72 protein-coding genes, 1 tRNA gene and 1 pseudogene are annotated in these 99,454 nt (G+C 40.6%); 46 read left to right on the plus strand and 28 right to left on the minus strand.

The window, feature by feature from the left end; all coding sequences use genetic code 11:
- The 6 genes from VB836_RS21530 to VB836_RS21555 all read right to left on the minus strand — a co-directional run.
- Nucleotides 1-84, minus strand: an 84-nt coding sequence (locus VB836_RS21530; RefSeq protein ID WP_323219606.1) for a helix-turn-helix domain-containing protein, incomplete at its 3' end; no start/stop codon positions are given.
- A 321-nt stretch (nucleotides 85-405) separates the two neighbouring features.
- Nucleotides 406-1,473, minus strand: a complete 1,068-nt coding sequence (locus VB836_RS21535) for an LOG family protein (protein WP_323222392.1) — start codon at nucleotides 1,471-1,473, stop codon at nucleotides 406-408.
- Nucleotides 1,474-1,600: 127 nt separating this feature from the next.
- Nucleotides 1,601-1,924, minus strand: a complete 324-nt coding sequence (trxA, locus tag VB836_RS21540; RefSeq protein WP_323222394.1) for a thioredoxin — start codon at nucleotides 1,922-1,924, stop codon at nucleotides 1,601-1,603.
- A 1,079-nt stretch (nucleotides 1,925-3,003) separates the two neighbouring features.
- On the minus strand, nucleotides 3,004-4,167 hold the full coding sequence (locus VB836_RS21545; RefSeq protein ID WP_323222396.1) for a GuaB3 family IMP dehydrogenase-related protein: 1,164 nt from the start codon (nucleotides 4,165-4,167) through the stop codon (nucleotides 3,004-3,006).
- Nucleotides 4,168-4,310: 143 nt separating this feature from the next.
- Complete coding sequence (locus VB836_RS21550; protein ID WP_323222398.1) at nucleotides 4,311-5,693, minus strand: AtzE family amidohydrolase; 1,383 nt, start codon at nucleotides 5,691-5,693, stop codon at nucleotides 4,311-4,313.
- A 25-nt stretch (nucleotides 5,694-5,718) separates the two neighbouring features.
- Nucleotides 5,719-5,925, minus strand: coding sequence for a DUF4089 domain-containing protein (locus tag VB836_RS21555; protein ID WP_046280228.1), 207 nt, complete (start codon nucleotides 5,923-5,925; stop codon nucleotides 5,719-5,721).
- Nucleotides 5,926-6,335: 410 nt separating this feature from the next.
- Here VB836_RS21555 and VB836_RS21560 point away from each other — a divergent pair, with 410 nt between their 5' ends.
- The gene (locus tag VB836_RS21560; RefSeq protein WP_323222399.1) at nucleotides 6,336-7,211 is read left to right on the plus strand and encodes an AAA family ATPase; all 876 of its coding nucleotides are present in this window, start codon (nucleotides 6,336-6,338) and stop codon (nucleotides 7,209-7,211) included.
- A 44-nt stretch (nucleotides 7,212-7,255) separates the two neighbouring features.
- Here VB836_RS21560 and VB836_RS21565 read toward each other — a convergent pair whose 3' ends face one another.
- Nucleotides 7,256-7,768: a KGK domain-containing protein gene (locus VB836_RS21565; protein WP_323222401.1), complete on the minus strand. Its 513-nt coding sequence runs from the start codon at nucleotides 7,766-7,768 to the stop codon at nucleotides 7,256-7,258.
- 68 nt (nucleotides 7,769-7,836) lie between these two features.
- On the opposite strand from VB836_RS21565, the gene VB836_RS21570 reads away from it, so the two are divergent.
- The 4 genes from VB836_RS21570 to VB836_RS21585 all read left to right on the plus strand — a co-directional run bounded on the left by VB836_RS21570 (nucleotide 7,837) and on the right by VB836_RS21585 (nucleotide 12,686).
- Entirely contained in the window at nucleotides 7,837-9,663 is a 1,827-nt protein-coding gene (locus VB836_RS21570; protein ID WP_323222403.1) for an N-acetylmuramoyl-L-alanine amidase, read from the plus strand.
- 477 nt (nucleotides 9,664-10,140) lie between these two features.
- A complete protein-coding gene (locus VB836_RS21575) occupies nucleotides 10,141-10,368 on the plus strand; it encodes a hypothetical protein (protein WP_323222405.1) in 228 nt (75 codons plus the stop codon).
- Nucleotides 10,369-10,467: 99 nt separating this feature from the next.
- Nucleotides 10,468-10,719 (plus strand): hypothetical protein, encoded by a 252-nt coding sequence (locus VB836_RS21580; RefSeq protein WP_046278078.1) that lies wholly within the window; start codon nucleotides 10,468-10,470, stop codon nucleotides 10,717-10,719.
- Nucleotides 10,720-10,811: 92 nt separating this feature from the next.
- Nucleotides 10,812-12,686, plus strand: a complete 1,875-nt coding sequence (locus VB836_RS21585) for a tetratricopeptide repeat protein (RefSeq protein ID WP_323222407.1) — start codon at nucleotides 10,812-10,814, stop codon at nucleotides 12,684-12,686.
- 15 nt (nucleotides 12,687-12,701) lie between these two features.
- Here the strand turns inward: VB836_RS21585 and VB836_RS21590 are convergent, their stop codons facing one another.
- The 4 genes from VB836_RS21590 to VB836_RS21605 form a co-directional block, all read right to left on the minus strand.
- Nucleotides 12,702-22,271 (minus strand): CHAT domain-containing protein, encoded by a 9,570-nt coding sequence (locus tag VB836_RS21590; RefSeq protein ID WP_323222409.1) that lies wholly within the window; start codon nucleotides 22,269-22,271, stop codon nucleotides 12,702-12,704.
- Nucleotides 22,272-22,850: 579 nt separating this feature from the next.
- Nucleotides 22,851-24,452 carry a TROVE domain-containing protein gene (locus VB836_RS21595; protein WP_323222411.1) on the minus strand — a complete coding sequence of 534 codons (1,602 nt, stop codon included), beginning with the start codon at nucleotides 24,450-24,452 and terminating at the stop codon, nucleotides 22,851-22,853.
- Nucleotides 24,453-24,478: 26 nt separating this feature from the next.
- Nucleotides 24,479-24,658: a hypothetical protein gene (locus VB836_RS21600; RefSeq protein WP_323222412.1), complete on the minus strand. Its 180-nt coding sequence runs from the start codon at nucleotides 24,656-24,658 to the stop codon at nucleotides 24,479-24,481.
- Nucleotides 24,659-24,973: 315 nt separating this feature from the next.
- A tRNA-OTHER gene (locus tag VB836_RS21605) sits at nucleotides 24,974-25,101 on the minus strand.
- Nucleotides 25,102-25,304: 203 nt separating this feature from the next.
- Here VB836_RS21605 and VB836_RS21610 point away from each other — a divergent pair.
- The 5 genes from VB836_RS21610 (at nucleotide 25,305) to VB836_RS21630 (ending at nucleotide 32,515) form a co-directional block, all read left to right on the plus strand.
- On the plus strand, nucleotides 25,305-28,232 hold the full coding sequence (locus VB836_RS21610; RefSeq protein WP_323222414.1) for an NACHT domain-containing protein: 2,928 nt from the start codon (nucleotides 25,305-25,307) through the stop codon (nucleotides 28,230-28,232).
- Nucleotides 28,233-28,259: 27 nt separating this feature from the next.
- Nucleotides 28,260-28,925 (plus strand): SDR family oxidoreductase, encoded by a 666-nt coding sequence (locus tag VB836_RS21615; protein ID WP_323222417.1) that lies wholly within the window; start codon nucleotides 28,260-28,262, stop codon nucleotides 28,923-28,925.
- Nucleotides 28,926-29,145: 220 nt separating this feature from the next.
- The gene (locus tag VB836_RS21620; protein WP_323222419.1) at nucleotides 29,146-30,504 is read left to right on the plus strand and encodes a mechanosensitive ion channel family protein; all 1,359 of its coding nucleotides are present in this window, start codon (nucleotides 29,146-29,148) and stop codon (nucleotides 30,502-30,504) included.
- Between the two features lie 314 nt (nucleotides 30,505-30,818).
- Nucleotides 30,819-31,238: a hypothetical protein gene (locus VB836_RS21625; RefSeq protein WP_323222421.1), complete on the plus strand. Its 420-nt coding sequence runs from the start codon at nucleotides 30,819-30,821 to the stop codon at nucleotides 31,236-31,238.
- Nucleotides 31,239-31,684: 446 nt separating this feature from the next.
- Nucleotides 31,685-32,515 carry a PEP-CTERM sorting domain-containing protein gene (locus tag VB836_RS21630; RefSeq protein ID WP_323222422.1) on the plus strand — a complete coding sequence of 277 codons (831 nt, stop codon included), beginning with the start codon at nucleotides 31,685-31,687 and terminating at the stop codon, nucleotides 32,513-32,515.
- 840 nt (nucleotides 32,516-33,355) lie between these two features.
- On the opposite strand, the gene psaB is transcribed toward VB836_RS21630, so the two are convergent.
- The 4 genes from psaB to VB836_RS21650 form a co-directional block, all read right to left on the minus strand.
- Nucleotides 33,356-35,584, minus strand: a complete 2,229-nt coding sequence (gene psaB, locus VB836_RS21635) for a photosystem I core protein PsaB (protein ID WP_323222424.1) — start codon at nucleotides 35,582-35,584, stop codon at nucleotides 33,356-33,358.
- Between the two features lie 9 nt (nucleotides 35,585-35,593).
- Nucleotides 35,594-35,758 carry a hypothetical protein gene (locus VB836_RS21640; protein WP_323222426.1) on the minus strand — a complete coding sequence of 55 codons (165 nt, stop codon included), beginning with the start codon at nucleotides 35,756-35,758 and terminating at the stop codon, nucleotides 35,594-35,596.
- Nucleotides 35,751-38,012 (minus strand): photosystem I core protein PsaA, encoded by a 2,262-nt coding sequence (gene psaA / locus VB836_RS21645; protein WP_046279892.1) that lies wholly within the window; start codon nucleotides 38,010-38,012, stop codon nucleotides 35,751-35,753. The genes VB836_RS21640 and psaA overlap by 8 nt, the downstream gene beginning before the upstream one ends.
- Before the next feature lie 634 nt (nucleotides 38,013-38,646).
- Nucleotides 38,647-39,396, minus strand: coding sequence for a cupin domain-containing protein (locus tag VB836_RS21650; protein WP_323222428.1), 750 nt, complete (start codon nucleotides 39,394-39,396; stop codon nucleotides 38,647-38,649).
- Between the two features lie 245 nt (nucleotides 39,397-39,641).
- Here VB836_RS21650 and VB836_RS21655 point away from each other — a divergent pair, with 245 nt between their 5' ends.
- Nucleotides 39,642-41,648 carry a hypothetical protein gene (locus VB836_RS21655; RefSeq protein WP_323222430.1) on the plus strand — a complete coding sequence of 669 codons (2,007 nt, stop codon included), beginning with the start codon at nucleotides 39,642-39,644 and terminating at the stop codon, nucleotides 41,646-41,648.
- A 222-nt stretch (nucleotides 41,649-41,870) separates the two neighbouring features.
- On the opposite strand, the gene VB836_RS21660 is transcribed toward VB836_RS21655, so the two are convergent.
- Nucleotides 41,871-43,034 (minus strand): RNA-guided endonuclease InsQ/TnpB family protein, encoded by a 1,164-nt coding sequence (locus VB836_RS21660; protein WP_323222431.1) that lies wholly within the window; start codon nucleotides 43,032-43,034, stop codon nucleotides 41,871-41,873.
- 124 nt (nucleotides 43,035-43,158) lie between these two features.
- Between VB836_RS21660 and VB836_RS21665 the strand changes: the two genes are divergently transcribed.
- The 6 genes from VB836_RS21665 to VB836_RS21690 all read left to right on the plus strand — a co-directional run bounded on the left by VB836_RS21665 (nucleotide 43,159) and on the right by VB836_RS21690 (nucleotide 49,556).
- Nucleotides 43,159-43,641, plus strand: coding sequence for a pentapeptide repeat-containing protein (locus tag VB836_RS21665; protein WP_323222433.1), 483 nt, complete (start codon nucleotides 43,159-43,161; stop codon nucleotides 43,639-43,641).
- Nucleotides 43,642-43,676: 35 nt separating this feature from the next.
- Entirely contained in the window at nucleotides 43,677-44,615 is a 939-nt protein-coding gene (locus VB836_RS21670; protein WP_323222436.1) for an alpha/beta fold hydrolase, read from the plus strand.
- Between the two features lie 525 nt (nucleotides 44,616-45,140).
- Complete coding sequence (locus VB836_RS21675; protein WP_323222438.1) at nucleotides 45,141-45,887, plus strand: PEP-CTERM sorting domain-containing protein; 747 nt, start codon at nucleotides 45,141-45,143, stop codon at nucleotides 45,885-45,887.
- A gap of 166 nt (nucleotides 45,888-46,053) precedes the next feature.
- Entirely contained in the window at nucleotides 46,054-47,244 is a 1,191-nt protein-coding gene (locus VB836_RS21680; protein WP_046279896.1) for a phosphate/phosphite/phosphonate ABC transporter substrate-binding protein, read from the plus strand.
- A 130-nt stretch (nucleotides 47,245-47,374) separates the two neighbouring features.
- Entirely contained in the window at nucleotides 47,375-48,253 is an 879-nt protein-coding gene (locus tag VB836_RS21685; RefSeq protein ID WP_323222442.1) for a DNA adenine methylase, read from the plus strand.
- Nucleotides 48,246-49,556 (plus strand): type II restriction enzyme, encoded by a 1,311-nt coding sequence (locus tag VB836_RS21690; RefSeq protein ID WP_323222444.1) that lies wholly within the window; start codon nucleotides 48,246-48,248, stop codon nucleotides 49,554-49,556. Before VB836_RS21685 ends, VB836_RS21690 begins: the two co-directional genes overlap by 8 nt.
- A gap of 159 nt (nucleotides 49,557-49,715) precedes the next feature.
- On the opposite strand, the gene VB836_RS21695 is transcribed toward VB836_RS21690, so the two are convergent.
- Entirely contained in the window at nucleotides 49,716-50,177 is a 462-nt protein-coding gene (locus tag VB836_RS21695; protein WP_323222446.1) for a PD-(D/E)XK nuclease family protein, read from the minus strand.
- Between the two features lie 57 nt (nucleotides 50,178-50,234).
- A complete protein-coding gene (mnmG, locus tag VB836_RS21700) occupies nucleotides 50,235-52,151 on the minus strand; it encodes a tRNA uridine-5-carboxymethylaminomethyl(34) synthesis enzyme MnmG (protein ID WP_323222448.1) in 1,917 nt (638 codons plus the stop codon).
- A gap of 174 nt (nucleotides 52,152-52,325) precedes the next feature.
- Between mnmG and VB836_RS21705 the strand changes: the two genes are divergently transcribed.
- Entirely contained in the window at nucleotides 52,326-53,054 is a 729-nt protein-coding gene (locus VB836_RS21705) for a DUF3800 domain-containing protein (RefSeq protein WP_323222450.1), read from the plus strand.
- A 192-nt stretch (nucleotides 53,055-53,246) separates the two neighbouring features.
- Here VB836_RS21705 and VB836_RS21710 read toward each other — a convergent pair whose 3' ends face one another.
- Complete coding sequence (locus VB836_RS21710; RefSeq protein WP_323222452.1) at nucleotides 53,247-54,443, minus strand: DNA cytosine methyltransferase; 1,197 nt, start codon at nucleotides 54,441-54,443, stop codon at nucleotides 53,247-53,249.
- A gap of 206 nt (nucleotides 54,444-54,649) precedes the next feature.
- On the opposite strand from VB836_RS21710, the gene VB836_RS21715 reads away from it, so the two are divergent.
- Nucleotides 54,650-55,201: a tetratricopeptide repeat protein gene (locus VB836_RS21715; RefSeq protein WP_323222454.1), complete on the plus strand. Its 552-nt coding sequence runs from the start codon at nucleotides 54,650-54,652 to the stop codon at nucleotides 55,199-55,201.
- A gap of 217 nt (nucleotides 55,202-55,418) precedes the next feature.
- On the opposite strand, the gene VB836_RS21720 is transcribed toward VB836_RS21715, so the two are convergent.
- The gene (locus VB836_RS21720; protein ID WP_323222456.1) at nucleotides 55,419-56,273 is read right to left on the minus strand and encodes a sulfotransferase family protein; all 855 of its coding nucleotides are present in this window, start codon (nucleotides 56,271-56,273) and stop codon (nucleotides 55,419-55,421) included.
- 475 nt (nucleotides 56,274-56,748) lie between these two features.
- Between VB836_RS21720 and VB836_RS21725 the strand changes: the two genes are divergently transcribed.
- The 16 genes from VB836_RS21725 (at nucleotide 56,749) to VB836_RS21800 (ending at nucleotide 75,465) form a co-directional block, all read left to right on the plus strand.
- Entirely contained in the window at nucleotides 56,749-57,336 is a 588-nt protein-coding gene (locus VB836_RS21725) for a PAP/fibrillin family protein (protein WP_323222458.1), read from the plus strand.
- A gap of 480 nt (nucleotides 57,337-57,816) precedes the next feature.
- Complete coding sequence (locus VB836_RS21730; RefSeq protein WP_323222460.1) at nucleotides 57,817-58,938, plus strand: glycosyltransferase; 1,122 nt, start codon at nucleotides 57,817-57,819, stop codon at nucleotides 58,936-58,938.
- Between the two features lie 13 nt (nucleotides 58,939-58,951).
- A complete protein-coding gene (locus tag VB836_RS21735) occupies nucleotides 58,952-61,186 on the plus strand; it encodes a GumC family protein (protein ID WP_323222462.1) in 2,235 nt (744 codons plus the stop codon).
- Nucleotides 61,187-61,263: 77 nt separating this feature from the next.
- The gene (hepA, locus tag VB836_RS21740) at nucleotides 61,264-63,117 is read left to right on the plus strand and encodes a heterocyst formation ABC transporter subunit HepA (RefSeq protein ID WP_323222464.1); all 1,854 of its coding nucleotides are present in this window, start codon (nucleotides 61,264-61,266) and stop codon (nucleotides 63,115-63,117) included.
- Between the two features lie 15 nt (nucleotides 63,118-63,132).
- Entirely contained in the window at nucleotides 63,133-64,062 is a 930-nt protein-coding gene (locus tag VB836_RS21745) for a glycosyltransferase family 2 protein (RefSeq protein WP_323222466.1), read from the plus strand.
- A 61-nt stretch (nucleotides 64,063-64,123) separates the two neighbouring features.
- Nucleotides 64,124-65,050 (plus strand): glycosyltransferase family 2 protein, encoded by a 927-nt coding sequence (locus tag VB836_RS21750; protein ID WP_323222468.1) that lies wholly within the window; start codon nucleotides 64,124-64,126, stop codon nucleotides 65,048-65,050.
- Between the two features lie 29 nt (nucleotides 65,051-65,079).
- Nucleotides 65,080-65,997, plus strand: a complete 918-nt coding sequence (locus VB836_RS21755; RefSeq protein ID WP_323222470.1) for a glycosyltransferase — start codon at nucleotides 65,080-65,082, stop codon at nucleotides 65,995-65,997.
- A 55-nt stretch (nucleotides 65,998-66,052) separates the two neighbouring features.
- Nucleotides 66,053-67,234 carry a glycosyltransferase family 4 protein gene (locus VB836_RS21760; RefSeq protein ID WP_323222473.1) on the plus strand — a complete coding sequence of 394 codons (1,182 nt, stop codon included), beginning with the start codon at nucleotides 66,053-66,055 and terminating at the stop codon, nucleotides 67,232-67,234.
- Entirely contained in the window at nucleotides 67,234-68,601 is a 1,368-nt protein-coding gene (locus VB836_RS21765; protein WP_323222474.1) for an O-antigen ligase domain-containing protein, read from the plus strand. The genes VB836_RS21760 and VB836_RS21765 overlap by 1 nt, the downstream gene beginning before the upstream one ends.
- Nucleotides 68,602-68,657: 56 nt before the next feature.
- Nucleotides 68,658-69,986 (plus strand): hypothetical protein, encoded by a 1,329-nt coding sequence (locus VB836_RS21770; protein ID WP_323222476.1) that lies wholly within the window; start codon nucleotides 68,658-68,660, stop codon nucleotides 69,984-69,986.
- A gap of 45 nt (nucleotides 69,987-70,031) precedes the next feature.
- A complete protein-coding gene (locus tag VB836_RS21775) occupies nucleotides 70,032-70,994 on the plus strand; it encodes a hypothetical protein (protein WP_323222478.1) in 963 nt (320 codons plus the stop codon).
- A 95-nt stretch (nucleotides 70,995-71,089) separates the two neighbouring features.
- Entirely contained in the window at nucleotides 71,090-71,581 is a 492-nt protein-coding gene (locus VB836_RS21780; protein ID WP_323222480.1) for an FG-GAP repeat domain-containing protein, read from the plus strand.
- Between the two features lie 3 nt (nucleotides 71,582-71,584).
- On the plus strand, nucleotides 71,585-72,748 hold the full coding sequence (locus tag VB836_RS21785) for a glycosyltransferase family 4 protein (protein ID WP_323222482.1): 1,164 nt from the start codon (nucleotides 71,585-71,587) through the stop codon (nucleotides 72,746-72,748).
- Nucleotides 72,749-72,783: 35 nt separating this feature from the next.
- The gene (locus tag VB836_RS21790) at nucleotides 72,784-73,731 is read left to right on the plus strand and encodes a phytanoyl-CoA dioxygenase family protein (RefSeq protein ID WP_323222484.1); all 948 of its coding nucleotides are present in this window, start codon (nucleotides 72,784-72,786) and stop codon (nucleotides 73,729-73,731) included.
- A gap of 32 nt (nucleotides 73,732-73,763) precedes the next feature.
- Nucleotides 73,764-74,900: a glycosyltransferase gene (locus VB836_RS21795; RefSeq protein WP_323222486.1), complete on the plus strand. Its 1,137-nt coding sequence runs from the start codon at nucleotides 73,764-73,766 to the stop codon at nucleotides 74,898-74,900.
- 340 nt (nucleotides 74,901-75,240) lie between these two features.
- Nucleotides 75,241-75,465 (plus strand): hypothetical protein, encoded by a 225-nt coding sequence (locus VB836_RS21800; RefSeq protein ID WP_323222488.1) that lies wholly within the window; start codon nucleotides 75,241-75,243, stop codon nucleotides 75,463-75,465.
- A 65-nt stretch (nucleotides 75,466-75,530) separates the two neighbouring features.
- Here the strand turns inward: VB836_RS21800 and VB836_RS21805 are convergent, their stop codons facing one another.
- Both VB836_RS21805 and VB836_RS21810 read right to left on the minus strand, forming a co-directional pair.
- The gene (locus VB836_RS21805) at nucleotides 75,531-77,732 is read right to left on the minus strand and encodes a hypothetical protein (protein WP_323222490.1); all 2,202 of its coding nucleotides are present in this window, start codon (nucleotides 77,730-77,732) and stop codon (nucleotides 75,531-75,533) included.
- A gap of 4 nt (nucleotides 77,733-77,736) precedes the next feature.
- On the minus strand, nucleotides 77,737-79,158 hold the full coding sequence (locus VB836_RS21810) for a P-loop domain-containing protein (protein WP_323222492.1): 1,422 nt from the start codon (nucleotides 79,156-79,158) through the stop codon (nucleotides 77,737-77,739).
- A 197-nt stretch (nucleotides 79,159-79,355) separates the two neighbouring features.
- Between VB836_RS21810 and VB836_RS21815 the strand changes: the two genes are divergently transcribed.
- Nucleotides 79,356-80,159, plus strand: a complete 804-nt coding sequence (locus tag VB836_RS21815) for a phospholipase D-like domain-containing protein (RefSeq protein WP_323222494.1) — start codon at nucleotides 79,356-79,358, stop codon at nucleotides 80,157-80,159.
- A 751-nt stretch (nucleotides 80,160-80,910) separates the two neighbouring features.
- Here VB836_RS21815 and VB836_RS21820 read toward each other — a convergent pair.
- The 4 genes from VB836_RS21820 to VB836_RS21835 form a co-directional block, all read right to left on the minus strand.
- Nucleotides 80,911-81,750: an alpha/beta fold hydrolase gene (locus VB836_RS21820; RefSeq protein WP_323222496.1), complete on the minus strand. Its 840-nt coding sequence runs from the start codon at nucleotides 81,748-81,750 to the stop codon at nucleotides 80,911-80,913.
- Nucleotides 81,751-81,857: 107 nt separating this feature from the next.
- On the minus strand, nucleotides 81,858-82,727 hold the full coding sequence (locus VB836_RS21825) for an alpha/beta hydrolase (RefSeq protein ID WP_323222498.1): 870 nt from the start codon (nucleotides 82,725-82,727) through the stop codon (nucleotides 81,858-81,860).
- 29 nt (nucleotides 82,728-82,756) lie between these two features.
- Nucleotides 82,757-83,878: an aldo/keto reductase gene (locus VB836_RS21830; protein ID WP_323222500.1), complete on the minus strand. Its 1,122-nt coding sequence runs from the start codon at nucleotides 83,876-83,878 to the stop codon at nucleotides 82,757-82,759.
- A 75-nt stretch (nucleotides 83,879-83,953) separates the two neighbouring features.
- Entirely contained in the window at nucleotides 83,954-84,463 is a 510-nt protein-coding gene (locus VB836_RS21835; protein ID WP_046278482.1) for a bifunctional nuclease family protein, read from the minus strand.
- A gap of 202 nt (nucleotides 84,464-84,665) precedes the next feature.
- On the opposite strand from VB836_RS21835, the gene VB836_RS21840 reads away from it, so the two are divergent.
- The 3 genes from VB836_RS21840 to VB836_RS21850 all read left to right on the plus strand — a co-directional run bounded on the left by VB836_RS21840 (nucleotide 84,666) and on the right by VB836_RS21850 (nucleotide 87,891).
- Nucleotides 84,666-85,361 carry a riboflavin synthase gene (locus tag VB836_RS21840; RefSeq protein WP_323222502.1) on the plus strand — a complete coding sequence of 232 codons (696 nt, stop codon included), beginning with the start codon at nucleotides 84,666-84,668 and terminating at the stop codon, nucleotides 85,359-85,361.
- A 208-nt stretch (nucleotides 85,362-85,569) separates the two neighbouring features.
- Nucleotides 85,570-87,300 carry an Rqc2 family fibronectin-binding protein gene (locus VB836_RS21845; RefSeq protein WP_323222504.1) on the plus strand — a complete coding sequence of 577 codons (1,731 nt, stop codon included), beginning with the start codon at nucleotides 85,570-85,572 and terminating at the stop codon, nucleotides 87,298-87,300.
- A gap of 369 nt (nucleotides 87,301-87,669) precedes the next feature.
- Complete coding sequence (locus VB836_RS21850; RefSeq protein WP_323222507.1) at nucleotides 87,670-87,891, plus strand: hypothetical protein; 222 nt, start codon at nucleotides 87,670-87,672, stop codon at nucleotides 87,889-87,891.
- A 169-nt stretch (nucleotides 87,892-88,060) separates the two neighbouring features.
- On the opposite strand, the gene ilvC is transcribed toward VB836_RS21850, so the two are convergent.
- Nucleotides 88,061-89,056 (minus strand): ketol-acid reductoisomerase, encoded by a 996-nt coding sequence (ilvC, locus tag VB836_RS21855; protein WP_046281897.1) that lies wholly within the window; start codon nucleotides 89,054-89,056, stop codon nucleotides 88,061-88,063.
- A gap of 289 nt (nucleotides 89,057-89,345) precedes the next feature.
- Here ilvC and VB836_RS21860 point away from each other — a divergent pair, with 289 nt between their 5' ends.
- Both VB836_RS21860 and VB836_RS21865 read left to right on the plus strand, forming a co-directional pair.
- Nucleotides 89,346-89,735, plus strand: coding sequence for a RidA family protein (locus tag VB836_RS21860; RefSeq protein ID WP_046281896.1), 390 nt, complete (start codon nucleotides 89,346-89,348; stop codon nucleotides 89,733-89,735).
- Nucleotides 89,736-90,118: 383 nt separating this feature from the next.
- A complete protein-coding gene (locus VB836_RS21865) occupies nucleotides 90,119-90,403 on the plus strand; it encodes a hypothetical protein (RefSeq protein ID WP_323222509.1) in 285 nt (94 codons plus the stop codon).
- Nucleotides 90,404-91,228: 825 nt separating this feature from the next.
- Here VB836_RS21865 and VB836_RS21870 read toward each other — a convergent pair.
- Nucleotides 91,229-91,615 (minus strand): annotated as a pseudogene (locus tag VB836_RS21870) (RNA-guided endonuclease InsQ/TnpB family protein); the annotation flags it as partial.
- 153 nt (nucleotides 91,616-91,768) lie between these two features.
- Here VB836_RS21870 and smc point away from each other — a divergent pair.
- The 5 genes from smc to VB836_RS21895 all read left to right on the plus strand — a co-directional run.
- Nucleotides 91,769-95,422, plus strand: a complete 3,654-nt coding sequence (gene smc / locus VB836_RS21875; RefSeq protein ID WP_323222511.1) for a chromosome segregation protein SMC — start codon at nucleotides 91,769-91,771, stop codon at nucleotides 95,420-95,422.
- 474 nt (nucleotides 95,423-95,896) lie between these two features.
- Complete coding sequence (locus VB836_RS21880) at nucleotides 95,897-96,901, plus strand: PRC-barrel domain-containing protein (protein ID WP_046281390.1); 1,005 nt, start codon at nucleotides 95,897-95,899, stop codon at nucleotides 96,899-96,901.
- 86 nt (nucleotides 96,902-96,987) lie between these two features.
- Complete coding sequence (locus VB836_RS21885; RefSeq protein ID WP_323222514.1) at nucleotides 96,988-97,458, plus strand: VOC family protein; 471 nt, start codon at nucleotides 96,988-96,990, stop codon at nucleotides 97,456-97,458.
- Nucleotides 97,459-97,609: 151 nt separating this feature from the next.
- Nucleotides 97,610-98,593, plus strand: coding sequence for an alpha-ketoacid dehydrogenase subunit beta (locus VB836_RS21890; protein ID WP_323222516.1), 984 nt, complete (start codon nucleotides 97,610-97,612; stop codon nucleotides 98,591-98,593).
- 299 nt (nucleotides 98,594-98,892) lie between these two features.
- Nucleotides 98,893-99,454 (plus strand): RNA-guided endonuclease InsQ/TnpB family protein (locus tag VB836_RS21895; RefSeq protein ID WP_323222518.1); only part of this gene is annotated, 562 nt, incomplete at its 3' end.

A 99,454-nucleotide genomic window follows, 5' to 3' on the forward strand; every position in this document is an offset into this window, starting at 1 on the left:
ACGCGCACATCCAAAGTGTTGAGCTAACACCTGGATTTGCTCGTCCGTAGGGTATAGACTGACTTTTACCGCTTGTCGCTTCATCTAAACTCCTCCAAATATCGACCTATTACTATTATATATATATATTACAGTAACGTTATTCTGCAAATATTTGGCGACTCCTGATATAGCAGAGAAAGAGTTGATTAGGACACTGTTTTTCTGTCAAATCCTTTTATGATAAAGGTTTCAATTCTGTCTCCTGTCTCGGTGTCTCCTGATTTCTGCTATATATCTCTTTCCTCGCCTTACGGCATTGGTCGGAGATACAATCGTCGCCGCCCGCCTTATATCCCGCCACTGATTCGGAGTACCGAATTCAGTGGGGGACTTACGGCGAATCAGTTAACGGTTGAACTCAGCTTATTTTTGTTCGGGGTGAGAGGTTGCCGGTGTTGTCGCTCCCAAGGTATTAATAGCGGAAATGAGCTGATACAATCGTCCGATATCGAGTTGATTAAAATGCAGCACCAAACGGGGTAAATGTTCGGTTTCATCTCCGGCTTCTGCGGCTAAGGCTAGAGATTTTTCAATTTTGCCTTGAACGAGGATATCACTAAACTCGGTATTGAGTTTTTCGAGAGCATCATCCGATAACTCAGATTTGAGGCGAATTACCAGCAGTTCCTGCACATAGCGACTGGAGTGATAAACCCGATAAAAATCTGAGATGGCTTTACAAGCGGTTTCAATGTTATCGGTAATCGTGTAAATACTGGGATCATCGCGTGAGATTAATCGCCGTCGCAGCAATTGTTTTTCGACAAAGGCGTGCCAATCATGCCAATAATCCCCACCGGGATGATCAATTAAAACCAAGGGTGACGGGCCGAATTTTCCGGTTTGGGCTAAAGTTAAGCACTCAAAGGTTTCATCAAGGGTACCAAATCCCCCAGGAAACATGGCTAAAGCATCGCTTTCCCGCAGAAAAAACAGTTTGCGGGTAAAAAAGTATTTAAAGTTGATTAGTTTGCGATCGCCTTCGATGAAGGGATTGGAGGATTGCTCAAAGGGAAGCTGAATGTTCAAACCAAAGGAGTGTTCAGCACTAGCGCCTTCATTTCCGGCTTGCATAATTCCGCCCCCAGCGCCTGTGAGAACCATAAAGCCTTGTTGAGTGACGCAACGGGCAAAATCCGCCGCCATTTGATATTCTTCGGCTTCTGGTGAAGTTCGCGCCGAACCAAAGATCGATATTTTGCGAACGTGGCGATAGGGATAAAAGATTTGGAAGCCTCGTTCGAGATCTAACAGTGAGGCTGAGAGAATTTTCCAGTCTAGGGTGTCAAATTCTTCTCCTGCCATGCGAACGACACTAGAGAGCGATCGCGAAATCCATTTTTCATGCTTCAAGCTCGGAAGCTGTTGAATCAGTTGCAACAATTCGGCTTGCAGAGAATCGGTCGTCAGGCTAGTTCCGGAGGAATCCATACAGTTTTCCAAACAAACAACGATGACGCGCCCCAGACTTATAGTTCTAAGGCGCGACCCCATGTAGTAGCTCTTAAGAACTCAGACTTGCTTTACCTCATGGCTACACGCCTATATGTTTTGAACATTAAAGGTGTTTTTCTAAAGTTTTCGCCAGTGTCGTTTTGGGAACCGCACCGACCACCATATCCACTCTCTGACCTCCTTTGAAAATCATCAAGGTGGGGATACTGCGAATTCCGTACTGCTTGGCGATGTTGGGATTCTCATCTGTATTGAGTTTTACCACTTTGAGTTGGCCTGCAAACTGTTGGGCTATTTCCTCAACGACGGGTGCCACCATGCGGCAAGGGCCGCACCAAGGTGCCCAAAAATCTACTAATACGGGCACCTCGCTTTCTAGCACTTCCTTAATGAAACTAGCATCTGTAACTTGGGGGGCTGCTGACATGCCTAAAAATCCTTATACACGTCGTACATTTTAACTTTCCTTGCGCTCACACAAGGCGGAGCCGAACTTAAATATCTGCTTTCTTGAGATTACCATTCTCAGGCGCAGTTGATTGTTATTCTCTCCGAATTGCTTGGGGCAGGTTTGGCAAGGATACGTGATCGCAACAGAAACTGTTACTACACCTAGCCTCAATTAGCTATAGCCATCGTGGGGGAATCCAATCTTGTGTTCCTCCTGATGGCTCTCCAAGTATTTGGAAAACTTGGGGTTGGCAACTTTGACGTTCCTCGCCGTCAAACGGACGAGGATTCTTAGTTCAACGATAGAACTTTTCTTTCCCAACACTTGGTTAGAAAACAAAGCGGTTCCCGTCTTTACCAAGCGTACTAGAATACTGATTACTCAGTCTAGTGTTCCGCCGCGCTCCGACGTACTGAAGGGTTTTTGAAGTTTGCACCTTGAGCAATTAATCAAACCCTATTCGGGAATAGAGCTATGTTTATAGTGGTTCTTGCCACCCACTCGCTCTCCTAACTTTGGCTTTTCAAGTACACAGAGGCTAGCACTCAATGGTAGCTTGTGGAAGAGGAAGCAAACTTTCGATGCCAATTTGATTCTACCAAGATGTTGCACTAATTTTCAATTCGGTGACTCCGTTGAGTGAACGGTAAGACTTGATAGTTATTGGGGTTAGTATATTTTACTCCAGATTTGGACGATTAATCTCTGTATATGAATTACAGATTTCTTGAGTAAAGACTTGCATCAATCAACAGGGTATGCTTATCTTAAGAGCAGGATCACTTGTTTTGTGGGCTTATCGAACGTTTTTCCGGCCGGATTAACTCATGTTGTAGATTGTTCTGGACTTCTGCCGCTAAGGCTTGATGAAGTCATAAGAAACCGCCCGAACAATAGTCCAGGCGGAGTGTGGTGTGAGGAGTGAACGGAAACATACGTCTCCGCTTTCTCTATTGTTACATTTTCTTCCAAATAATTCCAGTCGATCAACCCTAATTTTTACGACAAATTAACAAGTTTTGTCAAGGGGTCGTGGGACAGAGGGTAAAAACCCTCTATTTACCCATCCCGAGTTGTTGAGCTTTTTGATAAACTTTTCCTTCGGTGAGCAAGGAAGGGGCGATGACGACTTCTACTTGTTGCATCTCCCGAATGTTCTTGGCTCCTAGAGTTCCCATGCTGGTTTTCAAGGCGCCTAAGAGGTTATGAGTGCCATCGTCTAATTGAGCTGGCCCTCGTAAGATTTGCTCTAATGTTCCTGTCGTCCCAACTCGAATCCGAGTTCCCCGAGGCAAGACAGGACTCGGCGTTGCCATTCCCCAGTGAAAGCCATCTCCGGGGGCTTCTGCTGCCCGTGCAAAGGGTGAACCAATCATTACCCCATCAGCCCCACAGGCAATACATTTACAGATATCTCCTCCTGTAATTAAACCGCCATCGGCAATCACCGGAACATAACGGCCTGTTTCTTGATAATAATCTTCTCGGGCGGCTGCACAGTCAGCGACGGCTGTTGCTTGGGGTACACCCACGCCTAAAACGCCGCGAGAGGTACAAGCAGCACCTGGCCCAATTCCCACCAACACGCCAGCAGCCCCAGCTTTCATTAAATTCAGTGTGACTTCGTAGGTGACGCAATTTCCCAAAATCACAGGCATGGGCATCTCTTGACAAAACTGATGTAAGTCAAGAGGGGTTACAGACTCGGCTGACAGAAACGCAGTTGAAACAACCGTCGCCTGTACAAAAAATAAATCCGCCCCGGCTTCCGCGACTATTTTGCCATATTTGAGCGCTCCGGCGGGTGTTGCACTGACTGCGGCAATTCCACCTTGGGACTTAATTTGCTCAATCCGTGTTTTAATCAGTTCTGGTTGGATCGGTTCAGCATAGAGTTGCTGCATCAAGGAAACAAACTCGGTCTTGTCAACGGATGCAATTTGCTTTAAAACGGGTTCGGGGTCTTGATAACGAGTTTGAACCCCCTCTAAGTTCAACACGCCTAGCGCCCCTAATTGGCTGAGGAGAACGGCCATTTTGACATCGACGACTCCATCCATTGCACTGGCAATAATCGGGATTTCTCGTTCTATTCCGCCAATTGTCCATTGAGTATCCGCTAAACCGGGGTCAAGGGTGCGTGTTCCGGGAACTAAGGCGATTTCGTCAATACCGTAGGCTCTGCGGGCTGTTTTGCCTCGCCCAATGTTAATATCCACTTGAACTTTTCCCCGCAACTGTAGTATGCTCTGTTGACTTCAATTTTATAAAATATCCCTTGATTTTAATTGATATTAAGCTAAATTATCTCTCACTGAGGGAACCTATCGCCAATTAATCGCCGTAATATTTTCCCAAACTCTCAAACTCCGATGATTCCTTGGGCTTCGAGAACTTTTGCCACTCGTAGAATTAAAGCTTCGTTGTGCGGTGCGGCAATAATTTGCACGCCTAAAGGCAGTTGACCTAAATGTTTTACCGGAACTGATAAAACGGGTAAACCAATAAACGAAAGCGGTTGAGTATATAACCCTAAATGGGGACGCACTAACAATTCTTCGCCGCCGATGTTGATCTTTTCTTGACCGATTTTGGGTGCAACACAAGGCGTTGTTGGGGCTAACAGAATATCGACTTTCTGAAAGATTTCCTGCACCTGCTGTTGATACCAACGGCGAAATCGTTGGGCTTGATTATACCATGTTGCTGGAATTAATGCACCTGCTAAAAATCGATCTCGGGTGGCTGGATCAAAGTCTGGCGATCGCGATCGCAAATTTGCTAAATGGAAATGACTCCCTTCACAAGCGGTAATGATATAGGCTGCTGCTTTCGCCCGATGAGTTTCGGGTATTGTGATCTGTTGAGTGACGTTTAACGCCTTTGCCACTGCGGCTACTACTTCAAAGACTTCTGGTTCTCCAGTTTCGGCGAAATATCCTTCTAAAACGGCTATTTTAACCCCTTCTATTCCGGCGTCTAACTCGGGTAAACTGAGTTCAGGCGGACGTTTTGTGCAAACGGGATCGCGTTCATCTGCTCCTTGTACAATATCATAAATTGTCGCTAGATCTCGCAGCGATCGCGCCATAAAGCCGATATGATCCAAACTACTTGAAAAAGGGAAAACTCCCGCCCGTGATAAGCGCCCATAAGTCGGTTTCAAGCCCAAGACGCCACATAAAGCTGCCGGAACCCGGATCGAACCATTTGTATCACTTCCGAGGGTAAACGGTACCAAACCTGCGGCGACAGAAGCGGCTGAACCTCCTGAAGAACCGCCTGAAATTCGAGTAATATCGTGGGGGTTTGGTGTCGCCCCATAATGAGAATTTTCGGTAACAAACCCGTAGGCGTATTCATCCATATTTAGCGCCCCAATAATAATCGCGCCTGCTTGTTTGAGGCGTTGAATAGCGGTGGCGTCATGGGTAGCGGGTGGGTTTTCTCGGTTAATTTTTGAGCCGGCTAATGTTGTTATTCCAGTGATATCAAATAAGTTTTTGACGGCAAAAGGAACACCTGCTAAAGCGCCCGGATCTTCTCCTTTGCTGATCGCTTGATCAAGGGCTTTAGCTTGGGCGATCGCTTGTTCTGATAGGATGCTTGTAAAACAGTTTATTGTCGGATTTTGTTGATAAATTTCGCTGAGAACTTCTGTACAAACCTCTGAGGCGGAACGTTCACCTGTTCTGACTGCATTAGAGATGTTGACAGCATCGGTTTGTTTGAGATCCAAAGACATTTTGATTGAATAGACTGAAGAATGATTATAAATTAGGGGTTGAGTCGATTTTCCAATCGGGATTAAATACTGGGGCTATTTCTATTTTATCGCTTAAGGGAAATTCGGTGATCAGTTGTGCGATCGCTGCAATTCGTTCTAAATTAGAAATTACAGCTTCACGGTATTCTGGGTTAATGGGTAAGTCAATCAGTTGAGCGGTTTGAGAAACGTATTCTGAAATATTATTCATTTTTTTTGAGTTGAGTATTTTTGTTAGAAGTTGTCAAAAACTGTTGATTTGAAAGAGATATCCAGCTAGGCTTCTTATTTCTAGAGATATCCAGCTAGCGAGACGGTGGCACTATTGTTCTGATTTTCAATAGAAATGCTAGATTTGACACATCCTACAATATTGTGATGTCTTTTTGTCAAGGGGAAGGTTGACTTATGAATTTTATAACAAATCTTTATCAATGGACTGTATGTTGCATCTATCGATAGTTTAGCTTTTTCTGATGGGGAATTTAAACCCTTCATTCTCAAAGCAGATGAGAATCTGTGTAAATTTATGTATACTGGAGTGATTAAGAAAAAAAATTTGATGGTGTTAACACTTCAAATTTTCTGAAAAAAACAAATTAAAATCCGATTTAACTTCAAATGACAATTGAATTAACACAAAAACACTCTGCTTTTAAGTCGTTCAGCTTGGGAGTGGGTTTTGGTTCATCTGTTCCTCAAGGTTGGCTGAGTCTGGTAACGCAACCTTTACTGATTATTGTCGGTTTAACAGGAGTTGGAAAAAGTACAGTTCTTTCTCATTTAACAGAAGAAAGTTCAAATTTTACGCTACTTCCCAACCGACGCACACTAACAGATGAGATTATCATTCCTCAAATGGGGGAAGATGAACAGCGTTTATCCTATTTTTGTCGAATTCAACGGTTTAATTATACTCGTCAATATCGCCAAAAGTTTCCGGGTGGAATGGCTCATGTTTTGAGTCAACTTTGGGTAAACCCTCAACAGGTAAAAACTCAATTGATTTTTGATGGTTTGCGGGGAAAAGATGAGGTTAGCTTTGCTGTAAAAGCTTTTACTGAAGCTAAATTTATTGTTTTAGATGCTCCGAATAAAGTTCGTTTACAGCGAATTTTAAAACGAAATGATGCTTTTGACTCTATTAAAAGCTTTAAGCCTAAGACGGAGAGTAAAAGCATTGATTTAGATGATTTAACGAGTTTTACTGCGTTGGGAATACCGGAAGCAACCTCTGTATTTAACGCAATGGAAGAACAGGAAATATTAGCCTGGGTTCATCAAGGGGTTGTGACGGCGGAAGAGTTACAAGAAAAGTTAAAAATTGTGGTGAAAGAACAGCAAAATTATGATTCTGTATCGACTCGGTTAACGTTAGAGGAAATGGCGTCTGAACGAACGTTAGTCATTGATACAACGGTGTGCAACCCTCAACAAGCGGCTTCTCAAATTCTGTCGTGTTTAAAGGTAAATCAACTGATGTTATCTGTAAGTTAAATCCCTAGAAACCCGGTTTCTCAGAGAAACCGGGTTTCTGTTACTCATGCTTCGTTGAGTTGATTTAATTTTGCTCTTAAATCATCTAATCTATCTTCGTTTGTAGATTCTTCTGTAAGATTAGTTGGCTGAGGAGAGAATTCAACTTCAACAGTAACATCTGCTAAATATTGTTCATTAATTTTTAAGTCCGCCAAAAATCTAACTTTTCCCTCAATCCATTTTGGATTTTCTAAGCTTAAAAGTTTACATTCTATACCTTTAGGTGGAATTACAAAGCGAATATCAGACAAATCAAATCTAATAGATTTATCAGTAATAGAAAGCCAGCAATATTGATAAAATAAAAAAGCCATTGAAGCTACAATATCTTGATGATGATGCAACCGTAAACCCTTGATATTTAAACTACGAGTTTGATGTTGTGAAGTTTCCTCAACTAATTCTTTCAGATTTTGACTCAATAACTCTTTCAGTCTCCCAACAGTAAATGTATCCTTTTCAAGGATAACAATATCATCATCGCAGTGTAAGCGGCGAAAATTTTCTTCATTCATGGAAAAACCTGAATTATAATTGATCTTGGCTCGATACAATTATAAAACGTGAGTGAACGGAAGCAAAAATGAAGCGAATTTTAGGACTAGCGGCGTTTGGATGTATGATGGTATCACCTGCTTGGGCGGAACAACCCCTTTATATTGCTTATCCTCCGGCGGAACACAAAACGACTTCAAACCGGATTTTTTTCATTGGAAGTGCTTCTCCCGATGCAGAAGTAACCGTTAATGGAACAGTAATTGAACGTTCTCCGGCGGGTCATTTTGCACCGTCTTTTTCTTTGGAAATGGGAGAGAATATTTTTAAACTTCGACACAAAGATGAAGAATTAACGCTGAAAATTAATCGCATTTCTAACTTACCTGAAATTCCTGAAGGTGTGGCTTTTGTAGAAGATTCTCTGGAACCGAAAGTTAATTTATCTAGGCTTCCGGGGGAATTAATTTGTTTTAGTGCTATTGCACCGCCAAATGGTCGAGTATCGGTTGAGTTTGCAGGTCAAATTATTCCGTTATCGGCTCAATATCAAGCTTTGGATTTACCGGATAATGTGGCTGTTTTAACGGGGGATAATCAACCGATTCAGTTAGGAATTAGTAAATATCAAGGTTGTGCAGAAATTGGTAAAAGTTTTCCGGTTCCTCGTCGAAGAAATCAGGTTAATTTAGGTCAAGCGCAATATAAATTGACGTTAAAAGGAGAAACGGTGACACAAAAAGCACCCGGAAATATTACGATTATTTCTCCGGCTGAATTTGAAATTGCAGAAGTAACAGTTGATGAAGGGGTGGCGAGAACTGGCCCGAGTACAACTTATTCGCGTTTGACGCCTTTACCGAAAGGAACTCGGGCGAGAATTACTGGGCGAGAAGGGGATTATTTACGCTTAGATTATGGCGGTTGGATAAAAGCAGATGAAACCAAAATTTTTAAAGGGAAAATGCCGCCTCAGTCGTTTATTAGAAGTGCGAGTTCTCGTCAAGTTGGAGAGTGGACTGAGGTTTATTTTCCCCTACAAGTTCCGGTTCCGGTAACGGTTAAACAGGATAAGCAAAGTTTAACGCTGACTCTCCATAATACTACTGCACAAACGGATACGATTCGGTTTGATGATAGTCCGTTAATTGAACGGATGGACTGGGAACCTGTTCTCTCGCCGATGGGAGAAGAAAAACAGGCGGTTCAATATACGTTTCATTTTAAAACGAAGCAGCAATGGGGTTATAAATTGAGGTATGAAGGTACAACTTTGGTGTTGTCATTGAAGCATCCCCCGAAAATAGAAGAAGTGTCTCAGTCGAGTTTGTTTGCTGATGTATTGAGTCCTAAACCGTTAGCGGGGATGTATATTTTGATTGACCCCGGACATGGTAGTGAGAATGATTTGGGGGCGAAGGGGCCAACGGGATATCCTGAAAAGGATGTGAATTTAATTGTCTCTTATTTATTGCAAAATGAACTGATTAAACGAGGGGCAAGAGTGTATATGACTCGCCAATCAGAGGAGGATTTATTTCCGCAAGATCGGGTTAAAATGATTAATAAAGAAGAACCTGATTTGGCGATTTCTGTTCATTATAATGCTTTACCGGATAACGGAGATGCGATGAAAACTCAGGGAATTGGTACGTTTTGGTATCATCCTCAAGCTCATAGTTTAGCGGTGTTTTTGCATAATTATTTAGTGGAAACATTGGATCGTCCATCCTATGGTGTGTTTTGGAATAATCTGGCTTTGACTCGTCCGGCGGTGACTCCTTCTATTTTATTAGAGTTAGGATTTATGATTAATCCGGTTGAGTTTGAATGGATTGTTAACCCTCAAGAACAGAGAAAGTTAGCGGTGGCGTTAGCAGATGGAATTGTAGAATGGATGAAAATAACACAGTAATTTAAAGATGATTTGAAGTTCAAGAGGGGTTTGATCACTCCTCATTGATCTTCAAACAGTTAAAGGCTGAGAAACCGGGTTGCTTGTTGGTGATCTGAGGTGATGTTGAAGTTCTGTTAAGAAAATTGGTTAATAGGCCTAAAGTTGTCGATAAGGTATGATTTGATACAGATTTTAGGATTTTTTAAAGTATGATGGACTCATCAAATCTTATTTCTCAATGCTTAAGTTTGAAGTAAGAAAATAGAAATTTACCCTAGTTGTATGGTAGCGATTGCAGCTTGACTAAACATCTTTAATTTTCTATATCCAGAAAAAATAGGGATTCTTTCAGGGAGCATAATATTTTTCATTGATACATCCGTTTTTAAAAGAGAGCTATCCCTGAATGGCATCCAAGAGTTCAGTCGAGACTGTAACTGATTGTTTGTGAAAGTAAAGTCCATAAATTTAGTTAAAAATCAAATTAGATTAGCCATGAATAATTGTCCCTGTTGCTCAACTAAAATGCTCCGTCATATTCGTCAAGCACAAATTTATTGGTACTGCTCACACTGCAAGCAAGAAATGCCGAATTTGACCGATTGGCAACCGATTAATGTAATCTTGAATAACTTCCGCACTTATTCCTGTGAAAATCCGATGAATTTTTCGGAGCAATGCCTGAAAATTAATGTCAAGCAAGAGGAAACGGTTCAAAGTTAACTGAGGAGTTCGGTAATTCCGCCCAACTCAACTTACCAAGTTGGGCAAAATAGATTATTCTTGTAGAAGTGACCTCAAAAGATTATAGACTAAGTATAAATGACGACTAAAAAATCCGCATTTGCAGCAACGATGAACCACATCAAGAGTCAGGGCTATAACCCTGAAGCGATGTCGGTTGAACACAGCTATGATCCAGATAGTGCCAATTATTACCTAACTTTAACGCCGAATAATGAGCTTGAAAAGCGGATTGACTGTACAATTGATGAATATGGGAATGTGGCTTATTGGGGGGTGCGGATAATTCCGGCTGAAATCATGCCGACTGTGAAGATGTCATTGAACTAACGACTGTCAAACAGGAGAACTGTAGCTATAAATTGACCTCAAAACTCTAGGAAATCTCCTGAGAAACCTGAACTAAGTTGTCTGGCAAAACCATGAACCCGCCTTCTGATCGCGATCGCTACCAAACCTTTGTTGAACAAATCATAACTAGCATTCTCAAAGGACAGATTGCTTCTAAAGCGTTAATTTACCAGCGCTTGGTTGAGGAACTTCAGCCTGGAACTGGAGAAATTTTTGAGCGATGCTTGATGGAGAAAATCAGCAGTTTAGAGTCTCTGGTGCAAACAGAATCTGATGAACTCAAACAGGCAAAAGCAACTCGACAACTACGCGCCATCAAAATGTTGCAGCAAGCTTGGGAAGAATGGCAGAAAAACCACCAGGCTGAAAGTTCTTGTGCGGTTGCGGTTCGACAAATTCTAGAAGCAGAGGCGACTCAACGGCTTTCGGTTCTCCTGCAAGTTCTTGATCCCAATCAATCCTACGTTTTCAAGCATCCACAAATTCGACAACTGGCTCAATCTCTTCAGCAGGAAGCAGAGGGTTTAACCAATCCGTCTGAAGCCTTTGAACTCCGTCAATATGCCTTGGGGTTAATGGAGGGTTTGGCTTCGGTGAGCGAGTTAGAACCTCATCTGATTAGTTGGGTTTATGATCTCCCCAACCGCGCCCTGGGTTTTGGTGGGGGGGCGATGAATCATGGGCCTTGGCAATCTTGGGCGAAACAGGTGAGCAGCCCTTTGGCCAAAGAGCTATTTACAAAACAAGCCCAGAATCAATCCGCAGCTTTAGTCGCAACTGAACAAACTATCGACTGGAAAGCTTGGGTGGGTTTGATGGTCTTGATGCGTGACCTACAAACGGGATTGGTCGCCTGGTTCGACAAACAGCCCTACAGCGCTCAGTTTGGGCAGAATTTGTCGGGTGTGACTTTTTTGGTGTTTGCGATGATTTGGTCTGAACTCAGCAGTGGTTTGAAGTTAGCATCCCAACAGCCAGAGCGGGAAGTTTTATCTCAGGCTTGTTTTCAGATTTCTTTACAAATCCTGCGGACTTTTGCTCAACGGGATAATTTTCCCCTCTATGGCGGTGTATTTGCCTCGTTTTCGGGTCAAGGCTTTCGAGAAACGATTAACTACCTCAACCAACCTTTGAATTTTGCTGAGAATATTCAGGAAAAGGCTCGTATTCTCACGGTTCTGGGCTATTCTCAACAGTGGATAGGCCATCACGAACAAGCCTGGACGTTGCATCAGGAAGCCTTAGAATTGGCGCGTCAGACTGAAGATCGAGCTTGTGAAGTGGCGAATTTTAATCACCTCAGTCGCTTAAGTTGGCGACAAAAAGACTATTCTCAAGCGATTACTTTTGCTCAACGGGCTTTGATTTTAGCGCGACAAATTGGCGATCGCAAGGGAGAAGCTCATTGTTTAGTCAGTTTAGGTTTTTGTGAAGTGTTGATGGCTCGACAACAACGAACTGTAACGTTTGAACAGCTTGAGTCATCCATTTCTTATCTCGAACAGGGTTTAAAACTGTCTGAGAAATTTAATGATTTGCTCAATCAAGCTTTAAGTTCTCTGGGTTTAGGAATTGCTTATGTTGTTCTGGAAAAACCGACTCAAGCTGTCCCTATTTTAGAAGATGGATTATTAAGGGTTCAGCAGGTGGGTGAACGAGACTTACAAGCCTTGGGTTATGCTTGTTTGGGTGAAGCTTATTATCAACTGCATCGAGAAGATTTAGCGGTGTATCATGCTTGTTTGGGAATGTATTTGCTCGAACAGCGAGGGGATATCAAATGGCAACAAGCCGGGGCATTAGTAATGATTTTACAGGGAAAATTAGGAGCTGAAAACTTCCAGAATATTCTCTCCCAAAATCGCTCTAAATTTATTGCTCTAATTGGAATTGATGGCTTTGATTATTTACCGAGTTTAATCGAACGTTATCGACAACAAAGCTAAAACAGTTCTGCCTCATTACCAGGGACTACCAATCATTGTAAATGCAGCCCAGTAGAAGGGATCTGAAAGATTATTAGAGATAGAATTTGCTAATTCCGGCGGTAAAGTTAGTTCTCTATCGGGTAAAATGAGGCGTGAGCCTTCAAACCGAACCTCTCCTTTTAAGAAAGCAATTTGGGTTTGTCTCAAGGCTTCTGCTTTAATCGGGGCTTGGGTTAATTGTTGATAAAAATCGGCCATTAATGCAAAGGTCGCATCATCATCAACTTTCCACAAACTAGCGACGACTGACTCGACTCCAGCTTGGGCGGCAAACCCGGCAAATCCTAACTCAGCTTCACGATTTCCGATAGCAGTTTCACAAGCACTTAAGACTAATAATTTCACAGGCGGTTGATTCCATCCTAATTCTCGCACTTGGTCTAGTCTTAATTTATCATCCCAAAATTGAATATAAGAATTACTCGGTTCTCCCTCTTTAAACTCAGCATGAGTTGCCAGATGAATAATACCAAAGGGCGTAGCGGCTCGTTGTTGTTTTAAATTTTCAATCGTGAAGTTTTCATTTAAAAATGATTCTCCATTCCATAAATTATCCGTAATAGAATTTACTTCTGCTGACACCGCAGGTAAGTCGCCTAAACTCGGGTCAGCCGGAAATTCAGTGGTTCCCATTGCCAAAACACTGGCGGGTTTAACATTACTATAACGAGTTTCGGTTAAGGTTAAACTGGGCGCTAGCCCAATGCTATATTTTTCGACTAAAAATTGTTCGCCATCATGTAAAGCCGCTAAAGGTAAAGAACGCAATCCTTCATCCATAATAAAGACTAAGTTGTTAATTTCTTGTGCTTCTAATTCAGTTGCTAAGGGTTCAATGAACCACTGATAAAGTTGTTGAGCAAAGGGTAAAAAACTGCCTCGGCGAGTGGCTGGAAAAATTTCTCGTAAGAAAGAGGTACGCTGTTGTAAAACTTGATTACGAGTTACCCCAGAAATTCGTTTACGAATCGGTTGACCTTCTGCGGTTATCATCACTAATTCCAGTTGGTCATCTCCTCTAGACTGAGAGGATTTTTCGGATGGAGAATCAACAACATCAAGCTGCTTTTCTTGAGTTTCTAGGTCATATTCAACGGGGACAAAGTTAACATAAATGACAGCAGGTTTAATCCCTGTAATTCCGGCAATTTGACTCAAAGCATCACAGGTTTCGACTAAACCTTTTGGAGATTTACTCGCGGACATTCCCCAATATTCTTCAAAATCTTGAGTGTATCCTTGTTCAACCGCTAAAATTCCAGCATCAACTAAACTACAAGGAAGATTAGCAGAAATTTCAAGGGGATTAACGGGGTCTTGACGGGGGAGAATATCACCCGGAAATTCGGGTTGAGTGGGTGTTGGGGTTGGTGTTGGTGTTGGGGTTGGTGTTGGGGTTGGGGTTGGTGTTGGGGTTGGGGTTGGTGTGGGTGTAATATCATCAGTTTGAAGGACAATATTTCCGACTGTAAAAGATTCGGGGAATGAGTTCTGAGAATTAATCGTAAATTCACCTGTTGTAATCGCGCCGGCTGTACCATTATCATTCTCAGTGAGGTTCCTATTTCCCACTTCAAAGCTAGCAATCGGTTCATTAGCTAACCCGCCTTGATGACGAATTGTAATTGAACCGCCACCTTGTCCGCCTGCGGTAGAAATGCTGGCATTAATGTTATTTTGATCGATAAAAGATTGAGTGACTCGCACAAATCCGCCTGTAGATTCAAGAAATACATCTCCCCCCTGACCATTCAGCCCACCTTGAGCGTTAATAAACTCAACTTCAACATCGCCTTCTGGGTCAAGAATGACGTTTCCACCATCACCAATTGTACCACTACTGTTAATTTGTCCTGTAACAATTGAAATGGGAGCGATAACAGTAATGTCACCGCCTGTTAAGCCGGAACTGTTTAAATTTGCTGTTGAAACTGTTCCGGTTGTTGCTGTTAAATTAATATTACCGCCTTGACCTTCAGGATTACTAGAATTGAGGTCTATTTCACTGGTAATGTCGGTTCCTGTGAGGGTAATATTGCCTCCAGTTGTGCGAATTTCTCCATTCCCCGAGAGTTGGATAAAAGACGGACTATTGAGAGTAAAGTTACCGCCATTTGTGGTAATATTTGGGTTAATTAGAGAGAAGTTTTGAATCAATGAAAGGGTAATATTACCGTTATTTGTCGTTAAATTAACTGAATTACCTACTAAGTCATTAGTATTAATGAAACCGTTACTTGTCCTTAGGCTAATATTTCCGTTGGGATTGATAATATTACGAACATTAATATTTTGATTAGCATTTAAACTAATCGCTGCGTTATCGGTTCCAGTAATTGTAAAGCCTCTTGTTTCAATCGAACCAGTACCCGACTGCAAGGTAACGGGGTCACGAAATGATACATTTCCAACTGCGGTAATATTTCCGGTATTAACTCCTCCTATTGTAATCAAATTAAAGCCATTTTGCAATAAGTTTAACTCGGTATTTGTTAAGTTTAAACTATTAGGGTTGTTATTGCTAGTTCCTCCAATTTCAACGGGAAAAGCTGATGTAAAAGGCTGTAAGGTTAAATTTATATTATTACCAGAGACGGTATTATTAAAGTTGATTTCGTTACCTGTTAGGGTAATATTGTTTAAAATACTAACTGCGTTTCCATAATTCTGACCATTCTCTCCGGTTGTGGTAATATCGGCGTTAAGTTGAGTTGTTCCGCCTGCATTTGTGGTTAAGCTATTAGCATTAACGGTGCGATTAAATCGAGTAATTCCATTGCTATTGGTTGTAATTTCTCCTAACTCATTTCCGTTACTTCCGACAGTATCTAAAGTAATATTTCCGTTAGGTGCATTCAGGGTTAAATTATTACCTGTTCCTGAAATCGGACTATTATTAAAGTCAATATCGCCATTGTTGCTATTCATTACAACATCAGCATTGAGTTGAGTTCCGCCTGTGGCTTGAGTAAAGTTAATATTGTTATTTGTCGTGAGATTTCCGTTAAGGGTAGTTATTCCGGTTGTTTCTACTTGTAGAGAATTTAAAGCTTGATTTTCTCCCAATGTACTCAATATTATATTACCACTGCCTGCGGTTAGTTGTAAATTAAAATTCCCATCAACCGTTCCATTGGCAAAATCAATGATTCCATTCCCTAAACGAGTGTCAATATTAACGTCATTTGTTAAAATAATATTAGTCGCATTTTCAAAAGTAATTCCGTTAGTCCCATCAATTCTAATATTACCGCCTAAATTGGTTTGACCACTGGTATTAATGGATAAAGAATTTAAAGGAATATTAGTTCCGACTGTACCCAACGTTATATCACCGCCTCCTGCATTAAGAATCAGTTGATTTCCGGTTGTTGTTGCTTCAATAGGAACATTTGAAAAGTTAATGTTTCCATTCCCGCTACGGGTTTGTAGAGTGACTGAATTGCCTGCAATATTAACTGTTGATGCACCGGAAAAGTCTAAACCGCTATTGGTAAAAATATTACCAAATAAATTAACAATACTTGCATTGCTAATCGTTAATTCCCCTAATTCATTCCCCGCTTGACCGACATTATTCAGCGAAATTTCTCCGGGTGTATTCAGAGTAAGGCTATTTCCTGTTCCCGTTATAGGACTATTTTCAAATGAAATATTTCCGTTAATGCTGGTCATGTTAACATCAGTATTAAGTTGGGTTCCGCCTGTGGCTTGGGTGAAGTCAATATTATTATTAATTCTCAAATTTCCATTGAGAGTGGTTAAGCCAGAAGTATTAACCGTCAATAAATTAGGCGGAATATTATTCCCAAATGTTCCTAAATCAACTTGACCACTTCCCGCATTAATAATTAACCCACCACTTCCTTCGACGGAAGCATCTAAAAGGTTAATATTTCCATTATCGCTATCCGTTTCAAGAGTTACTGTATCACTATTTAGGTTAATGGTTGTAACGCTTGGGAAGTTAATTCCGCCATCGGTATAAATATTACCAGATAGATTGACAATATTTGCATTTCTGATAGTCACTCCGCCAATTTCATTATTATCCTCACCCACATCATCTAGAGAAATTTCTCCCGGTGTATCGAGAGTTAGGCTATTTCCTGTTCCCGTTATCGAACTGTTTTCAAATGAAATATTTCCGTTAATGCTGGTAATCACAATATTACTATTAAGTTGAGTTCCGCCTGTCGCTTGTGTGAAGTCAATCGTATTATTTGTGGTGAGATTTCCGTTGAGGTTAGTTATTCCAGTTGTATTAACGATTAAGTTATTAAGCGGGGTAATATTTCCAATTGTGCCTAAATTAATTTCAGCATTTCCGGCTAAAAGTTCTAAGTTAAAATTCCCATCAACCGTTCCACCATTCAGGTTAATCGTTCCATTTCCTGAAGTTGTATTAATCGTAATATTATCAGTGAGTTGAACCGTTGAAGCGTTTTCAAAGTTCACCCCACCTGAACTATTTGTAGTAATATTTCCGCCTAAACTGGTTTGACCTTGACTATTAACGGTTAAAGACAATAAAGGTTCGTTCTCTCCGACGGTTCCGAGGGTAATATTTCCGTTACCGGAGTTGAGTTGTAAGTTAAAATTCCCATCAATTGTTGACCCAAAGTTAATATTTCCATTCCCGCTACTACTATTTAGACTGACATTACCCAACAAGTTCACCAAATCGTTATAAGTTTGATTATTGGTTGTTGTAATATTACCGTTGAGTTGCGTTGAACCGCCGACATCTGTAGTTAGACTATTTGCATTAACGATTCCGCTAAATTCAGTAATTCCGCTACTATTAGCAATAATATTTCCAACGGGTTGAGTTTCTCCAATTGTCCCCGAAAAACTAATATTTCCGGTTCCAGTTGTTAGGGTAATATCAGAATTTCCGTTAACGTTTCCATTAATGCTAATATCGCCGCCACCTGTGGTATTTGTATCTAGAGTTGTGTTTCCACTGAGGTTAATTTCGTTACCTTGAAGGGTAATATTTTGATTATTGGTGGTAATCACTTCACTGAGGTTAATCGTATTCGCATTGAGGGTAATAGAAGCATCATCAACTCCCGTTAATATCCCGCCAATATCAATAAAACCGTTGGGAGATTGTAGGGTTATCGGGTCATTAAAAGTGACACTATCTACAACTGTAATTGTACCCGATGAGTTGCTTCGTCCGATGGTAATTGAACTAAAGCCGTTTTCCAGTAAACTCAATTCAGTTGAGGTTAAATCAAGGGTGTTAGAGTCTTCGCTCTCGGTTCCAGAGATGATAAGATTTTGATTAACTGTAAATGGTTGTAAGAGTAAATTTCCACTTCCTGAAATCGGGCGATTATTTCCACTAATATCAAAATCAATCTCATCTGCGGTGAGGGTTAAGTCATTATTTCCCGCAACAATACCCACATTATTAAAGGTAATAGTTCCGGTTCCAGCGTTAATACTTTGACTATTATTTAACGTTAAATTTGCACCATCAAGACTTAAGATTTCCTGTTCTTGTTGTCTATCAAAAATTTCACTCCTGAAAGTAATATTTCCGCCTATTCCCTCATCAACAGAGGAGTTAATATCTCCGACTGTGATGGTACTCACTCCTATATTTGTCCCTGCGTTCAGGTCAACTGTTCCGCCAATTCCACTCACAGAAGTTGTGTTAATTGCATCGGTTTGTAAGGTAGCGGTTCCACTTCCTGACTGAACATCTAAGCGAATATTTCCGCCATTTTCACTGTTAGAAGAAGTATTAATCGTTCCGGTTTGAATTGAAGTAGATTCGGTGGTAAAGCTATTCCCCGCGACAATATCAACATCACCGCCATTTGTGATAATATTCCCAGTGATAATTTCTCCAATTGAATTTAGGTTAATATTTTCGCCTTCAGTTGAGAGTTGACCCACATTAATTTGACTATCTGCATTCAACGTAATTGAAGCGTTATCGGTTCCAATAATTCCAGCATTATTAACTGAATTAATCCTTCCGGTTCCGGCGGTAATGGTCACGGGGTTAGAAAATTCTATATTATTTTCAATCGTAATATTCCCATCAAAATCAAACCGTCCAATTCTAGACTCAAAATTATTTAACGCGGCTAAGTCTGTTGTCGTGAGATTTAGAGTTTCTGTTCCTGTATCTGTTGAACCTGCAATGGCAATATTACTAACGGTATTCGGTTCTAAAGTAATAAACTGTCCGGTAACTGAATTTTCCCCACCTTCAAAGTTAATTTCATCGCTTCTCAAAAGAATATTTTCTGTGGTTAACGCATTCCCAAACGTCACACTTGCAGAATTAATAGTGAGTTCAGATAGGGGAACTACATTCCCAATTGCATCATCAAAGTTAACATTTCCAATTCCTGAAATGACCTTTAAAGTTTCGGTATTGGGATTCGTTCCGTTAACCGTTCCTGTAATGATAATATCCGCACCCGGTGCATTTAATTCCGTCGTATTTAGATAAACAAAATTATTGTCTCCTATCACAACGCTATCATCAATTGTAATCGGATTTCCGGCGGTAATAATATCAGCATTGACTGTGGTTGTTTCACCTGAACCTATTATGGTAATTGAAGCATTATCAAGTCCGGTTAACGTTCCATCAACAATAATATCACCCAATGGAGCTTGTAGGGTTAAAGGGTCATTAAAGGTAACAGGATTAACAACCGTAATCGTTCCACTACTATTATCACGTCCGATGGTAATTGAGTTGAATCCATTTTGAATTAAGTTAATTTCAGCTTGAGTTATATTTAGAGTTGTAGTGTCAGTATTGTCAGAATTCGCGATATTAATTCCTCGGTCTTCGGTAAAGGGTTGTAGGGTTAAATTTCCACTTCCTGAAACTAATCGATTATTTCCACTAATATCAAAATTAATTTCATCTGCTCTTAAAGTTAGAGTGTTACTTCCCGCATTGACTCCAACATTATCAAATTCTATCGTACCCCTACCCGCATCAAAGATTTGATTACTTTCAATAATTAGTGTGGCACCGTCAGAAGAAGCTGTTGAGTTTTGGCGACTCCTAAAAGTAATATCGCCTCCAATACCATTGTCTGAGAATGTGTTTATATCCCCAACAGAAATATTACTGTCACCTTCAGAAGTTGCTGCATTAATCGTGACTGAATTACCATCAAAAGCTGATGCTGTAATGATTTCTCCTATCGAAATTTCTGTATTTCCTGTAGCGGACTCTGCATTAATATTAACTGTTCCTCCACCACGAGTTGTGTTGTTAGTTGTGTTAATAATATCGGTTTGGATTATAACGTTTTGGTTTGCCGTTTCACTTCCTACATTTAGATTAACATTACCTCCATTTGTACCCAAAATACCTGTTGTAATTTGACCACCATTTCCCAAAGCATTGAGATTAACAACTCCTCCGATAATTTGATTCTCCTCTGCTAAGGGATCAAAATCAAATTCTCCGATAAGGAATGTTGTACTAATTTCACCTGTTTCGATTGAACTCGCTTGGCTAGCGGTATTACTCCCAACATTAATCGTAACGTCTCCCCCGCCTGTTATTACTGAACCTGTTGTAACTTCACCACCATTTCCCAGAACTTCTATCCTAATATTTCCTCCATTTGCAATACCAGATGTTGTTATATCAATTGTATTGATTTCACCATTAACTGTAATAAAACTGGGTAAATTAGCCGTGTCATTTCCCGCCGTAATATTAACCGCTCCTCCGTCTGTATCTATGCCAGATTGAATAACTATCCTACTACCATTTCCCAAAGCAGTCAGAGTAACATTTCCCCCCTCAGTAAATAACCCTCCAGTTCTAATTTCTACTCCTGAAATCGTGAGATCTCGTCCCGAAGTATTAATGGATTGAGTTTGATCCATTAAGAAGTTACCACTGTTATTATTGTCTGCATCTGCTGTAAAGGTAATTGAACTATCCCCTTCTCCTTGTACTTCTACAAAATTGAGAGAGATTCCATCTACAACTCTTATGTTTTCAGTGGCTTGTAAAATAACTTTTCCGGTTATACTTTCCAGGACATTTTCACTAACTGTTATATCTGTATCTCCAAAGTCTCCTATTAAAATATCGGGTAATTCTGTATCACCTTGATTCGGTGGAGTGAAGTTTCGATTAATTGTGATATTTCGAGGATCAAGTAACAATATACCAAAACTTCCATTGACAGCCGAAGTATCAACAATTCCATCAAAGATTAACGTTTCTTTTCCCGAAACTTCTACAAATCCCCCGTTTCCTAACTCACTCCCTCCCCTTGTATTAATATTCCCATAAAACCCTGTAACTTCATCCGCCCAAACAATAACCCGTCCGCCATCTCCTGTTAATAAACCATCTGCATTAATTGTCGTATTGCGATTAACAAACGTCCTTAACGCATTGGGAACATCGCCCAAACCTCGATACTCTCCGCCGATTAAAACGGTACCTCCGCCATTGGTTCCAGAGGCGTTAATATTGGCATCAATTACCCCTATTTTATCCCCAAAAATGCCAACGGTTCCGCCCGTTTCCCCCGAAACATCCACCTCTCCAGAAGCAATAGTTGTCCCAGAATTGACAGGGACGGTGGTATTAGAAACGGTTAATTCTACACTTCCATCGGGGTTAACTTTCGCCGCCATGTCATACCCACTCACTCCCCTAGTTAATAAATCGGGTAAACTGGTAATCGGAATTGACCAATTATTCGGTTGACTGCTACCGGGAACTATCGGTTGAATTTCTAAACTTAACAGTTGTCCGGGTTGACTAATTATAACTAAATTTTCACCAGGAACCGATGTAATAATCACCTGTCCTTCCTGGGCCGAAAGTTGTCCGGTGTTAACAACTGTTCCGCCCAATAATGTTAAATTATGTCCTCGTTCAACGGCTAACGTTCCTAAATTAATCACAGTCCCTGGAGTTGCCATTGTAAAGGCAAACCCCGTCGGATTTCCGGTTAATATTTCGTAGTTATTTAACCCTTCTGCGTTGAACCATTCAGTACCAAATTGAACACCGTTGGCTGTCGTTGCGGTAAAATCACCGGGAAGATTTAACTGAGAGTTCGGCCCAAATAATATCCCCGATGGATTAATTAAAAACAGGTTTGAAGTGCCTCCGGTCATCTCAATTAAACCGTTAATAAAAGAGGCATCACCCCCAATTACTCGACCTAAAATATTACGAATTTCAGGATTAGATAAAAAGTTAGCAATTTGACCTTCATCGAGTCCGAATTTCTCAAAACTATGAAATAAATTCGCCCCATCTCCAGAACGAGTTCCGCCCTCAATATTGAAGCGATTTCCCTCTGGAGTTACAACCGTACCCGTCCCATCATTTGCGGGGGTAATGGCTTGGGCGAGGATAATTTCCGAACCGGAAACGACAACAAGTTGAGAAGAAGTATCAGCGTTTATAATAAAATTTTCTGTTGATTGTGAGGGGGTTGCAAGGGCGGATAAACTGCTTAAAACTGTAATTTGTAATACAGAGAACGCTGGATAAAAACAGCGAATTAATGTCATAGTACCCCTCACTCAAAACAACACAAATACTTTGGCTAAAATTTTACCTTATGACGTACAAAAATAGTTAAGCATACACAAAACTTTAATAAAGTAGAATGACCTCTCCCTAACCCTCTCCTACGAGGCGAGGGAACAAGAGAAATGTTTTGAAATGACTGTTCCCTAACCCTCTCCTACGAGGCGAAAGAATAATAAAAATGTTTTGAAATGACCTCTCCCTAACCCTCTCCTACGAGGCGAAAGAATAATAAAAATATTTTGAAATGACCTCTCCCTAACCCTCTCCTACGAGGCGAAAGAATAATAAAAATGTTTTGAAATGACCTCTCCCTAACCCTCTCCTACGAGGCGAAAGAATAATAAAAATGTTTTGAAATGACCTCTCCCTAACCCTCTCCTACGAGGCGAGGGAATAATAAAAATGTTGAAACTTAAAAGGGGGAGTTATGAATAATTTTGTATTTTTAATCTTTAAAAAGATCCCCTCCATTTTAGTAGTTAGGAGGGGTAATTTGCCTCTCCCTCAAAGGGGGAGGTTGGTGGGGGTCTGAGAGGTCAGTTTAAAACCTAAAGCCGTTAAAGTTCACCCTTTGCTAACAGTTGAATGAGTCGTGGAGTGCCGGGATCAAAGCCTGCAATATCCCAAGAATTGTCATCATTTGGATCAACTAACGTGATATTATAGGGCGCAAGAGTAATATAAACTCCCTTAATTTTAGGATTAATTTTTTGACGATATTCTGCTAACGCCCGACAGGGATGTTTTGATCCCGCCCAAGTTTCGTTATCTGTCCAAAAACAAATCATATCGGCTTTAATTTTATGACGAATCATCCACTCATAAGCAACACTTGCATCGGTTCCACCAAAGTTCTGATTGTTGGCTTTTTGCATTGCCGTTTTAAAGGAATCTTTTGCGGTAATGTTCAAATCAATGAACTCAGTTGAAAATCCCCGAATTACATAATGTTTCTCTGCTTTTGCGGTTACTAAAGCCATAACAGTTGCAATTTCACAACAGGTTAACCCGATGGAAGAAACCGTATTCCAAGACATCGAACTGGAGATGTCAATAGCGTGTAAAAACACTTTATTGGTGGGTTCAATCACGTCAAAAGATAACTCAATTGCTGCTTCTAAAATATCCACAATTCGAGGAACAGGAGTCCATGTCTTTTGGCTTCGTCCTAAACGTCCCCCAGATTGATAAGTTTTCAATGCTTTTAACACGTCAATGGGGTGAATTCGTCCTTTTTTCAAGTGTTTACGGTTATTTAAAACTTGAGCAACTTGTTCGATATTTTTCCGTTCATTTGCTGCTAAAACTCCTAATTCTGTGAGAGAACCCAAGTTTCTTAACATTGCACCTACTGGCATTTCATTAAATAATAATTGCCAAGCTTGTTTATTCATTTTTCCCACAGGTGCAACCATTTCATGGGTTAAATGACCTTGAGAAATGGCTTTGTGAGTTTGGTCTGGATGACGTTTTAACCATTCATACCACCAAATTTGTTTTAACGCTTCAGATGGAATCCCCGAAGGCAATTTATCCCAACCATTCATTACCCAATTAAACAACAAATCATGGTCTGTAGTTGGCGGTTTTACATGGAATAAACGCAACGCATCACGACTCGAAAATCCTTGACGTTGTTGATACTTTAACAGTTGGTAGGCGAGTCCTTTAACATCTTCATTAGATAGCCAAGCTTTCCCCACTTCTCGGATAATTTTTCCAAAGCCTCGCATTGCTTTTGTGTAGTTTAACCATTCATAGAAATGGCTTCCAGTTCTCACCACTTTCGGAAAGGTTTCTAGAAAAGCTTGTTTTGCTTCAGGGGTTTCTCCCATTGATAACAAAACTAGAGCGAAAATTGGCGTGCTATTATTAATTGAACGTCCATCAGACGCATAACAAATTTCACCCGCAACTCGCCGAGGATTGATTTTGATTGCTTCTTGAATAACATCTACAAACTCTTGTGTTAATTCATGTTTTCCGGCATAATAAGCACCGTTAGCAGTTCCTATTAATAAACACCGTCTTAACAGTTGCCAAATATCGGCTTTAAACATCCATCCCCCCGAACGTCCCTGGGTCATTTCGGCTTTCCGCCCTGGAAGCGGTTGATTTTGCGGGGTTTTATTTTGAGAGAAAAAAAAGTTATATTTCATGGTTTTTCTCCTTGATTTTTGTCAATTTATTCTTTATAATTAAAGTCAGATAAACGCGAACCCCCATCATTAAAAATAGGAGGTTGACGTTGAGAGGAACCAGACTGACGATGTTCAGCAGAAGCCCAGACTTGACCCAGATTAAGTGTGAAGATGATCAAACTAACTTGAAAAATTAATCGTAAATAAAAAGTATGATTAAACATTTTTTTCTCCGGCCCATTGAGGCAAATTTGTTAGACAAAACTTCAGTTTTAGGGCGAACCCTAATTGGCAGGGTGGGGGTCGTAGGCGAAGCCTTCTCGCAGAGTACCCACACATCATTCTTCGGTTTTTTTAGACAAGTAGTGAATCAGGAATTACTAGCGTTATACCATTAAACTACCTGCCAAAGATTGTGGAAATTGATCGGATTTTGACTCAATTTTTCTCCTCATACCTCCCTTAGAAAGGGAGGTGCCGCAGGCGGAGAGATTGGGGAGGTTGGTGGGGGTAAAAACATTATAATTTACGAATTTTGTTGGTGTAGCGGAGCGGGATTTGAACCCGCATCTCGGCGATTAAGGGGAGATTCGTGTTACAGACGATAACCCTCAATCTGCGTCCTCGAAAGGCAAAAATGTGCTTTACCATTTAAGCGACCCGCCACATGAATAACTAGCAATTAATCGGATGAAAACCTGTGTTATTTCTAACGTTTGGTTGGCTTCCCGTTTGCTATGTTTATAAGATAAGGTGAGGATATTCCCCTAATCGAATTTTGAGCTTGACACCGCAAAGCCAGATGTAGACTAAACTTGAGAGATAGGGGAAGTTGTGTAGATGGGGGATTCCCCCAACTTTGTTGAAAAAATGCCTCGAACCAGTTACGGCCCGCAGACCCAAAAACGCACGAAACAGCTACTCGCTGCTTTGTTGGACTATGCAAACGATGAGTTAGAAGCTGATGAAATCGCCCTAGAACGCCTGCAACGAGAGATTAAAATAGATTGGAAGAATGACCGACAATTAATCGTACAAACGAAGCTGCGGTTTCTAGAAGCGTTAATGAAACTAACAGGAAATGCGCTAACAATTCCTCAAATTAAAGAAGCGTTAAACCGTTTGATGGATTTTTTAGAGATTTTAGACGATCATCGTCCCGTGCGGCGAGGGTCAGAAATTTGGCATTTTACCTTAAAATTTTGGCATAAACGACGCGATCGCACTGCTATTTTACAACAGTTTGATTCCGAATGGCAAGAGCGCCGTCCACAAACATCTAAACAAGTTTCTCAGAGTTGTGAATCTCCCGAAAATCCAGATTATTCTCATCAGTCTTTACCGCCTCAACCCCTTAAAAATAAAGCCGATAATCTATGGTGGAAATGGTGTCAAGACAGTTTACAGACGCAACAAATTCAACGTTTAACAACGAATCCTTTAACCGTTAGTGATGGGGTGACGTTTGAAGTTCAAGAAGTTTATGTTCCGCTTGGGTTAATCGAATGTAAATTTCAACCTGAGTTACAAACTGAACAGGATTGGGAACTGAATGATGGGGAAAATACAGACTCAGAAACTGTAATTGATCCTGAGCTATTTTTGCAACAATTACTCACCGCAGAAATCCCGCAACGTATTGGGATTATTGGAGAACCGGGTTCAGGAAAAACGACATTATTACAAAATATCGCTAATAAATTATTAGAGCATCAATTCTTCCCGATTTGGATTTCTCTGGCTGATTTACAAGGGGAAACCCTTGAACAATATCTACTCCAAAACTGGCTAAGAACAGTAACCTGCCAAATTATTCTGTCACCCGAACTCCAACAACAATTTGCAGAATTATTTCAGCAAGGACGAGTATGGTTGCTATTAGATGCGATTGATGAAATGGCAATTGAATCGAGTGCAGCTTTAACCTTTATTGCGCGTCAACTGCGGGGCTGGATAGCAAACGCTCATGTCATTATTACCTGTAGAATGAACGTTTGGGAGATGGGAAAAAATCCCCTCCAAGATTTTGTTACCTATCGAAATTTAAGCTTTTGTCATTCTCCCTCTCAATCTGAAAATCAAGTTCAACAATTTATGCAGAAATGGTTTCAAGAACAACCTCAACAGGGTATTTATCTTTACACTGAACTGCAAAAACCCGAACGTCAGCGCATTGCAGATACTGTCAAAAACCCTTTATGTTTAGCCTTGTTGTGTCGAACTTGGACGGTGATGCAGGGCAATTTACCCAGGACAAAATCCGCTCTTTATCAACAGTTTATTCAAACACTTTATGAGTGGAAACAAGAAATATTTTCTACAACCCTCGCACAGCGTCAACGATTAAATAAAGTTTTGGCAAAGTTAGCTTTAAATGCTTTTTCTCAAGTTGAAATGAAGTTTCGCTTGAGTCAATCCTTTGTCGAAACGGTTCTGAATACCGATGAAATTGATTTATTTTCTCTAGCGTTACAACTGGGTTGGTTGCATTCTGTTGGAATTTCAGCGACAACCGGAGATCGAGTTTATGCGTTTTATCATTCCACGTTTCAAGAATATTTTGCAGCCCAAGCGATTGAAAATTGGCAGTTTTTTATCAATCAAGATTCTCCTCAACCTCCGATATTTTCATTCCAATGGCGAGAAATTATTTTACTGTGGTTGGGGCGTTTAGATATTCCGGCTTCAGAAAAAGAAGCGTTTATTCAAGCCTTAGTTAACTTTTCTGAAGATTATGGCAATTTTTATCAATATAGAGCTTATTTTCTGGCTGCTGTGGGACTCGCTGAATTTCCCGAATTTAGTCAAACTGATAAAATTATTAATCAGTTGATTCATTGGTGTTATGGTGAATTTGATTCAGTTCAACAAAAGTGGTTAAATTTTCCAACCCCGATTTTAGAACGAGCCAGAACTGCTTTATTTTCAACGAACCGACAACGAGCCGTTTTATTACTCGAAAAATATCTACAATCATTGTTTCATCCTCGAATTTGTTGGTTAGTTGCTTATAGTTTAGGTAAAAATTTTGATCCAGATAACAAAGTTGCTGAAAAGACTTTAATTCAATTATTAGAAACTGCTCCCGATCAAATCACTCAAATGAATGTTAGTTACAGTTTAGGACAAGTAAGTATTCGTCATCCTTTGGCGATTAATACTTTAACAGAAATCTTGAATTCTGCTTCTGAAGACACCCTTCGTCGTAAAGTCGCCTATCGACTGGGAAAAATTGATCCGGGAAATACAACAGCAATTCATCTTTTAATTAATTTAATTCAATCTCCTTTAACTTCTAGAAAAATTAGGTCAAGAGTGATTAAGGATTTGCGTGAAATTGCGCCTGACAATCCTTTTTTACAAAAAGATTTTGCGATGAATGTTTTGTCTATAAAATTATCTAGAAATCATCCTGTAAACTCCTGTAAATATACAGAAAAAACCAAAATTATTTTAGAACAAAGACTAACGACTGCTTCCGAGATGAAACTCAAGCGAAAATATGCAATTTCTCTGATTAAAATACAACTCGGACATCCAGAAGCGATCTCTACTTTGATTGAAAGTTTACAGATTCCTGGACAAACAATTGGAATATATAAACGCACCATTGAAGTTTTAAAAAAGGGTCTACTTCCAGAACAGCTTTCTCTTGTTGTCACCATCTTAAAAAACTATGGAATTGCTGTCAATCAAGGCGAACGTTCCGATCAAGCCCTAGAAATTTATAAACTCTTGTGGTATTGTGTTCAACAAATGTCCTATGCTGATTTTTGTGCCGCTTGGAACTCCGTTTAAAATAAAATTTAGGAGAGTGAATAAAAAATGGCAACTTATCTCATAACTGGATCAAATCGAGGAATTGGTTTAGAATATTGTCGTCAGCTTAAAATGCGAGGTGATGATGTCATTGCGGTTTGTCGTTCCGCTTCTGATGAACTTCAAGCGTTAAACGTGCAAATAGAAACCGATATTGATATTACTTCTGAGGCCTCTGTTTCTCAATTGGTTAAAAATTTAGGCAATCGTACAATTGATGTTTTAATTAACAACGCTGGAATCCTCGAAAGAATCACTCTGGATAACCTGGATTTTGAGAGTATTCGCCAACAATTTGAAGTCAATGCTCTTGGGCCTTTGCGGTTAACTCAGGCGTTACTTCCTCACCTCAAAAGCGGCTCAAAAGTTGTAATAATGACCAGCAGAATGGGTTCAATAGAAGATAATACCTCGGGCGGTTCCTACGGTTATCGAATGTCAAAAGTTGCCCTATCAATGGCGGGAAAATCCCTATCGCATGATTTAAAACCTCGTCAAATTTCCGTTGCTATTTTGCATCCGGGACTGGTCAAAACTCGCATGACAGGCTTTACTGACTCTGGAATAACCCCCGAAGAATCTGTCAAGGGATTACTGGATCGAATTGATGAATTAAATTTAGAAAATACCGGAACATTTTGGCACTCAAACGGTGAAATTTTGCCTTGGTAATTCATTGAAAATTTAGCCGATAAACTTGAAGACTAGGAAAAATTAGGTCTAGAATCATCAACAAACTCTCTGAGTCTCAAACCCTTTTTACTGTATTGTACTCAAAATGACAGAGGATTATCTATCTTAGGATAGAAGTAAAATTGCGCCAAATGACTTATCTTGTTTGTGTTAATTTTTGAGCTTTGATTGAACTTCTGCTTTAATCAAAATTAAATAGATGAAACATTTTAAGTTATTATGCCGAAAATTTTGGTTCCCCTTAACTCTTTTTATTGCTGTAACGGCATTTCTTTTGATTACTCCTATTACTATTGCTCAAACTGAAGATTTTGTGGTTCCCAACCCGGAACAATCTCCAGCTAATTTAGTCAATCCAACTCAAGATGGCTTATATTTTGCGGATGTTTTAGTGAGAGGAAGACCTATTTTTCAACTGGGAAGTTTAGCCGAAGTGAGTGCTACAAATCGCGCTCAAATTATTAACCGCAGAATTACGAGTTTAATCTCTCAAACGGATACTGTTCAACCCGTTACAGTTAATCTCAATCCGAATCAAAATATTGCGACGTTACAGGTTAGAAATCGCGTCTTAATGACCGTAACTCAGCAGGATGCTCAAGATTTTGGTTTGGAATTAGAAGCCCTAGCCCAAAGGTGGGCAGATCAACTGAATCAAGCCTTTGATAAACGTCCTTTAGCCATTGATGTCGGACAGCGTTTGTATGAAACCATTCGTCAGTTTTTTCGAGATACAATTAGCAATTTACCTGCAATTATCGGTGCTTTAATCGTTATTCTGGCAACTTGGGGAGTGGCGAGCGTTGTTCGTTATGCAGCCTTTAAATGGGCGCAAAAAACAGAAGGCGATTCTAATACCGAAATCTTAATTGGGCGGTTGAGTTATGGTGCTGTTTGGGTACTGGGAACTGTTGTGGCTTTAGGCGTTTTAGGGTTAGATTTTGCTGCTCTTTTGGGGGCTTTTGGACTAACCAGTGTGGCGATTGGTTTTAGCCTCAAAGATGTTTTAAGTAACTATATTTCGGGTGTTATTTTACTCGCGGCTCGTCCATTTAGAATTAACGATCAGGTTGTAATTAAAGACTTTGAAGGAACTATTACTCAAATTCAACTGCGAGGAACGACCCTGAAAACTTATGACGGACGTTTAGTTTATATTCCCAATCAAGAAGTTTTCCAAGCCAGTATTATTAATAACACTGCTTCTCCCCGTCGTCGCAGTTCAGTCATCGTGGGAATTGATTATAGTGAAGATCTCAGTACAGCGCAGAAAATTATTTTAAATGTTCTCAATAATCTCTCTGAGGTGGAAACAAACCCTGCTCCTGATATTTTAGTGAAAGAATTAGCCCCCAGTACCGTAAATTTAGAAGTGCGGTTTTGGGTTGATTCTCGACGGGCTGGCTATTTAGCCACAACTTCAAATGTGACTCAAGGGATTAAGGAAGCATTAGAACAGGCAAATATTGATATGCCAACGGATATTTATACCCTAGTTTTTCGCAATCTACCCAATCAAGTTAATGGCAATGTTACCGCTCAATTGAATCAAGAATAAAGAAGGAAAAAGGCAAGAGGCATGAGTGAGGTGGTGAGAGCTTATACTGCGGTTAATTGTTCGAGTTTGGCTTGAGCATCTGTCTGAGAAGGTGCCGCATCTTGTACGAGCGCTCACATTTCACCCTGACATTCGACAAGTTACCCACCCTGTGAAGAACTTGAGTCAAAAGGTTCATGTCAAATCAACTTAATTTGTATTAGTAAAACTTATCTTTAAGTCTGAGAAGTTTTCTGAAAATTGCTACAACAATATACGGCCAAAATTTAGGAGTTGTATTACAATGTAGGCAAAAATCTGCTCCTTAGATAACCATGACTCAGTTTAAATTCTTGATCACCGCTATTTCAACGGTTTCCATCGCTGGCAGCATCATTTTAGGTTCAACTTCTGCGGAAGCTTGCTTATATAATAAGTTAAAATCCGGGTCTAGCAGCTTCAATTCAACGGATAAAGTCGCTTTCAATTGGAAGAACTTATTGACTTCCAAAGAAATCGCAAAGGCGGCTGGAATTGCTGCTGCTACTGGAACTGCGGGTTTTTTGGCACTCGGTTTATTTTATTACCGTCGTCGTGACGCGAAATTAGCTAGCCGGTCTTTTGAGAGTTTTGCTGAAGTCAGTGATCCGGTTAAATTGCATCCAGAAGCCCCTAGCAGCGAACTAGAGATTCAAGATGATGCAACAATTTCTGGCGCAGAATCTTCTCAGAAAGAAGTCGTTTTGATGAAATAACTCAAACATTTTACCAACTTATTTGTCCGATATCATTTCGTTAAGTTAATGGGAAATGTTCAGCTCAAATGTCCTTTGAAACTGTTAAGTAAAGTTTATCTTAGATTGAAGAATTTCCCATTTTTTGAAGCTTGATTTTGCCATTAGCTCTCTGTTAAGGTAAAGATCTTAACTCCTGATTAAGGGTTTGATGAGTGAATGCTACTTATATTAAGGGGTGCAACGTTTTTGAAGAGGCACCCCTTTTTCTTCATTCTTGAATTGGGTATTGGGCCAATTTAACAATAAGCCGAGTTATATCAAACTGTATATAAAACTTTGGTAAAGTTACCTTTTTGGCAAGCTCTGTAAGAAAAAACTACATATAATTGACCTAGTTCACTCGGTATTTATTCGGTTTTCTACCCGTTCAAGCCCATTTTTTTGATTCAACTCGGGAGATATTTATGAAATCTGTAGGTGCAGACTGTCAAAATGATCATTCTCAGACCATGACAGGGTGGTTATCATCTGCTGCAATGGCGGCAATCACAGCCTTAGTTGCATTGCCCACTCAGGCGATTACTGTTGGACAAGTTAAAACCCAAGTTTTTCCCTATGTACCCCGGGATTATACTGTATTAGATGTGGCAACAGGGAGTTACGTTCCCCTGAATTCCACAGCAGAACTTACCCTCGATGAATTCTTTCGGTTGCAAGCAGACGAACTCTCGAGCGTTACTTCTAGCGCCCAAACTGCTTCTAACAATGCTTTTGATGTCTCAAACCCAACGGATGCTTTTGGGGGTATTAGTGAGACAACAACAGTTACTGGGGTTGGTAGTCCCAGTTTTAAGAATGTCATTGATATCGACGGTAGCATTAATCTTGATGGGGAGAATAAGTTTACGATCAATGCAGATCGCGGAGAATCAGTCGTTCTCAATATTAGAGGTGATTTAAGGCTCTCTGGCTTTGCAGCGATTGAATTAACTGGCGGTGTCAAAGTCGATAACGTACTGATTAATGTTTTAGGGGATGTCTCGCTATTCGGAGATTCTAGTGTATTTGGTACCATCTTAGCGGTTAACAACGGTTCAAATACAACCATTAATGGGGGGAGAGTCGCAGGCACCCTGATTGCCAGAGATATTTCTCTAGCGAATGCTTCAGTCGATGGAGTGTACTTTGTTCCCGAACCGTTTACTATCCTGGGAACAGCTACCGCTTTAGGATTTGGAGTTTTGTTTAAGAAAGAATATTCTCAGAAGAATAAGAAGGAGAAGACTAAAGTCTAAAGAATGAACACAACAAAACCAGTCCCTGAAAATAGACTATATACTGATTACCTGATTAGTACCTAGTCTATTTTTTTACCTGATTTTATAAAATAATATTATAGTAACCTACACAACAATAACAGCATCCTAACTTGTTCTCTCAGTGACTTCCTCTTTTTGGACAATAGACCCAGAGTTACACTAATGATGATCATTTAGTTGCATTGCTCTCTGTAAGCTATTTGAGGAAATATGAGGATAACTTGTGGATGCTGTTACCGATTTTTGACGAGACAGATGTTAACTTAAACAGCAGTTTTGACCTCCTAGTTTACTGAATTGACTTCCTCGTTATTCAATTTGAAATGGAGTTACATTAAAGAATACTATTAGTTTTAATGTATTGCTCCCAAATCACCATTTGAGGAAATATCTGCAACTCAGGTAGGTACTGCTGTGTGAAATGACAGACTTCAGATGAAACAGTGTGTTTGACCTCCTAATTTCAATTTAATTGGCGATGATCAACTTTTTTATATTAAGTTCTGATGAACCTTTGAAACATCGCTTGTTTATCTGTCAATTGAAGCTTGATTAGCTTCTATTAATAATGTAATTCTTTATCCGTTAATCGGCAAGTCAATTCAACTAAAGTTTACAATTCACGGTACATTTACTTTTAAAGATATTAACTTAGGTAAATTAGATAATTCTTGTAAATTACTCTTGACAGAACTTACACCCGGACGTGCTGATCCGTGAGTAGCTGAGACGATTGTTAGCGCGACTCCGAACAAAAATCCCCCACCTAATGGCGAGGGATTGAATGTAAATTAAGCAAGTTCAGCTAGAGCTTTATTAACCGAACTTACCCGCAGTCGAGGCAATCAGGAAGGCGGCATAGGTCAGAATATAACCAACCGTGAAGTGAGCCAGACCAACCACACGAGCTTGAACGATAGACAGAGCAACGGGCTTGTCTTTCCAACGAACCAGGTTCGCCAGAGGAGTCCGTTCGTGCGCCCAGACAATCGTTTCGATCAGCTCTTGCCAATAACCCCGCCAAGAGATCAGGAACATGAAGCCTGTTGCCCAAACCAGGTGTCCGAAGAGGAACATCCAAGCCCAGACTGACAGATTATTAGTTCCATAGGGGCTGTATCCGTTAATGAGCTGGGCAGAGTTCAGCCAAAGATAATCTCTAAACCATCCCATCAGGTAGGTTGAGGATTCATTGAACTGAGCTACATTACCCTGCCAGACGCCCAGATGCTTCCAGTGCCAGTAGAAGGTTACCCAACCCAGGGTGTTCAGCATCCAGAACATCGAGAGATAGAAAGCATCCCAAGCAGAGATGTCACAAGTACCGCCACGACCGGGGCCGTCGCAGGGGAAGGCATAACCAAAATCCTTCTTATCAGGCATCAGCTTGGAACCGCGAGCATCCAAGGCACCTTTGACAAGAATCAAGGTGGTGGTATGCAGACCCAAAGCGATCGCATGGTGAACCAGGAAGTCGCCAGGGCCAATGGTTAAGAACAGAGAGTTCTTGCCAGAGTTAATCGCGTCTAACCAACCGGGCAACCAAACATTACCGTGATTGGGCCATGCAGTGGTAGCAATGCTATCCGGGTTGGACAACAGAACATCCATCGCATAAACAGCTTTCCCGTGAGCTGCCTGAATGAACTGAGCAAAGACAGGCTCAATCAGGATTTGCTTTTCAGGAGTACCGAAGGCAACAACAACGTCGTTATGAACGTAGATTCCTAAAGTGTGGAAGCCCAGGAACAGAGACACCCAGCTCAGGTGAGAGATGATCGCCTCTTTGTGTTCGAGCATCCGAGCTAACACATTACCTTTGTTGGCTTCTGCATCATAGTCACGAACAAAGAAGATCGCGCCGTGAGCAAAAGCACCAACCATCAAGAAACCAGCAATGTATTGATGGTGTGTGTACAGTGCAGCTTGAGTGGTGTAGTCCCGCGCCATAAATGCGTAAGGCGGAATGGAGTACATATGCTGGGCAACCAAAGAAGTGATTACACCCAAAGCAGCCAACGCCAAGCCTAACTGGAAGTGCAGAGAGTTGTTGATCGTGTCATACAACCCTTGGTGGGGCAGATTGAACTGACCTTCATTCTTGAAGCCGAACAGGGGATCTTTGGAATTGAGCATTTCTTTGATGCTATGACCAATTCCAAATTGAGTCCGGTACATATGTCCAGCGATGATGAACAGTACAGCGATCGCTAGATGGTGGTGAGCCATATCCGTCAGCCAGAGAGATTCAGTCTGAGGATGGAATCCACCTAAGAAGGTCAGAATAGCAGTTCCTGATCCTTGAGAAGTCCCAAACACATGGCTAGCTGTATCCGGATTTTGAGCATAAACGCCCCAGTTTCCGGTGAAGAAGGGAGCCAAGCCTGCCGGGTGAGGCAGAGTGCTGAGGAAGTTATCCCAGCCAACGTGCTGTCCGCGAGACTCAGGAATGGCAACGTGTACCAAGTGTCCTGTCCAAGCCAGAGAGCTAACTCCAAATAGACCCGCCAAGTGATGGTTCAGACGAGATTCAGCGTTTTTGAACCAGGAGAGGCTGGGACGATATTTCGGTTGGAGGTGTAACCAGCCTGCAAACAGGAAGATTGCAGACAGCAACAACAGGAAGATGGAACCTTGATAGAGATCACCATTGGTTCGCATTCCGATGGTGTACCACCAGTGGTAAACACCTGAGTAGGCGATGTTAACGGGGTTAGAAGCACCTGCTTGCGTGAAAGCATCTACCGCAGGCTGTCCGAATTGAGGGTCCCAAATCGCATGAGCGATCGGACGGACATTTAAGGGATCTTTAACCCATTGTTCAAAGTTACCTTGCCAAGCGACGTGGAAAAGGTTGCCAGAAGTCCAAAGAAAGATGATGGCAATGTGGCCGAAGTGGGAAGCAAAAATCTTTTGGTAAAGATTTTCTTCCGTCATGCCATCATGACTCTCAAAATCATGGGCTGTGGCAATCCCGTACCAAATCCGCCGAGTGGTCGGATCTTGTGCCAATGCCTGGCTAAATTTGGGAAATTTAGTTGCCATAAGTCCTAACTAAATCGTCTTCTCTTGCGAAGTTGCTCCATCTCCTTCGGAGACGCTGGGCGAACGACGGAAACCGCCAATACCGCACTGAGCGATCTCTTGGGATGGTCCACTCAAGGAGTCAGAGTCAGTTTGAGGATGACCCCAACCCTTGAGCGGGAGACTCTCATCCAACTGAAATGATTCGAGCCAGGAAGAACGCCCAAGTGGTGACGATTCCTCCAAGTAGGTAGTGAGCAACTCCCACTGCACGACCCTGAGTAATGCTCAGAGCGCGAGGCTGGATTGCTGGAGCTACCTTGAGCTTATTATGCGCCCAAACGATCGATTCGATCAGTTCTTGCCAGTAGCCACGACCACTAAACAGGAACATTAAGCTGAATGCCCAAACAAAGTGTGCTGCGAGGAACATCAAACCATAGGCAGACAGGGCAGACCCATAGGAGGTGATGACCTGAGAGGCTTGCGCCCAGAGGAAATCACGCAACCATCCATTAATGGTAATGGCACTCTGGGCAAAGTTACCATTGGTTATGTGAGAAATTGTACCGTCTGATCCTACAGTTCCCCAGACGTCAGATTGCATCTTCCAACTGAAGTGGAAAATCACAATCGAGAGGGAATTGTACATCCAGAACAGACCTAAGAACACGTGATCCCAACCGGAAACTTGGCAAGTACCACCCCGACCCGGACCGTCGCAGGGGAAGCGGAAGCCTAATTCAGCCTTATCAGGAATCAGGCGAGAACTGCGGGCGTACAGAACACCCTTCAGCAGAATCAGAACGGTAACGTGAATGGTAAAGGCATGGATATGGTGAATCATAAAGTCCGCCGTACCCAATGTAATCGGCATCATTGCCACCTTACCAGCCACTGCAACGACATCTCCACCAAAGGCTGGGCTGACGCTAGCCAAGGCGTTCGGAGCCGTATTACCGGGCGCCAAGGTATGTAGGTGTTGAACCCACTGAGCAAAGATCGGCTGGAGCTGAATCCCGGTATCTGAGAACATATCTTGAGGACGACCAAAGGCCCGCATTGTATCGTTGTGAACGTACAAGCCAAAGCTATGGAAGCCCAGGAAAATACAAACCCAGTTCAAGTGAGAGATAATCGCGTCACGGTGACGAATTACCCGATCCAAAACGTTATTAACGTTCTTTGCCGGATCATAATCGCGCACCATGAAGATTGCACCATGAGCGCCTGCACCCACTATCAAGAATCCGCCAATCCACATATGGTGGGTGAATAGGGAAAGTTGAGTGGGATAATCCGTAGCAATGTAGGGGTAGGGCGGCATGGCATACATATGGTGAGCCACGATGATGCTCAAAGAACCCATCATTGCCAGGTTAATCGCTAGCTGTGCGTGCCAAGAAGTTGTTAGGGTTTCGTAGAGACCTTTGTGACCTGTACCCCCAATGAGTAAGGGGTCTCTGTGAGCCTCTAGAATTTCCTTCATGCTGTGACCAATACCCCAGTTGGTGCGGTACATATGGCCAGCAATGATGAACAGTACAGCTAAGGCTAGGTGATGGTGTGCTGTATCTGACAACCACAAGCCACCTGTTACAGGATTAAGACCTCCTTTGAAGGTTAAGAAGTCTGAGTATACTCCCCAGTTTAAGGTGAAGAAGGGTTTTAAACCTTCTGCAAAGCTGGGATACAACTCGGTCATTAAATCCCGGTTCAGGATGAACTCATGGGGCAGGGGGATATCTGCGGGGGCTACCCCAGAATCCAGCAGCTTGTTAATGGGTAAGGACACGTGAATTTGGTGTCCAGCCCAACCTAAGCATCCCAAGCCTAGCAATCCGGCTAAGTGGTGGTTCATCATCGACTCCACATTCTGGAACCATTCCAGTTTCGGAGCCCGTTTGTGATAGTGGAACCAACCTGCAAACAGCATCAAACCTGCCATAACCAGCCCACCAATAGCGGTGCAGTAAAGCTGGTATTCGTTTGTAATGCCGGATGCACGCCAGAGTTGGAACAATCCAGAGGTGATCTGAATTCCGTGGAAGCCTCCTCCCACATCTGCATTTAAAATTTCTTGACCGAAGATTGGCCAAACCACCTGGGCACTCGGTTTAATGCCTGTGGGGTTTGTTAGCCAAGCTTCATAATTTGAAAACTTCGCGCCGTGGAAGTAAGCGCCACTCAGCCAGATAAAAATAACCGCTAAATGACCGAAGTGGGCGCTAAAGATTTTGCGCGAAATATCTTCTAAATCACTGGTATGACTATCGAAGTCGTGAGCGTCGGCGTGCAGGTTCCAAATCCAGGTGGTGGTATTTGGACCTTTGGCTAGATCACGTCGGAAGTGACCGGGTTTTGCCCATTTTTCAAACGAAGTAGGAACTGGATCGTTATCGACCGTTATCCTTACCTTCGCCTCCGGCTCTGGAGGACTGATGGTCATTGAGACTCTCCTCTCTCTATGACAAAAACTCTACGTGTTGTGAATTATGAAACAAGTCATTAAACTTTTTCAAAATCCTTCGCAAAAGTTAATGTATTACTAACAATTGCTAGGAAGCAACACAACTCCCTATTACTTTACTACAAGAGTGGAAAATTTTATTTTCACACTCAACCCCTCTTTACAGCTTTGGAAATTTCCCTGGGCCGTTTCAAGGGGCTGTTGTATCTAAATGATATATCATCTTTCCCTGTCAGGGGGAAATGGCTTGTTAACAATAATTAAAAGCAGCTATAAGCCTTGTTGTATATGGGTTGTAGTTGATTTTAAGTCGCAAAAGCCACCAAAAATCATTGATAAATGTTACAAAACTTAAACTAGATGAATGTAAGTTCTTAAACTTAAAAGATCTTGACACCGTGAAATTAGCGATCACTGTTTAGCAACCCGAGGATCGCCCCAGATCTCTTAGGGTTGCGTGAGTGTGTGCTGTGAGACGGGGTTCTCTATATCTTCTCAACTGGCCAGCCTGATTGTTAACGAGAACCAAGTAATAATCGCGCTCAAATCTCAATGTTAAGGGAATGGTACGCAATCATCATCTAGCCAAAGCGATCGATGTTTGCGACCTGCATCAAGTCAAGGGAAGTGTTTCAGGAGGATGCTGAAAATCTTCTCCAACGATAAATCTTGTTCTATCAACAGGATAGGTTTTGACATAAATAAGGCATCCAGTCTCAGACCTTGGGCTATAGGCACAATGGGGTGGATACCGCAGCCAACTGCCAGTTGGATAACTCCCCAACTCATCCTGCCAAATCCCTTCAATCACAAAGATTTCTTTGATTTCCGTCTCCACTACATTCGATAGTGTAGTGTGGGGCTGCCAGCGCTCGACCCAGACTTTTTCTGGATATCCAGTTTGTTGATAAAGGAGCTGCAATTCGATCTGGGGGATAATACCTGATTGCCAGGAGGACTTGTAGATATTTGTTTTAATCTGTTGGCGACTTTTTCCACCGTGTTGTCGCAATTTAACAAAGGTCAAACATCCCCGCTCGCTGTAGGGGCGATGGATAAACCCTTCAGGATTCAGCATATAAGTTCCTGGTGGATGTACCCCGGTTTCGTCTGCAAAATCGCCCTGAAGGACCAAAATTTCTTCTCCTCCAGGATGGCCATGTAACGAAAAAAATCCACCTGGATCAAATTTAGTCAGCATAGTGACTGGATGCTCTTGAACCTGATGATCAGATTCAAAACAACCAAACCAGATTCCAGTAAAGATTGTCTGATACCAGACGAGCGATGTCGGCAGGACAGCAACACGGGTAAATAAGTTTTCGTTAACTTGTTTAGGTTGCCATTGAAGCTGAGAACCCACTAGAATTACACCTCAAATTTTTTGAACTTTTCAGACACTAGCCTACAACAAAGACTTTACTATTACCACAGAAAAGTCTTAGGTTAGTTTAATCAACTCAAAACCTATGAATCATACATCTTGCTAAAAAGGAATCTTGCTGTAGCGATTCAAGGGGGTAGTTCACTCAATGATCCTTTTGGGCTATAGTTCCATAGTGGAAGCCTTCCATACAAAATTGGATTTGGGAGTTTCAGGAGAACTCAATGTTGAACAGGAAATGCGGTCGGACAACCCTAAGAAAATGGCTAATATCAGCCCTAGCCGTCATCTTAGTTTTCAATCTTCTCGGATGTGAGCAACCCGAATTACCCGAAGCGAGTCTACCCATTATCTCAGTCTCTCAACCGACAACAGAGATGGCTGAAGTCTCGCCTCCGAAAGCAATTCAAATGCTCCATCCCCCCCTTGATGTCCATCAACCTCAAGTCACCATCCTCAGTCCTCAACCTGATGAACTTCTCCAAGACAACACCATCAATGTCCAACTTCAAGTCCAGGACTTACCCATTTTTCGAGATGAAACATTAGGTTTAGGGCCACATCTACAAGCCATTCTCGACAATCAACCCCTAGAAGATATCTACACCCTCGACCAACCCCTTATTTTATCGGATCTCGAAGCCGGAACCCATACCCTGCGAATATTTGCGGCTTACCCTTGGGGAGAAAGCTTCAAAAACGAAGGTGCCTACGCTCAAACCACCTTTCATATCTTTACCAAAACTCCTGAAAACAACCCTAACCCTCAACTTCCCCTCTTAACCTATAACCAACCGAGAGGAACCTACGGCGCCGAACCCGTTTTGTTAGACTTTTACCTCGCCAATGCTCCCCTACATCTAGTCGCTCAAGAAAATCCAGAAGATGAAATAGTTGATTGGCGAATTCGCGTCACCGTCAACAGTCAAAGTTTTATCATCGATCAATGGCAACCTATATATATAAAAGGTATAAAACCGGGAAAAAACTGGGTACAACTCGAATACCTCGATGAACTCGGAGAACCCCTGACCAACGTCTACAACAACACTGCTCGCGTCTTTACTTACGACCCCAACAGTCAGGATACCCTCTCAAAACTGGTACGCGGTGAACTGACTATCGCCCAAGCCCGCCCCATTGTTGATCGAGGCTATGAGGGTAAAATCATCACTCCAGAACCCCAAATTACTCCAACTCTCGAAGAAATTCCTGAAATCTTAGAACCCGTTGAAACCCCAGAAGAAGTTGAAATCGTTCCTTCCACAGAAGAAACCCCTGAAACTCTAGAACCCGTTGGAACCCCAGAAGAAATTGAAATCGTTCCTTCGACAGAAGAAATCCCTGAAACTCTAGAACCCGTTGAAACCCCAGAAGAACTTGAAACCCCTGAAACATTAGAACCCGTTGAACCCCTAACCCTCGAAGAAAAAACTGATGACATTGAAACGATTCCAGAAATAGACATTCCTCTAACCCTGAACGAAACATCTGAAACCCCAGTTGAGGAAGTTTTACCCTCTGAAGAACTCGAACAACTTCTCTCAAGCGAAACCAAACCCGAAACCGAACCAACCCCCCAAACCAATGGATGGTTTGATCGCATAAAAGGTCAAATTCAGCAACTGCCTGTATTCGACAGAGGTAATTCTCAAACCAGTCCATCAATACCTGCGTCACAAACCGCAGAACCCAGCGAAACTGATAATCTATTCCAACGAATTTTTAGCCGTTTTCAGCAAAACCCCTCTGAACCCGAACCTTCTCAGACCTTACCTGAAATTGTCGAGGAAGTTCCAATGGCTGAACCAAGTCAACCCGTATTAGAATCGGAAAAATCTCTAGAACTCCTTCCCGATGAATTTCAACCCACCCCAGAACAGATCAACATAGACACATCGGTTGTTGAACCCGAAGTTGAAACCTCAGCAGACATTTTGGATGAAACTTCCACTGAAGAACCACAAACCCCGTTAGAAGAACCCATTATCATTCAACCGGAACCGGAACCGGAACCCCTTCCTGAAATCGTGGATGAGACTTCTATTCTAGACCTAGAAACCCAGTTAGAAGAACCTGTAGAAGTTGAACCCGAACCTGAAATGATGGATGAAACTCCCATTGAAGACCTAGAAACCCAGTTAGAAGAACCTATGGAAGTTGAACCCGAACCCGAAATGATGGATGAAACTTCTATTGAAGACCTAGAAACCGACCGAGAAAACTCCTAGCCTGTCCCCACAAACTTATTAATCTTAGGCTAACCTAGAAAAGCGTGGCATCAACTACCACGGCTTAAAGAAGTCGGGGATTAGTAACGCTTCTTCGCCCTATATTTAATAGACAAAGTGAAGATGAACTACACCCGGCTTATACAAGTCGTGGTTTCTGACGCTTCTTTGCCCACATTTGCTTCATGTTTCCGCAATCAGTAGGGATGTGCGACTCTGCGTCTAAAGAGGCTCGTTCCAAACCCGCAAGCCCCAACTCAAACAAACCTGGGCAGCATTGATGTCTCGATCTTCGGTGTGACCGCAATGGGAGCAAATATGAACCCTGTCATTCAAGGTCTTGGGTGTTAATTCCCAACAGTTATTACAGCGCTGCGTCGGCTTTAATTGTTGGGTTGGGGCTTCTAAAAATATCCCACCCGCTTCGACAACTTTGTACTTGATTGACTCTCGAAGCATTCCTATAGCAACGTCTAACAAATTTCGGTTTAATCCGGTTTTTTGACGTTTCCGTTTGCTCCCTTTTTTCGCCTTGCGAGTCATGCCCTTGATATTTAGCTTTTCAGTAACGACCAAGCTATTACCGCTAACAATTTGTGCCGCTACTTTGTGCGTCCAGTCTTGCCGTTGATTGGCAACTTTTCGTTTAACTTTGCTGATTCGAGCCTGACATTTTTTCCAGCGTCGAGAGGCTTTAAGCCTGCGTTTTTCCGGTTTGCGTTTGCGCCTCAACCCTTTAGAAAGTTGAGTGATTTTCCCAGTAGCTCGTTTGAGGAATTTGGGAGACTCAATCAATTCACTATCGCTGGTAGCAACGGCAACTTTAGATCCAAAGTCTAAACCGATAGCTCCTTTTCCTGTCGATCTTTTTGGACAACACTCAACCGTAATTGACGCATACCATTTTCCGTTACGCCAAAAAATAGTGCAGGTTTTAGGAATTCCCCAGGTTCTCGCCTTCCCTCTCATTTGAACGGTGATGTTTAAATCTCTTAGATTCAAATAACCGTTTACCCCGTTGTTGGTGGTAACTCTCCAGCTTTGTTTGTTGGGGTAGTCCCACCCGGAATAATGGCGAGAGGATTTGAATTTGGGGTATTTTCCTAATCCTTTGAAGAAACGTTTAAACGCAAAATCAACTCGCTTTAAAGTCGCTTGTAAGGTTTGAGAACCCAATTTTTTGTACTCAGTCCAAACTTTTTTAAACTCGGGTAGCGAGTTTTGCTGCTCGAAATAATCAACCGAGTGGTTGAACCGTTGGTATTGCGTTTTTCTGTTAGTAACCGCAGCATTATACAGACAACAGTGCATTCGTCGCGCCCAGTGTAATTGAGTTTCTTGACGACGGTTTGGGTAAAGCCTGTATGTGATTCTGCGTGTTACCATGTCGGTATTATACACTTGAACAACAAAGGTCGTGATTGTTCACGGAGGCTACGGCGTTATCCCGCCCTACCGTATAGACGACGGGGATAATCGCGCTTTAGTTTTTTGATGGAGTTAATCTTCGATGGCTGACCCAAAACATCTCGCAATACTTAAACAAGGGGTTGCGGTTTGGAACCACTGGAGAATACACAATCCCCAAATTAAACCGAATTTGAAAGGTGCTGATTTAAGATCGGCTATTCTGCGGTTATCTACTCTTAAAGGAGTTAATCTCAGTCAAACGAACCTGACAGAAACCGATCTCAAAGGTGCAGATCTATGGTATGCAAATCTCATGGGCGCTGATCTTCGAGGGGCAGACTTGAGAGGGGCGAACCTTTGGGGAGCGGATCTTTCTCAAACTCAACTTTTGGGGGTGAATTTTCAAGGTGCCATTCTAACAGGGGTTTGTATTCTCGATGGTCGCATTGACAACCAGACCAACTTTAATGATGTTCTGTGTCGGTTTATTTACCGCCAAGCCAATCAACAAGAACGACTTCCCCTTGATCCTAACCTGAGTTTGGCTTCTGGAGATTTCGCTCACTGGATTCAAACCCGATAAAATCAAGGTACATTTTACAAGAAGTCTTAATTTTAATGACTAGCACTGCTATGGAACCTTTCGCAACCCCAAGACCGCAGTTTTACACCTGGAAAGGCTATCGTTGTGCTTATGAAGTTTATCCAAATATAGACTCCGAATCTTCAGAACATATACCTTTATTGTTGATCCATCCCATTGGTGTGGGATTATCCCGTCGGTTTTGGGATCGGTTTTGCGATCGCTGGCAACAGCAAGGTTATCAAAACCCGATCTATAATCCTGATTTACTGGGGTGTGGTGAGAGTGAAATGCCTCGCATCGCCTACCAACCCCAAGATTGGGCCGAACAACTCAACGAATTTCTGCAAACGGTTATTCAAAAACCTGTTGTTGTTTTAGTACAAGGAGCGCTTCTCCCCACTGCGATCGCGTTGGTTGAGTTACAGCAGCAACAACAAACGAACTTAATTAAAGGTTTGGTGTTATCTGGGCCTCCGGCTTGGCGAGTGATCACGGATGCAGGTTCACCCACTCAACATCGACTGCTGTGGAATTTGTTTTTTGATGATCCCGTTGGAAGTTTGTTTTGGCTTTATGCACGTCGTCGCCAGTTTGTCCAGTCTTTCTCTATTCGTCAACTCTTTGCAGAAGCCGAAGCGGTGGATCAACAATGGCTTGATCTATTAGAAGCCGGATCGACTCACTCCAAAAGTCGATATGCGGTGTTTTCCTTTTTAGCGGGGTTTTGGCGAAAAAATTACGAATCTGAAATGGGGGCGATCGCTCAACCGACGTTAGTCGCGATCGGTGAAAAAGCTTCGAGTATTAGTCGCAAAGGGATTTCAGAAACGCCAGAACAACGCGCTCAAGCCTATCAGAACGGTTGGCCTCATGCTCAGGCTCGGATTATTCCCGGTCGCAATGTCCTCCCCTACGAATCAACCGCAGAGTTTATAGAGATTGTAGCTGAGTTTCTGCACAGTCTTCCCTAAGTTGACTTCCCTATCTAGAGCAACCTGAACCGATCTGGGGTGAGGGTTTTTGTTAAATCACCGTAGTTTGCTCAGTATAGATTTATATACACTTCTCAGTCTACCTGCGTAAGTATTACGACTTTTACGGCACTTACTCAGTGATATTACTGATTTTAAATTTAGATATAAAATTCAATTAAATATAAACATCCGTAGAATTAAGGAAAATTCCACAAAAGTCAAACCTAAAAAACTAAAATATCCGTAAAAACTATGAATTTTTTGAAACATTTGTCTTTTTAAGAGAGCAGCATACAAGGTGATTTATGTCACATATAAATCTCAGAGATTACACTAATATCATCTTGTTAAAGCCTAATTATGCCTAGATATTGCTCAGAGCTTTAATAATGTAAAGACTCAGTAAAAAAAACTAAAATTATGTTCAAAACAGTCAATCACAGCTAAGATGTAGAAAGACAATAAAAGTATTCCACAAACACAAAATACTCAAGTTTTTAAATTGAATCAGGAGTAGCCCCCATGAAAACTAAACTATTTGCTCTATTAACGGGTCTGACAACTGTTACCACTTTAGTCGCTGCAACAGTACCCGCTCAAGCTGGAGAAATTGATGATTTAATTCAAGCGTTCCGAGAGTTTGCACCCACTCAAGACCGTATGCAAATTCAAGCTGATGGTGTAAATCTTAAAGAATTTGCTCTCACAGGGCCTTTAAGACTGGGTCAAAGCACGGGAAATTTAGAAGCTGTGTTTCTCGGTGAAGTTGCGGGTAATCTAGACAATAAACTTGACTTTTCATCCAGCAATGGTCAGAGCGGAACAATGTGGTCTGATATCAAAGCTTTTAATGAACTGTATGACTATGGCACAACCAAATCCGATGGTATTACTCATCCTAAAATGGGCAGTTTTAACCCAGAATACAATTCTTTAGATGGTTTTCTAGATATTGGTTCAAAGTTGTCTCTGGGTTCATTTGCCGCAGGTGACAGCTTAGACTTTATGTTGTCGAATTCAAATGCTAACTTTGGTTTAGCCTCTGGACAGTTCAAAGGTTACAGTCTGGAAGGTTTTGAAGATTGGCTAATCGTTGGAGTTGAAGATAAAATTCTCGCAAACAGCGACAGAGACTTCAACGATGTGGTATTTGCGGTTAAACTTGGTTCTCCTGCGGCGAGTGTTCCCGAACCTTCAACTATTGCGGCTTTGATGGGTGTTAGTGCTGCTTTTGGAGTCAGCCGACGCAAGAATGGTAATAAGTCCTAGTAATAGCTAACAAACTCCAGTCAACATCACGAATAATTTAATGAACCCCCAACTGGAATTTCACAGCATGGGGGTTAGTTATTTTTATTGAATGCGATCGCCTCTCGAAGTGCTATAAAATGTTATGGTATCGTTGTCTAAGTAAACTATTGTATCAGTCAGTTCTATGTCACGACAGGATGCCAAAGAAATTTGGAAACTTGTTATCGTTTCGGTTGCAAGTTTATCATTGTTGGGAATAGCAGTTCACCTGATTATTCCTAAAGAGTTAATTTCTCAAGTTGTACCCGGACAAACCGTTTCACCTCGCTTACAAGCGGATCTGCTGAAAATTGGAATTCTGACCTCATCCAAAGATTATCAGACTTTTATTGAATATTTACAAGATCAATTGGGAAATCAGTTAGAAATTACTTTAGAGGGGGATGGAAATCTTTCCTATCAAGCGGCTAAAAATAAAATCATTCAAAATCAGTGGGATATTGTTTTTACTCTTTCTCCGATGCTGTCTGTTGCGGCTAAAGATAATGGATATTCGTTTGCAGCCCGGATGTTCCCCAATTTTGAACCTTATTATGAATCCGCTTTATTTGTGAGAAATGATAGTTCGATTCAATCTTTGGCTGATTTAAAACCCACAACAACAATTGCTTTGGGTGACTTTAACTCCGCCTCCAGTTTTTATATGCCGATTTATGATTTATATGGTAAAACCTTAAGAGTAAATGCAGGAAACCGTTCTTCTCAAATTCGAGAAATGGTAAAAAGTGGAAAAGTAGATGTGGGTGCAAGTTCTTTTGATTTAGTTAAAGATAATCCGGCTTTTCGGATGATTCATGTCAGTCGAAAAATTCCTGGTTCCGGGGTTTATCTGTCTCCCAAGTTATCAAAGTCGGATCAAACACTTCTGAAAAAAGTATTGTTAGATGCTCCTGCTATAATTAAACAACAAGCAAACTATGATGTAGGTCAAGAACCAGATTACACAATGTTTGTCGGAATTTCACGTCGAGCGGAAGAAGTTCTAGCTTGTGCAGATTTTTCTCAAAATCAAATTAACTTTTTTTGTCCGCCTTCCAACACGGATTATATTGCATCTAACGAGACTGCTGTTATCGGTAAAGTCAATGGGTTTAGTTATGTTGATAATGATACACTTCATCTAACATTATCAGGAAAAGATGGTAATTTGTATCGTGTGGTTGTGGCTCGGAAAATTCTCAATCAAGTTCCAAATGCACCACCACCTCCCGGTTTAATTAATAAAACGCTTCAAATTATTGGAGTTCAACCTGTTGAAGTTAACAGTCGTTTAGAGTTAAAAGTCGAACAAGCCAATCAGTTACAAGTCTTGTAAAAATTATTGTTAATTCAAGAATAATTTTAAAGATTTGTTGGGTGATGTAATTGAAGTTACTCTTATTTCAAAAGCGTGACATTGACGAAAAAATCTTATATAATTTTAAAGCTGTTATTTCTAAAGAAAAATGTCATCGGCTGAAAAAAAATTAGAAAAGAAAGTTTCACCTAACCCAAAAAATCCATTAGTTAGACCGTTTTTAAAGTGGGCGGGAGGAAAGAGACAATTACTTAACGTCTTGAAAGAACATCTTCCCACAAAATACAAAACCTATTATGAACCTTTTGTGGGTGGGGGTGCTTTTTTGTTGGATTTGGAACCCAAACAAGCAGTGATTAATGATAGTAATGGAGAACTGATTAACTGTTATCAGGTGATTAGAGATTCTGTTGAAGAACTCATTGAAGATTTAGGAAAACACGAAAATAATGAATATTACTACTATAAAATGAGAGAATTAGACCGCAAAAGAAGCTTTGACAATAAAACCCCAGTTGAACGAGCATCAAGAATTATCTATCTAAACAAAACTTGTTATAACGGACTGTTTAGAGTTAATTCTCGGGGACAGTTTAACGTTCCTTTTGGTCGATACAAAAATCCAAATATTCTCGATATATCTGTTTTACGAGCGGTGAGTAACTATCTCAATGACAATCAAGTAGAAATTATCAATGGTGACTTTAAAAGTGCCGTTAAGACGGCTAGAAAAGGAGATTTTGTTTATTTTGATCCTCCCTATGATCCGGTGTCAGATACTGCTTCTTTTACGGGTTATGATATTAATGGGTTTAATCGCAATGAACAGGAACGGTTAAAAGCCACCGTTGATGAGTTGAATCAAAAAGGATGTTATGTGTTATTGAGTAATGCTTATACGGATTTTATTGTTGATTTGTACAAAGATTATAAACCACACATTAAAGTTTCTGCAATTAGGGCGATTAACTCTAATGGGAGAAAAAGGGGTAGAGTTGATGAAATTTTGGTAAAAAATTATGAGTGATTCAAGCAAAAACAACTTCAAAAAAAATGATATTGAATGGAAAAAGATATTTGAACAATATCAAATTTTAGAGAGAATTTCTAAATTAGGTTACTTTGAAATTGATGCAATTACCATTAATCAATTCAGAGAAAGTCGGTTAATGGCAAAACTTGACCATCAGGTTAATTTACCTCAAATTTTTCAACAAAATTCACTGTCTATCCTTCCCATTTCTCGTTCTCGGTATGTTATCGGATATTTTGATGCTTACCATCAAGTTCAATATAATTCAGCAATTCAACCAATTCCGGTGCCATTTCCTAGCTATATTGAAACCTTAGACCCTGAAACCTTGTCTTCTGAAAGTTTGGCTATAAACTGTGCTTTTCACGCGGGTATGATTGCCGATATTTTAGACGCAGAAACCGATAAAGTTTTTCATACGGTTTCGGGTCGGATGTCTACTGGAAGTTTTAATTTTTCGATTAACAGTTTATTGAGTAACTCTCCTTATTTACTGGAGGTTAATAACTCTCAATGTGAAATAGATGCGGGGTTTGAAACTGAAGAATACTTTCTCATCGTTGAAGCCAAGATGGATGGTGTGGAGGATTTTTTAATAAGACAACTGTATTATCCTTATCGGCTTTGGTCGAGTAAAGTTCATAAAAAAGTGTTGGTTGCTTTGATAACCTACTCTAACTCAACAAGTCAATTCAGCTTCTTTTTGTATGATTTCGATAATTTATCAGATTACAACTCTATCCGGTTAATTCAGCAGAAAAATTATATTATCGGTTCGGAAGAAATCACGAGAGACGATATCTCAGAAGTATTTAACTCTATTGAAGTTGTCTGTGAACCGGATATTACACTTCCTCAAGCGGACGACTTTAACCGTATTGTAGATTTATTGACATGGCTTTATGAGCGTGAATTAACTAAAGATGAAATTACAATGAAGTATCAATTTGCAGGTAGACAAACCAACTATTATACTGATGCGGGTAGATACTTAGGATTAGTCGATAAAATTAAAACTTCTGGGAGTAAAGAGATTACTTTTTGTCTGACGGAGGAAGGAAGAAGTCTAATGAGTAAGAAGCATAAGTCAAAGATTCTTTCCCTGATTAAAATGATTTTGAAATATCCCGTTTTCTACAAAACGTTTGAGATGACACTTCAAACCGGAGAAATCCCTCAAAAAAGTCAAGTTAGCGAGATTATGTCAAGTTTTAAGTATAGTGATAAGGTAAAAGATAGACGTTCTCAAACGGTTATAAGTTGGATGAAATGGATTTGGAGTATGTGTTCAGATTAACATCTGACCAATTTTTTTCAAACCCCTAAGAACATCATAAAACTCATTTCCGGGGTTGGAAATTGAAAAGGATTTGGATAAGCTGTATTCGGCTTGATTGTCACGACTCAGTTTTATAAAAACCGCTTCTCGACCATTAATAATCAATCCAAAAACGGGTTATTCTAAGTGAGGACTCGCCATCATGTAAACGAGAGTTTGGGGAAGGGCGACCATCACATCTGCTTTGGTTCTTTTGGTTTCAATGATAGCAATCCAAAATTCTCCCTGAAACACCAAAAAATCTATTTTTCCGCGAATACTATCCCCATTAAATTCGTCATCAATTTGAACTTCTCTTTCCGCAGTAATATAAAAGGGAGAGTTGAAAAATCCGGCGAGGTCAAGCAACGGCGAAACGACCACAATTTTAACGACTTCCTCCAACATTTCCCTTTTGGTGAGATAGAGATATTGCTGTTTGACTCTATCCAAACGTCGTTTTTCTTCGGGAGTAAGTTCGGGTATTTCATCCAACCAAGTTAGAAAGAAGCTATCTTCTTGTAAAAATTGAAGATTAAATCTGGTTTCTACATCGTAAAGCGTTAAGTTGGAAGCGGGAATAACTTGTGTTTTATTCATGGTATTTTTAATATAAGTTTGGGTGTATCAACCGCAGTTAAACACACCCTTTTTTTGTTATTTTCCCACAGTTAATGTTTGTTGACGATTTTGTATTTCTAGATAAATCAACAACGCATTAACATCAGCAGGATTTACACCACCAATTCTAGACGCCTGACCAATAGTTAACGGTTTGACTTTCGTTAACTTTTCCCGAGATTCCATTGACAAGGTTTCAATCGCCATATAGTTAATATCTTCGGGTAATTTTCGGTTTGAATGACGGCTAATTTGGTCAATTTGATTTTGTTGACGTTGTAGATAACCGGAATATTTAACCTCAATTTCTGCACCTTCTTTTTCTACCGCATCTATATCAGGATTTCCCAGATTATACCGTTCTAAATCAACATAATGAAATCCAGGACGTCGCAACAAATCGGCTAAGGTAATTGAACCTTTAATCTTTTGTTGAGTATCGGAAACAATGGTCACACCGACTTCATCTCGTTCTTTAATTCTAGTCGAATGTAAGCGCTCTTTTTCCGCGATAATATTGGCTTGTTTGCGTTCAAAAAGTTGCCAACGACGGTCATCTATTAAGCCAATTTCTCGACCCAATGGCGTTAACCGTTGGTCTGCATTATCCGAACGCAATAACAGCCGATATTCTGAACGACTGGTTAACATTCGATAGGGTTCGCGTAAATCTTTGGTACACAAATCATCGATTAAAGTCCCGAGATAACTGCCTTCACGGGGAAAAACAATCATCTCTTGATTTCGCACAAATCTAACTGCATTAATTCCGGCAACAATACCCTGGGCTGCGGCTTCTTCATAACCCGTTGTGCCGTTAATTTGACCCGCACAAAATAGCCCTTCAACTTTCTTGGTCATCAACGTCGGATAACATTGGGTTGCGGGTAAATAATCGTATTCAACCGCATAAGCCGGACGCAACATAATACACTTTTCTAAACCGGGCAAAGTGCGTAACATTTCTACTTGCAGTCTTTCCGGTAAACCTGTTGAAAATCCTTGAATATACAATTCAGGAATATTTCGCCCTTCCGGTTCGATAAAAATTTGGTGGCTTTCTTTATCCGCAAAGCGCACAATTTTATCTTCAATACTCGGACAATAACGCGGCCCTTTTGCCTCCACCCAACCGCCATAAACGGGAGATAAATGCAAATTTTCCCGAATAATACGATGAGTTTCTGCGGTGGTTCGTGTCAGATAACAACACATTTGTTCGCGTTCAACCCACACCTCCGGGTCAAAACTAAACCAGCGAACTTCTTCATCTCCCGGTTGCGGTTCTAACTGACTATAATTAACCGAACGTTTGTCAACTCGGGCGGGAGTTCCTGTTTTTAACCGTCCCGTTTCAAAGCCTAACTTATTCAGCGTTTCGGTTAAACCAACCGCAGCAAATTCACCCGCACGTCCGGCGGGCATTGATTTATTTCCCACCCATATAACGCCACCTAAAAACGTTCCGGTTGTTAGAATAACGGCCTTGCATTTAAACGCGACATCAAAATAAGTTTTAACTCCAATAATTTCATCATTTGCACCCAATACAACGTCCGTCACCATGCCTTCACGGATGGAGAGGTTTTCTTGGTTTTCAATGATATTTCGCATCACGGCTGCATATTCTCGTTTGTCGGTTTGGGCGCGTAATGCCCAGACTGCGGGGCCGCGAGAGTTATTCAGCAGGCGTTTTTGTAGGTAGGTGCGGTCGGCCATTTTGCCAATTTCGCCCCCTAAAGCGTCTACTTCGTGGGTGAGTTGGGACTTGGCAGGCGCCCCAACGGCGGGGTTGCAGGGTTGCCAAGCAATTTTATCGAGGTTCAACGTTAACATCAGGGTGCGACATCCCAGACGGGCTGAGGCTAACGCCGCTTCACAACCGGAATGTCCGCCGCCGACAACTACAATATCAAATTCGTCTTGAAAGTCTACAACAGATGTTTGAGTCATTGGGAATGTTTGAGTGATGAGAACTTATTTTTAAATTTTAGCGGTTTTAGTTGATGACTATATTATAATCATTCGCTCTAGACTTAAAAATTACTAAAAAACTTGCAATTTATGATTATAAGATATATTATACTTTATTGATTCAGGATGGTTCTTGTTATAAGTATAAAATTAATGATCTTATTTTATATAGATGAAGGAGGTACAGGCTGGAAAGATGAGCAATCAGAATACTTTTTTTTGTGTGCTTTGGCAATTCACTCAAGGTTTTTGCGGGAAATAGAAACAGAGTTCTTTAACTTTAAGCAAAGTATTGTTCAAAGCAAACAACCTGATGAATGGGAGTTAAAAGGTAGAGATATCTGGCAAGGCTTAAGCCAATTTAAAAATGTTCCACAAGACTATCGCGTTCAAATTTTTGTCGAATTTTCACAGATGTTAAGTCAGTTACCCTGTCATCTGTTTGCCATTCAGATGAATAAGCAACTGTTAAGAGAACAACAACAAGCAATTACTAATGACACTGATTTATATAAATTATCTCTCCATTACTTATTAAATCGGTTAGAAACTTTTCTTGAAAATAGTGAAGAAACAGGAATGTTGTTTTTAGATTCCCGTTCTACTCTAAATACTGCCGTACAAGATAACAGAGTCATCAAAGCCTACAAAAACTGGAGAGATGCAAATATAAAAGCTATTAATTTAATTAATTTGATAGGATTACCTTGGTTTGGATTTTCTGCTTTTTATCCAGGATTGCAGATAGTAGACTATGCTACATATTTGCTTTCTCGTTTATCAGTAGAGAAATCTGAAGCTAGGATTATTGAATTAAACCAAGCATTCAACGTCATTAAAAACAAAATAGAAATTATTCAAGTTCCTAATGAATTCAAGTAATCAGTGTATTTTTGCTGAAACAGGTAGTTTTAACTCCTCGTTTAGGCGAGGTGTAGTCAAAGCTAACTGTAGGCTGAATTTAAATTATTAACCCACGACTGACATAGCCGTGGGCTGTAGTTAATAAACTTAACAGGCGCGTAGTATTTCAACTACACCATTAGTCCCCGTGCAGTTCGGGGTACCTCGTATTTATATTATACACAAATTACTTAAAGTTGTCATCGGAAGTTCAAGTTTTTCTGATGTCGGCTGACTATATCCCGTTAAAAATTGTTTAATCGTTGTAGCAATTCCCTTAGAAGCCAAGTAGGGAACACCATTTCCAATCATCTTAAACATACTACTCAAAGATAACTCCTGGGGAAGCGCATATTCTTTTGGTAAAGATTGAATAGCCAAAGTCTCAGCTACCGAAAGCCTGCGAACTTTATAGGGATGTAAATGAACTTCATTATTTCCATAGCAAGCTGTAGGAGAATAACGCCAACGGTGAAGACGTTTGTATGATTTTTTTGAGTCATCCCCTTCGCTAACTGATATAATTTTTTTAATTCCGGCTCGGGGTTGAAAGTGATTTTCAGCGTTTGGATGATTTAGCACGTCATTTTTTCTAAACCAATTCTCTACAGTTAAGTTTTCAGGAATTCCATCAGGACAAAGTATTACTGAATTTTCTTGAAAGGGGCTAATTGTCGGCCATGAATATTTTGTAATATCGGTTCTTGAGTAACTCATGTATTTCTCCCAGGGAAAAAGTCCTTCTGGTAAAAAATCAGCTTTTTTAATCTTGATACCCAAATCAGTAATTATATTTTTTCTAAAGCCAATTAAGATAATTCTATCTCTATCTTGAGGAACACCATACTCTAAAGCATTTATCAATCTTTCTGTCAGTACATATCCAGCTTGAACAAGCTTTTCTTTAAGAAACTCAAAAAACATCTTATGCTTTTGAGTTTTATAAAGTCCCTTAACGTTTTCAAATAAGAAAAAATCCGGTTTTTGTTGTATGATTAATTCAATATAGGTATCGGATAGTTTGCCATTTTCTCCATTTTGACCTCTATTTTTTCCACCTACTGAAAAGTCAGGACAAGGAGGCCCTCCGATAAATCCTATTAGTTCTGATTGTTTTCGAGCGTCTTGAACTAATTCCCAAAGACGTAATGCTTTTTCTCCTTCGGTGAGTTGAACAATATCGGCATTTTCTCCACTATTGTAGCCATATTCTGGCTCGGGAAGTTGAAGGCATTTTCTAGAATAACGGTAAGCTTTTATGAAAGTTGGATTAATATCGCTTACATAGGCTATTTTAAAACCACTTTTTTCAAATCCTAAATCTAAAAATCCTGCGCCCGAAAAGAATGAAAAGATACAACTGTTCATAGATTATTTTAAAATATTGTTGAATAATTCAAGTTATCATAGGGTGATTTGTGTTGTCAAGATTAGCTTTAAAGTATAACAAGTTTATTTGATGTTAAATTTAATCTTATTATCCCATATAGGGCTTGCCAAGGACTAACTGTTGAGGTATTCTAAGCAGTAGGTTTGATGAATAAAATGTGTTAACCAAACTTAACAATAGACCTATGACTCAACAACCCTCACCCAATAATCAAAGCTTACTAGAAAGATTGAAACAGTTCTTAAGAAAAATTGAGAATAAAGAGAAATTAATAGCTGCTGTAGGTGGCATTTTAACTATAGTTGTTACTGTAGTAGGATTTATTCACAAGCCAGCAGTCTCCATTCCCCCCACAAATTGTAGCGGTTTCCTCGTTTATATTCCGGCTGAGTCTGATACAGTAAATGATCTTGAAAGTAAGATTAACTGCTACCGTGACCGCATTGCGAATAACCCGAAAGACGCTGTTGCTTATACTAACTTAGGTGAAGCAGAACGTCGTTTGGCGAACATAAAAAATCACAGAACAAACAAGCGTCTGAACGAATTAGAAGCCGCTAAAAAGCATCATTTGACAGCACAACGTTTAGATCCCAAAGCTAAAGAAGTGAAACAAGGATTAGAATTAGTGAATACAGAAATAGAAGATTTGCACCAGAAGAAAACCTGGCTTAAACCCGAAATGCTTGTGAAGTCTGTAGAAGGTAAAGTAATGACATTCAATAAAAAAGAGTAGAAAGTTTTGATCTAGAGTGTCTGAAAAAGTTTTAGGAGTTTGGGCGCAAGCGTTGCGCCCCTACAATATCTGTTTAAGATTGGGGAGGATAGAGAATAAAAGATTATAACATAAGGTAGACTAAATTATAACGCTTATGAAACTGAATGTAAATGTAGTTTTTGGCTCATTTTTTTATAGAGGATGAATCAAGTCAAGTGACTTGACTCAACTCAATCTATTTTGAAGTTTGAAAATGAATGACTTTCGCTGCACTATGGGTTGTATCTTTCCAAAAGGAGAGCTGACTAAATCGCTCAAATAAATCCGGAGGTAGTATACTTCTCCGGGCTTTAAATTCTACCCGAGAGCGAACAGTATGCAATCCTTCTGTTCTCAACTTGCGATCAAATTCGGGTTCTTCGTACTCGATGCTTTCGAGGTCGTGATCAAAGGGTTCTTCTCCAATAAACTGATAAATTAATGATAGCGTTTCCTCTGGAGATATCGCTAAAAACTCATAGTCTACTAATAGTAAACGCTCCGCTTGTTCGCTGTAAAATGCTTCTTTGAGAGCATTATAAGCAAATCCAACTAAACGGTTTCCTTGGCTTAACGCTTCTGTGCGACTGTATACGGTTGAAATTTCAGCTCGATTTCTGAACATTCTAGAAATTTCAAACGCATTCCGCCGAACTAATCGCTCCAAAGAATCCATTACCCAAGCGACGTTACGCACGCAACAAATGACTTTTGCTTCTGGAAACAATTGACAAATTAGCGGTAACTTGCTGCACCAAAGTCGATTAGTATCAAAAACAACTTTTTTTTCAGCAAGTTGCTGTTGATAATAGGCAGAAAAAATACTGAGGATCAAATCACGCCTCTGATCTTGAGAAAGGAACACGGAGAATTCGTTCTCCTCACTCATCGCATCGAGCATTCGGTTGACTAAACCCCCGACAGGCGATGTCATTCCTGCATGAAAACGAGGATTTTGCCTCAGTATAGCTGCCAGCACCGTTGAGCCAGCACGAGGTAAACCCGAAATAAAGTGAATGGGGCTAGATAGAGACACAGTGTATGTATTCACCTCTTATAAGCTCTCAAACTGCACATCAGTATTTGAACAAATACTTCCTAGTGCTTTTGCCCATGATATCAAATTTGAGGATTCACCCTCAAAAGCACAATTAGATTATAAGACTAATGATACTTCTGGTTTCTCTTATATCTAGCATAATTTATCAAAAAATCAACATTTCTTCATCCTGTTAAGCTTGACAAAATCTTTCAACTTGGAGAGCTAGCCCTGAAAATCTATCTCTGAAGTCGTTTCTCAAAATGACAGATAGATCATCCGGTTTATAAACAGAGTGAAAATCAGCAATTTACAGGGACATTCATTCACCTTATTGATCTTTTTTTACAGTTAATAAAAATAGTTTATCACCGCATCTGTATTCAAATCTAACTTGAGATAGAGTTTGGACTTCCCCCCAATATGCTAAATTTTATGGTAATATAGTTTGAGGAGCAACAATAAACATAAAAAAGAAGTTTTATAAATGATGAAAAAAGCTAGATTATTAGAGCTAATTGCAGGGAAAAATCGGGGAATATTAGCAAGTGAGTTAGATCGTCAGGCGATATTATCGGCGATTGCCCAACTCGAAGATTATAATCCTCATCCTAAGCCACTAGAAGTACCTGAACTGTTGGAGGGGAACTGGCAACTGGTCTACACTAGCAGTAGAGAATTGCTCGGAATTGATCGCTTTCCCTTTTACAACTTAGGTAAAACTTACCAATGTATTCGGGTGAAAACAGGTAAAATTTACAATATTGCTGAAGTCATTGGTATCCCTTATTTAGAAGGTTTAGTCAGTGTCGTTGCTGGATTTGAAGCGGTATCTGATCGACGAGTAGAAGTCAAATTTAACCGTTTTGTTATCGGTTTACAACGATTTATAGGTTATCAATCTCTCCATCCGTTTATTAATGCTGTAGAGTCGGGTAGAAAGTTTTTGGCGATCGACTTCAAGATTGAACCCGGTAATCAACAAGGATGGTTAGATACTACCTATTTGGATGATCAGATGAGAATTGGACGAGGAAATGAGGGAAGCGTGTTTGTGCTGATCAAGGTTCCTTAGTCTTGCTAAGTGCGATAGGTGCGATCGCTATCTTCATTCTCCGCTCATCAAAAAAGAGGAGGGGAGTTTGAAGTTCAAAATTGATTTTGTTGGTTTTCTTTAGAGTATAATTTTTTACCAGCAGCAAAATCGCTTATACTGTTGTCAATTTCAATTTTTGTGTTATGATCCTCATGCTTGCAGTCGTGAAAAACTCAAGACAACTAACTCTATAGACGAGATAAAAAGCCAATGTTTACAATATTCTGTCAGGGGTATCTACATCGGTTCAAAAGTCCTGAACATCAGGATATTTGAAGAACTAAAGATAGACGTCTATAGAATAAATAGGATGAAGATTGAGTCCTAAAAAAGATAGGGAAACATTCATTGAGATGAGCGGAGTTTACCCGACAAAATTTTGGATTGTGGCAGATCGTTTTTATAAATTTCAACGATGTCAACTGTTAAAAATAATTTGATATGGGAAAAGGTGTATAGATGAAAATAGCTCTAGTTCATGACTACCTAACTCAGAAGGGAGGAGCAGAGCGTGTTTTTGAGTTGCTTTGCCGCGCTTTCCCCAATGCTGATATCTTTACTTCACTGTATGAACCCCAAGAAACAATCAATCTAGGAAATAGACTGGTATACACGACTGCGCTGCAAAATATTCCAGGAGCTGCTAAAAATTTTCGACTCTTAGCTCCCTTTTATTACCGAGCTTTTCGTGCTTTAAACTTGCAAAAATATGACTTAATTCTTAGTAGCAGCACCAGCTTTGCTAAAGCGGTGAGAAAACGAGCTGGAGCCAAGCATATTTGTTTTTGTCATAACGTCACTCGTTTCCTGTGGGATACGGAAACCTATCTAGATAAGTATCAAAAATATCGGGCATTTTATCCGTTCTTGGAACAAGTATTTCGGGCGATGAGAAAAGCCGATCACAAGTATGCTCAGGAGCCAGATGTTTATATTGCAAATTCCACAGAGGTAGCAAATCGGATTGATAAAATCTATAATCAAAATGCGATTGTCGTCAATTATCCCATTGACACCAGTAAGTTTTTATTTTCGAGTTCTAAAGAAGATTATTATTTGGTAGCATCTCGTTTCTTAGGATACAAACGGATTGATATTACCATTAAAGCCTTCAACAGACTCGGATTGCCTTTAAAAATTATTGGCAGTGGGCCAGAAGAAGAAGCCTTAAAATCCCTAGCCAAAGAAAATATTCAATTTTTAGGTTTTGTCAGTGATGAACAGCGTCAGCATTTAATGGCAAATGCTCAGGCTGTAGTTGTTTCTGCCTTAGAAGATTATGGTTTAGTTCCTATAGAAGCCAATGCTTGTGGTACGCCTGTTATCGCCTATGGTGCAGGGGGTGTATTAGATACTCAAATTCCAGGATTTACCGGATTATTTTTTGAGGAACAAACATCAGAGTCCCTCCACAAAACCCTACTGAAATTTCCAGAAATTCAATGGGAGTATGCCAAAATTAGAGAGCATGCAATCAAAAACTTTTCAGAGGTTGCATTTTTTAATAAACTTGAGCCGATCTTTGAAAAGATTTGTGGGCAGAGGATAATTACACAAGTCAGTCAATCCAAAGTTGCTTAGGTGGTCGGAGGTTATGACATCAAACTTTCCCGAAATTCATTCAGAAACCGATTTAGGGTATGGAAAATTATTTGCAATACTTCTGCGCCAACGCTTTTGGCTACTGAGTATCTTTGTGATCGTTGTGTCGATTACAATTGTCAAAACGAAGTGGTATACAGAGCCAACCTATGAAAGTAAAATGCAGCTTTTAGTTGAACCTAATTTTCCCGCTAGACCGAGTGGTTTACAAGAAGAACGGGAAAATTTAACGTCTAAACAAGATTATGCAACTCAACTAACTTTAATGCGAAGTTCAAAATTTACAGAAACGGCAGCTCAGTTATTACAATCTGAATATCCACTTCTAAAGGGAGAGGATATAGAGAAAAATTTTAGTTTATCTCAGATAGAAGAGGGAGAGACGGAAACAAGAGTTTTTGAAGCCATCTATACTGATAACGATCCGCTTAAGACTCAGAAAGTCTTAGAGGCAATGCAACAAGTCTATCAAGACTATAATACAGAACAAGATCAACAGCGTTTAGACCAAGGACTTTCTTTTATTAATGAGGGATTACCAACAGCTCAAGAAAAATTGATTCAAGCAGAAGGATCTTTAGAAAAGTTTCGCGAAAATCAAAACCTCATTGATCCTGAACAGCAAGCAAAGGCTGTTACTGATGCACTCAATGCTGTAGAAAAAGATCTACTCGAAACTAGAATTCAATATCAAACGACTCAAACTCGCTATGAAACGCTACAAGATCAACTTCAACTTTCTCCGCAGGAAGCGCAAATTGCAGCTCGTTTAAGTGAATCTTCTCGTTATCAAGAGTTACTGAATCAACTTCAACAAACAGAAATCCTTTTAGCTCAACAACGAACAATTTTTACTGATGCAGATCCAGAAGTTCAAAAGTCACTTGAACAACGTCAAAGTTTGCTAGCATTATTGAGGCAAGAAATAGTTAGAATTTTAGGAGAAATTCCAGCAGAACTGAATGTGACGGCTGAAGACATACTCAAAACAGGGCAGCTTAGTGAAACCGATCAAATGTTAGTCCGTCAACTAGCTGAAACTCAAACGGAGTTGCAAACTTTACAAGCTCGCGTCCAAAGTTTAGCTGAAACCGAAGAAGAACTACGCGCTAAATTGAATCGGTTTCCCAGTGTCATTGCTAATTATAACCGCTTACAGCCGGAAGTCGAAATTCAGCGAATGACGATTAATCAGTTATTGGAAAAAAGACAGGATCTGAGTCTTGAAATTACTCGGGGAGGCTTTAGCTGGCAAGTTGTAGAACCTCCTCAGTTGGGTGAACAAATTGCACCCAGCCTGAAAAAAAATCTAGCTTTGGGTGGAGTTTTGGGATTATTCCTGGGAGGAATTGTTGCTTTCTTGCGAGAAAGCTTAGACGATACCGTTCATAGTTCTGATGAACTCAAACAAAAGGTAACTTTACCCTTGTTAGGAATTGTCCCTAAAATTCCGCAGGCTCAAGCCAACACTTCGATTTTAAATCTATCCTTCCGTAGATCTTCTCCGGCTTATTCTGTAATTTTACAAACCATTTATTGGTTGCCTTTTCGAGAAGCTCTTGACCTAATTTATAAGAATATTCAGCTTTTAACTTCTCCCAATCCCGTCAAATCGCTGTTAGTAACCTCCGCATTAAATGAGGCAGGTAAATCAACTTTGGTTTTGGGTTTAGCCTTGAGTGCAGCTCGCTTACATCAAAGGGTTTTACTGATTGATGCAAACTTACGTTCTCCGGCGCTCCATGAACAACTTAATCTGCCGAATGAACAAGGATTATCAACATTTTTGTCCAGTGAAGTTTCGGCGCCTTATTTGCATCAAATCTCCCCACTAGGTTTGAGTATTGATGTCTTAACAGGAGGGCCAATTCCTGATGATCCAGTTAAGCTTTTGAGTTCTAATAAGATGCGGAAGCTAATGAAAATTTTTGAAATAAATTACGATCTCGTTTTATTAGATACCTCTCCAATTCTCGGAACAGTAGATGTGCTGGAAACAGCATCCTTCTGTGATGGAGTTGTCATGGTTGAACGCATTGACCAAATTACTCAGTCTGAACTGAATCAAGCAATCGCAATGCTCAATCAATTAAAAGTAATTGGAATCGTCGCTAATGGATCAACTCATTCTAAAAATAGTTCGATAACTTACAGTGAACGAAATGGCAATTATTTAGTTCGCTCCGAAAAATCTGCTATCGATTTTCGAGATTATACGCAAAATTAAAGCCGAGCAAGGTTTTATTGTTTCTGATACTTTCCTGATTCTCTGTTGTTCCAACTTAATTGACTAATCATTAAATTATGATGTTATTTAAATTCCCTTATTACCTAAAAAATGTTTTTAAAAAAACACAGTTTTGGAAAGATAATTATTTAATTTTTCAAGAATTGAAGTCTGTGTCAAATATCGCTTTATTAGCATTGCTGTTTACCTTCCTGGCTGCTATTTTTGAAGGGTTTGGAGTTGGATTTCTGTTAACATTCTTACAAAGTCTCACTGAGCCAGATTACCAACCTATTCAAACAGGGATTGACTGGTTTGACGTTTGGATACTTGGAGTCAAAGCATCAGCAAATGAGCGAATTTATCGGATATCTATTCTGATTTTGATTGTCACTTTGCTGCGAACGGGTATGACCTACTTGAGCGAAGTTTACAGTGGACTTACTCAAAGTAATTTGGCTTATCAGTTAAGAGTCCGTCTATTTGAACAGTTTCAAAGTCTTAGTTTAAGCTACTTTACAAAAGTTAGATCGGGAGAATTAATTAACAGCATAACAGCCGAAATTGGACAGCTCATGCAAGCTTTTTCGCTGTTCTCTTTTATGCTAGTTAGAGGATCAACATTATTAGTCTATGTTGTTTCTATGATGTTGCTATCTTTGCAGCTTACCATTCTTTCTATCTTATTGTTTACCTTGCTGACTATCGGTGTATCAACACTGATTAAAAAAGTCCGAGAAATAAGCTTTGAGAGAACTAAAGCTAGAGGTTTGTATACTTCAATTGCCATTGAATTTATTAATGGTATTAATACAGTTCAGGCTTCTGCGGCTGAAAATTTTGAGCGCAAACGCTTCTATAAAGCGAGTGAAAATTTACTGAAATCTGATAATAAGTCTTTTGTTTTTAGTGCTTCTGTTGTTCCGATTTCTGAAGCCGTAGCAACCCTAATTTTGATTGGAATGTTGCTCTTTTCTTTTGCCTTTTTAATTCCCACAGACCAGCTAAAAATAGCTTCTTTACTCACCTTTATCTTTATTTTATTTCGTTTAATACCGATTACTCGTCAGCTTAATGGCGCTCGGACACAAATCAGTAGCTTCCAAGGTTCAATTAACAATATCAATGAACTGCTGAGAACGGATAACAAAACTTACCTCAAAAATGGGACTTCTCCCTATACTCACTTACAACAAAAAATAGTATTTCAATCCGTCAGTTTTGGGTACGATCAGGAAGATGTGATTTTACATGATATTAATTTGATCATTAAACGAGGTGAAATGACAGCTTTGGTGGGAGCATCGGGAGCCGGAAAAACAACATTAGCAAACTTGATTCCCCGCTTTTATGATGTCACTCAAGGTCAAATTTTAATTGATGATTTAGATCTTCGAGAATTTGATGTATACTCTTTGCGTCGAAGAATGGCGGTTGTCAGTCAAGATACCTTTATCTTCAATACTTCAGTTCGAGATAATATTGCTTATGCCTTAGAAAATGTAGAAGAAGAAGCAGTCGCAGAAGCGGCTCGTTTTGCGAATGCTTTAGATTTTATTCAAGAACTCCCCCAAGGGATGGATACAATCTTAGGGGATCGAGGTGTACGATTATCAGGAGGTCAACGTCAGCGAATTGCGATCGCACGCGCTATTTTACGTGATCCAGATATACTAATTTTGGATGAAGCAACCAGTGCTTTAGATTCAGTTTCAGAGCGATTAATTCAAGAATCAATGCAAAAACTAGCCGTAGGTCGAACGGTAATTGCGATTGCACATCGACTTTCAACCATTGTTAGAGCAAACAAAGTTGTCGTGCTAGAACAAGGACGAATTGTAGAAGAAGGAGGTTATCAAGAGTTATTAGAACTGCGTGGAAAACTTTGGAAATATCATCAGATGCAACATGATTTAAGTCAAGTTAGCTAAACAGGAGGTTATCTTATGAAATATCCAGACGTCTCAGTTATTATTCCCACCTATAATCGAATCTCGATGTTAGAAGAAGCACTTCAAAGTGTGTTTGCTCAAGAGTTTGATGGCTTAGTTGAAACTCTTGTAATTGATGACAATTCTGAAGACGGAACTTCAAAAATTGTTAGTCGTAAGTATCCAGAAGTCAACTTGATTAGTCTTAAGCAAAATGTCGGCGCAGCAGCAGCACGAAATCGGGCTTTATCTATAGCCCAAGGTAGATATATTGCTTTTCTCGATTCCGATGATCTTTGGGAAAAAGATTATCTCAAAACTCAAATATCAGCCTTAGAAGGTAAAAAAAAGTGTTTCAGTGTGAGTAATATTTTGGTTTGGAATACTGTCAAAAATAAAAAACAGATTCAGATTTTAAAGCCCGACTTAGAAAAATATACTTCACCCCTTCATCATCTGATGGTAGGAAATTTTATTTACATTCCTTCCTGTGTGGTTTTCCCGCGTCAAGTGCTGGAAGAGGTGGGTTTATTTGATGAGAGAATTAAGCGAGGTGAAGATGCAGATTTTTATGCTCGATGTTTAATCGCTAACTATACTCCTATTTTTACAAATCAGCCTTTGGCAATTCAACGCAAACACGATCAAGGACAGTCAACGGATATCAAAAATCAAGAAGAGAGAATCAAAAATAGATTGCTTATCATTCAAAAAAATTATCCGATAATCCAAAAGAAAGGTTGCTTAAATGTTTCTCAAAATCGGCTTTATGGAGATGTATATAAAAAATATGCTCAATTGTATCTCAAACAAAAGAATATTGGGCAATGGTTGAGATGTTCAAAAAAGCTAGCTGATTGTACATCTTGGGGTTATGCCTTATCTAATATGAAAAATGATCTCCAAGATAGAATACGAAGTAAACTGGCTTTCTCAAGACTGTGAATAACTTCTAAAAAAGCTAAAAAATTCAGAGCCGACCTTGAAAATTATCACATTAAACCCCATGAACAAAGATAAGGATGTTTCAGTAATTATTCCAACTTACAATCGCCTTCCGATGCTCAAGGAAGCCTTAGCGAGTGTATTTTCCCAAGATTTTAACGGCAGCATAGAAGTTATTGTTGTTGACGATTATTCTTCCGATGGAACTGCGGAATTCATTACGCAGCAATATCCAGAAGTTCATCTGATTAAACTTGAGAAAAATGTCGGATGTCCCGCAGCCAGAAATCAAGGATTACGAGTAGCTAGAGGTAAATATATAGCTCCACTAGACTCAGATGATTTATGGGAAAAAAAATATCTGGAGATTCAGATTAATACTCTGGCTCAAAAAGAAAAAAGTTTTGCTGTTAGTGACTTATTTTTTTGGAATGCAATCAAAAACTCTAAAAAAGTTAGACTTCAAAGACCCGATTTGAATAAATATAATTCCCCTTTACATCATTTATTAGTAGGAAGTTTCATCTATACACCTTCCTCTGTCGTCTTTCCCAAAAAACTTTTCTCTGAGATTGGTTATTTTGATGAACAAATTAGATATGGTTCTGATACGGATTTCTATATTCGCAGTTTGCTTGCAGGTTATCAACCCATCTTTACTGAGTTTCCTCTAGTCATTCAGCGCAAGCATGGTAAAGACCAAATGACTAATGTTAAAAATCTTAAGAATCGGATTCGTGACCGAGTTTCATATGTTGAGAATCACTACCCTCAAATCAAAAAACAATTTGATATAATTTCTTTAAAACGTATTTATGCCGAAATTTATGCTGACTACGCCAAACAATATTTGAAAAGAAAAAGCTTATTCAATTGGCTCAAATCATCTCTCAATTCAGCCTCTCACTCCTCTTTATCCTATGCTTTATCGAATATGGCTGATGATTTGATAGAAGCCATCATCAAAAATAAAAAATTACCCGAATAATAAAATCATAATTTTTTAGAGGAGTATCTATGAATCAGTTTGATGAATTCTTTGTTTCAGTAATTATTCCTGTTTACAATGATACTCAACGTTTAAAACAATGCTTACAAGCTCTAGAAAAACAAACTTATCCCCAAAACCAGTATGAAGTAATCGTTGTTGATAATGCTTCCGAAGAAAATGTTAAAGATGTTGTCAGTCAATTCGTTCAGGCTCGGTTGACATTTGAAAATTGTCCGGGTTCCTATGCCGCTCGCAACAAAGGGATTTCAGTTGCTCGGGGAGAAATTCTCGCCTTTACCGATGCCGATTGTATACCGAAAGAGGACTGGATTGAGACAGGTTTGAAACATTTATTATCTCTAGAAAAACCAGGAATAATAGCTGGAAACATCGAAATTTTCTTTAAAAATTCCCAAAATCCAACGGCAGTAGAGCTATATGATAGTATCACGAACTTACAGCAGAAAAAAATTGCAGAAGAAGCACATTTTGCCGCAACAGCTAACTTATTCACCTTCAAAAAGGTCTTTGATCAAGTTGGACTATTTAATCAGCAACTCAAATCTGGAGGAGATTCAGAATGGGGAAAACGAGCATATTCTCTAGGTTATCCAATAGAATACGCTGAAGACTGTTGTGTTGCTCATCCAGCTAGAGACTCTTTGGCTCAACTGTATAAAAAAGTAGCTCGTGTTAGAGGTGGGTTTTATCAGCTTGAAAAGCTTAACTCTAATCAAACACAACAATCATTCTACAAAGATTTTTTGAAGCTTTTATATAAGTGCAAACCTCCATTAATTTATGCGTATAAAAAAAGTTATTTAGATCGAAGAGTCAAGAGTCAATCCCAGAAAATAAAAGTGTTTTTATTGATCATTTTAGTTCATTATCGAGGAGTATATGAAAGACTGAAATTGCTATTGGGAGAATCTCAAATTCGATAAACTAATAATTGAGTTTTTATGCAGCCAAAGTATCTAATATATTGAATTTTAAAAGATGAAAATACTATTAACAATTCACGAGGTTTTTAATCCGGATTCCGGATCGGCAGGAAGCACTTTTAAACTCGGACAGGAATATCAAAAATTAGGACATGAGGTTCGATACTATTCCTTTGATGATCTTCCTAACTGGCTACCTCGTCCTCTTAAGAGAATAGTCTTTCCTGAATTCGTGGCATCTGAACTGCTCACCTCTTCTCGTAAGCAAGCTATGGATATAGATGTCGTAGATGCTTCTACAGGAGATGCTTGGTTTTGGGGAAAAATTCTCAAAAACTTCACAAAAAAACCTCCTTTGTTAGTCACTCGTAGTCATGCTTTACAACATCTTGAACACCTCGATATTTTAGAAAATGTTCGGCAAGGAAAACACAATTTAAGTTGGAAATATGGACTATACAGAGGAAGCATTCAACTTTGGGAAGTCGCCACATCTTTACGCTGTGCTGATTTGGTTTTTTTACTCAATCAGGAGGAAAAGAAATACGCTATCGAACAACTCAATATAGCTTCAGAAAAAATTCATATTTTTCCGAACGGAATACCAGAGGAATTTCTTGATCTACCCCTTGAACCCATACCAGAAGGAGAAAATACGAAAATTCGGATTGCTCAAATTAGTACCTATATTCCTCGTAAAGGAATTCACTATAGTGTACCTGCCCTGAACCAAATTTTAGCTCGCTATCCTCAAGTCGAAATGAGTTTTTTTGGTACAGAATGTCTAATGTGTCCTAATGTAGAACAAGTTTATGCTGATTTTGATCCGGGTGTACGCGATCGGGTTAAAGTGATTCCCCGTTATCGCCATGAAACTTTGCCGAGCCTTTTAAAAGGATATCACATTAAACTTTTCCCCCCGACTTCTGAAGGGTTTGGCAAAGCTTTAATTGAAGCAATGGCTTGTGGTTTAGCTCCCATCACAACCGCAACTCCTGGACCTTTAGAAATTGTACGTGATGGCTATGATAGCATAGTTGTTCCCGCACGTAATACTGAAGCAATTCAGCAAGCTTTAGAGCGATTAATTACAGATAGAAATTATCTAGAAAAACTGCGTAAAAATGCCCATAAAACTGCTCAAAAATATAGCTGGAAAAGTATCGCTGAACGTAGACTATCCCTCTACGATCAAGTTTTACAGGATCGAAAACAATTAAAGTCATTAAATTTCTGATGAATAACTCAGCTACACCGCATACTACCGAACTATTTCGCCCAACTTTAGCTTGGTTAGTTCTCTTAGGATTTGTTTTCCTATCAGCTCTATTCATTCTAGCCGGTGTAGGTAAAATTCTTAACTTAGTCTTTCCTGCCGGATCTTTAGCCGTTGGGGTGTTTCTTTATTTTCGCTATCCCTTTCTTTATCTAAGTTTCATGTGGTGGATGTGGTTCCTTACTCCTCTTGTTAGACGTTTAGCGGATTACAAGAGTAGTTTTACAGATCCCAGTCCTCTTCTACTCGCTCCCTATCTAGTGACAGCGGTTACTCTGGTTAATGTTTGGCAATATTTACCCACTATTTATCGTCGGGGAGGGTTGGCTTTTATCCTATCTTTTATGGGTGTATTCTATGGTTTTTTTGTAGGACTTATTTATCGCTCTCCTGTTCAAGTTGGCATTGCACTATTAGAGTGGCTAGCTCCGGTACTCATCAGTTTTCACTTCTTTGTTAATTGGCAAGATTATCCCCATTATCGTAAGATTATTCAGCGAACTTTTCTGTGGGCAGTTTTAGTTCTAGGCGCCTATGGAATTTTTCAGTATCTCGTTGCTCCTGAGTGGGATCGACTGTGGTTAATTAACGCTGATATTAATAGTGCCGGCCGACCTTTTCCATTAGAAATTCGGGTGTGGAGTACAATGAATGCTCCAGCTCCATTTGGAATGGTGATGATGGCAGGTCTACTGTTACTGTTTAATACAACAGGCATTTTGTATCTCCCGGCTTCAGCAATGGGTTATCTTTCATTTTTTCTATCTCGGGTGCGATCGGCTTGGGGAGGATGGATGATTGGTTTTTTTCTTCTCGCTTTTTCTCTGAAAACACAGTTTAAAATTCGCCTAATTGTAACAGTTATTATCATCGCTACTTGTGTGATTCCCCTCACCCTGATAGAGCCTTTTTCTGAGCAAATCACTTCTCGCTTTGAAACTCTTTCAAACGTTGAAAATGATGTTAGCGCTCAAGCCAGAGCAGAAACTTATCAAAATCTTTTGGGTTTAGCACTATCAAGTTGGTTTGGAGAAGGTTTAGGAAGCCCTCAGTTTGACAGTGCTATTTTAGCAATGTTATTTAGTTTGGGTTGGTTCGGTACTTGTTTGTACATGAGCGGAATGCTTTTTTTGACTCTAAGTTTATTCCTGGGAAAAGAGTGCCAACTCGATCCATTTCTGGCAACCGCTAGAGCTATCTCTTTGGGAATGCTTGCTCAATTAATTTTAGGAACTTTTATGTTGGGAAGCAGTGGCGCTATTTTATGGGGATTTTTAGGAATCGGAATCGCCGGACGAAAATATTATCTTTCTCAAAACTATTCTTGATCCCAAAAAATAATTACTCTATCACATCGATAAATTCATCTAAAATCAAAGATAAAATGACTCACTTAATTCTTAAAAATAAAAAATTCAAGTATCTGCTGCTTTTGATTTCAGGAGCTTTGATTTTCTGGGGACTATTTACTCTGTTGTTAAAACCTTCTCATTCAACCTATATGGAAAAAGCGGCAAGTGCGGATTCTTTTATAGACTCTATTGGAGTTGCTGTGCATCTTAATTATACAGATACTCCTTATCATAAAAACTATGAAGATATTATCAAACCCCGATTACAAGAGTTGGGAATTAGACATATTCGAGGAGGGTTTTCTTTAAAAAGTAAAACCAGTTTGCAGCGAACTAAAGAGTTAGCTAAAATCGGAATTAAGTCAACTCTTGTTATGGACCCTAGACGCATCGAAAATCCACAAGAAGCCTTAAAAATTGTCAAGGAAGTCAAGAATGCTGTTGAAGCTGTTGAAGGGCCAAACGAGTGGGATTTGAATTCATCTCTACAGTATCGAGGAAAGAGTTTTCCCCAAGGAGTAAAACAGTTTCAACAAGAACTATATAAAATCTTAAAGACCGATCCAGCTACAACTGAGATTGATATTATTTGTCCCTCTGTAGGACGTCCTTATAATTCTGCTAAACTGGGTCTACTGCCCTGTGATTTTGGTAATATGCACAGTTACGCTGGGGGTAAACAACCCACTCGTCAATTAGATAGTAAATGGATTCCACAAGCTCAAGTTATTGCAGGTAATCGCTCGATTATTGCTACCGAATGCGGTTATCATAATCTAGTAACAAAGACTGATTTAAACCATCAGCCAGGAGTATCTGAACTAGCTGCCAGTAAATATCTAATTCGGCTATTTTTTGAGTATTTTAATCGGGGAATAAAACGCTCATATACTTATGAAATGATTGATTTAAAACCGGATGTTGAAGCCAAAAAACCAAACTGGAATTATGGTTTGTTGCGAAATGATGGTTCTCGTAAACCCGACTTTATAGCCCTAAAAAATCTGATGGCGATACTTCAAGAAACTTCCCAAAAAGTTTCTCAGCCTATTTCACTTCAGACTCTTCAGTATACAATCACTGGAAACACTAAAAATATTCATCATACTCTTTTACAGAAAAAAGATGGTAAACTCTACTTGATTCTTTGGCAAGAAGTTCTCAGTTTCGATCAGATGACTAAGAAAAATATTGAGATTCAACCTCGAAAATTAACATTAACCCTGAATAAGTCGCTCAAGCAAGCAAGAACCTATCAGCCCCTTGTATCGACTCAACCGATAAAAACTTACGATAGCCCTCAACTTTTAGAGATACAAGTTTTAGATCATCCTTTGATTATTGAGTTAATCAATCGTTAAAAACTCAACCTCTCAAAATCTATTATTGAATATTTTTAGATTGATATGATTACAATTGCTCCTGATCGCATTAAAAACTGGATTTTTGTTACTGGAATCATTCGCAGTGGCACAACTTTTGTCGGAACAATACTCAGTTTATCATTGGAAGTAGACTATATTCACGAGCCATTTAATCCCCAATGTGGACTTCCGGGAATGAATCGCTGGTATCCCTACATCAGAGCGAGTTTAGACACTTCAGAAATGCAACAATTCCATGAACTCACAAAAACGATTTTTAGCTATGAGTTCACCCTCCGAAATAAAATTCCTAAAAATGATCCTTGGAGCAAAAAAATTATCAAACAAGCGATTGGAAGTCGGGGGCTTTTTTATCTTCGTTTTGCTAAATTAAATCCCTTCCATACAACGGCAATTATTAAAGATCCAATTGGAAATCTTCTCACCGAATATCTTTATCTTCAGTTTGGAGTAAAACCCGTTATTATTGTCAAACATCCCCTATCGTTTGTAGCAAGCCTAAAACGAGTCAATTGGTGGCCACATTTGGGCGAGATTAACGATCAACCGCACTTAATTGAAGATTACTTTTCAGATGAAATTGACTTTATAAAGACAGAGTTCTCCGATCCCGTATTAGCAGCAGCAGCCTATTGGCGTGCAACATATAAAGTATTATTTGCACAAGCGAGTAAGTACCAAAACTGGCAACTAATTACCCATGAAGAACTGAGTAAAAATCCAATCTCCACTTTTAAAAATCTGTATGAAAAGCTCAATTTACCTTGGTCTAAATCCGTCGAGAATAAAATCATAAAGTTAACTCGGGGAAATCAATCAGCCGAGGCTAGAAAAGGTCAGGTTCAAGATTTTAATAGAAATAGCGCAGACATCTTTAAAGTTCGTCGTAAATCTCTAGCCCCAGAGGAAAAGAAAGCAATTTTTGAGATAACGCAAGATGTGGCATTACAAATTTATAGTCGAGAAAGTTTCGATCTGGATTAGTTGATCTATCTAGCTTTTTGATGTACAGTAAAAATGCTAGAATCTAGGTGCGGACAAACCAAAGCTAAACTAACTTTATTAATAAATACTAAACCATGATTCGCTTTATAGAAACAACTAACTCGGCTGGAATTCAATTTGTCAATGGCATCAGTTTTGGTGCTTCCTGGGGAGATGTGAATCAGGATACCTTACCTGATTTGTGGGTAAGTCATCACTTTGATCCAATTAGTCTCTATCTCAACCAGGGGGATGGCACCTTTACGGATATCGCTTCAGAGGTGTTTCAAGACAACCTCAAACCTTCGACGGATACTCATGGTGCTGCCTGGGCTGATTTTGATAATGATGGGGACTCAGATTTAGTCCAGTTTGTAGGGGCTGGAGAAGGTGTTGGCAGTGAAGCCAATTTTCTATTTGTTAATTCCTTAGTTGAAAGTGGAATTGAGGGAGAAACAGAAGGTCTGCTGAGTGATCAAGCTCAAGAACAAGGGGTGGACTATCCTTTGTCGCGATCGCGTACACCCTTATGGTTTAATATCGATAATGATAGTAAATTGGACTTGATTACCATCAATATTAAATAAAATATGAATCCTCCGGTCAATTCTACATCTTCTTCATCTATTTTATGTGTTGGGAATGGTTGGTTTCCCACAATGCCAGGCGGACTAAACCGCTATGTTTATGAACTGACACATCAGCTTGTATCTCAAGGAGATAACGTTGAATTATGCGGTGTTGGACTGCCACCCGTTGAACCCAACTCTCCCATAAAACTGACTAATTTAGCTGAACCTAATCATTCACTTTTAGAGCGACTTTGGTTAACTCATAAAAACTTCAAAAACAGATATTTAACTCAGCCTAATGCGATTAACTTGCATTTTTCACTGTATAGTTTACCGCTCCTTTCAAGCTTCCCGAAAGATGTCCCTGTTACCTTTACTTTTCATGGCCCTTGGGCATTAGAAAGCGAACGTGAAGGCGCAAAAAAGCTAGGAGTTTGGTCAAAGTATTGGATGGAACAACAAGTCTACAAACATTGCGATCGCTTTATTGTTTTGAGTCAAGCCTTTGGTAATATTTTAAACCAAAACTATCACATTCCTTGGAGTAAAATAAACATGATTCCCGGCGGAGTTGACACCCATCGCTTTCAAGCTAACTTATCTCGTCAACAAGCCCGTGAACAGCTTAATTTTCCACAAGATCGCTTCATTCTTTTTACCCCTCGTCGCTTAGTTAATCGCATGGGAATTAGCCCATTATTGCAAGCCTTGGCGAATCTAAAATCTCACATTCCTGATGTTTGGTTAGCCATTGCAGGGAAAGGAATTTTACGAGAAAAATTAGAACAACAAGCCACTGAACTCTCACTCAATCATCATGTTAAATTTCTCGGTTACTTACCCGATGAACAATTACCCATCGCTTACCAAGCTGCTGATCTAACCGTTGTTCCTTCACAAGCTTTAGAAGGATTTGGATTAATTTTACTCGAATCTCTGGCCAGTGGAACACCCGTTTTGTGTACACCTGTAGGCGGAATGCCGGAAATTTTAGAGCCGTTTTCCCCGGAATTAATAACAGATTCCATAACAGTAAAAGCAATTACATCTAAACTCCAAGCTGTTCTCACAGGTGAGATTTCTTTACCCTCCCCTGATGCTTCTCGAAACTATGCTTCTACTCATTTTAACTGGCTTCACATCGCCCAAAAAGTTAGACAAATCCTTATCGGTGTGAGATAATGATGTCACACATCAAGTTTTATTGATTGGACTAAATGCTGAGAGACGAAGAATTGATCACAATTTCAGAGTGCCGTCATCAAATCCTTCAAAGCTGCCATAAGATAAGAAATAGAGTGCTATTTAAAATTGATCAAACACCAGTCTTAAAAACTCTATCAGAACAGATATACAAGAACAATATCAAGCAGCATACTCAATTGATACCCACTCTTATTGTAGATGATTCAGCAGTTGTTCAGAGGCTAAAACAAGATGGAATTTTTATCATTACTTTAGAACAGTTAGCAATTCCTTCTACCTCGAACTTACTTAAAGACGCTCACCAAATTATTCCTTCACTTTTAGCAAGTTTACCTCTTCATTCATCAACATATATGATTAAGACATCTTGTGAAAAACTGATGGAATTACCTCATATTTTTTGGTGGGGTTTACAAAACAGAATACTACAAATTGTAGAAAACTATCTTGAGCTTCCAGTTGCCTATCATGGAGTTTATTGTCGTCGAGATTTAGCAAACAACGTCGAGAATAAAACAAGATTATGGCATCTTGATAAAGAAGATCGGCGGATGCTAAAAATTATTATTTATTTGAATGATGTCACGCCTGATGTTGGCCCTTTTCAATACATCTCCAAACATTTAACTGACTCAATATTTCATAAATTCCAGTATAATTATAGCTATATTCAAGAACAGCGTATGCAGCAAGTTGTTCCTAAAACTCAGTGGAAATCCTGTTGTGGTTCAGCCGGAACAGTTATTTTCGTTGATCCAGCTTGTGTGTTTCATCGAGGTAAAAAACCAATAACCTCAGATAGACTGACAATATTTTTTGATTACACCTCTAGAATCCCTAAACATCCCTATTACTGTAAATCATCTTTCTCCCCCGAACAATTATCAACCCTTTGTGATTCACTTTCTCAATATCAAAAAGAATGCGTATTCTGGAGAAACAGTTTAAGACATCACTAAAAATTTTAGCTTAACTCATCCAATGATAGAACATGAAAATCCTATTTTTAGATCAAAGTGGTAAATTAGGCGGTGCGGAACTTTCTCTGGCTGATGTAGCTTCTTTCTATCGTGAAAACTGCTTAGTGGGTTTATTTGCCGATGGTGCTTTTCGCTACTTACTCGAACAACAACAAATCCCCGTTAAAATTATAACAAATCAGTCTATTAACGTCCAAAAAGATAGCGGTATTCTCCAAAGCTTAAGCAGTTTTAGTTCAATTACACCCCTGGTTTTAAATGTTGCTAAAATCGCCAAAAATTATGATATTATTTATGCAAACACTCAAAAAGCTTTAGTTGTCGGTGCTTTAGCTAGTTTTCTCAGTCGTCGTCCGTTGGTTTATCATCTACGAGATATTCTCAACGCCGATCATTTTAGTACAACAAATCGCCGCATTGCAGTGACATTAGCGAACCGTTCCTCTTTAGTCATTGCCAATTCTGAAGCGACTCGCACTGCCTTTCTAGAATCGGGAGGACGATTAGAAATTACTCAAGTTGTTTATAATGGTTTTCAACCCGAAAAATATCAAGCGGCAACTTCAGACGTTAATACCATTCAACAACAATTTCAACTAGAAGGGAAATTTATAGTCGGTCATTTTAGCCGTTTATCTCCCTGGAAAGGACAACATATTTTATTAGAAGCCTTAACCCAATGTCCTGAAAATGTTATTGCTCTTTTCGTTGGGGATGCACTGTTTGGAGAGCAAGAATATGTCGAACAACTCCACAAACAAGTAGATGATTTAGGACTCCAAAACCGAGTTAAATTTTTAGGGTTTCGTTCCGATATTGTACCCTTGATGACCGCTTGTAATTTAGTCGCTCATACTTCCACCTCTCCCGAACCTTTTGGACGGGTTATCATTGAAGCAATGCTGTGTAAAACTCCCATTGTGGCGTCTGCTGCGGGCGGTGTAGTCGAATTAGTTAATCCCGGAAAAACAGGCTGGCTTGTTACCCCTGGAAACTCGCAAGAACTCGCTAACGTAATTAATAGTTGCTATCAAAATCCCGAATTAGCGACTCATGTTGCGACTGAAGCTTACCAAAAAGCCAATGAAAACTTTCAACTCGAGCAAACCCGACAACATATTGATCAACTCCTTCGGAAGTTATTATAACGCAAATTTTATCTAAGTTCTCTCTCCCCCTAACCCCCTCTCCTAAAAGGCGAAGGGGAATTTTCTGAGGATTTTATTTCTCTATTACCTCTCCCCCTAACCCCCTCTCCTAAAAGGCGAAGGGGAATTTTCTGAGGATTTTATTTCTCTATTACCTCTCCCCCTAACCCCCTCTCCTAAAAGGCGAAGGGGAATTTTCTGAGGATTTTATTTTTTCTACTCTATCATTATTACCTTACTAACCCCGCCACAGTCCAGAGGAATAACTGTCACACGAAAAACGAGATTTGCATAAAATTTACCGGTTTCCTCTGAATAAATAGTAGAGTTACGCGGTGATATGATGAAATTTAAAACTGTTATCAATCTACTATTTTTGACTGCGGTGATGAGTTCTAGTGTATTCAGTCAGGTGAATTCTGTGATGAATTTACCTCAAATTGAAACAGTAATAATTTGTCGATTTTTCAAGCCTGAACCTCCCGTACAAGGTGATGGGGGTTCTCGGTTTGCTGAACCCTCGCATCATCAAAATCAAGACAATTTTCCTGATGTTCAAGCTTGAATCTGTTGTCATTCTCTCCCGTTTAACGCTGTAAAGTATCCGATGTCATTGAATAAGTATTCAGTTCAATCAACGCCGTTCACGTCCAAGCCTTCTATCCGCAGAAAATGTAACATTCCATAACTATCACCCGCCACAATTGTTTGATTATCGGGACTAATCGCACAGCAAGAAAAAGCACTATCTCCAATTAAGCTGATTATTTCTTGTCCTGTCTTTAAGTCCCAAAGTTTCACCGTTCTATCCGATGAAGCAGAAACAATTGTTAACCCATTGGGAGTGATAGCAACTAACTTTACAAAACTGCTATGTCCATTGAGAGTTAATAATTCTTCTCCTGTGGCTAAATCCCAAAGTTTGATAGCATTATCACTTGAACCCGAAACCAACTTTGAGCCATCAGGACTAATCGCAACTGCCGATACCAAATTATCATGTCCACTGAGAGTTAACAGTTGTTTTCCACTCGCTAAATCCCAAACTTTGATAGTTTTATCGCTTGAACCCGAAATCAACTTTGAACCATCGGGAGTGATAGCCACTAACTTTACAAAACTGCTATGCCCATTGAGAGTTAATAATTCTTCTCCTGTGGCTAAATCCCAAACTTTGATAGTTTTATCCTCTGAACCCGAAATCAACTTTGAACCATCGGGAGTGATAGCCACTAACTTTACAAAACTGCTATGCCCATTGAGAGTTAATAATTCTTCTCCTGTGGCTAAATCCCAAACTTTGATAGTTTTATCCCATGAACCCGAAACAACTTTTAACCCATCGGGACTAATCGCAACTGGCTCTAGCTGATAGTCATGTCCACTGAGAGTTAACAGTTGTTTTCCACTCGCTAAATCCCAGACTTTGATAGTTTTATCCCATGAACCCGAAACAACTTTTAACCCATCGGGACTAATCGCAACTGCTCTTACCCAAGAATTATGTCCACTGAGAATTAACAGTTGTTTTCCAGTCCCTAAATCCCAAACTTTGATAGTTTTATCCCATGAACCCGAAACAACTTTTAACCCATCGGGACTAATCGCAACTGCCGATACGATTCTATCATGTCCACTAAGAGTTGATAGCTGTTTTCCAGTCCCTAAATCCCAAACTTTGATAGTATTATCACTTGAACCCGAAACAACTTTTAACCCATCGGGACTCACCGCAACTGTAGTTACCCAAGAATTATGTCCACTGAGAGCTAATAGTTGTTTTCCACTCGCTAAATCCCAAACTCTGATAGTTTTATCCCATGAACCCGAAACAATTTTTAAACCATCGGGACTAATCGCAACTGCTAATACCAAATTATCATGCCCACTGAGAGTTAACAGTTCTTTTCCAGTCCCTAAATCCCAAACTTTGATAGTATTATCACTTGAACCCGAAACAACTTTTAACCCATCGGGACTAATCGCAACTGCTCTTACCCAAGAATTATGTCCACTGAGAATTAACAGTTGTTTTCCAGTCCCTAAATCCCAAACTTTGATAGTTTTATCCCATGAACCCGAAACAACTTTTAACCCATCGGGACTAATCGCAACTGCTGATACCAAATTATCATGCCCACTGAGAGTTAACAGTTCTTTTCCAGTTGTTAAATCCCAGATTTTGATTGTTTTATCTTCGGAACCTGAAACCAGTTTTGACCCATCAGGACTGATAGCTAATGCTGTTATCCCATCCTCATGTCCACTGAGAGTCAGTAGTTCTTTTCCCGTTGCTAAATCCCAAACTTTGATAGTTTTATCATCTGAACCCGAAACAATTTTTAAGCCATCAGGAGTGATAGCGATTGCTGAAACTAGAGCATCATGTCCAACAAGAGTCCGAATTAACGCTCCTCCGGGTGGTGTTAAATTAGGAGCAGTTGGACGCAACCAAGGTGAGGTTTGACATCGTTTTGCTTGTTGCAAAAGTTGTTGAATTTGGGGATTATTTTCATATAATAAAAGTCGTCCCCAGAGTTGACTGGCGAGTTGATTTGTATCTTTATTAAGAACATGAGCCGATAGTTCAAAAGTTCGTTGTAGCAGTCTCAAGGTTTCGTCAGTTTCCAGATGTTCAACTTGCTGATAATCCTCAATTAACGCTTGTATTCCCACCGCTTCTATTTTGGCTTGCATAAACTCAAAATCAGTTAGAAAGCGATGCACCTCTCGGAACTGAGAGTTTTCAACCAGGTGATAAATAAGTTCGGTTAAAACAAACTCTCTATCTTCTTCGGTTTTTCTCGCCAACCAGTTGCCAATTTTACCCATTGTTTTAGTCCTCGTCTTCAGTTGTATCCAAATCTTCTAACAAAGCATTCGTTATCGATCCATGAATCTCTGTAATTTCAATTCCTGCGGCTTCAATCATCTCTTTGCGGGAGAGAAAATCAGCAAAACTAGCGTGATAAACTTTATAGCGAGTTTGTCCTTGAATTTGACTATAATGCAAAAACTGTGACCATTCATTGAGTACCTCTTGAACGATTATTTCATCCTTTACACTCACAAATTTAGCAATTAACTGACGAGAAACGGGTTTACGCAACACACCGAGAATATAGACAATCTTAATCTTTAACTTCGGTAAGGGTTTATCCTGCATTCCCATTCGCCGCCAATGGTCTTCGTAGTACGACGTTAAACCTTGGGGTAGATTTTCTAACTGTAAATTTTGATAATAACCTTTGGCAATTTCCGGTAACACATACCTCAAATACATAAAGTTATTTTCGCTTTTCTCCGCCAAAGTATCAATAAACTCCTTCTTGTTTAGGTTTTGATTACCAATCCACTCATATAACGAGTTTTTAAATTCATCTTCAAAAAAGAGATAAATATATTTTTTTATATCTTCTCGACTGTTCATGGTGTAGTCCTTGAAATCAAAGATCTCTTGAGGGGTTTCAAACAACAACCGGGTTTCTAACTCTCGACGACGAGTAAGCAAAAAATACACGCTTTTGGGTAAATATCGAGGTAAATACAATATATTGAAACCGTTTTGTTGATGACTCATATTGACTTCATCCAAAGCATCAATCACAATCACTACTTTTTTTTCATGGGGTTTGAGTTTATCACTCACTTTCTGAAGTAAATTCTTTAAAAAGTTGCCATCTTCTTTGGCTTCTTGCGGTAACGAGTTCGGTTGATAATCTTCCAACCCGTACTCACAAATTAGTTGCTGACAAATACATTCTAGAAATTGATCCGCTCGATTTTGACTATCAGTATAAACATTGAAATAATAGAGACAAGAGGGATGATCGTTCACATATTTCGCCGCAACTGTACTTTTTCCTTCACCCGGATCGCCCACTACAGTAAAATATCCTCTATCGTGAGTTTTGATAAATTTTTCAAACGCCTTAAAAACAAACTCTCGCCCTACAAACTTGCGTATTTTTTCCTCAATTAATCCCTGAAATCTTCCCGTGTATTTGCTTTTTTCAATATTCCAACGTTCAGGATTCATAAATTCAGTCGGATGACAGCCCAAAGCCTCAGCTACTTTCTCAATATCCCATTTATTCACTAAATCTTTGTCTCCCTTTGTCCCCAACATTTGCTTGAGAGTATCCAGAGAAATACCCGCTTGATCAGCAAGTTCCTCTTGATTGAATTTTTTCTCGTTATAGAGTTCTTTCAGTTTTTGTCTTTCTCCCGGAGTCAACTTTAAACGTTTATCTGACATGGTTTTACTCTCCCAAAATTGGTTTATTCCTACTGTAGCGGACTCTAACAAAGTTGAACAGGGAAAATAGGGAAAACTCACTTCCCCATTTCCCCCAAACGGTTGGGAAGACTTCCCCAAATCTTATCCCTATTTACACTCGTAATTCTGCGAGAGATTAATCAAAATGAAATTGTCAACGTTCAGGATATTTAATTATGTATTCTCTCAATTCTTCTCAAGATAAATTCGGCTTTGACTTGCAAACCCTGCTGAATTTACAACCCCCTCGCGCCCATTGTCAGAAGTGTTTGGGGTTGCTGGCCTCTATTCACCCCTGTAATGAAAAGGGTAATATTCCCTGTCCGGTTTGTGGGGTAGAGACGGTTGTTTCCGGCGAAAACCGGGCTGAAAAATACGAAAAATTTCGCAATCATTATAAAGCCTTAAACCTCTATATTGAGTTTGACAATATCATCGAACACGGCAAAAAATTCGCTTCCATCGCTCAAAAAATGCACCCAAACAACCGCTATTATCCACCCGTTAGCGCTCTTTTAGACAGTCTCAACCAAGCCCAATCTTTTGTTCATATTAATAGTTTTGGAATCAGTCGAGACTTTTTATTAACGTTGAAATTGGTTGCTCAAAAAATACCCGTTCGAGGAATTATCGCCCTCACTTCCGATCAACTTTGGCTGCGGGATGAACTCCAAAACTACAGCCAAGAATCCCCCAATTTACAACTGAAAGCCGTTTATGATGCTAACAATTGGGCGACTGTTCCCCATCAAAAGTTAATTGTAATTGATGGTTTGATCGCTTTTAAAGGAAGTACAAATCTCACCCTAACCGCATGGCGTAAAGCCGCACAGGGTTATGATAACGTTGAATTGGTGACAAATCTCGCTCAGGTTATTGAACTTCACAACCGTTTCTTTTCTCCCCTTTGGGCGAATTTAAGTCCCTACGGAAATGCGATCGCCCTCGATCATTCTCTTGCTATTGTTAAGGCGAGTTAGTTTAGGGAATTAGAAGAGTGATCCCCCTAAATCCCCCTGCCCCCGTGACCCCCAACATTGGGGGTAATTTGGGGGACTTTTTTTTCTTAATTTCCCTGACAAACGGCGATTTTCAGCCCACCTATCTCTCTACAATTCCCCCCTTTTTTAAGGCAGGGCTGTTTCATTCTCGGTTCAAAAATGCGATCGCCAAATCTTAAAAGCCTTTCTCTGTAAAGAAAAGGAGGATTATTTCAACAGTTTTGATATTTTCTGTTTAAATAGAGCCTAAAACTTGCCCCCCATCAAAGGTTTAGCGATCGCAAAATTTTAGAATGAAACGGCCCTGCCTTTTTTAAGGGGGGCTAGGGGGGATATTTAAGCAAATCACGAAGATTGATCACCCTAAATCCCCCTGCCCCCATGACCCCCAACATTGGGGGTAATTTGGGGGACTTTTTTTTCTTAATTTCCCTGACAAACGGCGATTTTCAGCCCACCTATCTCTCTACAATTCCCCCCTTTTTTAAGGGGGGCTAGGGGGGATATTTAAGCAAATCACGAAGATTGATCCCCCTAAATCCCCCTTAAAAAGGGGGACTTTTTTTTCTTAATTTCCCTGACAAACGGCGATTTTCAGCCCACCTATCTCTCTACAATTCCCCCCTTTTTAAGGGGGGCTAGGGGGGATATTTCAAGGGGGCTAGGGGGGATATTTCAAGGGGGGCTAGGGGGGATATTTAAGCAAATCTACGGGGGATTAACGCTAGATTTAAACGGCTTGTTTTCTCAAAAACAATAACAACGACTCGCTAATTTCTTTCCCCCAATGATCTTGGGGATAATGTCCGGCTTTTTCTAACTTCACCAACTCCGAACCTCTAACTAAATTCGCAAATTCTTGGGCTTGTTCAACACTCAACCAAGGATCAGCAACTCCCCAAATAATTTGAGTGGGATGTTGCCAAGTTTTAAACCCTGTTGAAATTTCCGCCATCGTTTCTTTCAGTTTGAGATTTTTAATCGTTGCTAATAGCGATCGCCCCGAAGCTGAACTTTTCAAAAACGGACGACGATAAACATCTAAATCTTTATCTTCGATCACATAACCGCTTCCCCCTTCCAAGGTTCGATCAACGAGTAGCGGATCTTGTACCATCATATCCCCGACAAACGGTAAACCCATTTGTTTAATTTTCCAGGGAAGTTTAGCCGCAGGAGAAACAGGCGTATTCAGAACAATTAAACGATCTATTTTATCAGGATTTTTGAGCGCATATTGTAAACCCACTGACCCTAAAAAACCCTGTACAACCAGATTAAATTGACTCAGTTCTAACGTTTCAATAAACTCCGATAACGCCTTCAAAAACGCATCGGGAGTATAAGCAAAATCCCGTTTATCTGCTTTAGAAGAAAACCCCGATCCGATCCAGTCTGGTGCGATCGCCCGATAACCTTTAGCGGCTAATTCTTCCATCAATACCACCCAACTGTAACTCTGAGACACTAACCCATGTAACAGTAAAACAGGAGATTTATCTGTTTGTTCCGCTTTGGCTTCCCGATAAAACCATTCTAGCGATCCGATTTTGATTGTGTTTTTATCCAAGGTGACAATTATTGTTCATTCAAATGTAGGGGATATTATACTACTCCTCTCCGCGAAAAAACCCTCTTGTTCAAAAAAATCGGGTTTTCGGGTAGAACTCCTAAGAATTATCCCTCACAAATTACCTTGACTTGTTCATTGTAAAAATTACGATACTGCGATAAACAATCTAAAGAAGCTTGCAGTTTTAGAACATAAGCCTGTAAAAATAACCCACTCCATTCTGCAATCATTTTAACGGATTCTGTTTGTTTAAGTTGGGGTTTATTTTCTTCTTCTGGCCCATCTTTAGGTTGAGAAACATCAGTGATTCCATAATGATTTATTCCTTTAATTTGAATAAAAGCCTTCGGACTATCGGCTATATTGTCATAAGTTCTTTGAGTAAATTCAGGTAAAACAATAGTATCAAGTTCACCTGCAATTAAAGCGATGGGAATTCCTGAATTTTGAATCGTTAGTGATCCGGCTTCTTTTGTTAAAAGATTCGTTCCATAAAAAACCCCTCCAACTAACTCAGGAGGTCTAATGTACTTTTTACCGGAAATCTGCTCAACGGTTTGTGAATATCGAATCGCTTCTAAACCTGTAATTCCCCCGCAAGAATGACCGAATACAACCATTTTTTCTGGATCTACAGTGTTGGCAATCTCTAAATTTGCTTGAATAGAATCGCTTTTAAAATAATCTAATATGGCTGAAATTTGAGTCAATTCTGGAGCCAGATAAGTCCGACCGGGTGGAGTATGATTGGGAACGACAACCACAAATCCTGCGGTGGCAATTAACTTAGAAAATAGAGTATAATATAATTTATCAACATCAAATCCTTGTAAAAATAAAGCAATCGGCAATTTAAAAGGCGGATTTTCAACTTGGGATAAATCGGGATAATAAATATTAGCTTCATCCCCATTTGTTGTAATAACAGTAGGGTAACTTTTGACTTGATTTAGTTCACATACAGGTTGAAACATTTCTGGATATCTCCTTTTTTTTCCTAGTTTTATTCCCACAAACGTCGCCCTTCTTTTCCGTTTAAACGTTGATGAGTATCCCTCAGTAACGTTGGAATATCCAACTTTTGCGGACAACGCGGTAAACAGTCCCCACAGTCTGTACAACGGTTTCCCTTGTTTCCAGGGAACCAATGACCCGCATTTTCAAACATTCGATAGCGATATTTTCCAAACTCTGTCATCTCGTAAGCCACGGCTAAATTTCGCAACCGCAACACCTCCGGGATATTAATGGCTTCAGGACAGGGTAAACACTCATAACACTGGCTACACCCTTCACTCCCCAAAACTTCTCCCTGAGTGGCGTCTAAACCGTCTAAAACAGCTTTTTCCTCCTCGGTTAACTCCCCATCTTGATCGGCCACCGTTAATGGCCAATCTAACTCCTTTGGGTTCGCCGCCCCCACGCTTAACGTCGTAATGCGGCGATCGCTGAGTAAAAAGCGATAATTTAACATCAGAGGCGAAAAAGGCTGACACAACTGTTGTAAACGTCGGGATGGAGTATAAAGCTGTCCGCCCTTGTCTGCCGGAGAAATAATAAAAATCCCCATATCATTTTGGGCGGCTAACTCAATAGCTGCTGCATTTCGCTGAAAAAAATAGTAATAATGCAGATTGACAAATTCAAACAAATGTGTATTAATAGCAGCGAGAATCACCTCTAATGGTGCGTGGGTCGAAAAGCCAATGTGCTTGACTCGACCATCCTCAAGAGTCTTCTGCACCCCCGACATTCCCCGTATTGCCAGATCGAGATGTTCCCAGGTATTAATACCATGAAGGGCTAAACAATCGAGGTAATCGAGATTTAGCCGTTCCAAGGATTGATCAACCCCCCGTTCCATCTCGCTCGGATCAGCCGACGGGATAAGTTTTGATGTGATGTAAAGTTGCGATCGCACAACAGGCAACCCAGCTAATAATGCAGCACCCAAATATTGTTCACTATTCCCATACCCTGTTGCCGTCTCGATATGATTAATTCCTTGGGATACTGCCTGCTGCACTGTATGCCTTGCATTGTCCTCAGACGCCAGATATCGCATGGTTCCAAGCGTTAGAACAGAAAGGCGTAGATCGGTTTTACCAAACCGCCGATAACGCATTTTAAAATTCGGATTTTAGATTGAGGAATTGAGCTATATTTTTGTCAATCAAACCATCCATGATCTGAACCCCAATTACTGGGCCTCATCTTTTTTGCGAAAATCGGAACGTTTGATCAGATCTTGCGGACTCAGGTTGGACACAAACTCCCGAAAAGCACGGCGTTCAGCCTCATCAGCCTCCCGATCCACCGGAATAGAAGCATCTGCAACTACTTCTTCCATCACCCAAATGGGGGTATCTGTCCGCAAAGCCAGAGCGATCGCATCACTGGGACGAGCATCAATTTCTTTTTTCAACTCCCCTTGACGCACAATTAAGACAGCATAAAAGGTATTATCTTGCAGGGAGTGAATCACAACCCGTTCCAAGGTCAGATCCCAAGAATCCATCATACTGACGAACAAATCGTGAGTTAACGGTCTGGGAGGTTTATGGTTTTCCAATGCGCCAATAATCGATCTAGCTTGATCCTGACCAATAAAAATAGGCAAGGCACGCCGCTCTGAGGCATCCCTCAAAAGAACGATGGGACTGCGAGTAGCAGCATCTAGCGCGATTCCGGCGACTTTCATTTCAATCATCGACTCAGCCTCGATAGAATACTTTAGGTAAACGAGTAATCAAACCCGTAGACAGAACATCCTGCATTCCAGTATGCCTTGAAATTCCCTGAAATCAACAACAGATTTTTGTTTGACAATCTCACCCGTCAAACTCAGCTTTCAGGCAAAACGTGAATCCAGTTTTATTCACTTAACATTGATCCCCTACTGAAAAAGTGCCATGTTCACAGGATTAATTCAAGCATTGGGGAGAATTTTGCCCCTAAGCGACGAACAGTTTCAAATCTCCTGCGTTTCCGGTCAAACTGATTTAATCTTAGAAGATTTAGCCATCGGTGATAGTGTTGCAGTTAACGGAGTTTGTCTAACTGTCGTCGAAATCATCACCGGGGGTTTTGTCGCTACGGCTTCCCCAGAAACCCTACGTCGGACGACGTTAGGACAGGGTTTAGACGGCTACTTCAACCTTGAAACCTCCCTGCGTGCCGGGAGCAAATTAGGTGGACATTTCGTGACAGGTCATGTTGATGGGATTGGATGTTTACAGTCTTCGGTTCAAACCGCGAGTTCTTGGGAAATGCAGTTTAGCGCCCCTACACAAGCCACCCTATGGCATCAACACATTGCTCCTTTCATTGTTCCCAAAGGCAGTATCGCTATTAACGGTATCAGTCTGACGATAGCCGATTGCGATCGCGAAGGGAACTGGTTTCAAGTTGCTGTTATTCCTCACACTTACAGCCAAACCAATCTAAAGTACCTCAAACCCGGTAGTTGGGTCAATCTCGAAGCGGACATCCTGGGGAAATATGTTGCCAAATTCCTGAGAACTCCTGCCGTTTTCAACGAAATGCCCTCAATTTCTACAATAGAAGATATTACCCCCGAATTTCTCGCTGAACATGGATTTAGTTAAATCAGTGACCAGTGACCAGTGACCCTTCGGGTTCGGTAGTTGCTCCACTTGGGGAGACCCCAAGACCGCACTACCTCACCAGTGACCAGTGAAAACAACTGATAACTGGTAAGGGTGATGAATTACCCCTACAAGACTGATCGCTGATAACTGATAACTGTCTAAACTGGTCACTGATAACTGGTCACTGATAACTGTCTCTTCAATCATGCAACCTGTTGACTACACCACTCTGCTCGCCACTTGTACAGAACTTCGAGAACAATGGCTTCCCGCCCGTCTCGAACAAGTTTATCAACGCGATCGCTTTACCATTTCCCTGCTGTTACGCACGCTTAAGGGTAAAGGATGGCTAGATATTTCTTGGCACCCCCAAGCCGCCCGAATGTGTATCGGTGATCCGCCTCCTCGCGTACCCGATACGTTTACCTTTAGCGATCAACTGCGACATCAGTTAAGCGGTTTAGCCTTAGTTGCGATCGCGGAAGTTTCACCTTGGGAAAGGGTGTTAGACTTGCAATTTGCTAAACGCCCCGGAGAAAGCCCCCTCTGGCATCTCTACGTTGAAGTGATGAGCAAATATAGTAACGTTGTCTTAACGGGACAAGATAACCTAATTGTCACAACAGCACATCAAGTCAGTAGTCAACAGTCGAGTGTTCGCCCGATCCAAACCAGTCAACCTTACGAACTCCCGCCCAGTCTCACCGATCCCATTCCTCGGTTGAGTGAACCTCTAGATCAATGGCAACGACGAGTCAGTTTAATTCCCGGTTCCCTCAAGCGTCAACTCCTCAAAACCTATCGAGGCTTGAGTTCAGCTTTAATTTTAGCAATGGTTCAAGCTGCCGGACTCGATCCTGATCGTTCAACCGATAGCCTCAGCGATGCGGAATGGACTCGTTTATTTGAATGTTGGTGTCAATGGTTAGAAGCCTTAGAAAAATCTAACTTTTATCCCCATTTTACAGAAACCGGATATTCTGTTATTGCTTGGAATCATACCCCAACTCAACCGTCTATTAAAACGGTTCAAGAACTCCTCAACCGTTACTATGTTGCCGAACTTAACCAACAAGACTTTCAGCAACTCCGCCATCAAATTAGCCAAAAACTCAACAATCTTCTCAGTAAATTACGCCAAAAAGCTGACGGGTTTATTCAACGTCTCAAACAATCCGACAACGCTGACAGCTACCGCACCCAAGCAGATTTATTAATGGCTTCTCTGCATGAATGGAAACCCGGAATGACCAATATAATCTTATCAGATTTTGAAACCGGAGAACCCGTTAAAATTCCCCTCGAACCCGAAAAAAATGCCGTTCAAAATGCCCAAGCCTATTATAAACGCCATCAAAAGTTAAAACGGGCGAGAATAGCCGTTGAACCGCTTTTAGCCGAAGTAAAAGCCGAAATTGATTATTTAGAACAAGTCGAAGCCGCGATCGCTCAAATTGAATCTTATCAAACCTCAGAAGATTTACAAACTCTCGCAGAAATTCGCGACGAACTCACCCAACAAGGCTATTTTAATACACCCGGTTATCAAAATCGAGCAACCACTGAAACCGAATTTCATCGGTATAAAACCCCTACTGGTTTTGAATTATTAGTTGGACGAAATAACCGCCAAAATGATTTATTGACTTCAAAAATTGCAGGAGATTATGACTTGTGGTTTCATAGCCAGGAAATTCCCGGAAGCCATGTATTGTTACGACTCAGCGCCGGGGACGTCCCCGAAGAAAAAGATTTGCAGTTTGTAGCGAATTTAACAGCATATCATAGCCGCGCTCGTCAGAGTGAACAGGTTCCCGTGATTTATACAAAACCCAAACACGTCTATAAACCCAAAGGATCAAAACCCGGAATGGTTATCTATAAGCATGAAACCGTGATCTGGGGGAATCCTCAAGCGGCGATCGCCAAGCCATAGACTGCTGAAACGATACCCCAACACCCTACTTCTAGAGGATGAGTGAAAATACTATCGGAAAAATTGGTGTTTTTTGTTACAATCGAGAATTAGGGAGATTTGAGAACTCCAACCCGCAGGTTGCATGGGAACGCACCTCCTGGGTTAGCCTCAAATCGAAACAACAACGGTGCTTTTCATTGTGATAAAAGACCAGTTTCGGCTGGTCTTTTTTATTTTAATGCTTAAATCTCAATCTGAGTTCAACCTTTTGACAGAAACCGACGTGACGAGTTTGATCTCAATATAGAGAACCCATCTCAGATAGACATCTGCTGATTACAATATTGATTAGATAGACTTTAGCCTAAACCCCTATAAACCAAAAATATGAATCCTAAAAAACTACTGGGTATTTTGTTCTTACTGTTAGTCGCTATTTTTATCACATCCGGCGATACCTATGAGTTTCTCCCCAAACCCGCTAGAGAAGCCAGCGTCAAAAGTCGAGAATTCATCGTTGGTTTATGGCCCGATTGGTTAAGACCAAGAGACCTAGATGCCCAACGAGAGAAAGAAATTGAACAATTACAAAAAGGAGGAGGCAAGTAAACAGTGAACAGTTTACAGTGACCAGTTTACAGTTACCAGTTACCAGTTACCAGTGATAACTTAAAAGCTGGTCACTGTTTACTGTAAACTGTAAACTGTAAAAGCTGGTCACTGTTTACTGTAAACTGTAAACTGTTCTTAACCCGCCCCTACACCCAACTTCTGCCTTTTATTTTTTCTTCAGCCAGCTAAACATCGCCCGTAAATCTTTTCCGACGGCTTCGATGGGATGTTCTGCTTCTTTGCGACGCATCGCAGTAAACCCAGGTTTACCCGATTGATTTTCTAAGACAAACTCTCGCGCAAATTGACCAGTTTGAATCTCTTTCAAAATTTTACGCATTTCTGCGCGCGTTTCATCAGTAATAATCCGGGGGCCGCGTGTATAATCGCCGTATTCTGCTGTGTTAGAAATACTATCGCGCATATTAGCTAAACCGCCCTCAACCACCAAGTCAACTATTAATTTAACTTCGTGTAAGCATTCAAAATAAGCCAATTCCGGCTGATAACCCGCCTCTACCAACGTCTCAAACCCCGATTTGATCAATTCACTCAAACCACCACACAACACCACCTGTTCCCCAAATAAATCGGTTTCAGTTTCTTCGCGGAATGTGGTTTGTAAAATTCCCCCTCTAGTTCCACCAATCCCTTTAGCATAAGCCATTGCGCGATCGCGAGCTTGACCGGAAGCATCTTGATACACCGCAAACAAACAAGGTACCCCTTGTCCTTCTTGATAAGTCCGACGAACGAGATGACCAGGGCCTTTGGGCGCCACCATAATCACGTCTACTTCCGGTGGGGGGACAACTTGACCAAAATGAATATTAAAGCCATGAGCAAAGGCTACAATTTTACCAGCGCCCAGATGGGGTTCAATTTCAGTTTTGTAAACGGTTTTCTGGACTTCATCCGGCAGCAGAATCATAATCAAGTCTGCTACTTCTGCGGCTTTGTCTACTGGATGAACCGTCAACCCCTCATCTTTGGCTTTGAGGGCGGACTTGCTACCCGGATACAGCCCAACGACTACGTTTAAGCCACTATCTTTGAGGTTGAGGGCGTGGGCGTGACCTTGGGAACCATAACCAATAATTGCAATTGTTTTATCTGCCAGTAAATCTAGATTGGCATCTGCATCATAATACATCCGAGCCATAGTGGGGATCTCCTATCCTAACTTGTGAGGGGGGAAGTGCAAAACTTTTATCCTATCACAAGTCGGTCACACACTTAAGGAGTAAACAATATAGCAATTCTATTTAATTTTTAAACTGACTTCGGTGCGTTACTAGAGATTGAATCGCACTTTGAGTCAATCACCCTATTGTAACGCACCCTAATCATCTATCACAAGTCGGTGACGCCATTTAAAGATTCAACAATAGGATAAAATCAATAAACCTGAAGAATCAAAATTTGAAGCTTTTCTATCGCAATTATTAACCATGTTAGAGTACATTACCCTACCTGATAATATTTTACCGCCTGTTGCACCCTATTCTCATGCAGTTCGAGCGGGAGATTTTCTCTTTGTTACCGGACAGCTTGCTGAAGATCCCAATACAGGAGAAATCATCAAAGGAAGTATTGAAGAACAAACCCGACAAGTCATGGAAAATTTGCGGTTAGTTCTTGAACAAGCTGGAACAAATTTTGATCGCGTTGTCATGTCACGAATTTTTTTAAGTGATTTTCGCTATTATCAAAGTGTTAATTCAATTTATGCGTCTTATTTTGACTCAAAACGTTTACCCAGTCGTACAACAGTCGGTGTTCTCGGTCTTGCCAATTTCGGTGATATTGAGATTGATTTGATTGTTTATTGTGGAGATTAATCCGATTGCCAGGCAGATGCCCACTACCCCAAGTAACAGAAGTCAAAACCAAAAGCGTTTAAGGGATCAGCTACATACGATACAAATCTGGGGTTAAATTGAGAAAAAACAGTTAAGTTCTATCAACTTATGTAAAGTTGTTTATGATTTTCTTTTACCAAAAAATTTTAAAATATCCTTGAATACCTAGAGGAGACTGAACTTAAAGGATTTTACAGAGTGGATTGAGCAGTTTACAGTTCGCAAACTCCTGTTAAGTCTTATTTCAGCTTTACGAATTGAATGGATAACCAGGGTAATTTATGATTCATACTAGAAGAAAGACACTCAATTGATTTATGTAGTGTCTCACTGTTAAATCTATTTTGATAAACCTTGCTGATATGAGACGACCTTCACAATTAACCCGGTTAATTTGGGACTTCTACCGTGAAAATCACGAAGAATTGCAACGGCTTCAACCCTTAGCAAAATGCAAAGTCTATCGACGTTGGGGTGTGTTGCATATCCAGTGTGTTAATCAAGACATCGCTGATCTGATGACGGCTTCCCAAAATATTCTAAGAGAACCGATTTCTCAGATGCGTCTTGCCCAAAAAATAAAAATCTCTGTTAAAAACATGACAGTAGCTTTACTGGATGTCAAACCCGATAGAATCATTGCTTGAAAGACTTTATCTGCGTTCAACTCCTGCAATCTAGAACGGTTGCAGGCTTTAATTAAATAATCAACAGCAAACTAAAAACTGTTAATCTCTAAAATTTTAAAGAAATTCTCCTGAACTTGTCAATCAAGAACAGAAAGAGAACTCAGTAGATGCACCCTGATCAAATTCCCTTGGCGAAAGCTAGGGGATTTTTTTGTTCTAAATTTGACATAAAACTTTCACAATTTAGTCACAATCAACTTAACTTGATACCGTAAAACATTCTGCAAATCATCCGGAAACCCCTTGATATTAACCGAAAAACAGAACAGGAGTAGATGCACCCCGATCAATTAGCCCTCAGCTTAGTCTGAGGGTTTTTTTCAGTGAACAGTCAACAGTGACCAGTGACCAGTCAATAGAAACCGGGTTTTTAATCCAACTGTGCCTCGAAAAATAGAAAACCGCTATATTTTCCCAGAAATAACCTAAATGAAATTTAATAAAATATCCGGAACCTATCCAACAATATCAGAAGTAAATAGATGAGTAGATGCACCCTGATGGTTATCCCCTAGCTTCGGTTAGGGGTTTTTTTTGAGATGATAACTGACCCTATGATTGACATATTTTTGACAGAAAATGAGAAGAACTCAAAAGACTATTCTAAACCTTCCGGAATCGCCTCAACCTCCACAGAAAACAGAATTCAGTAGATGCACCCTGATCAATAATCCCTCAGCCTTCGCTGGGGGATTTTTTTCACAACAGAAGTCAATCTTAGTGTCTTCGTGTCTTCGTGTTTCTGCTGCTTTATAAAACTGATATAACACGGTATAAACCGTGTTAATGTTTATTTCCTGCATCACCCCGGACTGTCAGCAGCACCCGGTCAGACAGGCATTTCACCAAGAAGCCCTCGGCATAACCTTCTAAATTCAGGCTGGCATTCAAATCGCGGTCAATGCTTACACCGCAATTATTACAGTTGAAAACTCGTTCTTTCAGAGCTATTTCTTGAACGTGACCGCAATTTGAACAGGTCTTAGTTGACGGATAGAATCTATCAGCAAACACTACTCTTGAACCGTACCACTCGGACTTATACTCGACTTGGCGGCGAATTTCATAGAGAGCAGAATCAGCAATAGCACCCGCTAACTTATGATTTTTTAACATCCCAGAAACATTCAAATCCTCTAACCCGATGACTGCGTGGTTTTTGCATAGCCATGAGGTGAGTCTGTTATCTTACAGATAGTACCGTGTTGTACCATAAATTGTCAACTAAGTTACTGCTCTGTGCGATCGCGAATTGGACGGCGACTGTGCTACCCTGTTGAAGATAAACACAAAGTTAGGCACAGATACAGTTCCAAAGCGTACATGGTTCACATCAAGCGCGTAGAACTCACGAATTTCAAATCTTTTGGGGGAACGACAGAGATACCGTTGTTACCCGGTTTTACAGTGGTTTCTGGGCCAAACGGTTCGGGAAAGTCAAATATCCTTGATGCGTTACTGTTTGCGTTAGGACTGTCTTCGTCTAAAGGAATGCGGGCGGAACGTTTACCGGATTTAGTTAATAACACCCAAAGCCGCAAAACCACCGTTGAAACGCGCGTTACCGTGACTTTTGATCTTTCTGAAGATAGCCATTTATGGTCAGCCATGCAGCGTAATGGGAAGTTCTACGCAGACGATGAACTCGAAGAATTAGAAACCGATCAACCTCAAGAAACCAACGGTTCCCAAGTCGATGAACCCCCCAAAACCTATGGTTTAACGCCGGAATGGACTGTTACGCGGAAACTGCGAGTGACGAAACAGGGAACTTACACTTCTACCTACTATATCAACGGAGAAGCCTGTACTCAAACCGAACTCCACGAACAACTGAATCATCTCCGAGTCTACCCGGAAGGTTATAACGTCGTACTGCAAGGGGATGTTACCAGTATTATTACCATGAAACCCCGTGAACGTCGAGAAATTATTGATGAGTTGGCGGGAGTGGCGCAATTTGATCGTAAAATTTCCTTAGCTAAAGAGAAGTTAGATACGGTTAAAGAAAGAGAAGAACGCAGTCGTATTGTAGAACAAGAATTAATCGCCCAACGCGATCGCCTCAACAAAGATCGAGTCAAAGCGGAAAAATATCAAAAATTGCGAGATGAGTTTCAAGAAAAAACCCAATGGGAAGCGGTTTTAAATTATCAAACGTTGCAAAAACAAACCTTTCGACTGCGAGAACAAATTGAAGCAGGCGATCGCTCTTTAACTGAACTCAATGAAAATCTTAACCAACAAACCAGCCAAATTCAACAGACGACAACTGAACTGGAACAGTTAAACGCCCGTGTTAAAGCAATGGGTGAACAAGAATTAATTGATTTACAAACTATCTTAGCAAAACAAGAAGCTGAATATCGACAATTTCAACAACGCCAACGGGAAACTGAAGCAGCCGTTAAAAACACCCAAAGTCAGATTCAACAAACCCAAGAAGAACGACAAAATTATCAACAAACTCTAGAAACTATTGCTTCTCAGCGACAAGTTGAAACGCACAATTTACAAGTTCGGACGACTGAACGCGATCACGTTCAACAAAGTCTAAATCAAACTCGTCAAGCGGCGAGTCAAGTCGCCCAACAAGCTGAAGCCTGGATGCAGCAACAAACTGATTTGCATCATCAGATAGAAACCCTGCAAAAAACGCTCAATCCCCAACGCACAGAACAGGCTAAACTCACAGAACGAGTTAATCAACTGCAACGTCAAATTAATGAGCAGCAACAGTCGTTAGTTTCTACACAACAGCAATTAGAAACGGCTCAAACGGAAGTCAAACAAGCTCAAGAACAGCGAGAAAATGCTGATCAGCAAACGGAAACGTTAGCTCAAATTGTTGCACAAGCAGAACAAGAATTGCAACTGCAACAAGACACTCAAACGCGACTTTTACGAGAACAAAGAGAAGCCCAACGTCAACTTGATAAACTCGAAGCCCAACAACAAGCCCAACAAGAAGCCACCGGAAGTTATGCAACAAAAGTGATCGCCCAGTCAGGGCTTCCAGGGGTTTGTGGGTTAGTTTGTCAGTTGGGGAGAGTTGAACCTGACTATCAATTAGCATTAGAAATAGCCGCAGGGGGACGTTTAGGAAATTTAGTGGTAGAAGATGATGGGGTAGCGGCTGCGGGAATTGAACTTTTAAAGCGTCAAAAAGCGGGGAGAATTACCTTTTTACCGTTGAATAAAATTCGCCCTAATACTTCAGGGATGGGGAATTTATCGACAATGCGATCGCTAGAAGGGTTTATTGATTTGGCGGTGAATTTGATTGAATGCGATCGCCAATATGAAAATATTTTCGCCTATGTTTTTGGAAATACGATGGTGTTTAATAATCTTAATAATGCCCGTCGTTATCTGGGTCAGCATCGCATGGTAACATTAGATGGGGAGTTATTAGAACCTAGTGGAGCGATGACGGGGGGAAGTCAAGGTTCACGTTCTACGCTGCATTTTGGAACGTTGGATGAAACGACTTCAGAAAGTCAAGCGATCGCGAATTTGCGTCAGCGCTTAGATGAAATTGAACGAATTTTAGAACGGTGTATGCGGGCTATTTCTGATGCAACAATTACTGTAAAAGAACGTTCTCAAGCGTTAATAGAAGCTCGTCAAACCTTGCGAGATAATCAACAAAAAGTCAGTCAAATTGAGTCAGAAATTAAAAACTCAACCAGCCAACAAGAGAGTTTACAAACTCAACTGAATCAAAATATTCAAGAACTGAATACCGCCCAAGCAAGGCTACAAATTTTAGAAAGAGAGATTCCGTTTCAAGAGAAACAATTAGAACGCGATCGCGAAACCTTAGCCCAGCTAGAAGCCGCCCACAGCCACAGTGAATGGCAACAGCTACAAACCCTATTGCGATCGCAAGAAACCGACTTACAGGCTCAAGAAACTGCCTTACAGCAAGTTCAGCAACGGTTAATCGAGTTAGATAACCAACAGCAACGCATCGAAGAAAAAATCGAAGAAGGAAAACAAAAAATAGAAGATTATCAAGAGCAACAACATCTACAAAATCATCAAATTCGAGAAATAAAACAACAGATTACAATCCTACAAGAACAAATTGCTCAAACGCAAGCATCAGTCGTCAAAGTAGAAGCCCGTTTAGGAGAAGAAAAACAACAGCGAGATCAAGTAGAAACTCGTTTGAGAGAACAACATCTCGCCAAACAACAGTTAGAATGGCAAATTCAAAAACTGCAAGAAACCCAACAAGGACGACGGGAACAACTGGCGATCAAACAAGAACAATTAACCAATCAAAAAGCAGAACTTAGCGATCCGTTACCCGAAATTCCTGAAAATTTGGATCTAGCTTCTTTACAGCGAGAATTAAAAGCCCTGCAAAAACAAATGGAAGCCTTAGAACCCGTTAATATGTTAGCCTTAGAAGAATATGAACGCACCCAAACCCGCCTGGAAGAATTAAGCCAAAAATTAGCAACCTTAGAAGGGGAACGAACAGAACTCCTATTGAGGATTGAAAACTTCACCACCCTGCGACAACGGGCCTTTCAAGAAGCCTTTGATGCCGTGAATGAGAATTTTCAAAGCATCTTCGCCGACTTGTCCGATGGCGACGGTTATCTGCAAATTGATGATCCAGAAGATCCGTTTAATAGCGGTTTAAACCTGATCGCCCACCCCAAAGGAAAGCCCGTCCAACGGTTGGCGTCCATGTCAGGGGGGGAAAAGTCCCTAACTGCCCTGAGTTTTATATTCTCCTTGCAGCGTTATCGGCCCTCTCCGTTTTATGCTTTTGATGAAGTCGATATGTTTTTAGACGGGGCAAATGTGGAGCGATTAGCTAGAATGATTAAAAGACAAGCACAACAAGCTCAGTTTATTGTTGTGAGTTTGCGCCGACCCATGATGGAAGCATCAGAGCGGACAATTGGAGTGACTCAAGCCAGGGGAGCCTACACACAGGTGTTAGGAATTAAGATCTAGAGGTTCCCGTTTTTATTGCTGGAGCGTAAAACCCTGTCCCGCAAGTGGAGCGGGGATGTAAGCGAGCCAGAGTCTCTGGTACAATACGAATACCTATCACCAGACTAGACATTTCTTGACTGCAACTTGGTATGTTGGAGAACAGGAAAAAGTGGTTTGTCCGTGACGATAGAAGTGGTCAAAGACCAGCCCCGATGACTGTTCGGGATGCCCCAGGAGTGGGAAGAACAGAAACTTCTTCTCTCTACTGCTAGTCAGACGGAGAGACAGGGTACTGTCAATTACCCCTATGCGACAGATCCGAAGTGGTCTAGTTGCAAGCCACATCCCCTTGTGGGTGGGGCATTTGACCAGTTAGTGCATTGAGATCTTAAAAAGATTCAGAGCCAGTCAAAAATCAGTCACTCGGGATTACCGCTTGCGGTTTGCGTAGAGTAATATGTATGTTTAAATTGCATCTAGATTTGGCCAAGCATGACATTTGAAACTATCCGCCAACGCTCCGAGCTTCTCGGCACTCAAGTGATTACCCGTGATAGAGGCAAGCGTCTCGGGGTTGTGAGTCAATTATGGGTAGATGTAGACCAGCGTGAGATTGTAGCAATTGGACTCCGAGACAACTTTTTGGCAGTCGCAGGTTTGCCAAAATATATGTATCTCAGCAGTGTCCGTGAAATCGGCGATGTGATCTTGGTGGATGATGAAAGAGTCCTCGAAGAAGAAATAGACGTCGAAGCTTACAGCACTCTGATTAACAGCGAAGTAATCACCGAAACCGGAGAACCATTAGGTCGAGTTCGAGGGTTTAAGTTTGATCCGCTCAATGGGAAGCTGATCTCGATTATTATTGCCTCTATCGGCATTCCCCAAATTCCCGATCAGATTCTCAGCACCTACGAACTCTCCATTGATGAGATTGTTAGTAGTGGCCCCAACCGTTTGATTGTTTTTGAAGGTTCAGAAGAACGACTCCAGCAGCTAACAGTCGGAGTCCTTGAACGCATGGGATTGGGAGAAGCCCCTTGGGAAAAAGAAGAGGAGGGAATGTATTATCCTCCCACAGTTAAACCTGCTAACCAGTTAGGTAAAGGCACTCCTCAAACCGTTCCCCAGCGTGACTACCAACAAACAGCCCCCGTCGTTGAGCAAGTGTGGGAAGATGAACCCGAATGGCAAGAACCGATCCCTTCTAAGCCTTTACGTCAGCCCCAAACTGTCTATGATGACTACGAAGAAGATAATTGGTCTGATGTCGAAGGGGGTGAATACGATGAGCGCTACTCTGAGCGAGAGTACGTTCCTCTAGAACCTGCCTATGACGATCAACGCTACACCGCTCGTGAGTATGAATACGAAGATGATGTAGAATCTGATGCCTGGGCTGATGATGAAACACCCAAGCCTTATCAACCGCCGAGGGTGAATATCCCGGAGAAGAAAAAAATGCCGGAATATGAGGAAGAACCCGGAGGTTACTAAGCGTTTAGACCTGAGATTTTAGAGGGTAGATGCAGCATTAACGGCTCAACTCTCAACCTCCTGGCTTCTATCTACTGAGTAAACTCATGTCTTCTACCCCAGTTTCATCTCCACTTACCCTCAAGCCTGGAAGTCTGCGTCGCGTTCATCATATTGCCTTAAATGTCGTGAACTTGCAGGCTTCTAGGCACTTCTATGGAACGATTCTCGGCTTACACGAACTCACAGGCGATCAAGTCCCCAGTACGCTGAAATCTCTAGTTGAGGCGGGAAAAGTCGCTAATTTTATCACGCCGGATGGCACTGTAATTGACCTATTCGCTCAACCTCAGCTTCACCCCCCTGATCCTGACCCCCAGCAAGCTTTTACCCGGGCGAATCATCTGGCGTTTGATATTGACCCGCAGTTATTTGATCATGCGGTTGAAGTGTTGCATCAACATCAAATCCCTGTAGATAGCGGCCCCGTGAGTCGCCCGACAGGACGGGGGATCTATTTTTATGACCCTGATGGCTTTATCATTGAAATTCGCTGTGACCCCAATGAGCAGGTCTAATTTTTCAAAGAGTCAGTCAACCTCATGTTATGCTATGCTGATAAGCTTATCTAAATAATTAAACCAGTCCGGGTGCAATTGTTCTGTCAGTCCCAACATTCAAGGGCGTTCTTCAATTGACACTTCGGTTAAATCATACACTTTAACTCAGATGGCACCAACCCTTTTGTTTAATGCGCTGCGTCAGGCTATTGATGAAGAAATGGCTCGTGATCCCTCCGTATTGGTCTTAGGAGAAGATGTCGGTCACTATGGCGGTTCCTATAAGGTAACGAAAGACCTTTACCAAAAATACGGAGATCTGCGGGTTCTCGATACTCCCATTGCTGAAAATAGCTTTACAGGGATGGCTGTTGGGGCGGCGATGACGGGACTGCGACCGATCATTGAAGGCATGAACATGGGGTTTTTGCTCCTGGCTTTTAACCAAATTGCCAACAATGCCGGGATGTTGCGTTATACTTCAGGCGGAAACTTTACCATGCCTTTGGTGATTCGGGGGCCAGGTGGAGTCGGACGTCAACTCGGGGCCGAACATTCCCAACGCTTAGAAGCCTATTTTCAGGGCGTTCCCGGTTTAAAAATTGTGGCTTGTTCAACCCCCTACAACGCTAAAGGTCTTCTCAAGTCAGCCATTCGCGATAATAACCCCGTTTTATTCTTTGAACACGTTCTCCTCTACAACCTCAAAGACGAGTTACCTGAAGAAGAATATCTCGTCCCCATTGACAAGGCGGAAGTCGTGCGGAGCGGGAAGGATATTACCATTTTGACTTATTCGCGAATGCGTCATCACGTCATGCAAGCGGTGCCGACCTTGATTAAAAAAGGTTACGATCCTGAAGTGATTGATTTGATCTCCCTCAAACCCCTAGATTTTGACACCATTGGAGAATCCATTCGCAAAACTCATCAGGTGATTGTGGTGGAAGAGTGTATGAAAACAGGCGGAATTGGGGCGGAATTAGTCGCCTCTATTAACGAACGTCTCTTTGATGAACTTGATGCTCCGGTTTTGCGGTTGTCTTCCCAAGATATTCCCACCCCTTACAATGGAGCGCTAGAACGATTAACCATTGTACAACCTGAGCAAATTGTCGAAGCCGTTGAGAAGATGCTCAGTAAGCAAATCTAAGCGGTTGCGATCGCGCATCACTTCACATCGGTAAACTCCAAAAACCCGGTTTCTTTGAGAAAGCGGGTTGTTTCTATCTTAACGGGGGGGCTGGGGGGCTATAGCACTACCCCCATAATCTTTGATTTGGGGGTAGGTACATGGACACCCCAGGTAAAAAGCGAGGCATTCGACCTGTCCGCTTTTTACAATCTCCGTATCAATTGTTAAACTTAATGACATAGAATTAAAACCACCATGTGTTAGTATTCGAGGCTAAATTACGAGGGACAGACGAGCAGTACGCCATCTTAGATGAGATGATTCGTACTGCCCGTTTCGTGCGTAATAGTTGCCTGAGATACTGGATGGATAACAAAAGGGTCAACAGGTATGATTTGAACAAGTATTGCAAAATACTCAGAGAACAATTTGAATGGTGCAAAAAACTTTCAGCGCAAGCCTGTCAAGCTAGTGCTGAAAGAGCTTGGAGTGCTATTGCTAGATTCTTTGATAATTGCAAGAAAAAGGTTCCGGGTAAGAAAGGCTTCCCACGTTTTAAGAAACATCGAACACACGGCTCAGTCGAGTACAAGGTTGATGGATGGGTGTTATCGGATGACCGATTAACCATTACATTTAGGGATGGCTTTAAGGCTGGAACTTTTAATATGTGGGGAACTCGCGATTTGCATTTTTACCAGAAAGAGCAAATTAAGCGCGTTCGTGTCGTGCGTCGAGCCGATGGATATTACGTTCAGTTTTCCATCGACCAAGAGCGAAATGAACAACATAAACCCACAAATCGGATGGTAGGCATAGATGTTGGTTTAAACTATTTCTACACTGACTCTGATGGTAAAAAAGTAGAAAACCCTCGGT

It is taken from the genome of Limnoraphis robusta BA-68 BA1 (assembly GCF_034932365.1).
In the GTDB taxonomy this organism is placed as follows: Bacteria; Cyanobacteriota; Cyanobacteriia; order Cyanobacteriales; family Microcoleaceae; genus Capilliphycus; species Capilliphycus robustus.

Excerpts from the sequence above, each read along its gene's own strand:
- VB836_RS21610 (WP_323222414.1), top strand. The coding sequence starts at position 25,305 with ATGCCTCGAACCAGTTACGGCCCGCAGACCCAAAAACGCACGAAACAG.
- VB836_RS21680 (WP_046279896.1), top strand. The coding sequence starts at position 46,054 with ATGTCACGACAGGATGCCAAAGAAATTTGGAAACTTGTTATCGTTTCG.
- mnmG (WP_323222448.1), bottom strand. The coding sequence starts at position 52,151 with ATGACTCAAACATCTGTTGTAGACTTTCAAGACGAATTTGATATTGTA.
- VB836_RS21880 (WP_046281390.1), top strand. The coding sequence starts at position 95,897 with ATGACATTTGAAACTATCCGCCAACGCTCCGAGCTTCTCGGCACTCAA.
- VB836_RS21600 (WP_323222412.1), bottom strand. The coding sequence starts at position 24,658 with ATGTTTAATCATACTTTTTATTTACGATTAATTTTTCAAGTTAGTTTG.
- trxA (WP_323222394.1), bottom strand. The coding sequence starts at position 1,924 with ATGTCAGCAGCCCCCCAAGTTACAGATGCTAGTTTCATTAAGGAAGTG.
- smc (WP_323222511.1), top strand. The coding sequence starts at position 91,769 with ATGGTTCACATCAAGCGCGTAGAACTCACGAATTTCAAATCTTTTGGG.
- VB836_RS21565 (WP_323222401.1), bottom strand. The coding sequence starts at position 7,768 with ATGAATGAAGAAAATTTTCGCCGCTTACACTGCGATGATGATATTGTT.
- psaA (WP_046279892.1), bottom strand. The coding sequence starts at position 38,012 with ATGACCATCAGTCCTCCAGAGCCGGAGGCGAAGGTAAGGATAACGGTC.
- VB836_RS21890 (WP_323222516.1), top strand. The coding sequence starts at position 97,610 with ATGGCACCAACCCTTTTGTTTAATGCGCTGCGTCAGGCTATTGATGAA.
- VB836_RS21730 (WP_323222460.1), top strand. The coding sequence starts at position 57,817 with ATGAAAATAGCTCTAGTTCATGACTACCTAACTCAGAAGGGAGGAGCA.
- VB836_RS21885 (WP_323222514.1), top strand. The coding sequence starts at position 96,988 with ATGTCTTCTACCCCAGTTTCATCTCCACTTACCCTCAAGCCTGGAAGT.
- VB836_RS21560 (WP_323222399.1), top strand. The coding sequence starts at position 6,336 with ATGACAATTGAATTAACACAAAAACACTCTGCTTTTAAGTCGTTCAGC.
- VB836_RS21575 (WP_323222405.1), top strand. The coding sequence starts at position 10,141 with ATGAATAATTGTCCCTGTTGCTCAACTAAAATGCTCCGTCATATTCGT.
- VB836_RS21590 (WP_323222409.1), bottom strand. The coding sequence starts at position 22,271 with ATGACATTAATTCGCTGTTTTTATCCAGCGTTCTCTGTATTACAAATT.
- VB836_RS21625 (WP_323222421.1), top strand. The coding sequence starts at position 30,819 with ATGACTCAGTTTAAATTCTTGATCACCGCTATTTCAACGGTTTCCATC.
- VB836_RS21705 (WP_323222450.1), top strand. The coding sequence starts at position 52,326 with ATGATCTTATTTTATATAGATGAAGGAGGTACAGGCTGGAAAGATGAG.
- VB836_RS21835 (WP_046278482.1), bottom strand. The coding sequence starts at position 84,463 with ATGATTGAAATGAAAGTCGCCGGAATCGCGCTAGATGCTGCTACTCGC.
- VB836_RS21555 (WP_046280228.1), bottom strand. The coding sequence starts at position 5,925 with ATGAATAATATTTCAGAATACGTTTCTCAAACCGCTCAACTGATTGAC.
- VB836_RS21850 (WP_323222507.1), top strand. The coding sequence starts at position 87,670 with ATGAATCCTAAAAAACTACTGGGTATTTTGTTCTTACTGTTAGTCGCT.
- VB836_RS21760 (WP_323222473.1), top strand. The coding sequence starts at position 66,053 with ATGAAAATACTATTAACAATTCACGAGGTTTTTAATCCGGATTCCGGA.
- VB836_RS21710 (WP_323222452.1), bottom strand. The coding sequence starts at position 54,443 with ATGAACAGTTGTATCTTTTCATTCTTTTCGGGCGCAGGATTTTTAGAT.
- VB836_RS21690 (WP_323222444.1), top strand. The coding sequence starts at position 48,246 with ATGAGTGATTCAAGCAAAAACAACTTCAAAAAAAATGATATTGAATGG.
- VB836_RS21615 (WP_323222417.1), top strand. The coding sequence starts at position 28,260 with ATGGCAACTTATCTCATAACTGGATCAAATCGAGGAATTGGTTTAGAA.
- VB836_RS21655 (WP_323222430.1), top strand. The coding sequence starts at position 39,642 with ATGTTGAACAGGAAATGCGGTCGGACAACCCTAAGAAAATGGCTAATA.
- VB836_RS21755 (WP_323222470.1), top strand. The coding sequence starts at position 65,080 with ATGAATCAGTTTGATGAATTCTTTGTTTCAGTAATTATTCCTGTTTAC.
- VB836_RS21670 (WP_323222436.1), top strand. The coding sequence starts at position 43,677 with ATGACTAGCACTGCTATGGAACCTTTCGCAACCCCAAGACCGCAGTTT.
- VB836_RS21695 (WP_323222446.1), bottom strand. The coding sequence starts at position 50,177 with ATGAATAAAACACAAGTTATTCCCGCTTCCAACTTAACGCTTTACGAT.
- VB836_RS21845 (WP_323222504.1), top strand. The coding sequence starts at position 85,570 with ATGCAACCTGTTGACTACACCACTCTGCTCGCCACTTGTACAGAACTT.
- VB836_RS21550 (WP_323222398.1), bottom strand. The coding sequence starts at position 5,693 with ATGTCTTTGGATCTCAAACAAACCGATGCTGTCAACATCTCTAATGCA.
- VB836_RS21790 (WP_323222484.1), top strand. The coding sequence starts at position 72,784 with ATGCTGAGAGACGAAGAATTGATCACAATTTCAGAGTGCCGTCATCAA.
- VB836_RS21745 (WP_323222466.1), top strand. The coding sequence starts at position 63,133 with ATGAAATATCCAGACGTCTCAGTTATTATTCCCACCTATAATCGAATC.
- psaB (WP_323222424.1), bottom strand. The coding sequence starts at position 35,584 with ATGGCAACTAAATTTCCCAAATTTAGCCAGGCATTGGCACAAGATCCG.
- VB836_RS21865 (WP_323222509.1), top strand. The coding sequence starts at position 90,119 with ATGAGACGACCTTCACAATTAACCCGGTTAATTTGGGACTTCTACCGT.
- VB836_RS21780 (WP_323222480.1), top strand. The coding sequence starts at position 71,090 with ATGATTCGCTTTATAGAAACAACTAACTCGGCTGGAATTCAATTTGTC.
- VB836_RS21775 (WP_323222478.1), top strand. The coding sequence starts at position 70,032 with ATGATTACAATTGCTCCTGATCGCATTAAAAACTGGATTTTTGTTACT.
- VB836_RS21795 (WP_323222486.1), top strand. The coding sequence starts at position 73,764 with ATGAAAATCCTATTTTTAGATCAAAGTGGTAAATTAGGCGGTGCGGAA.
- VB836_RS21715 (WP_323222454.1), top strand. The coding sequence starts at position 54,650 with ATGACTCAACAACCCTCACCCAATAATCAAAGCTTACTAGAAAGATTG.
- VB836_RS21815 (WP_323222494.1), top strand. The coding sequence starts at position 79,356 with ATGTATTCTCTCAATTCTTCTCAAGATAAATTCGGCTTTGACTTGCAA.
- VB836_RS21570 (WP_323222403.1), top strand. The coding sequence starts at position 7,837 with ATGAAGCGAATTTTAGGACTAGCGGCGTTTGGATGTATGATGGTATCA.
- VB836_RS21860 (WP_046281896.1), top strand. The coding sequence starts at position 89,346 with ATGTTAGAGTACATTACCCTACCTGATAATATTTTACCGCCTGTTGCA.
- hepA (WP_323222464.1), top strand. The coding sequence starts at position 61,264 with ATGATGTTATTTAAATTCCCTTATTACCTAAAAAATGTTTTTAAAAAA.
- VB836_RS21750 (WP_323222468.1), top strand. The coding sequence starts at position 64,124 with ATGAACAAAGATAAGGATGTTTCAGTAATTATTCCAACTTACAATCGC.
- VB836_RS21825 (WP_323222498.1), bottom strand. The coding sequence starts at position 82,727 with ATGTTTCAACCTGTATGTGAACTAAATCAAGTCAAAAGTTACCCTACT.
- VB836_RS21535 (WP_323222392.1), bottom strand. The coding sequence starts at position 1,473 with ATGGATTCCTCCGGAACTAGCCTGACGACCGATTCTCTGCAAGCCGAA.
- VB836_RS21725 (WP_323222458.1), top strand. The coding sequence starts at position 56,749 with ATGATGAAAAAAGCTAGATTATTAGAGCTAATTGCAGGGAAAAATCGG.
- VB836_RS21785 (WP_323222482.1), top strand. The coding sequence starts at position 71,585 with ATGAATCCTCCGGTCAATTCTACATCTTCTTCATCTATTTTATGTGTT.
- VB836_RS21595 (WP_323222411.1), bottom strand. The coding sequence starts at position 24,452 with ATGAAATATAACTTTTTTTTCTCTCAAAATAAAACCCCGCAAAATCAA.
- VB836_RS21630 (WP_323222422.1), top strand. The coding sequence starts at position 31,685 with ATGAAATCTGTAGGTGCAGACTGTCAAAATGATCATTCTCAGACCATG.
- VB836_RS21765 (WP_323222474.1), top strand. The coding sequence starts at position 67,234 with ATGAATAACTCAGCTACACCGCATACTACCGAACTATTTCGCCCAACT.
- VB836_RS21685 (WP_323222442.1), top strand. The coding sequence starts at position 47,375 with ATGTCATCGGCTGAAAAAAAATTAGAAAAGAAAGTTTCACCTAACCCA.
- VB836_RS21840 (WP_323222502.1), top strand. The coding sequence starts at position 84,666 with ATGTTCACAGGATTAATTCAAGCATTGGGGAGAATTTTGCCCCTAAGC.
- VB836_RS21675 (WP_323222438.1), top strand. The coding sequence starts at position 45,141 with ATGAAAACTAAACTATTTGCTCTATTAACGGGTCTGACAACTGTTACC.
- VB836_RS21810 (WP_323222492.1), bottom strand. The coding sequence starts at position 79,158 with ATGTCAGATAAACGTTTAAAGTTGACTCCGGGAGAAAGACAAAAACTG.
- VB836_RS21800 (WP_323222488.1), top strand. The coding sequence starts at position 75,241 with ATGATGAAATTTAAAACTGTTATCAATCTACTATTTTTGACTGCGGTG.
- VB836_RS21665 (WP_323222433.1), top strand. The coding sequence starts at position 43,159 with ATGGCTGACCCAAAACATCTCGCAATACTTAAACAAGGGGTTGCGGTT.
- ilvC (WP_046281897.1), bottom strand. The coding sequence starts at position 89,056 with ATGGCTCGGATGTATTATGATGCAGATGCCAATCTAGATTTACTGGCA.
- VB836_RS21805 (WP_323222490.1), bottom strand. The coding sequence starts at position 77,732 with ATGGGTAAAATTGGCAACTGGTTGGCGAGAAAAACCGAAGAAGATAGA.
- VB836_RS21830 (WP_323222500.1), bottom strand. The coding sequence starts at position 83,878 with ATGCGTTATCGGCGGTTTGGTAAAACCGATCTACGCCTTTCTGTTCTA.
- VB836_RS21735 (WP_323222462.1), top strand. The coding sequence starts at position 58,952 with ATGACATCAAACTTTCCCGAAATTCATTCAGAAACCGATTTAGGGTAT.
- VB836_RS21770 (WP_323222476.1), top strand. The coding sequence starts at position 68,658 with ATGACTCACTTAATTCTTAAAAATAAAAAATTCAAGTATCTGCTGCTT.
- VB836_RS21580 (WP_046278078.1), top strand. The coding sequence starts at position 10,468 with ATGACGACTAAAAAATCCGCATTTGCAGCAACGATGAACCACATCAAG.
- VB836_RS21585 (WP_323222407.1), top strand. The coding sequence starts at position 10,812 with ATGAACCCGCCTTCTGATCGCGATCGCTACCAAACCTTTGTTGAACAA.
- VB836_RS21660 (WP_323222431.1), bottom strand. The coding sequence starts at position 43,034 with ATGGTAACACGCAGAATCACATACAGGCTTTACCCAAACCGTCGTCAA.
- VB836_RS21620 (WP_323222419.1), top strand. The coding sequence starts at position 29,146 with ATGAAACATTTTAAGTTATTATGCCGAAAATTTTGGTTCCCCTTAACT.